General features: G+C 51.5%; 108 protein-coding genes and 4 tRNA genes (2 of these 112 running past the window's edge). 54 read left to right on the forward strand and 58 right to left on the reverse strand.

Annotated elements, in window-relative coordinates; translation table 11 throughout:
- From OS112_07825 to OS112_07835, 3 genes are all read right to left on the reverse strand, one after another.
- A protein-coding gene (locus tag OS112_07825; protein ID WAC04370.1) for a mechanosensitive ion channel crosses the window boundary here: on the reverse strand, window positions 1-767 show its 5' portion. The gene continues 91 nt to the left of window position 1, outside the view; the window shows 767 of its 858 coding nt (coding positions 1-767); the start codon lies at window positions 765-767; its stop codon lies beyond the left edge, outside the window.
- Between the two features lie 2 nt (window positions 768-769).
- A complete protein-coding gene (locus OS112_07830; GenBank protein WAC04371.1) occupies window positions 770-1,807 on the reverse strand; it encodes a hypothetical protein in 1,038 nt (345 codons plus the stop codon).
- A gap of 126 nt (window positions 1,808-1,933) precedes the next feature.
- Window positions 1,934-2,881, reverse strand: a complete 948-nt coding sequence (locus OS112_07835) for a mechanosensitive ion channel (GenBank protein ID WAC04372.1) — start codon at window positions 2,879-2,881, stop codon at window positions 1,934-1,936.
- 391 nt (window positions 2,882-3,272) lie between these two features.
- Here OS112_07835 and OS112_07840 point away from each other — a divergent pair, with 391 nt between their 5' ends.
- Window positions 3,273-4,172: a universal stress protein gene (locus OS112_07840; protein WAC04373.1), complete on the forward strand. Its 900-nt coding sequence runs from the start codon at window positions 3,273-3,275 to the stop codon at window positions 4,170-4,172.
- Between the two features lie 103 nt (window positions 4,173-4,275).
- Here OS112_07840 and OS112_07845 read toward each other — a convergent pair whose 3' ends face one another.
- The 3 genes from OS112_07845 to OS112_07855 all read right to left on the reverse strand — a co-directional run bounded on the left by OS112_07845 (window position 4,276) and on the right by OS112_07855 (window position 9,620).
- The gene (locus OS112_07845) at window positions 4,276-7,071 is read right to left on the reverse strand and encodes an HAD-IC family P-type ATPase (GenBank protein WAC04374.1); all 2,796 of its coding nucleotides are present in this window, start codon (window positions 7,069-7,071) and stop codon (window positions 4,276-4,278) included.
- Window positions 7,072-7,400: 329 nt separating this feature from the next.
- Complete coding sequence (locus tag OS112_07850; protein ID WAC04375.1) at window positions 7,401-8,273, reverse strand: universal stress protein; 873 nt, start codon at window positions 8,271-8,273, stop codon at window positions 7,401-7,403.
- A gap of 129 nt (window positions 8,274-8,402) precedes the next feature.
- The gene (locus tag OS112_07855) at window positions 8,403-9,620 is read right to left on the reverse strand and encodes a cation:proton antiporter (protein WAC04376.1); all 1,218 of its coding nucleotides are present in this window, start codon (window positions 9,618-9,620) and stop codon (window positions 8,403-8,405) included.
- Window positions 9,621-9,823: 203 nt separating this feature from the next.
- Here OS112_07855 and OS112_07860 point away from each other — a divergent pair, with 203 nt between their 5' ends.
- Window positions 9,824-11,002: an inorganic phosphate transporter gene (locus tag OS112_07860; GenBank protein ID WAC04377.1), complete on the forward strand. Its 1,179-nt coding sequence runs from the start codon at window positions 9,824-9,826 to the stop codon at window positions 11,000-11,002.
- Between the two features lie 576 nt (window positions 11,003-11,578).
- The gene (locus OS112_07865; protein ID WAC04378.1) at window positions 11,579-12,853 is read left to right on the forward strand and encodes a cation:proton antiporter; all 1,275 of its coding nucleotides are present in this window, start codon (window positions 11,579-11,581) and stop codon (window positions 12,851-12,853) included.
- A 67-nt stretch (window positions 12,854-12,920) separates the two neighbouring features.
- Here the strand turns inward: OS112_07865 and OS112_07870 are convergent, their stop codons facing one another.
- Genes OS112_07870 through OS112_07880 form a run of 3 tightly spaced genes read right to left on the reverse strand, consistent with a single transcriptional unit; the run spans window position 12,921 to window position 15,945 of the window.
- Window positions 12,921-13,313, reverse strand: coding sequence for a hypothetical protein (locus tag OS112_07870; protein ID WAC04379.1), 393 nt, complete (start codon window positions 13,311-13,313; stop codon window positions 12,921-12,923).
- 35 nt (window positions 13,314-13,348) lie between these two features.
- Complete coding sequence (locus OS112_07875; protein WAC04380.1) at window positions 13,349-13,522, reverse strand: hypothetical protein; 174 nt, start codon at window positions 13,520-13,522, stop codon at window positions 13,349-13,351.
- Window positions 13,519-15,945 (reverse strand): plasma-membrane proton-efflux P-type ATPase, encoded by a 2,427-nt coding sequence (locus OS112_07880; protein WAC04381.1) that lies wholly within the window; start codon window positions 15,943-15,945, stop codon window positions 13,519-13,521. The genes OS112_07875 and OS112_07880 overlap by 4 nt, the downstream gene beginning before the upstream one ends.
- A gap of 412 nt (window positions 15,946-16,357) precedes the next feature.
- Between OS112_07880 and OS112_07885 the strand changes: the two genes are divergently transcribed.
- From OS112_07885 to OS112_07905, 5 genes are all read left to right on the forward strand, one after another.
- On the forward strand, window positions 16,358-17,503 hold the full coding sequence (locus OS112_07885) for a KamA family radical SAM protein (GenBank protein ID WAC04382.1): 1,146 nt from the start codon (window positions 16,358-16,360) through the stop codon (window positions 17,501-17,503).
- Window positions 17,504-17,517: 14 nt separating this feature from the next.
- Window positions 17,518-18,978, forward strand: a complete 1,461-nt coding sequence (ablA, locus tag OS112_07890; GenBank protein WAC04383.1) for a lysine 2,3-aminomutase — start codon at window positions 17,518-17,520, stop codon at window positions 18,976-18,978.
- A complete protein-coding gene (gene ablB, locus OS112_07895) occupies window positions 18,968-19,804 on the forward strand; it encodes a putative beta-lysine N-acetyltransferase (protein ID WAC04384.1) in 837 nt (278 codons plus the stop codon). The genes ablA and ablB overlap by 11 nt, the downstream gene beginning before the upstream one ends.
- Before the next feature lie 57 nt (window positions 19,805-19,861).
- Window positions 19,862-20,899, forward strand: a complete 1,038-nt coding sequence (locus OS112_07900) for a mechanosensitive ion channel (GenBank protein WAC04385.1) — start codon at window positions 19,862-19,864, stop codon at window positions 20,897-20,899.
- 352 nt (window positions 20,900-21,251) lie between these two features.
- Complete coding sequence (locus tag OS112_07905) at window positions 21,252-21,986, forward strand: YkgJ family cysteine cluster protein (GenBank protein WAC04386.1); 735 nt, start codon at window positions 21,252-21,254, stop codon at window positions 21,984-21,986.
- A 323-nt stretch (window positions 21,987-22,309) separates the two neighbouring features.
- Here the strand turns inward: OS112_07905 and OS112_07910 are convergent, their stop codons facing one another.
- Both OS112_07910 and OS112_07915 read right to left on the reverse strand, forming a co-directional pair.
- Window positions 22,310-24,103 (reverse strand): KUP/HAK/KT family potassium transporter, encoded by a 1,794-nt coding sequence (locus OS112_07910; protein ID WAC04387.1) that lies wholly within the window; start codon window positions 24,101-24,103, stop codon window positions 22,310-22,312.
- A 90-nt stretch (window positions 24,104-24,193) separates the two neighbouring features.
- Window positions 24,194-25,390 carry a TIGR00297 family protein gene (locus OS112_07915; GenBank protein WAC04388.1) on the reverse strand — a complete coding sequence of 399 codons (1,197 nt, stop codon included), beginning with the start codon at window positions 25,388-25,390 and terminating at the stop codon, window positions 24,194-24,196.
- Between the two features lie 141 nt (window positions 25,391-25,531).
- Between OS112_07915 and OS112_07920 the strand changes: the two genes are divergently transcribed.
- On the forward strand, window positions 25,532-28,126 hold the full coding sequence (locus OS112_07920; GenBank protein ID WAC04389.1) for a valine--tRNA ligase: 2,595 nt from the start codon (window positions 25,532-25,534) through the stop codon (window positions 28,124-28,126).
- Here OS112_07920 and tmk read toward each other — a convergent pair.
- Complete coding sequence (tmk, locus tag OS112_07925) at window positions 28,083-28,700, reverse strand: dTMP kinase (GenBank protein ID WAC04390.1); 618 nt, start codon at window positions 28,698-28,700, stop codon at window positions 28,083-28,085. The genes OS112_07920 and tmk overlap by 44 nt on opposite strands.
- Window positions 28,694-29,326: a HisA/HisF-related TIM barrel protein gene (locus tag OS112_07930; protein WAC04391.1), complete on the reverse strand. Its 633-nt coding sequence runs from the start codon at window positions 29,324-29,326 to the stop codon at window positions 28,694-28,696. Before OS112_07930 ends, tmk begins: the two co-directional genes overlap by 7 nt.
- 84 nt (window positions 29,327-29,410) lie before the next feature.
- Between OS112_07930 and OS112_07935 the strand changes: the two genes are divergently transcribed.
- The 5 genes from OS112_07935 to OS112_07955 all read left to right on the forward strand — a co-directional run bounded on the left by OS112_07935 (window position 29,411) and on the right by OS112_07955 (window position 33,336).
- Window positions 29,411-30,097, forward strand: coding sequence for a (5-formylfuran-3-yl)methyl phosphate synthase (locus tag OS112_07935; GenBank protein ID WAC04392.1), 687 nt, complete (start codon window positions 29,411-29,413; stop codon window positions 30,095-30,097).
- Between the two features lie 3 nt (window positions 30,098-30,100).
- A complete protein-coding gene (gene guaB, locus OS112_07940) occupies window positions 30,101-31,570 on the forward strand; it encodes an IMP dehydrogenase (protein ID WAC04393.1) in 1,470 nt (489 codons plus the stop codon).
- Between the two features lie 204 nt (window positions 31,571-31,774).
- Entirely contained in the window at window positions 31,775-32,089 is a 315-nt protein-coding gene (locus tag OS112_07945; GenBank protein WAC04394.1) for a type II toxin-antitoxin system PemK/MazF family toxin, read from the forward strand.
- Window positions 32,090-32,285: 196 nt separating this feature from the next.
- The gene (locus OS112_07950) at window positions 32,286-32,930 is read left to right on the forward strand and encodes an ArsR family transcriptional regulator (GenBank protein WAC04395.1); all 645 of its coding nucleotides are present in this window, start codon (window positions 32,286-32,288) and stop codon (window positions 32,928-32,930) included.
- The gene (locus OS112_07955; GenBank protein ID WAC04396.1) at window positions 32,920-33,336 is read left to right on the forward strand and encodes a hypothetical protein; all 417 of its coding nucleotides are present in this window, start codon (window positions 32,920-32,922) and stop codon (window positions 33,334-33,336) included. The genes OS112_07950 and OS112_07955 overlap by 11 nt, the downstream gene beginning before the upstream one ends.
- A 30-nt stretch (window positions 33,337-33,366) precedes the next feature.
- On the opposite strand, the gene OS112_07960 is transcribed toward OS112_07955, so the two are convergent.
- The 4 genes from OS112_07960 to OS112_07975 all read right to left on the reverse strand — a co-directional run bounded on the left by OS112_07960 (window position 33,367) and on the right by OS112_07975 (window position 37,697).
- A complete protein-coding gene (locus OS112_07960) occupies window positions 33,367-34,116 on the reverse strand; it encodes a hypothetical protein (protein ID WAC04397.1) in 750 nt (249 codons plus the stop codon).
- 322 nt (window positions 34,117-34,438) lie between these two features.
- Window positions 34,439-35,182, reverse strand: coding sequence for a hypothetical protein (locus tag OS112_07965; GenBank protein ID WAC04398.1), 744 nt, complete (start codon window positions 35,180-35,182; stop codon window positions 34,439-34,441).
- A gap of 62 nt (window positions 35,183-35,244) precedes the next feature.
- Window positions 35,245-37,431: an anaerobic ribonucleoside-triphosphate reductase gene (nrdD, locus tag OS112_07970; protein ID WAC04399.1), complete on the reverse strand. Its 2,187-nt coding sequence runs from the start codon at window positions 37,429-37,431 to the stop codon at window positions 35,245-35,247.
- Window positions 37,428-37,697 (reverse strand): glutaredoxin family protein, encoded by a 270-nt coding sequence (locus tag OS112_07975; GenBank protein ID WAC06157.1) that lies wholly within the window; start codon window positions 37,695-37,697, stop codon window positions 37,428-37,430. The genes nrdD and OS112_07975 overlap by 4 nt, the downstream gene beginning before the upstream one ends.
- A gap of 128 nt (window positions 37,698-37,825) precedes the next feature.
- Here OS112_07975 and thpR point away from each other — a divergent pair, with 128 nt between their 5' ends.
- Entirely contained in the window at window positions 37,826-38,365 is a 540-nt protein-coding gene (gene thpR / locus OS112_07980; GenBank protein ID WAC04400.1) for an RNA 2',3'-cyclic phosphodiesterase, read from the forward strand.
- Window positions 38,359-39,732: a CCA tRNA nucleotidyltransferase gene (gene cca, locus OS112_07985; GenBank protein ID WAC04401.1), complete on the forward strand. Its 1,374-nt coding sequence runs from the start codon at window positions 38,359-38,361 to the stop codon at window positions 39,730-39,732. The genes thpR and cca overlap by 7 nt, the downstream gene beginning before the upstream one ends.
- 203 nt (window positions 39,733-39,935) lie before the next feature.
- Here the strand turns inward: cca and OS112_07990 are convergent, their stop codons facing one another.
- The 4 genes from OS112_07990 to OS112_08005 are packed head-to-tail and all read right to left on the reverse strand — an operon-like array spanning window position 39,936 to window position 44,277.
- Window positions 39,936-40,961: a Coenzyme F420 hydrogenase/dehydrogenase, beta subunit C-terminal domain gene (locus tag OS112_07990; protein WAC04402.1), complete on the reverse strand. Its 1,026-nt coding sequence runs from the start codon at window positions 40,959-40,961 to the stop codon at window positions 39,936-39,938.
- A 4-nt stretch (window positions 40,962-40,965) separates the two neighbouring features.
- Window positions 40,966-41,712: a hypothetical protein gene (locus tag OS112_07995; GenBank protein WAC04403.1), complete on the reverse strand. Its 747-nt coding sequence runs from the start codon at window positions 41,710-41,712 to the stop codon at window positions 40,966-40,968.
- Window positions 41,713-41,716: 4 nt separating this feature from the next.
- Window positions 41,717-43,228 (reverse strand): glutamate synthase-related protein, encoded by a 1,512-nt coding sequence (locus tag OS112_08000; GenBank protein WAC04404.1) that lies wholly within the window; start codon window positions 43,226-43,228, stop codon window positions 41,717-41,719.
- Window positions 43,225-44,277: a glutamine amidotransferase family protein gene (locus OS112_08005; GenBank protein ID WAC04405.1), complete on the reverse strand. Its 1,053-nt coding sequence runs from the start codon at window positions 44,275-44,277 to the stop codon at window positions 43,225-43,227. Before OS112_08005 ends, OS112_08000 begins: the two co-directional genes overlap by 4 nt.
- Before the next feature lie 100 nt (window positions 44,278-44,377).
- On the opposite strand from OS112_08005, the gene glnA reads away from it, so the two are divergent.
- From glnA to OS112_08030, 5 genes are all read left to right on the forward strand, one after another.
- A complete protein-coding gene (gene glnA, locus OS112_08010) occupies window positions 44,378-45,703 on the forward strand; it encodes a type I glutamate--ammonia ligase (protein WAC04406.1) in 1,326 nt (441 codons plus the stop codon).
- A gap of 332 nt (window positions 45,704-46,035) precedes the next feature.
- On the forward strand, window positions 46,036-47,232 hold the full coding sequence (locus OS112_08015) for an ammonium transporter (protein ID WAC04407.1): 1,197 nt from the start codon (window positions 46,036-46,038) through the stop codon (window positions 47,230-47,232).
- A 12-nt stretch (window positions 47,233-47,244) separates the two neighbouring features.
- Entirely contained in the window at window positions 47,245-47,586 is a 342-nt protein-coding gene (locus OS112_08020) for a P-II family nitrogen regulator (GenBank protein WAC04408.1), read from the forward strand.
- 259 nt (window positions 47,587-47,845) lie between these two features.
- Window positions 47,846-49,048, forward strand: a complete 1,203-nt coding sequence (locus OS112_08025; protein WAC04409.1) for an ammonium transporter — start codon at window positions 47,846-47,848, stop codon at window positions 49,046-49,048.
- Between the two features lie 11 nt (window positions 49,049-49,059).
- The gene (locus tag OS112_08030; GenBank protein WAC04410.1) at window positions 49,060-49,389 is read left to right on the forward strand and encodes a P-II family nitrogen regulator; all 330 of its coding nucleotides are present in this window, start codon (window positions 49,060-49,062) and stop codon (window positions 49,387-49,389) included.
- Between the two features lie 102 nt (window positions 49,390-49,491).
- Here the strand turns inward: OS112_08030 and OS112_08035 are convergent, their stop codons facing one another.
- Complete coding sequence (locus OS112_08035; protein WAC04411.1) at window positions 49,492-49,797, reverse strand: hypothetical protein; 306 nt, start codon at window positions 49,795-49,797, stop codon at window positions 49,492-49,494.
- 226 nt (window positions 49,798-50,023) lie between these two features.
- Between OS112_08035 and OS112_08040 the strand changes: the two genes are divergently transcribed.
- Window positions 50,024-51,175 (forward strand): hypothetical protein, encoded by a 1,152-nt coding sequence (locus OS112_08040; GenBank protein WAC04412.1) that lies wholly within the window; start codon window positions 50,024-50,026, stop codon window positions 51,173-51,175.
- 132 nt (window positions 51,176-51,307) lie between these two features.
- Here the strand turns inward: OS112_08040 and OS112_08045 are convergent, their stop codons facing one another.
- The 7 genes from OS112_08045 to OS112_08075 all read right to left on the reverse strand — a co-directional run bounded on the left by OS112_08045 (window position 51,308) and on the right by OS112_08075 (window position 60,540).
- Window positions 51,308-52,897 (reverse strand): FMN-binding glutamate synthase family protein, encoded by a 1,590-nt coding sequence (locus tag OS112_08045; GenBank protein ID WAC04413.1) that lies wholly within the window; start codon window positions 52,895-52,897, stop codon window positions 51,308-51,310.
- Between the two features lie 226 nt (window positions 52,898-53,123).
- Window positions 53,124-54,230, reverse strand: a complete 1,107-nt coding sequence (locus OS112_08050) for a DUF362 domain-containing protein (GenBank protein WAC04414.1) — start codon at window positions 54,228-54,230, stop codon at window positions 53,124-53,126.
- 131 nt (window positions 54,231-54,361) lie between these two features.
- Complete coding sequence (locus OS112_08055) at window positions 54,362-55,756, reverse strand: response regulator (GenBank protein ID WAC04415.1); 1,395 nt, start codon at window positions 55,754-55,756, stop codon at window positions 54,362-54,364.
- Window positions 55,757-55,920: 164 nt separating this feature from the next.
- Window positions 55,921-57,306 (reverse strand): tetratricopeptide repeat protein, encoded by a 1,386-nt coding sequence (locus OS112_08060; protein WAC04416.1) that lies wholly within the window; start codon window positions 57,304-57,306, stop codon window positions 55,921-55,923.
- A gap of 56 nt (window positions 57,307-57,362) precedes the next feature.
- Entirely contained in the window at window positions 57,363-57,851 is a 489-nt protein-coding gene (locus OS112_08065; GenBank protein ID WAC04417.1) for a ferritin, read from the reverse strand.
- Between the two features lie 102 nt (window positions 57,852-57,953).
- The gene (locus tag OS112_08070) at window positions 57,954-58,094 is read right to left on the reverse strand and encodes a YHS domain-containing protein (GenBank protein ID WAC04418.1); all 141 of its coding nucleotides are present in this window, start codon (window positions 58,092-58,094) and stop codon (window positions 57,954-57,956) included.
- A gap of 10 nt (window positions 58,095-58,104) precedes the next feature.
- Entirely contained in the window at window positions 58,105-60,540 is a 2,436-nt protein-coding gene (locus OS112_08075) for a heavy metal translocating P-type ATPase (protein ID WAC04419.1), read from the reverse strand.
- A gap of 185 nt (window positions 60,541-60,725) precedes the next feature.
- Here OS112_08075 and OS112_08080 point away from each other — a divergent pair, with 185 nt between their 5' ends.
- Window positions 60,726-61,394, forward strand: coding sequence for a flavodoxin family protein (locus OS112_08080; GenBank protein ID WAC04420.1), 669 nt, complete (start codon window positions 60,726-60,728; stop codon window positions 61,392-61,394).
- Between the two features lie 49 nt (window positions 61,395-61,443).
- Here OS112_08080 and OS112_08085 read toward each other — a convergent pair whose 3' ends face one another.
- The 5 genes from OS112_08085 to OS112_08105 all read right to left on the reverse strand — a co-directional run bounded on the left by OS112_08085 (window position 61,444) and on the right by OS112_08105 (window position 64,579).
- Window positions 61,444-61,704 (reverse strand): hypothetical protein, encoded by a 261-nt coding sequence (locus tag OS112_08085; protein WAC04421.1) that lies wholly within the window; start codon window positions 61,702-61,704, stop codon window positions 61,444-61,446.
- 531 nt (window positions 61,705-62,235) lie between these two features.
- On the reverse strand, window positions 62,236-62,523 hold the full coding sequence (locus OS112_08090) for an NAC family transcription factor (GenBank protein ID WAC04422.1): 288 nt from the start codon (window positions 62,521-62,523) through the stop codon (window positions 62,236-62,238).
- A gap of 4 nt (window positions 62,524-62,527) precedes the next feature.
- Window positions 62,528-62,902: a cupin domain-containing protein gene (locus OS112_08095; GenBank protein WAC04423.1), complete on the reverse strand. Its 375-nt coding sequence runs from the start codon at window positions 62,900-62,902 to the stop codon at window positions 62,528-62,530.
- A gap of 65 nt (window positions 62,903-62,967) precedes the next feature.
- Window positions 62,968-63,195 (reverse strand): ferredoxin, encoded by a 228-nt coding sequence (locus OS112_08100; GenBank protein WAC04424.1) that lies wholly within the window; start codon window positions 63,193-63,195, stop codon window positions 62,968-62,970.
- Window positions 63,196-63,307: 112 nt separating this feature from the next.
- Window positions 63,308-64,579, reverse strand: a complete 1,272-nt coding sequence (locus OS112_08105) for an SLC13 family permease (GenBank protein ID WAC04425.1) — start codon at window positions 64,577-64,579, stop codon at window positions 63,308-63,310.
- A gap of 234 nt (window positions 64,580-64,813) precedes the next feature.
- Here OS112_08105 and OS112_08110 point away from each other — a divergent pair, with 234 nt between their 5' ends.
- Window positions 64,814-65,302, forward strand: a complete 489-nt coding sequence (locus OS112_08110) for a hypothetical protein (protein ID WAC04426.1) — start codon at window positions 64,814-64,816, stop codon at window positions 65,300-65,302.
- A gap of 126 nt (window positions 65,303-65,428) precedes the next feature.
- Here OS112_08110 and OS112_08115 read toward each other — a convergent pair whose 3' ends face one another.
- Window positions 65,429-66,112 (reverse strand): 2,5-diamino-6-(ribosylamino)-4(3H)-pyrimidinone 5'-phosphate reductase, encoded by a 684-nt coding sequence (locus OS112_08115; GenBank protein ID WAC04427.1) that lies wholly within the window; start codon window positions 66,110-66,112, stop codon window positions 65,429-65,431.
- 186 nt (window positions 66,113-66,298) lie between these two features.
- Here OS112_08115 and OS112_08120 point away from each other — a divergent pair, with 186 nt between their 5' ends.
- Window positions 66,299-68,116, forward strand: coding sequence for a PAS domain-containing sensor histidine kinase (locus OS112_08120; GenBank protein ID WAC04428.1), 1,818 nt, complete (start codon window positions 66,299-66,301; stop codon window positions 68,114-68,116).
- A 126-nt stretch (window positions 68,117-68,242) separates the two neighbouring features.
- Here OS112_08120 and OS112_08125 read toward each other — a convergent pair whose 3' ends face one another.
- From OS112_08125 to OS112_08135, 3 genes are all read right to left on the reverse strand, one after another.
- Window positions 68,243-68,680: a YkgJ family cysteine cluster protein gene (locus OS112_08125; GenBank protein WAC04429.1), complete on the reverse strand. Its 438-nt coding sequence runs from the start codon at window positions 68,678-68,680 to the stop codon at window positions 68,243-68,245.
- A 125-nt stretch (window positions 68,681-68,805) separates the two neighbouring features.
- Window positions 68,806-72,138, reverse strand: coding sequence for a PAS domain S-box protein (locus OS112_08130; GenBank protein ID WAC04430.1), 3,333 nt, complete (start codon window positions 72,136-72,138; stop codon window positions 68,806-68,808).
- 86 nt (window positions 72,139-72,224) lie between these two features.
- Window positions 72,225-72,299, reverse strand: a tRNA-Glu gene (locus OS112_08135).
- Window positions 72,300-72,488: 189 nt separating this feature from the next.
- Between OS112_08135 and OS112_08140 the strand changes: the two genes are divergently transcribed.
- Window positions 72,489-72,884, forward strand: a complete 396-nt coding sequence (locus tag OS112_08140) for a type IV pilin N-terminal domain-containing protein (GenBank protein WAC04431.1) — start codon at window positions 72,489-72,491, stop codon at window positions 72,882-72,884.
- A gap of 157 nt (window positions 72,885-73,041) precedes the next feature.
- Complete coding sequence (locus OS112_08145) at window positions 73,042-74,154, forward strand: GTP-binding protein (GenBank protein ID WAC04432.1); 1,113 nt, start codon at window positions 73,042-73,044, stop codon at window positions 74,152-74,154.
- Window positions 74,155-74,186: 32 nt separating this feature from the next.
- Here the strand turns inward: OS112_08145 and OS112_08150 are convergent, their stop codons facing one another.
- The gene (locus OS112_08150) at window positions 74,187-74,498 is read right to left on the reverse strand and encodes a hypothetical protein (GenBank protein ID WAC04433.1); all 312 of its coding nucleotides are present in this window, start codon (window positions 74,496-74,498) and stop codon (window positions 74,187-74,189) included.
- A 261-nt stretch (window positions 74,499-74,759) separates the two neighbouring features.
- Here OS112_08150 and OS112_08155 point away from each other — a divergent pair, with 261 nt between their 5' ends.
- Complete coding sequence (locus OS112_08155; protein ID WAC04434.1) at window positions 74,760-76,904, forward strand: tetratricopeptide repeat protein; 2,145 nt, start codon at window positions 74,760-74,762, stop codon at window positions 76,902-76,904.
- Between the two features lie 184 nt (window positions 76,905-77,088).
- On the opposite strand, the gene OS112_08160 is transcribed toward OS112_08155, so the two are convergent.
- The gene (locus OS112_08160) at window positions 77,089-77,211 is read right to left on the reverse strand and encodes a hypothetical protein (protein WAC04435.1); all 123 of its coding nucleotides are present in this window, start codon (window positions 77,209-77,211) and stop codon (window positions 77,089-77,091) included.
- A 154-nt stretch (window positions 77,212-77,365) separates the two neighbouring features.
- The gene (locus OS112_08165) at window positions 77,366-78,487 is read right to left on the reverse strand and encodes a tRNA (guanine(10)-N(2))-dimethyltransferase (protein ID WAC04436.1); all 1,122 of its coding nucleotides are present in this window, start codon (window positions 78,485-78,487) and stop codon (window positions 77,366-77,368) included.
- Window positions 78,488-78,548: 61 nt separating this feature from the next.
- Here OS112_08165 and OS112_08170 point away from each other — a divergent pair.
- The 3 genes from OS112_08170 to OS112_08180 all read left to right on the forward strand — a co-directional run bounded on the left by OS112_08170 (window position 78,549) and on the right by OS112_08180 (window position 80,017).
- Window positions 78,549-78,623 (forward strand) — tRNA-Arg (locus OS112_08170).
- 64 nt (window positions 78,624-78,687) lie between these two features.
- Window positions 78,688-79,530, forward strand: coding sequence for a geranylgeranylglycerol-phosphate geranylgeranyltransferase (locus OS112_08175; protein WAC06158.1), 843 nt, complete (start codon window positions 78,688-78,690; stop codon window positions 79,528-79,530).
- Window positions 79,531-79,603: 73 nt separating this feature from the next.
- Window positions 79,604-80,017 carry a polymer-forming cytoskeletal protein gene (locus tag OS112_08180; protein ID WAC04437.1) on the forward strand — a complete coding sequence of 138 codons (414 nt, stop codon included), beginning with the start codon at window positions 79,604-79,606 and terminating at the stop codon, window positions 80,015-80,017.
- On the opposite strand, the gene OS112_08185 is transcribed toward OS112_08180, so the two are convergent.
- From OS112_08185 to OS112_08200, 4 genes are read right to left on the reverse strand one after another with little or no spacing between them, the layout of a single operon-like run.
- Window positions 79,982-80,683, reverse strand: coding sequence for a DUF116 domain-containing protein (locus tag OS112_08185; GenBank protein WAC04438.1), 702 nt, complete (start codon window positions 80,681-80,683; stop codon window positions 79,982-79,984). The genes OS112_08180 and OS112_08185 overlap by 36 nt on opposite strands.
- Window positions 80,684-80,708: 25 nt before the next feature.
- Complete coding sequence (gene mtnA / locus OS112_08190; GenBank protein ID WAC04439.1) at window positions 80,709-81,752, reverse strand: S-methyl-5-thioribose-1-phosphate isomerase; 1,044 nt, start codon at window positions 81,750-81,752, stop codon at window positions 80,709-80,711.
- Window positions 81,749-83,029, reverse strand: coding sequence for a CoB--CoM heterodisulfide reductase iron-sulfur subunit A family protein (locus tag OS112_08195; GenBank protein ID WAC04440.1), 1,281 nt, complete (start codon window positions 83,027-83,029; stop codon window positions 81,749-81,751). The genes mtnA and OS112_08195 overlap by 4 nt, the downstream gene beginning before the upstream one ends.
- Window positions 83,022-83,510: a gamma carbonic anhydrase family protein gene (locus OS112_08200; protein WAC04441.1), complete on the reverse strand. Its 489-nt coding sequence runs from the start codon at window positions 83,508-83,510 to the stop codon at window positions 83,022-83,024. The genes OS112_08195 and OS112_08200 overlap by 8 nt, the downstream gene beginning before the upstream one ends.
- Window positions 83,511-83,546: 36 nt before the next feature.
- Here OS112_08200 and OS112_08205 point away from each other — a divergent pair, with 36 nt between their 5' ends.
- A complete protein-coding gene (locus OS112_08205; protein ID WAC04442.1) occupies window positions 83,547-84,005 on the forward strand; it encodes a phosphopantetheine adenylyltransferase in 459 nt (152 codons plus the stop codon).
- On the opposite strand, the gene pyrI is transcribed toward OS112_08205, so the two are convergent.
- Both pyrI and pyrB read right to left on the reverse strand, forming a co-directional pair.
- Window positions 83,998-84,471 carry an aspartate carbamoyltransferase regulatory subunit gene (gene pyrI / locus OS112_08210; GenBank protein WAC04443.1) on the reverse strand — a complete coding sequence of 158 codons (474 nt, stop codon included), beginning with the start codon at window positions 84,469-84,471 and terminating at the stop codon, window positions 83,998-84,000. The genes OS112_08205 and pyrI overlap by 8 nt on opposite strands.
- The gene (gene pyrB / locus OS112_08215) at window positions 84,468-85,367 is read right to left on the reverse strand and encodes an aspartate carbamoyltransferase (GenBank protein ID WAC04444.1); all 900 of its coding nucleotides are present in this window, start codon (window positions 85,365-85,367) and stop codon (window positions 84,468-84,470) included. The genes pyrI and pyrB overlap by 4 nt, the downstream gene beginning before the upstream one ends.
- 162 nt (window positions 85,368-85,529) lie before the next feature.
- On the opposite strand from pyrB, the gene OS112_08220 reads away from it, so the two are divergent.
- The 4 genes from OS112_08220 (at window position 85,530) to OS112_08235 (ending at window position 89,838) form a co-directional block, all read left to right on the forward strand.
- On the forward strand, window positions 85,530-86,621 hold the full coding sequence (locus OS112_08220) for a DegT/DnrJ/EryC1/StrS family aminotransferase (protein ID WAC04445.1): 1,092 nt from the start codon (window positions 85,530-85,532) through the stop codon (window positions 86,619-86,621).
- Between the two features lies 1 nt (window position 86,622).
- Complete coding sequence (locus tag OS112_08225) at window positions 86,623-87,537, forward strand: Gfo/Idh/MocA family oxidoreductase (protein WAC04446.1); 915 nt, start codon at window positions 86,623-86,625, stop codon at window positions 87,535-87,537.
- A 12-nt stretch (window positions 87,538-87,549) separates the two neighbouring features.
- Window positions 87,550-88,983, forward strand: a complete 1,434-nt coding sequence (locus OS112_08230; GenBank protein ID WAC04447.1) for a nucleotide sugar dehydrogenase — start codon at window positions 87,550-87,552, stop codon at window positions 88,981-88,983.
- 81 nt (window positions 88,984-89,064) lie between these two features.
- Window positions 89,065-89,838, forward strand: a complete 774-nt coding sequence (locus OS112_08235; protein WAC04448.1) for a DUF169 domain-containing protein — start codon at window positions 89,065-89,067, stop codon at window positions 89,836-89,838.
- A gap of 188 nt (window positions 89,839-90,026) precedes the next feature.
- Here the strand turns inward: OS112_08235 and OS112_08240 are convergent, their stop codons facing one another.
- Window positions 90,027-90,395 carry a hypothetical protein gene (locus OS112_08240; protein WAC04449.1) on the reverse strand — a complete coding sequence of 123 codons (369 nt, stop codon included), beginning with the start codon at window positions 90,393-90,395 and terminating at the stop codon, window positions 90,027-90,029.
- Between the two features lie 664 nt (window positions 90,396-91,059).
- Here OS112_08240 and OS112_08245 point away from each other — a divergent pair.
- The 3 genes from OS112_08245 to OS112_08255 all read left to right on the forward strand — a co-directional run bounded on the left by OS112_08245 (window position 91,060) and on the right by OS112_08255 (window position 92,599).
- Window positions 91,060-91,260, forward strand: coding sequence for a hypothetical protein (locus OS112_08245; protein ID WAC04450.1), 201 nt, complete (start codon window positions 91,060-91,062; stop codon window positions 91,258-91,260).
- Window positions 91,257-91,547 (forward strand): hypothetical protein, encoded by a 291-nt coding sequence (locus OS112_08250; protein WAC04451.1) that lies wholly within the window; start codon window positions 91,257-91,259, stop codon window positions 91,545-91,547. Before OS112_08245 ends, OS112_08250 begins: the two co-directional genes overlap by 4 nt.
- 548 nt (window positions 91,548-92,095) lie before the next feature.
- The gene (locus OS112_08255) at window positions 92,096-92,599 is read left to right on the forward strand and encodes a hypothetical protein (protein ID WAC04452.1); all 504 of its coding nucleotides are present in this window, start codon (window positions 92,096-92,098) and stop codon (window positions 92,597-92,599) included.
- A 217-nt stretch (window positions 92,600-92,816) separates the two neighbouring features.
- On the opposite strand, the gene OS112_08260 is transcribed toward OS112_08255, so the two are convergent.
- The 8 genes from OS112_08260 to OS112_08295 form a co-directional block, all read right to left on the reverse strand.
- Window positions 92,817-96,248, reverse strand: a complete 3,432-nt coding sequence (locus OS112_08260; protein WAC04453.1) for a PKD domain-containing protein — start codon at window positions 96,246-96,248, stop codon at window positions 92,817-92,819.
- 235 nt (window positions 96,249-96,483) lie between these two features.
- Window positions 96,484-97,599 carry a PKD domain-containing protein gene (locus OS112_08265; GenBank protein ID WAC04454.1) on the reverse strand — a complete coding sequence of 372 codons (1,116 nt, stop codon included), beginning with the start codon at window positions 97,597-97,599 and terminating at the stop codon, window positions 96,484-96,486.
- Window positions 97,600-97,604: 5 nt separating this feature from the next.
- Entirely contained in the window at window positions 97,605-98,567 is a 963-nt protein-coding gene (locus OS112_08270) for a DUF6345 domain-containing protein (GenBank protein ID WAC04455.1), read from the reverse strand.
- A gap of 50 nt (window positions 98,568-98,617) precedes the next feature.
- On the reverse strand, window positions 98,618-99,637 hold the full coding sequence (locus OS112_08275; GenBank protein ID WAC04456.1) for a hypothetical protein: 1,020 nt from the start codon (window positions 99,635-99,637) through the stop codon (window positions 98,618-98,620).
- A gap of 420 nt (window positions 99,638-100,057) precedes the next feature.
- Entirely contained in the window at window positions 100,058-100,783 is a 726-nt protein-coding gene (locus tag OS112_08280; protein ID WAC04457.1) for a methyltransferase domain-containing protein, read from the reverse strand.
- Window positions 100,780-101,121, reverse strand: coding sequence for a nascent polypeptide-associated complex protein (locus tag OS112_08285; protein ID WAC04458.1), 342 nt, complete (start codon window positions 101,119-101,121; stop codon window positions 100,780-100,782). Before OS112_08285 ends, OS112_08280 begins: the two co-directional genes overlap by 4 nt.
- A gap of 3 nt (window positions 101,122-101,124) precedes the next feature.
- Window positions 101,125-101,601, reverse strand: a complete 477-nt coding sequence (locus tag OS112_08290) for a pseudouridine synthase (GenBank protein ID WAC04459.1) — start codon at window positions 101,599-101,601, stop codon at window positions 101,125-101,127.
- On the reverse strand, window positions 101,546-102,946 hold the full coding sequence (locus OS112_08295) for a DHH family phosphoesterase (GenBank protein WAC04460.1): 1,401 nt from the start codon (window positions 102,944-102,946) through the stop codon (window positions 101,546-101,548). Before OS112_08295 ends, OS112_08290 begins: the two co-directional genes overlap by 56 nt.
- Window positions 102,947-102,974: 28 nt before the next feature.
- Between OS112_08295 and OS112_08300 the strand changes: the two genes are divergently transcribed.
- The 11 genes from OS112_08300 to OS112_08350 all read left to right on the forward strand — a co-directional run bounded on the left by OS112_08300 (window position 102,975) and on the right by OS112_08350 (window position 109,510).
- Entirely contained in the window at window positions 102,975-104,399 is a 1,425-nt protein-coding gene (locus OS112_08300) for an NAD(P)H-hydrate dehydratase (GenBank protein WAC04461.1), read from the forward strand.
- Window positions 104,392-104,862 (forward strand): cyclic pyranopterin monophosphate synthase MoaC, encoded by a 471-nt coding sequence (gene moaC / locus OS112_08305; protein ID WAC06159.1) that lies wholly within the window; start codon window positions 104,392-104,394, stop codon window positions 104,860-104,862. Before OS112_08300 ends, moaC begins: the two co-directional genes overlap by 8 nt.
- 117 nt (window positions 104,863-104,979) lie before the next feature.
- Window positions 104,980-105,570 carry a 50S ribosomal protein L15e gene (locus OS112_08310; GenBank protein WAC04462.1) on the forward strand — a complete coding sequence of 197 codons (591 nt, stop codon included), beginning with the start codon at window positions 104,980-104,982 and terminating at the stop codon, window positions 105,568-105,570.
- A 30-nt stretch (window positions 105,571-105,600) separates the two neighbouring features.
- Complete coding sequence (locus tag OS112_08315; GenBank protein WAC04463.1) at window positions 105,601-106,242, forward strand: ribonuclease P; 642 nt, start codon at window positions 105,601-105,603, stop codon at window positions 106,240-106,242.
- On the forward strand, window positions 106,239-106,733 hold the full coding sequence (locus OS112_08320) for an Rpp14/Pop5 family protein (protein WAC04464.1): 495 nt from the start codon (window positions 106,239-106,241) through the stop codon (window positions 106,731-106,733). Before OS112_08315 ends, OS112_08320 begins: the two co-directional genes overlap by 4 nt.
- Window positions 106,733-107,455 carry an archaeal proteasome endopeptidase complex subunit alpha gene (gene psmA, locus OS112_08325; protein WAC04465.1) on the forward strand — a complete coding sequence of 241 codons (723 nt, stop codon included), beginning with the start codon at window positions 106,733-106,735 and terminating at the stop codon, window positions 107,453-107,455. The genes OS112_08320 and psmA overlap by 1 nt, the downstream gene beginning before the upstream one ends.
- A 6-nt stretch (window positions 107,456-107,461) precedes the next feature.
- Window positions 107,462-108,166: a ribosome assembly factor SBDS gene (locus OS112_08330; protein ID WAC04466.1), complete on the forward strand. Its 705-nt coding sequence runs from the start codon at window positions 107,462-107,464 to the stop codon at window positions 108,164-108,166.
- 42 nt (window positions 108,167-108,208) lie between these two features.
- Window positions 108,209-108,508, forward strand: coding sequence for a 50S ribosomal protein L37ae (locus tag OS112_08335; GenBank protein WAC04467.1), 300 nt, complete (start codon window positions 108,209-108,211; stop codon window positions 108,506-108,508).
- Between the two features lie 12 nt (window positions 108,509-108,520).
- The gene (locus tag OS112_08340; GenBank protein ID WAC04468.1) at window positions 108,521-108,655 is read left to right on the forward strand and encodes a DNA-directed RNA polymerase subunit P; all 135 of its coding nucleotides are present in this window, start codon (window positions 108,521-108,523) and stop codon (window positions 108,653-108,655) included.
- A gap of 92 nt (window positions 108,656-108,747) precedes the next feature.
- Window positions 108,748-108,984: a KEOPS complex subunit Pcc1 gene (locus OS112_08345; GenBank protein WAC04469.1), complete on the forward strand. Its 237-nt coding sequence runs from the start codon at window positions 108,748-108,750 to the stop codon at window positions 108,982-108,984.
- A 163-nt stretch (window positions 108,985-109,147) separates the two neighbouring features.
- Complete coding sequence (locus OS112_08350; protein WAC06160.1) at window positions 109,148-109,510, forward strand: prefoldin subunit beta; 363 nt, start codon at window positions 109,148-109,150, stop codon at window positions 109,508-109,510.
- A 43-nt stretch (window positions 109,511-109,553) separates the two neighbouring features.
- On the opposite strand, the gene OS112_08355 is transcribed toward OS112_08350, so the two are convergent.
- The gene (locus OS112_08355; protein WAC04470.1) at window positions 109,554-111,071 is read right to left on the reverse strand and encodes a 2-isopropylmalate synthase; all 1,518 of its coding nucleotides are present in this window, start codon (window positions 111,069-111,071) and stop codon (window positions 109,554-109,556) included.
- 135 nt (window positions 111,072-111,206) lie between these two features.
- Here OS112_08355 and OS112_08360 point away from each other — a divergent pair.
- Both OS112_08360 and OS112_08365 read left to right on the forward strand, forming a co-directional pair.
- Window positions 111,207-111,313, forward strand: a tRNA-Tyr gene (locus OS112_08360).
- A gap of 16 nt (window positions 111,314-111,329) precedes the next feature.
- A tRNA-Asp gene (locus OS112_08365) sits at window positions 111,330-111,402 on the forward strand.
- A 33-nt stretch (window positions 111,403-111,435) separates the two neighbouring features.
- On the opposite strand, the gene OS112_08370 is transcribed toward OS112_08365, so the two are convergent.
- Window positions 111,436-112,056, reverse strand: coding sequence for a hypothetical protein (locus tag OS112_08370; protein ID WAC04471.1), 621 nt, complete (start codon window positions 112,054-112,056; stop codon window positions 111,436-111,438).
- A gap of 464 nt (window positions 112,057-112,520) precedes the next feature.
- Here OS112_08370 and OS112_08375 point away from each other — a divergent pair, with 464 nt between their 5' ends.
- Together OS112_08375 and OS112_08380 are read left to right on the forward strand one after the other, a co-directional pair.
- A complete protein-coding gene (locus OS112_08375) occupies window positions 112,521-113,831 on the forward strand; it encodes a zinc ribbon domain-containing protein (protein ID WAC04472.1) in 1,311 nt (436 codons plus the stop codon).
- A gap of 85 nt (window positions 113,832-113,916) precedes the next feature.
- Window positions 113,917-115,343, forward strand: the 5' portion of a protein-coding gene (locus OS112_08380) for a hypothetical protein (GenBank protein ID WAC04473.1). Its footprint extends 301 nt past the window's final position; 1,427 of the gene's 1,728 nt are visible here — the first part of the coding sequence; it begins with the start codon at window positions 113,917-113,919; the stop codon falls past the right edge of the window.

Below are 115,343 nucleotides of genomic sequence, written 5' to 3' on the forward strand. Positions count from 1 at the left end.
CTCCGGGTGACTTCGGACTTGAATTCGAACTCGAGGCGCAGGTCGTTGACATATCCCTTTGCACGGACGCGCTTGTAGAACGGGAAGTCTTCGAGCAGGACGGTAAACGGGTATTTTTTCGAGATGATCACGTACTTCGAGGTAACCAGAGCCTCTTTTACGATCTTCATTGCCTTGTCTGCGTCGGAATCCGGGTGGATGAAGAGATCGATCACGATCATCATGGCAAGGTCACCGGCATTGCCGCTTGTTACCGGCAGGCTGAAGATCGAGAAGTTCGGCACCGATACAAGTTCATCTGCAGGGGTCTGGATACGGGTAGCTCGGATGCCGATGTCCTTTACTTCCCCGTACTTGTCGCCAATCGTTACCTTGTCGCCGATCTGGTACGGCTTTTCAATGATGATCACGATGCCCCCCACGATATCGGCAAAGAGGTCTTTCATGCCAAACCCGATGGCAGCACCAAAGAGCCCCGAGAATGCGATCATCTGGGTCAGCGAAGGTTCGATGAGGGCGATGGTAATGTAATAGAGCGCAACCGCGTAGACGAGGAGCTTTAAGAGGGGGATGATCATCGTGACAGATGTCCGGTACCAGCCGATCCACTCCGAGACCCGGACGAGGATGAAACTGAGCAGGTACGAAAGGACATAGGCTAAAACAATCACAAAGATGATATACAGCACCACGTTTGCATCAAGGGTTTTTAATGGGAGTTCTGCCGTAACATCTGCCGTAACATTGGGAAGAAGGGAAACAGCCATGGTCACCACAACCGCCGCGTTTTCTTAAGATACTCCGTCACCGGTGCAAGCGCAAACGGTGCGATGCTGTAATAGCCTGAGCTGTCGCTGACAAGGCCCTGCTGGACAAGGCGGTAGAGCACCCGCTCGATATCCATGTCGGATCCGGCAATTGCTGAAAGGTCCTTTGCATGCAGGGATTCCATGGACAGGATGATGGACAGGATAAATGATTCATTCGTGTCAAGGGTGATGGAATACGAATTCTCGGTGATTGCACTCAGGGATATTGCATTATCTTTCAGGCTCCTGTCCCAGAGCTGGATCGCGACACCGGGATTTCCCTGTGCGATCCGGTTGATCTTTTCAAAGATAATGTCCTCCAGGGAAATCTGTACGCGTTTTTTCCGGGACAGCCCATGAAACATCACTGTAAAATTCAGCTTTATCCACGGAACTGAAATTTCGGTCGCAGTCAGCGGCAGCCGCACGGTCCGGTGGATCACGGAGAAAAACATCGATCCCTCGGCAGTCCCCTCGTCCACAAAACGGATCTCCCCGGGCTTATATCGTGACAGGATCACCTGCTTGAGAACCGGCGTGTCCACCCGGGGCAGGGCAACGATGGTGGGGAAGTAAGCATCGATATTCATGACAGAGGAGAGGTACTGCCAGCTGTGGGTGTTCCATGTCGTTATGAAGAGCTTTTTTGAGGTGATCTGCGTGCGCAGGAATGCATCGAGGACATCAAAACCTCCGATCTTCCGTGTCGCGATAAACTGGCAGTTGTCGATCAGGATGATGTCACAGGACAGGAGGGAAAAATCCGGGAGAGCAGTCTGTTTTATGACAAATTCGAGCGGCAGGTAATGCACCCTGTCGCCATAGAGACGCCGGATCTCGGCAACGATCGTCGTGCGGCCACCCATCGGTTCTGCAATGATGGCAATATGGGACGGTGCACCGGACCCGAACCGTTCGACGGCCCCGGTGATCTCTTTTAATTCCCGCTCATAACCGATGACGGAGCTCTGGGAAAAAATATCCTCCTCGCCTGACATGACCACCCACGTTTCCTGACAGTGAGTTACACGGGGTAAATATTAAATGATATGCAGAATCCCGGAGGTAAAACCGGGACTGGAGCGAGGGCGATGATAAAAAAGATTCAGGATTATCCCGCTTTTTTAATCCTTGCGAGAAGCGGGGGCCTGATTAATGGTGGTGACAGTCACAGTTGTTGACGATATGGTAACCCGGTCTTCCTTTTCAATTGCGGCAAGGATCAGCTCGCTGAGCCGGGAGCGGAGAACCCGGCGGCTGCGGGCATCGGTAACGTACCGCACGTCAAGCGTAATCCAGTTGTCTGTCATGGTGATGTAGGCCGAGGGTTCGACAACTTTCTTGGGAAGGTAGTATTTTTCACCGATCCGTTCGATCTCTGCATCAGCCTGCACGGTAATCGATGCGGTTTCCGCCTTTACAATGCCAAGGACGATCTCCTTTGCCAGCCGCCAGTCGCTGTCATAGGTCAGGGGGATAAATATCTCGTCCCAGATGAACGAATGGTCGCGGGTATAATTATAGAAGGGATTATTGATCACAAGGCCGTTTGGTATGATGAGCAGGCGCCCCGACGGCTGGTCCCCGGAGACCCAGCCCCGGATCTCCATCAGCGTCGTGCTCATGACACCGATGTCCATGACGTCCCCGTACTTGTCGTTAATGGAGATACGGTCGCCGACACGGTACATGCCGGAAATCATGATCAGGATGCCCCCGACAAAATTCTTGAACACGTCCTGCAGGGCAAATGCGAGACCGGCACCGATGATACCGTACGACACGATGAGAGCAGAAGTATCGGTCACCCAGATACGAAGGCAGAGGACAATGATGAAAACGACAGAAAGTACAGAGATTGCCTTGTTTGCAGTATACCGTGTTTTTAAGTCTGTTATCCTTTTAACAAGGAACATGCCAATGACAACCGTGAAAATAAGATACGTTACAACCAGTACAACAGAGGTGAAGAAAATGTCAGTAACAACCGGGTCATTGAGAACATGCGCAGCTGCGCCAATACCTGCAGTGAGGAGCACAAGCGCAGAAAAGATCAGAAGTTGCCGTTTCATGTGTAGATATCAGTGAATATTCTCTCTTATTATATAGATAAAACGGTGGGCCCGGTAAAAAGGCCGGCAGAAGCCCGGCATTTGTGCCGTTCAGGTACAAAGCAATCATAAAAACGGGACAGGAATTTCCTGCGGCATTAGGTGAGATTCTGGTATTGATGGTGATGCCGCCATGTACTTTTATCCGTCTGATAAGTCATCCTGAATATCTGTACAATCGTCCGCTCAATTGCAATGGTTTTAATTTTCGGTTTATGGTATTATTATCATAAACATGGCGGGCAAAATTCTTCATGCATGACCCCGGCAAACCAGCATCATCCAGCAACTGTTTTTATTGTTTTTTCCGGAAGTGATCTTTTATTAGGTACCATGGGTATTACACAGTAGGATGAAAACGATGTTTGAAAAAGTGCTGGTTGCCATGGATTTTTCAGCCTATTCGCAAAAAATCCTTGATTGCATCAGCGAGATTCCCGGGATACAGGAAGTGGTGCTGCTGCATGTTGTGGATGCTACCCACCCTTCAAAACTGGGGTGGACACAAGGACCGTACATCGAGAACGTCAGGATCCTCATGGCCGAGAAAAAAGAGTCCCTTGAAAATCTCGGTTTGAAGGTCCGGATAAGTGTTGATGTGATTGTGAATGTGATCACCCAGGGCAATGTTTCCCTTGCGATCCTTGAGGCGGCAGAAACAAATAATGTATCACTCGTCGTGATGGGGGCCCGGGGAATCAACCCGATCCAGGAGCTCCTGCTGGGAAGTGTCTCATCGACCGTTCTTAGACATGCAAAGACAAGCGTCCTCGTCATGCACTTCGAACCTGCACCGGATATTACGGATGAACCATCTGCCGCGTCCCACAGAAAATTATTTTCAAAAGTCCTGGTACCTACAGATTTTTCCAGACCTGCCAACGATGCGTTTTCTTTTATTAAAACGATCCCGGGGATCAAAGAGATCGTCTTCCTGCATGTTGCCAACCGGGCTGAATCACAACAAGAGATTGAGGAAGCCATTCAAGATGCGCAAACCCGGCTTACGGACATGAAAAATGATCTCCTCGATGCCGGAAGTGTCGTTAATATTCATGTACGGGTGGGAGACCCGACTGAGATGATCCTTTCTGCTGCAAAGGAAGACAATGTATCCCTGATAGCGATGAGCGCCTTCGGGACGGACTTGGTCAGGGAGATGCTTCTCGGGAGCACGACTTTCACGGTGGTGCGGAGAACAAGAAAACCCGTTCTGGTTATACGCAGCGGGCAGGAAAACGAAATCAGGTGAGTGTTTCTCCGATATCCTGTGGTGCGGCTTTGTGCGAGGTTTGAGAGATTCCCCGACTTACTGCATTGCCACACGGGTCGTAATTTCATAGAGTTATAAAAATCTATATTCCCTGTACAGGAACTGCGCCACTCGTCTCGTTGCTCCTGAATTTCCCCACAAATTTATACAGCTCCATCACCGCGATCACTCCCAGCGAGATTCCAAGAAGGAGAAACCACTCATCAAATGTGACCGGAGAAACCCCCAATGCATTTTGCATGAAGGGGATATACATCGATAGGATATGGATTCCCTGAGCCGCGATTACGCCCAGAATGAGAAACCGGTTGCGTGCAAGAGGTACATGGAATGCTGATATGTACTCCGATCGGCAATTGAAGACATGACAGTTTTCAAGCAGCACCATCAGGAGCAGGAGAAGATTGCGTGCGGTATTCTCTTCATAACCAGCACCGATCAGGAACCCCCATACAACAAATGCGGAAATTCCAATATACAGTCCTGATACAATCGTTTCTTCTGCCATCCTGCGGTTGATGATGCTCTCTTGTGGGAGGCGCGGTTTTCGTTTCATCACACCGGACTCGCCTCCTTCAAACGCGAGTGCCACATCCTGGATACCGTTGGTGACAAGGTTGAGCCAGAGCAACTGTACCGCAAGAAGCGGGAGCGGGAGTCCGGCACCGAGTGCCAGCATAAAGAGGACCACTTCGGCAAACCCGGTGGAGATAAGCAGGTATGTCACCTTCCTGATATTGTCATAGGTCACCCGTCCTTCATAGATCCCGTCGACAATGGAGGAGAATGAATCTTCGGTGATGATGATGGAGGCAGTGTCCTTTGCAAGATCGGTGCCGGATCCCATGGCAACCCCGATATTTGCCTGCTTCAATGCCGGTGTATCATTGACCCCATCCCCCGTTACCGCTACATAATGCCCGAGTCTCTGGAGATTTTTCACTATGGCAAGTTTCTGGAGTGGGACGACCCGGGCAAACACTGATATATTCTCAAGTTTTTTAATTGCTTCAGGACGTTCAAGATCCCTAAATGTTTCGAGTTCTGTTCCGGTAATCAATTGTTCCGGAGATTTGGCTATGCCGAGCTCACGGGCAATCGCAAGCGCAGTTGCAGGATGATCGCCGGTTACCATTGCAACACGGATCCCCGCCTGGCGGCAGGTCTGGATCGCTTCTGCCGCCTCCGGCCTGACCGGGTCGATAAAGCATGCAAAGCCCACAAACATCAGTGAATGAAGATCGGCGCGGTCAGGAGCCGGTTTATCCGGTTGCGGGTGCAGATCACCCTCTGCAAGCGCGATCACCCTGAATCCCTGTTCGGCAAGCTCAAGGGCAAGTTCCATCATCAGCGGTGCATCGAGGGGTGAGGTTCCCTGGCCGGATGATTGCCCCCAACACATAGGGAGGATCATCTCCACGGCACCCTTGACGACAATCCGGTTGCGGGATCCTTCCTTGTAAAATGTGGCTGCATACCTGAATTCGGCTTCAAACGGGATCTCGCCAATGACAAATATGCGTCTCCTCACCTCGTCAGGTTCGAGACCAAGCTTGTACCCGTACGCGAGAAAAGCGATGTCAATAGGATCACCCTGATGCACCCATCCCCTGCCCGAACGTCTCAGCTCAGCACTGTTACATATGATTCCCAGTGCGGCAAAGTTTAAAAGACGCCCGCGGTCTTCAGCTACACTATTCCCTGCACTTTCTGTTACAACCTCCCCGTCACCATCATATCCCTCTCCGGTTATCGTAAAGGGATGACCGTCAGGGAATTCAACAAGACGTAATGTCTGTGCATTCACTGTGAGCGTGCCGGTTTTATCGCTGGCAATGTATGTACAACTCCCCAGCGCTTCGACTGCAGTCAGTTTTCGAACGATCACGTTCCTCGCTGCCATCCGGGATACCCCGAGGGAAAGTGCAACGGTAATTGATACAGGTAGTCCTTCAGGGATAGCAGACACAGCGAGTGCTACCACGATAAAAAAAACCTCGATGGAGGGCATACCCCGGGATAATGCAATTACTGCAATCAGGATACCTGCCGCAATGACAAAGAACCCGATTCTCTGCGAAAATTTTTCCATACGGATCAGGAGCGGAGGCTTTACCGGATCCGTAAGTACCACACTCCGGGCGATCTTTCCTACTTCAGTCAGAAGCCCGGTGGCTGTAACAACACCTTCGCCTCTTCCTGATACCACCGTCGATCCTGCATACGCCATATTCCACCGGGCCATGAAGGGGGTTTCTTCAGGTATGGTGACCGTATCTTTTTCAACAGGAAGGGATTCGCCGGAGAGGAGGGATTCGTCTACCTTCAGGGAATACTCATGGAGGAGCCGGATATCTGCCGGCACACGGTTTCCTTCGCTTAAGAGAACAACATCGCCAGGAACGAGGTCGGCAGCATCTATTGTGATTGGATGTCCGTCTCTGTGGACAATCGCGGTTATATGGAGAAGCGCCTGCAATGCATGGGCACTCTTTTCCGCTTTCCATTCCTGGATGGTCCCGATGATCGCGTTCACACAAATGACGGCAAGGATAAATGTACCATCAGTAATTTCCCCGATCCCAAATGATATTAGGGCGGCAACAAGGAGGATGTAGATGAGCGGACTTTTAAACTGACGGAGGACGACTTCCCAGGGTGCCGGAGGTTTCTTTGAGGGGAGAGTGTTGCTCCCATATTTCTGATTTCTTGCCCGGACTTCATGCGTATCAAGACCTTGGGGTGATGATGCAAGCAGAGCATAGATCTCATCCGCGTTGAGTGCATGCCATGCAGTGTCCTTTAGGACCTGTATGTTGCAGCAGGCGGTCCCTGGTGAATTCCCGGGAGGGGAGGCTCTGTTTTTGTCCGGGTTCATTTCCGTATCATGAGATTATTGTAAGATTATAAAAAATGGAGGGAAGTACCCGTAACACAACCTTGGGATCTACCCCTCTTTTCCGGATTATTGTTTATTTTATCGGCCCGGTTTTATTTCGGATTCCGTTGGTGCCTGCTTGACAGCTTTTTTTGGATTTCTGGTTTTTCAATTATCCCTGCGATCATAATTATCCCAGAATGTTACCAAAAAATTCCCCCGGACCAATGCATTTCCGGTTGGGTAATGATCACAAAGAACAGTTCCCGGGAAATCACACGCGGGCTCCCGTAGACACTATTTACACGCAGCAATATCGTACCCCTGCATTATTGCTTCGTGCCCAGTGATCTTCTCAGCACAAGAACCGGTTTTTTGGAATTCCGTGCCACACGTGCTGTTGTGCTGCCCACAAGACTCTGCAGAAAACCTCTCTTTCCTGTTGATTTGAGGATGATAATGGATATGTCATGCTTCTCTGAGAATGAGATGATCTCTTCAGCAGCGCTACCAACAGAAACATGAATCTGCGCAGGAATGGAGATCCGGACAAAACAGTCCTGCATTCTGCCAAGTATTGCCTTTGCTGCATCAACAGAGGTCCTGATTTCTTCCGGGGAATCCCCGGTTGTCACAGCATGGAAAAGCGTAACCTTCCGGATCCATGGCAGTTCATGGCAAGAGAACTCTGCAATCTCCGGATCTGAAAAATCCGTACATACCATGACATGTGAAAAAAGGTCCGGGCAGGGAAGATCCTGTCCCGGGGAGGGCATATCATCTGCCCACCTGTTATTGACAAGAAGCAGATCTGTCTTCCCATAGCGGAGAAAATCAGATGCGACACTTCCAAGAAGCAGGGTATCGATGATCCCCCTTCCCCTCCTTCCCATGAGGGTAAGCGCAATCCCTTCCCGTGATGCAATCCGGTTGAGCGCCTCAAAGATCTCGCCACCCTGGATCTCCTCGATGATTGTCCTTACTGTTGCTCCGGGTAATGTGAAATCTCTTTTGATCTCTTCCAGGCACGACCTCGTATATTCACGATCGGGATCATCCAGGGCTGCAACCTTCGAAGGATATCTGTTGTAGACAACATGAAGAATCTCCACCTGTCGTATTCCCGGAATATGTCTGAGACAACGAAGTGCGTACCGGGATTTGACTGAGAGATCGACCGGGACAAGCACATGATCATACATGATGCACCTCCGGCTTCTGGTCTCCCTTGCACGAGACGTTACAACAGGGGTCCGGAAGCATGTTCCCCCAGCAGAATATACTAAGAGTAAAAAGCAGAGCCGCTAAGTCCCGGAGATGTTGAATACCAATCATGATTTTCCTCCATCGATCGGGATGCCATTAGCATTGTACATGCAGTAATCATCTTTGAAAAACCAGTTCCGGTAAACGATCGGAGTGATGACCGTAGTCAACAGGCTCATCATCACGATTGCCACATAAACCCCCTGTCCGATGATCCCTTTTTCAAGGCCGATCAGCGCGATGATCATCGCAACTTCCCCGCGGGGCGCCATCCCGAATCCGATGATGAGTGAGTCCTTCGTGCACAACCCGCCAAATTTCGCCGGAAGTCCGCACCCTATCACCTTGGTCAGGATGGCGACAAGGGTCAGCACGAGCAGGAAGAGCAGGATCTCCGGGGTAACCGCATGGAAATCTGCGATGATGCCTAACGAAACGAAAAATATTGCGGCGAATATGATTTGGAGATACTCCGCTCCTTCCTTTAAACTTCTGCTCTGGTGCAGCTCTACATCTTTGAATGAAACACCGGCAATGAATGCCCCGACAATTGCCGAAAGCCCGACAGCTTCAGCACACATTGCATAGAGGAAGGCGAGCATCATGGCAAAGATGAAGATAAACTCCGGGTATTTCTGGACAAAGGGCGTTGTGTCCAGCTTTGCGAGATATTTGCTTACAACAAGTATCCCAAACACCCCCGCGATCACAATAAAAGTGACGGCCTTTACAGTCACGATTGCAATCCCGAGATACGAAAACGAGCCACTGACAACATCAGTACTGATCGCAAGAGCGAGGAGGGCGAGCACATCGTCGATCACAGCCGCCCCGATGATCGCTTTTGCCGCTTCAGTCTGGAGCTTGCCCAGCTCTTTTAAGACATTTGCTGTAATTGCGATGCTTGTCGCCGTACAGGCAGTCCCGATAAAGATCGCGCTCGCCGAATCGAACCCGAACAGGACAGCAAGATACCAGCCGCCGACCCATGGCACGATGACACCGATAAGGGCAATGGCAAAGTTCCGCGGCTGGACGATATCTTTCATATTGAACTCAAACCCGATCACGAACAACAGGATGACCGCACCGAGATGGGCGATGCTCCGGACAAAATCGGTGTAGGTGATCATGCCGAGCACGCTCGGCCCGACAACAAGCCCGACGAGAATCAGCCCGATGACCGCCGACTGGTTGATCCGCGATGCGACAAGGTACCCGGCAAGAGCCACAAACAAAAGCAGGCTCATCTGGAATTCTGGGGAGGTGAAGAGACTATCCATTGTATTAACTGGGAAATAAAAGTAAAAAGCCCTTTGCCGATGACCTGCTTCACCTATGCCATCACAAATCTTTTTCGCATAAGGCATGCTATTACCATTATTTAATTAAAGAAAATCTGCCAGCATCTCAAAGGTACTCCCCATACATGTGGAAATATGACAAATATACTCTCTGACATCGCATGCTGGCACAGGTGATTACAATGGATGCCCTCGTTCTTGCCGGTATCGTTCTCGCCCTGCTTTTTAATTTTGTAAACGGTATGAACGATGCGGCAAATTCGATTGCCACAATTGTCGCCACACGGGTTCTCAGCCCGCTAAAAGCGGTGGCGATGGCTGCTTTTTTTAACCTGGCCGGTCCGCTTATCTTCACGACTGCAGTAGCAAAGACGATCGGAAAAGGGATTGTTGATCCAATGTTTCTGACGATACCTGTGCTTCTGATCGGTTTATTTGTCGCGGTCCTCTGGGTATTTCTCTCATCCTGGCTGGGCATCCCAATATCGGCAACCCACGCGTTGGTGGGGGGTCTTATCGGATCCGCTGCTGCATATGCCGGGACCGGCGTGATTGTCCTGCCCCCTCCGGGCACAATCATGGGATTGTTCATTTATACTGCTATTGGTGCAGGTATCGGAACGGCTGCTTTCTTTATCATGGGGATATCAAAAAAAGAAGAAGCAATGCTCACCCTCATCGCTCAGGGGGCATTTGCCGGGGCAGTGCTCTCTGTCCCGGTTGTTATCATCACGGGACTGTTGAAAATCTCAGGGATGTTTGCGATCCTCGTATTTATTGTCATTTCACCCCTTCTCGGGTTTGTCTTCGCATACCTCCTCTCCCTTCTTTTTGTCCGCCGCTTCAGGAATGACAATACGAAAAAAATGAACTTCCTGTCAAAAAAACTGCAGATTGTTTCTGCCTCGTTCTATAGCCTCGGGCACGGGAGCAACGATGCCCAGAATGCTATGGGAATCATTACAGCATTCCTGGTCGCAGGCGGGGTGCTCACCGAATTCATTGTACCTCTCTGGGTGATTGTTCTGTCCAGTGCTGCGATAGCGCTCGGCACATTATTAGGAGGGTGGGAGGTGGTTAAAACCATGGCGAGAAGGATTACCAATCTCCGTCCATACCAAGGATTCTGTGCGGAAACTTCTGGAGGTGTAGCCCTTTCCTTTGTCACTTCGTTCGGTGTCCCGGTCTCGACAACCCATGCGATCACCGGTTCGATCATGGGCGTCGGTGCCTCACGGGGATCTTCTCAGGTTCAGTGGGGGATTGTGCGGCAGATCATTACCGCATGGGTATTGACCATCCCGATCACGTCCGTCACCGCGTATTTATTATTTTCCCTCTACCGGATTATGATATTCTGAAAATGAGATTGCATGGTCTAAATATCACCGGCAATTCCGGCATATTTGACATATGTTATACTATAGCTTGTTTTTATGCAGTACGCTCTTTTGTGTTCGATGATAACATCGGTGATATCCGTCCGGTTTCTGCTACATTTGACTACGGTCAAATGCATTTTGCAACCCAAAGTTGTCAGTATTAAAACGCGATTTGTCATGAAAACATTCTGACATGAGTGCAACAAGTGGAAAAAACGCAGTCCAGCGAGCTTGTGTGCGCAATATCTGCGAAAAGGTAGCCACCAAGTGCCGCGAACAGGAGCAGGCCCATCGGGAATTCAGGCAGGGTGAAACGCGATCCCATCGCACCAGCTGATGGTCTGTCATAATCAAGACCCATTTTATTTTGATGCGCTCAGTGGATTATAAACCGCTGTAAGACGATGCAATGATTCGCACCATACAAAATTGTTTTTGCATGAAATTTCTCATCGGCAGTGACTCTGGATGTCATCGATGATATCCCGCAATCCGGTACCTGGCCGATATTCAATAGAACATTCTATTAACCGTTAAACTTCCATAATTATTGAGATGGATATCGCGATTACAATCCTGTTCCTTGGCATCCTCATCTTTTTGGGAAACATTTTCACGCTTGTTTTTACAAGGACCAAGATCCCTGACCTGCTCTTTTTAATCGGTATCGGTCTAATCATAGGTCCGGTACTGGGAATTGTTTCGCCCGAATCGTTTGGGATCGTCGGGCCGATCTTTACGATAATTACCCTTGCCATCATCCTGTTTGAGGGAGGGCTGCATCTCCGTATCGAGACGATACGGCAGTCATTTACAGGGACAATCGAGCTCTGCCTGGTCTCGTTTGTCGTCAGTATGCTGCTTGCAACAGCTGTGCTCTATTATTCAGGGTTGCTGACATTTCTGCCCGCCCTTATGCTGGGTGCGATCATCGGCGGGACCTCTTCTGCGGTCGTTATCCCGATGATCGACTTTTTAAATGTCCGCAAAGAGACCGGGGCAATCCTTGCGCTGGAGTCGGCCATAACCGATGTCCTCTGCATTGTCACGATGCTCACCATCCTCGATGTATACCTGCTCGGCACCGTTGACCTCAAAATTATAACCGGCAGACTCTTTGCCTCATTTTTCATGGCAGTCTTTCTGGGCGTGCTTGGCGGTGTGATCTGGTCGGCAATTTACCACCGGCTGGGGAATTTTAAAAGCATCTTTTTAACCCCCGCATACCTCTTCATCATCTACGGGATCATCGACATGCTGGGTTACAGCGGTGCGATTGCCGCCCTTGCTTTTGGGGTGACCTTAGGAAACCTCGATTCATTCAGAATCTCGCAGTTCTTCCCGTCGGAAAATAATATTGCTCAGGTCGAGCTCACTCCCTCTGAGAAAATGTTTTTTGCCCAGCTGGTTTCACTCCTGAAAACATTCTTTTTTATCTATATCGGGCTCTCAATCGAATTTACCAGCACCATCTCATTCCTTGCCGGTATCGGCATCACGCTCGCGCTCTTTGCTGCACGCATCGTTATCGTGCATGTATCAATACCCCGGACAACTCCGGTCTGGGACGCAAGCGTTATAGCCGTGATGATCCCCAAAGGGCTGGCAGCCGCAGTGCTTGCAGCAATCCCGCTCCAGATGGGAGTGGTTGGAGGGGAGTTCATCGAAACAACGACATACGCGATCATCCTGTTCTCTATCGTCATCTGTTCGATCCTGGTGCTGCTGCTGGAACGGACACCATTCAGAAAACTCTATGGGGTTATTTTCAAAAAATTCGGGAGAGAGAACGGGCAGGGGGGATCACAGGCTGCGGATCCTGTGGTCTGATATTTTTTTCCCTGGTTGCTCATGGCGGCCCGGTAAGTCCAAAACCCTATTCTGCGATTTTAGGATCTCACTTTGCCTGCTGGATATCTGATCGCGTCTTTCTGTGCTGTGCCATCCAAAGCACCGCTGATATACTGATAATAATTACTGAGAACACTATCCGCATAAGCAGGGCAACAGAAGTCTGTATACCCGGGGGAGAAAAGACAAAGCCTGCTGCAAGAAAGAGCAGTGTTACGCCACAAACTGTCGGGATTGCATAATACCTATCTGACCAGAACGACAGGAACAGGGGGATGAAATAGAGGAGCCAGACCGGCACTCCAAGAGGAGACATGATATCAAGTGCATAGGTGACCAGCATAATCAGGATGGAAAAAAATACAAATGAAGGCCCGGGTGCGAGGATTCCGATCTTCTGTCTTACCTGTGCCCGGATACCTAGATCATCGGATATCATGGGCCCCCCCGGTTTTTTGCACAATAGATTCCCTATTAGGTAGTATTACTCTGTGGTTTGTTGAAATGTTTTTTGTTTCTCCTTTCATCTGCTTTAAATGGAGGATCTGCAGCAAAAATTATACCAAATTTCCCAACCTGACCTTTTCCAACTGCCTTTTGCAAAATACCCTTCTGTTTTCTGGCAGCCCGGCATATTCCGGGTTTCATGAATACGGGTGGATGATCTCAAAGAGCCAGACCTTGATAAGATCGTTGATTAGGAAGGCCCCTATCGCATATCCCCAGACTAAAAGCGCCAGGGTCCAGCCGATCGGAGTCATGAATATGCCAAAGATTGCGATCAGGGTTGCCACACCCTGAGTGATCTCTGCTGTGCCAAAAAGAGCAAGAGAGGGAAGAGGGGGCTCCCAAAAATGCTGCTGGCCGGTCCGTGCAAGGTAAATAGTCATGTGGCCCGCAACGGCAAGCTTGAGGAAGATGAGTGTCTGGACAACTCCGGCATCGAGGTGGAAATACTCTCTTGCCAGCCAGAGCAGGAGGAAGCTGGAAACGACCCCCAGTATTCCAAGAATGCTTGCAATTGTGAGGATCCGGTTCATCTGCCACCGGACGGGTTTGGGTGCGACGGTGGCGTTATCGTACGCGATCATCATGATGGGGAGATCGTTTAAGATCGCAAGGACGACAATCATGAGCGCAGTAACCGGGTAAAAATTTAACAGCACGATGCAGAGGGTCAGGAAGATCAGCACCCTCACGGTCTCGGCTATACGGTAAACCGCGTAGCTTTCCATTCTCCGGAAGATCGCCCGGCTCTGCTCGATCGCATCGATGATGACGGAGAGGCCGGGCTTTGTCAGTACAATATCTGCCGCAGACTTCGCGGCATCCGTCGCACCGGCCACAGCAATTCCTGAATCTGCTTCCCGGAGCGCCGGGGCATCATTCACACCATCGCCGGTCATGCCGACAATGTGATCCCCTTCCTGCAGGATTTTGACGATCCGGAACTTGTTTTCCGGAAATACCTGTGCAAACCCGTCAGCCAGTTCAACCTGGGCGAGTGCATCCTTTCCCTCCCCGGAAATGAACGCAGACTGCGGAAGTATGTTTGTTCCAAGGCCTACCTGCCCCGATATCTCCTGTGCGATTGCCACATGATCGCCGGTCACCATCTTGACATTTATGCCAAGTTTTTTTGCATCGGCAACCGTTGCCGCAGAATCCTCCCGTGGCGGATCAAAGAGGCCGATGGTGCCAAGATACTGCCAGTGCCCGGACCCGTCGGTTCTTGCCACGCCGAGCGCCCGGAACCCTTTTTTCGCGTATTCCAGGATCCACTGGTCCAATAGTGAGGTGGCAGCCCCGCTGGTCCCGGCAAAGGCTGCGATTGCCTGTGGCGCACCTTTGGCAACTTCATAAGAAGTTCCTGATGTATCCGCAACCGTCGCCTTTGAGTATTTTGAGACCGGATCAAAGGGAGTGAACCCGGTTTTTTCAGGCACTGGAACCTCAGCTTTTTTTGGAAGTGCAGAGAAGCATGCCAGGATTGCTCGATCGATAGGATCATTGCTTTCACTGCTGGAGGAAAGCGCAGCTGCGGTGATCACGTCGTGTTCGGTAACACCCTCAAATGTCCGTATGCCGCCAATGCTGATGGAATTTTTTGTTATTGTCCCGGTCTTGTCCGAGCAGAGGATATCCATTCCCGCCATCTCCTCAATCGCGGTGAGACGGCTGACGATCGCTTCTTTTTTTGCAAGCGCCATGGCTCCGACGGCGAGCGTTACAGTCAGCACGGCGGGAAGTGCCGCTGGAATCGCTGCAACGATGAGAACAAGCGCAAACTGGAGCGTCTCAGCAAGAGGTTCCGATCTGGAAATGGCAACAACGAAGACAAGGCTCACGAGGATTATGGCAAGGATGATAAGATAATTCCCGATTTTCACAACTGCCTTCTGGAAATGGCTCCGGGGAGGTTTTACCTGCAGCAGCCGGGTGGTCCTGCCAAAAAATGTCTCTGATCCGGTCTTAGTAACCTTTGCATCCATCTCACCCTGCCGGATGATCGACCCGGAATAGGCCTCTTTTCCTGCTCTCTTTTCCACGGGGAGTGATTCACCGGTAAGTGCCGATTCATCAAGAAGGAGATAATTTCCCTGCAGGAGCTGCAGGTCTGCCGGCACAATGTCGCCGAGCCGGACATGGACGATGTCACCAGGAACAAGTTCCCGCGAGGGAAGATCCTGCCATGTCCCATCCCTCAGTACCCGGGCTGTCGGAGCAAGGCGCTGCTTTAAGAGCCCGATTGCGTTCTCTGCTTTTTGTTCCTGGAGAAAACCTACGATTGCATTTATGATGAGCAGGAGTAAAATGATCGAAAAATCATCCCAGTATGCGATGAAAGCAGAAAGGATTGCAGCAATCTCAATCATCCATGGGATCGGGCCCCAGAAATAGCCGAGGAATTTCAAAAGAGGATGTTTTTTCTCTTCCGGGATATCGTTATACCCGTATTTTTCCCTGAGACTGTTGACATGCTGCCCGGTAAGTCCTTCAATTTGTTCATCACCCATACCTCCACTTGCCATGGTCTTTGCCTTTGAACCGAGCACGTCCGGTTCACTCATACATATTCCGCTTCTTAATGCGCATTATTTCCAGGATGAACGGACTTCTATTTCCATCATAGTCATCCATTCATAAATTCATCCATTCATAAATTCTATTTACGGGATTATTGACAATAGATTATTGAAAAGTATTGTGATAGATTCCCGCAAATCCCCCCACAAGATAAGCAGGAGCAATTTACCACGAGCAGGAGTATCCTTCATCTCCTCAAGGACAATAAAACCGCCCTCTTCCATCCCCAGGTGTCTCTGATAGTGAAATAATCAAAAAGGGTTTAAAACATGAGCCCCAAGGAAAGGTTACCGGGTGCTGCGACAACAGCATACTATCACTTGTATTTCAACTACCTTGAGCAGCACCCACACCTGCCCCATGTAACGGGCAGGCAGACCTAAAATGAGGTGCATAATGAAACCGAGGTATCTTACTTCTATTGATGAGCTCGACAACCTTGTCGGGCTCGAGCCCAAAGAGAGGCAGGATATGGAAACGGTCTGCGAGACGTTTCCTTTCCGTGCCAATGACTACTACCTTTCCCTGATCGACTGGAAAGACCGGCACGACCAGCTGCGCCGTATCGTAATCCCCGATCCCCGCGAACTCAAAGGAGGGGGCTGCATGGACCCTTCCTGTGAGAAAGATTTTACAAAACTTCCCGGCCTACAGCACAAATATTCCCAGACCGGCCTGCTCCTCCTCTCAGATGTCTGCGGAGGCATCTGCCGTTTCTGTTTCCGGAAACGGTTGTTCATCAATAAAGAACGGGAGACGGTCAGGGATATCAGCGCAGGGCTTGACTACATCCGCTCCCACCCAGAGATCACGAATATTCTCTTAACCGGAGGCGATCCGTTCACACTGGAAACACAACGGCTGGAAGCAATCCTAAAAGAGCTGCGCGAGATCGAACATGTCAATATCATCCGGATTGGCAGCAAGATGCCGGCATACAATCCCTACCGGATCCTCAATGATCCCGGCCTTACCGATGTCCTGTCCCGGTACAGCACAGCGCAAAAACGGATCTATGTCATGGCCCATTTCAATCACCCGCGGGAGCTGACCGATGTCTCGGTACAGGCACTCGAACAGCTCCACCGGTCTGGCGTTGTTGTTGTCAACCAGACTCCGGTTCTAAATGAAGTGAACAATAGCCCGGAAGTTTTTACCCAGCTATTCCGGAAGCTCTCGTTTGCCGGTGTCTCGCCGTACTATGTCTTCCAGTGCCGCCCGTCGCTCGGGAACCGGTTCTTCCAGACACCGGTCGAGCGGTCCTACGAGATCATCCAGCAGGCATGGCAGGCATGTTCCGGCCTTGCAAAACGAGCCCGGTTTGTGATGTCGCATACAACAGGTAAGATAGAGATTGTGGGAAAATCCGCTCACCACATTTATATGCGTTACCACCAGGCAGCAAATCGTGCAGACATGGGGAAGATGCTGGTCTTCCGGAGCAATCCCATAGCTCTGTGGTTTGATGATTACCGTCACCATGCTTCCCATGTCAGTGATCTCCTTCCTGTAAAAATGCCAAAGATGCACTGGCTGTTCTGAGGTGGAAAGGAAAAATGGCAGGAAAAACCAAGGCCCATAAGACAGCAGAGAAAACTTCCAAATCATGGGATGAATCGCTTTCATTGAAGTACCTTGGTGGACAGGTAAAAAATACTGTCAAAGACATTGTATCAGTATTAAAGAGCCATCACAAGGGAGTAGAGAAACCCAAAGAACCTTTGATCTTCAGAAAAACCTTTGAGTCCGAAGGAATTCCCGAGTTCTGGAAAGACTGGCGATGGCAGGTCCGGCATGCGATACGGGATATCGATACAGTCGAACAGGTGCTGGGCATCCGTTTTAATCGGGAGGAACGGGAACAGCTACAGAAAACAATTGATAAATTTCCATTAAATATCACTCCCTATTATCTCTCTCTCATTGACGTGAATGATTATGTAAACGACCCGATTTTCAAACAGGCATTCCCATCTCCCAAGGAACTGATCATCGAGCACTACGAACTTTCTGATCCGCTTGCAGAAGACAAGGACAGCCCTTGCTCCTGTATCACCCACCGGTACCCTGACAGGGTATTGTTCCTTGTCAGCAACACATGCGCAATGTACTGCCGGCACTGCACGCGGAAACGCAAGGTCGGCGACGTGGATTCGATCCCTGACCGGGAAGAGATCAAAAAGGGTATCGAATATATCCGGAACACACCGCAGATCCGCGACGTTCTCTTATCCGGTGGAGACCCGTTTATGCTGGGTGATGATTACCTTGACTGGATCTTAACTGAGCTCCGCGACATCCCGCATATCGAAGTCATACGGATCGGATCGCGGGTGCCGGTCACGCTCCCGTTCCGGGTCACCGATGATCTCGTTGCTGTACTGAAAAAACACCATCCGATCTGGGTGAACATGCAGTTCAACCACCCCAAAGAGATGACCGAATCTGCACAGATCGCAGTCGCAAAACTTGCCGATGCCGGCATCCCGCTTGGCAACCAGTCTGTTCTCCTTGCCGGGATCAATGACTGTCCCCGGATCATGAAAGCGCTCGTGCACCAGCTCGTAAAAAACCGCATCCGGCCATATTACCTGTACCAGTGCGACCTGTCCGAAGGTATCAGCCATTTCCGTACCCCGGTATCAAAAGGGATTGAGATCATGGAGAACCTGGTAGGACATACCAGCGGCTTTGCCGTGCCACGGTATGTGCTCGATGCACCGGGCGGGGGTGGCAAGATCCCTATATTCCCCAATTACCTGCTGACATGGTCGGTGCACAAGGTCGTGCTGCGCAATTACGAGGGGATGATCTGCACTTACCAGGAGCCGGCGGACTATGACCGCATTTTCTGCAATGGTGATTGTGCCGGGTGCAAGCTGCAGCTGAACATCGATCGGGCAGATGAGTCAAAAGTCGTCGGTGTCGCCAAACTGCTTGCCGATTACGATCAGACGACGACACTCGTACCGGAAAAAACTGACCGTATAGGGAGGAGACAGGATAATGGCGAGTGATGTTATCCAGCAGATTGGAAAAAGCAGGGTACAGCACGGGCATTTTAACAACCGCGTGTATGTAATCAGGCTGTCTCAGGACGATATTCCTGATATTATCCGGTCGTTGGATGAACTTGTGCGAAAAGAAGGCTATACCAAAATCTTTGTGAAAGTGCCGGAATCATCGATGCCGGTTTTTACCGCTGCCGGGTATGTTGTCGAAGCGACTGTCCCGTTCTTTTATCATGGACACGACACCGCTGTTTTCATGGCGAAATACTTTGATCCCGGGCGAAACCGTGTGGCAGATTCCAAAGAGGTAGCAGAAGTCTTATCAGCAGCGTTTGGTTATGCACAGGCAGGATACACACCCAGGCTGCCGGAGGGATTGTCGCTGGTGTACGCCCATGCCGGAGACGCAAAAGAGATCGCAGCACTCTATCGTACAGTGTTTGAGACATACCCCTTCCCCATATCTGACCCGGAATTTATCTCAAAAAACATGAAAGAAGATGTCCGGTATTTCTGCGTCCGTCGATCGAAAAGGATCGTGGCTGTGGCATCATGTGAGGTCAGTACCGATGCTCTTAATGCCGAGATGACAGATTTTGCTACAGATCCCCAGTTCCAGGGAAAAGGACTGGCCGGCAACCTGCTCCATGCCATGGAAACAGATGTGAAAAAAGATGATATCCGGCTCGCTTACACGATTGCCCGGGCAATATCGTACCCGATCAATATGACATTTGCCCGGGCCGGTTACCAGTATGCCGGGGTGCTTCCCAACAACACCAACATCAGCGGGGCGATGGAGAGCATGAATGTCTGGTATAAGAGACTTTAGGCAGGCGAGTACTATGAAAGGACGTTACTATACAGAGCGTACGAAAGGGAGGGACAGATGATGGATTCTGATATCTTATATGCAATTCTTACGATCATCATCGGTCTGGTTGCTGCAGGTATGGCCTATATCGTTATCCAGTGGCTGAAGAAAAAGGCATCCGGAACCGATTCAAAACTGGATGATATCCTGCTTTCCACACTCGGAAAACCCATAGTCATCACGATCCTTGCCGGTTCTGTGTATATTGCACTGACATATTTTGCAATCCTGCCTGAAACAATTGACGGATTTGTCGTTGACCAGTACTTGAATGCATTTTTCATCCTGATTGGGGCATGGATCGTCTCATCATTCTCGTATAACCTGATACGGACTTATGGTTCATGGATTGCAGAGAAAACAGATACTGACCTCGATAACCGGCTGCTCCCGCTTCTGGAGATCATTGCAAAGTATCTCATCTGGTTTGTTGCATTTCTCATGGTCCTGTCGAATTTCCGGATTGATATCACCCCGCTCCTTGCCGGTGCAGGGATCGCAGGACTCGCCCTTGCACTTGCCGCGCAGGATCTTCTATCCAATTTCTTTGGCGGTGCAATAATCACGGTCGATAAACCGTTCCAGATAGGGGACCGTATCAGGTTTGAAGATTATTTCGGAGACATTGTCTGTATCGGCCCGCGAAGTACCCGGTTAAAAACGCTCGACAACCAGATCGTGACGATCCCCAATTCCAAAATCACATCAAATATCGTGGTCAATTTTGCCCAACCGGATATTAAGATGAAAGTCAGGATCCCGTTCTCGGTTGCCTATGGTTCAGATATAAAGCGGGTGAAGGAGATTCTTCTTGGAATTGCCCGCGAAGCGTCAGAAAAAACCATATGGGTATTGACAGATCCTGCGCCCTCGGTATACTTCCTCGAATTCGGGGAATCGAGTCTGAACGGGCAGCTCATTCTATGGACAAACAACTATGACAACTCATGGGATGTGCAGGACTATGTCAACTCCCGGATCGATGAGCAGTTCCGCAAGGAGGATATTGAGATCCCGTTCAGGCAGCTGGATGTCCGGATACGGAAGACTTGAGGAGTTCTGATGCTTATAGAGGCGATTACCGGGATAATTTTTTTTATCGCGGTACTTCTCTCAATCATTTTGGGTGGAAGAGATCCCTTCGCAATCAGGGTTGTTGAACAGATTCGCTACCTATGCTTAATATTTTTTTATTCCCCTCTTGCTGCGACCGGACGAATTCCCGCTAATCCCAAACCTGTATCACATTTTTTATTGTATACACCCGGCAACAATACCAATCCGGTTTACTCAGGACCCTTCTGGCAAACCGGACGATTCGGGCACGGGGAACAGATGAGTACGGATTTTGCGATTACCATCATCGAACACGGGTGACGGGGATGATGTGTAACAGGGGAACCTGATGGGTACTTCTTCTGAAATCCCAATCCCCTATCGCATTATCGCACTGATGCAGGAGCGGAACCGGCTCTTTGAGTACCCACTGGATTACCTGGCAGGTCAAATTAAAGCGGCCGGGTTCCGGTGCGACCGCTGCGGGACGTGCTGCACCCGGGCCGTCAACAGCCACATCTTCCTGCTCGAAAACGATGTGATCTCTGTGAGAGAGATCGATCCTATTGCATTGGAACCCGCCCCAGATCCTGAGTTCTGCGATCAGAACGGTATGTTGTATGTCTCGGGATATGCACTCCGGATGAAAAATGATAAACCGGGTTCCTGCTGGTTTCTTGAGGATAACATGTGCCGGATTTACGACCGGAGGTTCTCATGCTGCCGCATCTATCCGCACCTGCTCCGCCGTAACGCTGATGCCAGAGGACAGGTGACGTGGCGACAGTTCGCGAGGCAAAAGGATCACGGGAGGTATCTTGAGGATATCCCCGAAGATGAGTGTGTTGTGCTTGCCCGTGAAATAAAAGAATATGAGAACGCGTTCCTCACCCAGCAGATATCCTTTCTCGAGACTATTCATGAATATTTTACTGTGCATAGACTTTGGCATGACGAGAAAATGTATCACAATCAGATGCGGCGATTCCTGAATGGTGAGCCGGTCAACGAGAGGGTATATCATGCCGGAGAGCTGGAAGAACACCGGATTACTAAATCAGGACCCCATCCGGATCCATATTAGCATGTAACGTCTCGTTTCCGGTAAAATACAGGATCCATGTTGAAATTTTATATGTAAGAGGAGGCCATTTTCAAAGAAAGGGATTGTATCCCTGCAGTCTGCCGATTATTGAATAAATCTGTACAGGAGAGAATCATTGAGGACGGGGATACCGCGGGATCAGGTGGTGCTTCAGACCCGCCAACCAGGGAATAGACAGCAGTGATATGCAATGAGAACAGCAGAATCACGATGACTTCTAAATTAAAAGGATGAGCGATATATCGCAAATGTTTTTACTGTGTTAATGATAAAAAAATATTATCTGTATTTCATGATGACCCTCACATTACGACCCTTGTTATCACCCCGTGTATCTTTTCTGCAGGCAGCTCATAGAAGTGGACAAACGCAGGCGTGACCTTCTTGAGGAGCCCGTACAGCTTCCAGAAGAACCTTTCACTAATGATGTTCTCCATACCGTAAAAGATTGTCTTCTCTTCGATCCCGTCCGACCGCAACAACCCGATGATATCAACGATCTCCATGTAGCCGGCGGTGATCGTGAATGCATGAAGGCCCGGCGCAAGGTCGCGGTCATAACTTGTATGGGTACCAAACGGTTGATCGGTGATCCTTACAGAAACAAGGATATTATTCTCATAGAGTATCTCGTTTTCAAACATCACCTGCGCGATATAAGGCGAGATATGGTGCTTGTCTGCGGTAAAGAAAAGTGCGGTCCCACGGATCTTGGGAAGATCTTCATATTTCTGCAGGTATGCCGGCAGGAATTCATTCAGGCTTTCAGGCTTCAGCATGCGATGGAGGTGGTCCTGTCCCCGGATAAACGTCACGATGATTATCAATGGAACTGCCGCAATCAAAAACGACCAGTACGCACCATGGGGAATCTTGAGTAATGCTGATAGTAAAAAGATCAGGTCAACAATGACCAGCACGGATGAGATTACAGCTTTTGTCACTTCCATCCGCAACGTAAAGATCATGGTCATCATAATCGCCGATATTGTCATTGTCCCGGCAACGGCAAGGCCATACGCGGATGCCAGGTTTTCCGAAGTTTTGAACTCCAGCATTACAACAAGGACGGCTGCAAGCAGCATCCAGTTCACGGCATCGATATAGATCTGGGTTCTCAGCTCCGGTGATGTAAAATCGATCTTCATCTTGGGAATAATACGGGTCATCATGCCCTGGTACATGATGGAAAACATACCGGATATCATCGCCTGCGAGGCGATTACGGTTGCACAGATGCTTAACAGGAGGAACGGGACGTACAGAAGAGCCGCCTGTCCCTGCACCATAGAAAAAAGAACGGTGTGCGCTTCCGGATTATTAAGAACATAGGCACCCTGCCCGAGGTAACTGAGGACGAGTGCCGGGAATATACAGTACCATCCCTTTACGATCGGTTCCCTCCCGAGATGCCCCATATCAGCATAGAGTGCTTCACCCCCGGTGACACAGAGGAGGACTGCTGAAAGGACAAAGAATGAGCCCAAGCCGTTTTCCATCAGGAAGCCGGCGGCATATGATGGACTGAGGGCAAGGAGCACCTGCGGTGCGGATGCTATCGAGATGATCCCTGTTATCGCAAGGGAGAGGAACCAGACCAGCATGATCGGCCCGAACGCCCATGCTACCCGTTCGGTTCCCTTTCTCTGGAAGACAAAGAGAGCCAATGCAATGCATATGCCGGTAAGAAGAATCCACCCGCCCCAGATCTGCTCACATCCTGGGATCAGCCGGATACCCTCTACCGCTGACAGGATGCTGATCGCCGGGGTGATCACACCGTCGCCAATGAAAAGGGCCACCCCGATGATTGTAAGAACCGAGACAAAAGAGATCGCATGCGGGTTTTTAAGCTGTGAAGTAAGGAGCCCCTTGAGCACGATTGTGCCCCCCTCACCCTTGCTCCCAAGATACATAGCGAGCCACGCGTACTGCACTGTGATCACGATGATCAGCGACCAGACAATAAGGGAAAGAAGACCGAGAATGTTCTCGATGGTTGGCAGGATGAAAAGAAGGATCGCCCCGATCGTGTAAATCGGGCTTGTCCCGATATCCCCGAAAACGACGCCGAGGGATTTGATGATTTTCTTCATATCATTTCCGGTACCGGGCATTGAGGTACATTTGGATAAAAAAATAATAACCTTTCTGATTTTGGGTTAGGGAGTAAGGATCGGGTTGTTCTATACGAGAAGATACAATCCCACGGCAACAATCCCGCCACCGATTGTTGCGAGCAGGTTTGTTCCTGCGTTGCCAACATAGCCCCGGTTCTCCAGTGTTGCTCCAACAAGGCTGTCAATGTTGGTGCCCACAAAGCCGGCGACTGTGCATACAGCGGCCATCCCGGGCGTGATCACGTTCAGGGACAGCGCGACAAGGCTGATGGCAAGGCCCCCGAGAAGGGAAACGAGCTCTCCGGTCAGCGTTATTCCCCCGTTGGTCCCGATCGGGACTTTCTTAAATGTCGTGATCATATACGGTGTCCCGCCGGTAACCCCGATCTCGCTGGCAAGGGTATCTGCTGTTGCCGTTGCAACACACCCGACATAAAGCACAATGAACTCGGGTCGGACAAAGACTCCATAAAGAACAGCTGCAGCTGAGGCGGCGATCCCGTTGGCAAAGACATTCCGGTACCCGCGTGCTCCCCCCTGCCCCTGCTCGATGCCCAGTTTCCTCTTGTAGCTGTACTTATACTTCGTCGCAAACGATCCAAAGATGAAAAACGCGAGCATGATTAAAAACCATCTTGCATCTGCAAAGACGATCAGGATGATTCCAACGAGTGCTGCAGAAAACAACCCTGAAAGGTCAGCGGTTTTGAACCTGAATGCAAAATAGCCAAACATGAACGCAACAATGACAGCAATGACCACCATCTGCAGATCCGCCTTGTAATTCAGCTCATCGATCAGGTACATGGTCATGGCGATCCCAACGCCTTCGATAACTAAGGAGTCCTCGTATTTGAGCAGGATCACCTTGAGAAGCACAGCTGATATAATCCCAAAAATGATGGTGAGAGGCACCATCCGGTTGAGATACACCATGACGAGGACGGCTGCCCATGAAGTGGAGATGATATAGTAAAGGTAGGTATTCAGGTCATCAGCACCTGTTCCGAAGACAATTTCTCCTATGACGAGAATCGCAAGCGTGCATGCAAAATAGAATAATGGGAGGAGCCCCAGACCATAGAGAGCGGCCAGAACAATAAAGGCGAAACTGATATATTTTGTTTCAAAGAACCGGAAAAGGACAAGAGAGTAAAAAATAACGATGAGTCCCATAAGCCATGCGGGTTGCAGGACCGGTGCGATCAGAATCGTAAAAAATGCAAGCACCGCGGCAAGCAGCAATCCGTGACGACGTTCCATTGCCGTACTATGGTCACTTATATGAAAAGAATTTGTTTATGCACACCCAGCTGTGAATTGGCGCAGGTCTGTAATGGTATTGTTACCTGATCTGGAGTATTTCGATCACTATATGTGATTTCACGACCAATCAACTTCGGAATGGCACCATCCGATCAACTTCCAAAAACCTATGAATTTGCCGAGGTGGAGGAGCGGTGGCGGAATACATGGCGGGACGAGGATTCCTATTTTGACCGGAAATCAGCAAAACCCCGGTTCGTCATCGATACGCCCCCACCATACCCTACGGGAAATTTCCATATCGGCAACGCGCTGAACTGGTGTTATATCGACTTTTTAGCAAGATACAAACGGATGAAAGGCTTCAATGTCATGTTCCCGCAGGGCTGGGACTGCCACGGGCTTCCGACCGAAGTCAAAGTCGAAGAGGTCAATAAGATCACAAAAAATGATGTTTCGCGCGAGCAGTTCAGGAAGATGTGCCGGGACTTAACGATCAATAACATCGAACAGATGCGCCGGACATTACGACGGATGGCATTCTCCGTTGACTGGAGCAACGAGTATATCACGATGCGTCCGGAATATTTTAAAAAGACGCAGCTCTCGTTTTTACGGATGCTCAAATCAGGGTATATTTACCAGAGTGAGCACCCTGTCAACTTCTGCACACGGTGCGAGACCGCAATTGCATTTGCTGAAGTGTCTTATGACGAACGCTCTACCCTGCTGAACTACTTTGATTTTGATGGTGTTGAGATTGCGACCACGCGCCCGGAACTACTTGCTGCCTGCGTCGCAGTCGCTGTCCACCCGGATGACGAGCGTTACCGCAACCTGGAGGGAAAAACCAAAAAAGTGCCAATCTTCGGTCATGCAGTACCTGTGATAAGGGATGAAGTCGTGGATCCTGCATTCGGGTCCGGGGCCGTGATGATCTGTACATTCGGTGATAAGCAGGACGTCCACTGGTGGAAACAGCATAACCTGCCCTTGCGCAAAGCAATCGACCGCAGGGGAACGATGACCTCTCTCGCACAGGGCTTTGAGGGCATGACTGTTGCAGAGTGCCGCAAGGCAATCCTTGCGGATATGAAAGAGAAGAAGATCTTAAGAAAACAGGAAGACCTCCCCCAGCGGGTCGGAGCGTGCTGGCGCTGCAAGACACCTATTGAGATCCTTTCAGAACGCCAGTGGTTTGTCAGGATAAAGCCCGATGAAATTCTGGCTGCAGCACACCAGATCCATTGGTATCCTGAACACATGCTGCGCAGGATGGAAAACTGGGTTGAAAAAATGGAGTGGGACTGGTGCATTTCCCGGCAGAGGATCTTCGCAACTCCCATTCCGGTCTGGTTCTGTAAAAAGTGCGGTGAAATGGAGATACCGGATGAAAAGGATCTCCCGGTAGACCCAACACTCACAAAACCCGAACACCCCTGCACAAAATGTGGCAGCAATGAGTTCCTCGCTGAAGAGGATGTTCTTGATACGTGGATGGACTCGTCGATCTCGGTGCTCAATGTCACCGGATGGGACGGCAGTCGTAAACCATCCATCTTTCCCGCCCAGATCCGCCCACAGGGACATGACATCATCAGGACGTGGGCGTTCTACACGATCCTGCGTGCTGTCGCACTCACCGGAGAACGCCCATGGGACCAGATCCTGATCAATGGCATGGTGCTCGGAGAGGACGGTTTTAAGATGAGCAAGAGCCGGGGCAACATAATCGTACCGGAGGAAATCCTTGGGAAGTATGGTGCTGACTCGCTCCGCCAGTGGGGGGCAATGGGCGCTGCCACGGGTTCAGACATCATGTTCAACTGGAACGATGTGGTTGCTGCATCCCGGTTCCAGACCAAGATGTGGAATATTGCAAGGTTCGTTTTAATCCAACTCGAAAAGGAGGGAGTTGATCAGGATGTAACGGTCACAGCACTCGCTGACCGTTGGCTCCTCACCAAGCTCTCGGATACGGTTGGAAAAGTGACCGGGGCAATGGAGCAGTACCAGTTCGATACTGCGCTCAAGGCAATCCGCGAATTTGCATGGGACATTCTTGCAGACAACTACATAGAACTTGTCAAGGGGCGCCTCTATGCCAAAAATGAATCACGGAAGAGCGCCTGCCTTGTCCTGCACACCGCATTTGATGCTCTTCTGCGGATGCTTGCCCCTTTTACCCCATACTTTGCCGAGGAGTGTTTTTCCTACCTTGACAAAGGCAGCGTGCACAAGGAGCCTTGGGTTGCCTTTACCTACGATGATGTGCAGGCCCGGACCGAAGGGGACACCCTGGTCAAAATCGTGGCCGAGGTGCGAAAGTTCAAGCATGATAACGGGCTTGCTCTCAATGCACCACTTGGAAAAGTGACGATCTATGCCCCGCACACCGTCAATGATGGTGGTGATACTGCCCGTACCCTGAACGCCGATGTCCACTGGCGTACCGATACCGCAAAACTTGACCGGGAGATCACGGATATCGAGTTTAACCGGTCTGTTGTCGGACCAATATTCCGTAAACAGGCCCAGACATTCATGAATGCCATCAGGGCATTGGATCCGGATCAACTTGAACCCCCGCCAGCAACAATTGAACTTGACGGTGCAGAAGTCAGGGTCCCGCCAGGCTCATTTACTACGAAATTTTCTTATATGGAAGAAGGGGCAAGGGTCGATGTGCTCAGCGTTGGCGGCGTGATTGTGACAATTGGAAAACCTGCCTGATTGTACCGGCAACAAACCGGGAGATCTCTTCTTTTTCTTTCGTCGCATCGATAATTACAAATCGCGACGGATCATTGCGGGCAAGATCAAGATAATTTTTCTGGACCTTTTCAAGGATCTCTATTCGTTCAAAGTGCTCCCGCCCGGTCTTTGACGCGAGCCGTTCAAACGCTCTGTCTACAGGTATGACAAGAAGGAATGTCCTGTCAGGTACGATCGTCCAGCCATTATGTAACGACTGGAGCCATGCCAGTGGTTCTGGAATGATATCCTCTAAGGTTACTGACTGGTAAGCGTAGCGGCTGTCGGTATACCTGTCCGAGATCACGACCCTGCCATCTCTAATTGCAGGACGGATAATCGTGGCAAGGTGTGCCGCGTGGTCGGCCACAAAGAGAAGGGCTTCGGTTACCGGGTCCGCCTGTTCGGCGATTGCCCTCCTCACCGAATCCCCCACCCATGTTGCGCTTGGTTCTCTGGTAAAGACGGGATTAATGTCAGCCAGCAGACCAGCAAGCGCTGCATGAAGGGTGCTCTTTCCAGTACCGTCGATGCCTTCGAGGGTGATCAGCACAGGCGCCCCTCCTGTACCCATTTTAACGGAATTTTTCCCTGGTGGACTGCGGTTGCAATGATTGCACCATCAAATCCCGCATCAGCGAGTCGTTGCAGGTCCTCCACGGTTGCCACTCCTCCCCCGTAAAGCAGTTTTCCAGCATATGCAGAACGCAGCGAACGGAGGGTATTTTCCATGTCAATTCCTTTCTGTGTTCCGACAGCCCCAAGATTCAGGATGATACACCCTTCAAATCCCATCCGGTCTGCTTCCACGAGGAGGTCAACCGGAGTCCGCCCAGACGGGATCACCTTTCCATGCTTGATATCAAGTGAGAGAAAACCGGATTTGTATCGCGACAGGTTATCGCCACAGGTCTCTGTGCCTATCACGTTTACGATATGGTCTCCCATAAGATAATCATCCGGCGTCCGCACACCACGGTCGACATAACAGCAGGATACCCTTCGTGCACACGCCTTGATCAAATCGTCATGGGATCCGGTCTTTTCAATACGGTCAAGATCAGCAATATAGAGGTACTTCGGCCGGAGTTCCTTAATGTACTGCAGGGGTTCTGAAGAGCCTGAAATTCCCCAGTCCAGCGGGAGGTACTCCGAGCGGTTGCCCGCTTTGCCGTGCATAACTGCACCATGCCTCAAATCCATCGCCAGAACCAGGTCCATTCCTAACGCAATCACTATTAGCAAAAACGATCATTAAAGTTTATGCAATTGTTGGTCAGCCCCAGCAGTATTGACGAAGCCCGCCATTCTGTTGCCGCTGATATTATCGATGTGAAAAAACCGTCTGAAGGGTCACTTGGTGCCAACTTTCCATGGGTGATTAAAGAGATCAAATCGTTTGCCAAAAAACCCGTGAGTGCAGCGATTGGTGACTTCACCTACAAACCCGGGGGGGCTTCACTCGCTGCATACGGTGCTGCATGCGCGGGCGCTGACTATATCAAGATCGGGCTTGCTTTCGATGGAGCAACGCGGGCGCATGACATGATCGCAGCGGTAGTAAAGGCAGTCAAGGACGAGTTTCCGGAAAAAAATGTTGTGATTGCCGCGTATTCAGATTTCAAACGGATGGGGACGATTTCTCCTTACGAGATGGCGCCGATCGCCGCCGAGCTTGGCGCGGATATTGCGATGGTAGACACCGGGATCAAGGATAATAAGAGCACATTCGAATTCATGACCGAGTCTGACCTCGCATCTTTCACGATAAAAAACACCGATCTCGGTCTGAGGACCGCACTCGCAGGATCGCTGCGTTTTGCTGATATTGCCATGTTGAAAAGGATCAATCCGGATATTATCGGAGTGCGGGGCATGGTCTGCGGTGGCGACCGGAACACCACGATCAGGGAAGACCTGATCGCAACTGCACTCACCATGATAAGGTGATTTATGTTTACTGAAAAACTCAAAGTGCCACTTTCACTCACGTTCGACGACGTTTTACTGGAACCGGCAGCCTCGGAACTCGAACCTGCGGAAGTAGATGTCAGGTCGCGGTTTTCCAAAAGGATAAATATGAACATTCCGCTTGTGTCCGCCGCAATGGATACGGTGACAGAATCCGGGATGGCAATTGCGCTCGCGCGTGAGGGCGGGATTGGCGTCATCCACCGGAACATGCCCCAGGAGTCTGAACTGCAGGAAATGATTGCTGTCAAGCAGGCAGAGGAACTGATCGAACGCAAGGTGCTCTTTGTAGAAAAGACGGCAACCGTTTCTGATGCCGAGCAATTGATGAACCAGTACAGCATCGGTGGAGTTCCCGTTCTGGACAGGGGAACCATCATCGGAATTGTTAGCCGGCGTGATGTCCGGGCAATAAGCTCAAAACGGGGCAATGAAAAGATCATCGCAATCATGACGAAAAAGCCGATTACGGCATCTGAGGATATCACTTCGGACAAAGCGCTTGAAGTCATGTACACCAACAAAGTGGAGCGTCTGCCTGTCGTGGACAAGAAAGGAAAACTTGTGGGGATCATCACCATGCAGGACATCCTCGAGAAGCGGCAATATCCCCGTGCAACCCGTGATGCGAAAGGTAACCTGCGTGTTGCTGCGGCGGTCGGGCCGTTTGATTTCGGCCGCGCGATGCTTCTCGATGAGAAGGGTGTTGATGCACTTGTTGTGGACTGTGCTCACGGGCACAACCTGAAAGTAGTGAAGGGGGTAAAGGAGATCAAGGCGAGCGTAAAAGCAGATGTGATAGCAGGCAACATCGCAACCGTTGCTGCCGCAGAGGCATTGCTTGACACCAATGTTGACGGGCTCAAAGTCGGCATAGGGCCGGGTTCTATCTGCACCACACGAATTGTTGCCGGTGTCGGTGTTCCGCAGATCACCGCAGTCGCACAGGTTGCCGAGGTGGCTCGTGGAGCTGACATCCCCATCATCGCCGATGGGGGGGTGCGCTTCTCAGGAGATGTGGCAAAGGCGATTGCAGCGGGGGCAGATAGTGTGATGATGGGTAGTATGTTTGCAGGTACCGATGAAGCTCCCGGTAAAGTAATCACAATTAAGGGAAGGAGATACAAGCAATACCGCGGTATGGGCTCGCTGGGTGTGATGAGTGGCGGGCAGTCAAGCGACCGTTACTTCCAGAAAAAGGATATTGGAACGACCAAGTTCGTGCCCGAAGGCGTCGAGGGCGTGACCCCGTATGTCGGTCATGTCGGCGAAGTCATATACCAGCTTGTAGGCGGACTGAAATCTGCGATGGGGTATACAGGTTCCCGGACGATTCCGGATATGCACCAGAAAGCGAGGTTTGTCCGGATTACAAATGCCGGTATGATAGAAAGCCATCCGCATAATATCCTTATCACTGATGAGGCACCGAATTACCGGTTGTTTGAATAAAAACCTTTTTAGATCTGTAAATATCCACAGTATTGATTACGTAACAGAGATCTGTTTTTGTTTACTGTACAAAGGATATATTATACATTTACAATCTGGTTGATATCTTATCAGCGGTTTTTATTTCATCTTGTTCATGAAGAACCTGTAATCAAAGACCGAAGCCCTCAAGATATTTTACACAAAAACAATGCAGAAAACAACATGTCCCGATACGTTCCGGGTGACATCGTCCTTGTCCCATTTCCCCACGAAAGGGAACAAAACACAAAAGTCCGTCCTGCACTCGTCATCGCAACCAGACCAGATGGCGATCTATGCTGCTTTCCCATCCGCAGCACCCCACGGGCAGGTACGGTGTGTATCCCGATCACCATCGATGATTTTGCGCTGGGAGGCCTCGACCTCTTTTCCGAAAGTTACGTTCAGACTGATACTGTACGGAGGGTGAGGATCGGTACGGTAATCGGGATGAAAGGGAGAGTGACGGGGGAATTTTTAAAAATGTTTAAGAAATGAATGTGATTATCTATCTATACAGGCACTCGAACCAAATAAATGTTCAATCGGGAAAACTGAAATTTTTTTTCTCCTTTTTTATAAGTCAGCCGAAGATTCTACATATCTTCACATGTAAAAATCTAAAAAGAAAATGATTCTATAACCGGACAAACCTACTAGCCTAAATACTGATAACACTAACATAACGTAAACAATGCACGATGCTGTTGAGGTTGCACGGCTGCTTGATATTCTTGGAAACCGGAACCGGCGGAGGATCATCGAACTGCTCCGTCAGAAACCCTGTTTTGTCACTGAAATCTCCGAAACGCTTACACTTTCGCCCAAAGCGGTCATCGAGCACCTCCAGATGATGGAAAGGGAAGATATCCTTTCCTGCCAGACCGACGACCGCCGGCGCAAGTACTACTATCTTGCCAACGATATTTCCATTGAGGTAAGCTTCAAAAACCTCATACAGGAATCAGGATCCCAACAGACTTCAAATAAGGCAGCAGAGGAGGTGGTATATAACGAGCGTTTGAGGAATTCGGTCACGATGCTTGCACGCATGATCCGGTCACATGACCAGCTTCTCGATAATCTCGAACAGATCAACCATGACATAGAAACCAAGCTGACCGACCTTGCAGAGAACCATAGTGATATATTCAGGAATGAACGAGAGATGAGTGTAATCATCGCCCTCTCGCATGACAGCCTGACCATGGATGAACTCATCACGGTTACGAGAATTGACAGCGAAGAACTCACGTCACTCATGCGCCGTCTCGAGCGACGCGGAATTGTCAAAAGAGAGAAAGCGCAGTATATGCTTCGAGGTATCCATGCAGAATAACCCAAACAACCCATATGATGACATCTTCCAGAACATCTCAAAAATTGTGGAAGAAATAATAAAGAATATGCCCGAGCACCAGCATGCACGGATCGTAGGCTATACAATAATAACCCGAGGTTCAAACGAACCCCCGGCAGTATTCAGGGCAGGGGAAAATGAAAAAAGCGATGGGATCCCGTACGAGGTTGTTGAATGTGATGATATGATCTATATCACTGCAGAGATGCCAGCAGACCCAAAAAATGCCCCGTTCGCAGATATACGGGTGACATCCGTGCGGATCTGCGTCGATGAGAGAGAGACGACGATCGTACTTGACCACCCTGTCGATGTAATACACAGCTGGTACCGCCTCCATCGCAGTGTGATGGATATCACGCTCCGGAAAGCCCGAAGGCAATAACCCATTTTCTGTTCTTACCTTAAAAAAAGATTATGCCAGTTTCCAGACTGCCTTTTCCTTATCGGTGAACACAATTTCCACAAAAGTCTGTTCCGGTGTCAGCGATACCGGCACTTTATAAATCAGGTATCCGTCGATTGCATTACTTGTGCCCGGGTACACAAAATTCGAGGTCGTCCCATGTGAATACCCGTAGTCCTCCACATATTCCATGTTAAACAGGTCTGATTGGTACTGGATCTCTCCTATCTCTATGGGCGTGGCCTCTCGATTGCCGGCTTTGTCAGGGATATAATGCGAAGAATCAACGGTGTACACATTACCATTATAGTGGACGTAAATACTGTTGGATTTTGGATAGGGAAATGCAGTATCTCCCCGGTTAACTACGTTTGCAAAAACAAAGAGATATTTATGTTCCGGATCCGGACGCATTGGTTCGGCATACCATTTGTTGTCCGCATCATTGTGCCAATGGTAGGTTTCATTGATCCAGTACCGATATACCGTCCCCTCACTTGCCGTCTTCCCCTCGCTAAAAGGGAACCATTTCTTAAGGGGCAGTGCGTTTGGGAACGGGTCGGGCATTGGTGTGGGGACTGTCGTGGATGTTTGTGATATCGTCGTTGGAGAAACAGTTATCGTCATCGTTGGGGTCTGTGTTATGGGACTGACAACCCCTGTTAATAATCCCGATGTTCCCGACAATCTGGGTAATACAACCAAATATCCTGCAGCAAGAACGATGATAATTATTACCCCCGCAGCGATGACTACCATCGTATTTTTCGAAAGCGGGGGTACCTTTGGGGGTGAAACAGGTGGGCTATAGGGTGGAGGTGGGGGGGCCGGGTCGTGCGGTGCAGGTGGTGACCGGGGTGCTTCAGGTGTGTGGAACTCTTCAGGTACTGTAGGGGGCGGAGGGTAAATAGTTGTAGATGGCGCAGCAGGAGCACCCGATTGTTTGATCGGTGCACCACAGTATTCGCAGAAATTCTTATCCTTCCCGACTTCCTTTCCGCAAGAGATACAGTATGGCATATAATGTCAGTACGGTTGTGGTAAATAAAAAGGATTCTTTTAAAAACAAAAAATTAAGTTTTTAATTCTCTGCAAGCTTCCAGATTGCGCTCTCCTGTGAGTTGAGTCCAATTTCGACATATGTATTGCCGGGTGCCAGGGATGCAGGAACCTCATATATAATGTAACCGTCAATAGCATTACTTATACCCGGGGTCACGTACGCCTGTTCATAACCATCACGGTATCCAAAGTCCTCTACATACTTATCACCATTAAGAGTATGGAAGAATTCGATCTCGCCGATCCTGATAATCTCAGGTGGGGCATCAACGTTCCTTTCCGTCTTCGGGAGCACATGCGTCGGGTCCATATAATAAATACCATCGTTATAACGGACAGCAATATTCGATGCCTTGGGAGGGATCTGGCGGGCAGTTCCCTTATCGACAATGTTGACAAAAACAACGAGATATTTGTTTCCCGCAGATGGGTATTTTGTCACATACCGGGTTTCCCGGGGATCAAAGAGTTGGTACGTATCATTGATCCAGAATCTGTATACGGTTGCCTCGCTTGCAGTCTTACCACTGCTGAAGTTATAACCCTGTTTTAATTTCAGTGCCGTTGGATATGGTTCCGGTGTTGGTGTAGGGGGCGTTGTGGCAAGAACCGTCATCGGAGTGGTTACCGTTACCGCAATCGTTGTTGGAGGGACGGTCTGAACGGTTTGCTGATCCGGGGATTTTGCCGGGCTACCCAGACACCCGCTGATCACTATCGTGGTAATAATGCCTGTGATGATCAGGATAGTAAGAAGTTTCATAATTCACCCTCTCGTTTTACAGGTAAAAAAACATGCGGTAAAAAATAATGCCCGGTAAAGGTTTATGCCCCGACAAGCGTATTTGCACCAACCCATTGGGGGATCGTCTTTTTCTCTGCATGGAATTCGTGGAACTGCCGCAGCGACACTGTCAAATCGCGGGTAAAAGCAAAATACCCAATCTGGGTGTTTTTACACAGCTTCATCGCCATATCATACAATCCCCGGGGATCGGGACGTGCCTCGCCAAGCCAGATGTGGAAGATATTGCCGCCATCAACGATCGGGAAAAAGACATGCTCGATCTCCATGCGTTTTGTAAGGGGAACATTTGCCCCCGGAGCTACATGAGTGCCGTTTGTGTAATATATCGGTAGATCGCGGGACTTGCCGAGCATCGCGAGAGTATAATTGACATCCCCTTTGATTACCCTGAGTGCAGAATCGTGGTAGCGTTTATCAAGCAGGTCGGCAACCGCAAACCTTTGTCCTGTTGTTTCAGCTGGAGTCCGGGCAAGCGCGATCGTCATGTTATTTTCTGACGAGAGCTTCCGGGCGTAGACCTCCATCTCGGTCATCGCACGGATGGCAAGCTTAAACGCTTCCTTTGACTCATGGAGCTGTTTACCCGTATGGTGCTGCACCATTTCGTTCACTCCGACAACCCCGATGGTATATACAAGACCTTCAAGATCAACAGCAACAGCCCCCCTGTCCCCGGTATTGGGATCTTTGGGCCGTTGCATCGCAAACGGCATCCTGCTGTGTGCCCGGATCAGATCCATCCAGCGACGCTTAATCTTGAAAATTTCAATCGCAATATCCATCAGGGCTTTTAACTCAGCGAAGAGGTGTTTGTCATCCCCTTCTGCCTTATATGCAGCCCGAGGGCAATTCACAGAAACCACCTGCCACGAACCCATGGAGAAGTGCCTGCCATCCTCAAAATAGAGTTTTTTTTCAAAATCTGAGTCCTTATCCGCAACAGCTGAAAACTGGTACGCGCAGCACTGGTAGCAGGAAATCCCTTTCCCGGCCCCTCGGTAGGCCGGGAGCTGGTTGTCATAATAAGGGGTGCCAAATTTGCTTGCAAGTTCAAAGGTGAGCAGGTAGAGCTCGCGATACGTGGGCAGGTCTGGATGCATCTGGTTGAATTCCTCACGTTCTTCCATGAAATCCGGTTCGATTGAGATCTCGGGTTTGGGGAAACTGAACGGCTTTCCCCAGTAATCCCCCTCTAACATTACCTCCATGACCGCTTTGAAGAGCAACCGGACTTCACGCTCGAATTCCCCGTAAGTACGGTGCGGTGCCGATTTTCCATCCCAGATTTTTCCCTTGTAAACACAGGGTTTGTCAACCCATAGAGAGGGGACTCCCGGAGAGAGCTGGATCGATGAAAAGACAAGTTGCCCTCCACGCGCGACCATCATCTGAGTCATCTCATAGACAAACATCTGCATCAGCTGCTTGATCTCGTCATAGGTCATCCCTTCAAGGAATGGCGCAAGGAATGTAAGGAAATTGTAGTAACCCTGGCCACCGGCAAAATTGGTCTGTGCACTGCCCAGTGCCTTGACAGCATGAAGAATTGCAACCTCAGCCCGTTTTGCAGGGCCGGCAACTGACGCCTTTGTCCCATTGCCATCCGGCATCAGCCCGTAATAGAAGAAATACCTCAGGTCCCAGTCCTGGCAGAACGGGCGCGTCCCGAAATATTCGAGGTCGTGGATATGCATTTCACCCGAGAGGTGGTGATCGGCAAGGTCGGGAGGCAGCTGGAGGAGGTATTGTTCTTTTGATATCTTGTCCGCTTTTTTCTTGTGGCTTGTCTCTGCATTCTCCTGCAGGTTTGCATTATCGTGCGCTTCAAAGCCCCTGCCGACATCGATGAGGTGTGCATCAAATACCGGTGTACCGACACGCGTGCAGACATTGCGATACTGGACAAGCCCCTTTTCCAGAAGTACCATATTCACGATCTCGCGGATAAGGGGACCGGAGAGTGACTTGAGCCCCATACCCTGGATCCGCTGTTCAACCTCCCGTGCTATCTCCTGTGCCTGTTCTTCACTTGCTCCCACAAAACCGTAAAATGTCTCAACAAGCCGGGTCTCGTCAACAATCTGGCGGACGATCCGGTTGCGGTCATAATCGACAATGTGCCCGTCGGTTGTCCGGACCGGCGGAAGCGGGGGGATATAAACGCCATCAAGGGTTTTCTGTTTGGTCTCCCGCAGCCCCATCATACACCTGAAATAAAGCCGGTTATTCGGTCTCCGTCCAGTTTACCGCTGCAAAAGAGTTCGTCAGTAGTAAAAAAATTTTCGCCTTTCTGAAGGACGGGGGCTTCGGACACAAAAATACCGTTGACCCGAAGTTCTGTCAGCGATTCTGCGGTAGACAGATCCCGCTCCAAAAATTTTTTTCCGCTCATTTTTAAGAAGGTTTTCAGCATGTCGCAGTTGGGACAGTGTTCGAGCGTATATACAATCAGATCGGGATTTGATGGCACAAAAAACACCCTCGCTTTATTGATCAAACAATTGGCTCTTCGGATAAAAAAACTAACTTTTTGACATTCGCATTTTTTCCCACGATCAACGAATACCATTTGTAGAGGGATGGAATAATAGTACCGTAATGGTCAGGACGTTTATTGCACTCGAACTTTCCGATGAGGTCAGGGCACGTCTCGGTGAAGCGCAGGAAGTACTGAAACGGTGCAACGCACGTATGACATGGGTCGATCAAAAAAATATCCATATCACCGTAAAATTTCTTGGTGAGGTCGATATTAAAAAAATTCCAGATATAAAAAGCGCGCTGAAGTCAGTTTCATTCCGGTCGTTTCCAATCAAAACCGGTACTATAACCACTAACAACCCCCATCGCCCGTTTACGGTATGGTGTACAATCGAAGACGAGGGGCTTTGCACACAACTCCTTGACCTCGTGGAGAGATCTCTTGCCCCGCTCGGGTTTGCACGTGAAAAACGAAAGTTCACACCTCATGCAACTGTTGCACGCGTAAGAACATTCGATCCATCGCTTTTTAATGCTATAAAATCACTCAGTTCAAAGATTTATGGAAATTGCACAATTAACGGCATGAGACTCAAATCAAGTACATTGACACCAAATGGGCCGGTCTACGAAGACCTGCTGGAGGTCGCATGGTAAACAGGACGCCGTTTGAAGACAAAGTGCTCGCCCGTATCCGCCCCAGCACAGAGGAACGAGACCAGATATGCGGTGTCGCAAGGCGCATTCTTGATGCAATCAGCTCTGGAGGTCAGGCACAGGGGATGGTCGTTGGTTCTATCGCACGTAATACCTGGGTAAGCGGTGAACACGATATCGATATATTCCTCCTCTTTTCCCCTGCCCTTTCCCGCGAAGCACTTGAGGAGCAGGGGATGGCACTGGCGCGACGGGTTGCCATGCAATTTACCGACCGGTACTCTGAGAAGTATGCCGAACACCCGTACATCTGTGCCATGATCGAAGGTGTGGATGTTGATCTTGTTCCCTGCTATGCCGTGGAGAGCGCGACTGCGATCCAGAGCGCCGTAGACCGCACGCCATTCCATACCCGGTATATCAAGGACAGGATCAACGGCCTTGTCGATGATGTACTCCTCTTAAAACAGTTCGCCCGGGCCGGCGGGATCTATGGTTCCGACCAGATGACCGAAGGCTTCTCCGGGTACCTCTGCGAGCTGCTTGTTCTGCAGTGTGGTGGGTTTGCCCCACTGCTTTCGGCCGCTTCGGCATGGCGCCCGGGTGTCGTGATTGACCCTGAGCAGCACGCGGCAAAGCAGTTTAATGAGCCACTTGTCGTGATAGACCCGGTTGACCCGAAACGCAATGTTGCCGCTGCGGTCTCCCTGACCCGGATGATGGGGTTTGTCGAGCTGGCCCGTGGATACTGTGCAGCACCTTCCGCCAGGTTCTTTAGCCTCCCCGACCGTTCCCCGATCACCCGTGAAGGTCTTGCAGATATCCTCGCGAAGCGGCGGACACACCTGTACGCGATAACCTTTGCTACCCCTCCGCTGATCCCTGAGATCGTCGTCCCCCAGCTCAAGCGGAGTGTGGCGGTGATTGCAGAATTACTGGAACGTCACGGATATCCTGTCCACAACGCCCGTTATGAACCAGGAGAATCGCAATGCATCTTCCTGTTCGAACTGCTCTTAAAAGAACTTCCGGCAATCCGCACCCATTCCGGTCCCCCGATCTGGAACCGTGAGAACGCTGATAAGTTCTTCAATAAATATGCCGGGGGACAGAATGGCCATTTTCCATATATCAGTGAAGGCAAGTATGCCATTGAAGTTGCGCGGGAATACCCGGATGCAAAGAGCCTTCTTAACTCAGGTGCAATCCTTGGCACGAGTCTTGGGAAACATGTGCGGCAGTCGCTCGAAGCCGGGTTCTCGGTTGCGGAAGGTGCAGATTGTTATTCTCCGGAGTTTGCATCATTTATCAAACGGTTCTTCGATCGTTCGTCGCCGCTGGCACGGGTGCTCAGGAAGGAGCTGTAAACCCGGTTCCGTTAATTATAATGAGCGGTATGATGGTCTCAAAAGCAAAAGTTCCAGATCGGTTTCCGACACATTTTTAAAAGATCAGAAGGGATTGCAGAACCTGTCGCCTTTCAATGACTGAAATGGTTCAAAGACCATTTCCAAACCTCGTACCAGCAGCGCCCTAATGAGTGTATAGAGGGGGCTAGGGGAATAAACAATTATTTCTTCCCTGAATTTTTTTTAATCTTCGTGTTCGCGAGCTTCTCAATTGCCGCGGTATCGACGCCCCCCGTAATCGTAAGCTTCTGGTTTCTTACTGCGCTCTCCACAAAATTTTTCCCGGTTGGTGTTCGGATGATAAGCGTCGTAGAGCCATCAAGACTTCCAACCGAGCCCGCAGATATATCGGAATACAATGAGGTAAGATCCGTGCAGATATGGCACCCTTTCCGTATGCAAAGGTTCAGATCATTTAAGGTAAGTATCGCTATGTCCCCGTCATGCATCAGAATTTCGAGTCTGCCTTTGACATCTATTTTTTTTATGTGTGCAGGATCGATTTTTTTCTCGGTTTTTAGTTTTCCTAAGACAAGTGCTGAATAATCAAAGGTCTCGGTACAGAATAAACCCAGCACGAGCCGGATTGATGCCGCATAGGGTTTGATAAGGTCGTGGTCTGATGCCTGCATACGGGCGACTGCCTGAACAACACAGGGGACACCAATCACTGCAATACGGTTGAATTTATTCTCGATCACTGCAATTTTTAGCGCCGCAAGCAGCGGCACCCACCAGCTGTAACGGCTTCCTGCTTCGTTGATAAGAACATCAGATTTTGTAATAACAACAGATGAGGGTTTCAGAGTCCAGCGATCCTCGGTCACCGTCACGACTGCATCAATCAGTCCTTCATCAAGGGCATTTGCAAGAATTGCAGTGACCGCCCCCCCGCTCTGACGGCGGGGGATCTCAAATGCCGCTTTTGCCGCAACAAGATCAAGGTAGTTACCAAGGGTCTCACAGGGTTGGTCTCCGGTTCGCGGGCAGACCTCATAACATGCCCCGCAATGCACTCCGTCAGTTGACTGCTTGCAGTACCCATTGGTCTTCGGGCTTGCGACCATTTCCCCTTCGTCAAAATAGAGTGCATCTGCCGGACAGACAGACACGCATGCGCCACAGCCGGAGCACCGTCCCGTATCCCACACCTCGGTTTTCAGATCAATATAGCTCTTCTCTGCCATCAGATCACTCCCATGTATACTTACTGGCAAACGGTCGGGCGCTTGCCGGTGCAATCCTCGTAAAATCCGATGCAAGCAGCGGTTCGGGATCCAGTCTGAACTTTGATGCAAAATCCTTGACTACCGGTGCGATTGTGTGCTTTTCGTCATCAGTCGCCAGTTTCTGTTTTGCCCCGACACCGAGAATCGAATCGTTCACGTTGCCACGGACGAAGATCTCCCCGCCATGGATCCCGCTGCCGACCCCGCGTTCCGAGAGCGGTGTGATACCATTGAGCCCGAGTACGATGAGAAGCCCCCCTGCCATATACTCACCCAAAAATGCCTGTGCCGAACCCCCGACAACAAGGATCGGGCGCTTCTCCATATACTGTTTCATGTGGATACCGCCGCGATATCCGATATTGTCCCGGACATAAACCCTCCCCCCACGCATGCTGTGTGCCACAGCATCACCGGCACTTCCGTGAATAACGATGCAACCGCTATCCATCGTGTTGCCAGGTGCATGGTCTGCATTGCCGTTGATAATCAGCGTTGGGCCGCTCATGAACATCCCGAGATCACCACCGGGGACACCATTTATGGTAATGGTCACACCATCACCACGGAGACCATCGGCAATAAACCGCTGACCGAGTACATTATCGATCACGATCTCTGTTATGCCTTCGGCAACCGCTTTCCGGATCATCTGGTTTAGCGGCGTATACTGGATTTGGCGGGCATCGATGCGAACCGATTTTGCCATCCCTTTATGCCCCCACGGATTTCACATCAAGCACATTCATGAGCGCCTCATCCAGCATGTAACCGCGGAGACGGTCCCGGTTGCCCCTAAGGCTTTCGATGCTGTTTATTCCTGCTGCTCCCATCAGCTCCGCAAGTTCCAGGGTCCAGCCATGGATCAGGTTCTCTACCTGAACCGATGCCTCCTCCGGGTTGAGCCTGGCAACGAGTTCCGGCTTCTGCGTCGCGATTCCCCATGCGCAGGTACCCCGGTAACAGGTGCCGCAGACCCGGCAGCCCATCGCCACAAGTGCAGAAGTACCGATATAAACCGCATCGGCTCCAAGTGCAATAGCCTTCGCCACATCAGCACTTTCGCGGATACCCCCGCTCGCAATAAGGGAGACCTCATTCCGGATTCCCTGCTGCCGGAGCTTGGCATCGACACTGGCAATTGCTGCCTCGATGGGAATGCCTACATGGTCACGGAAGACCCGGGGGGCTGCACCGGTTCCTCCACGGAAACCATCAACGACAACCGCATCCGCCGATGATCGGGCGATGCCGGCAGCAATAGCTGCAGAGTTATGCACTGCAGCAATCTTTACAAAGACCGGCTTTTTCCATTCGGTTGCTTCTTTTAAGCTTCGTACGAGCTGTTTGAGATCTTCGATGCTGTAGATATCATGGTGAGGTGCCGGGCTGATCGCATCGCTCCCTTCCGGGATCATCCGGGTGCACGAGACATCTGCACATACCTTCTCACCCGGCAGGTGCCCTCCGATTCCCGGTTTCGCACCCTGACCGATCTTGATCTCAATTGCCGCACCGCGTTCAAGATAGTTGATGTCAACTCCGAACCTGCCCGAGGCTACCTGCACAATCATATGCTTCTGGTAGGGGTAGAGCGATTCGTGAAGCCCTCCTTCACCAGTACCCATGAATGTCCCGATACGGCTTACCGCTTTTGCAAGTGAAAGCTGCGCGTTCAGGCTGATTGCCCCGTAGCTCATGTGCCCGACCATGATGGGTGTCTCGATCTGAAGGTTCGGGGTGAGTTTGGTCAGGAGCTCGATATCACCTGATGCCGATTCCCTGAGCGCGAGTTGTGCGGGTTTCTTGCCAAGATATGTCCGGAGTTCCATGGGTTCACGGAGCGGGTCGATCGCAGGATTTGTCACTTGGCAGGCATCAAGGACCAGCCGGTCAAAGATGACCGGATAGGGTTGTGCATTGCCCATCCCTGCAAGTATGATCTTGCCGGTCTTTGCCTGGTTGAAGATAGCTTCGCGCACCTCCCTTGTCCAGAGAGGATGACTCCGGTAATCCGTGGGTTTTTCTGTAATATCGATGGCATCGCGTGGACAAAATGCCAGGCAACGATGACAAGCGACACAGTTGCGCGAGTTGACCTTAATTTTATCGCCATCTTTCCGGAATACCCCATACGAGCAGTTCTCAACGCACCTGCCGCAGAGCATGCAGCGGTCGTGGTCGATATTCACCCTGAACCGGAGCGGGGTGCTGCCGATGTTCATGCGTATACCTTCCCCACGACCGGGTCACCGGCTTTGGGCATTTTGATGTCCTGAACATCAGGTTCAATTCTTCGGATCGCTGACTCTTCGCTGGAAATATAAAGCCGGTCGCCCATTTCACCACTGACAAGAGGACGCAGCTTGATCCGGTCCGTGAACCCGACGAGCGAGTGTTCGTTTGCGACGCAGATCGCAAATGGCCCGTTCATGAGCGCTGCACCATACGCGAGCCGGATTGCCCGATTGAGATCCCGCTGCTTTTCCGGCATCGCGTCGATCTCCTCCCAGAAGGGGGGAGCAAGCGCACGCACAGCCATCTTTTCAGATAGCCCGTGTTTTCTTACCAGAAGGTCAAAGAGATAAGCGACGACCTCAGTGTCGGTATACATCGTGCATTGGTACCCGTAGCTCTCAATGTAACGACGGTTGGTACCGTAACTTGTGATCTCGCCATTGTGGACCACGCTCCAGTTCAGGAGGTTGAACGGGTGCGCCCCTCCCCACCATCCCGGAGTATTTGTCGGATACCGGTTATGGGCAAGCCAGAGATACCCTTTATAATCCTGTATCCGGTAGAAATCTGCGACATCCTCCGGCCATCCTGCTGCTTTGAAGACTCCGAGATTTTTGCCGGATGAAAAAATCAGCGCCCCGTTTTTGAGAGAATTCACCTTCATGACAAGATGGGTGACAATGTCTTCATCCGGTGTAGTGCTCTTTGCCATCAGGCTGCGGTCGGGACGGAAGAAGTAACGCCAGGGGGTATGGACTTTACGTATATTGGACTGTTCGTACGTCTTGATCTGCTCATCATGTACTATTGTACCCCATTTTTCGAGCAGGTTGTCAAGGGCGACTTTATTCTCCCGGATATTGTCAAAAAAGACGTGCAGTGCGAAATAATCCTTGTATTCCGGATAAATGCCATAGGCTACATAACCGGCACCCTCTCCGCTGCCCCGTTCGTTCATCATGGAGAGAGCCTCTTTGATCCTGCTGCCGTCCATGCACTGGCGGCGCCTGTCAATCACACCAATAATGCCACACATATTAAATCACGGAATCAAATGATCAGTTAGTATTGAGCAATCGATGAATTAGGTATGCTCAATAAGTATAAATATGATTGGGTGGAACATGTCTTCCAGTATGTCAGCAGACGTTTCAAAACTTCTCAAGAAAATTGAGACGGATAAAGTGAAATTTATCCGCCTGCAATTTACGGACATCCAGGGTCAGCCGAAAAATGTATCGATCCCGGTGATTCAGGCAGAGAAAGCATTGACAGAGGGTATCTGGTTTGATGGCTCTTCCATCGAAGGATTTGCCCGGATTGAAGAGTCTGATATGCTGCTTAAGCCAGATCCGGCAACATATGCAGTTCTTCCCTGGAGACCGGCAGAAGGTAGAGTTGCACGGTTTATATGTGATGTACAGACATACGGCAACAAACCATTTGATGGAGATCCCCGTTATATTTTGAGAAAGGCGCTGTCGGATGCGGCAAAGATTGGATTTACTTTTAATACCGGCCCTGAACTCGAATTTTTCCTGTTTAAAATGGCTGATGAACGGCCTACGACCCAGTTCAAGGATCATGGTGCGTATTTTGATCTCGCACCCACTGATTCTGCAGAAGACGTCCGCAGGGATGTCGTGCTCGCACTCGGAGAGATGGGATTTGAGATAGAGGCGTCCCATCACGAGGTTGCGGACAGCCAGCATGAGATAGATTTCAAGTATGGTGACGCGCTTACAACAGCAGACCGTGTCATTACATTCAAGTTCGCCACAAAGTCAATCGCACTCCAGTACGGCCTGCATGCGAGTTTCATGGCAAAACCCATTGCCGGTATCAACGGGAGCGGCATGCACACCCACGGATCTCTTTCAAAGGGCGGGAAAAATGCCTTTTATGATGCAAATGCACCAATGCAGCTTTCAGACACTGCTCTCTATTACATAGGCGGGATCCTTAAGCACGCGAAGGCAATTACCCGCGTCGCCAACCCAACCATCAACTCGTACAAGCGGCTTGTTCCGGGATACGAAGCTCCCTGTTATATTTCCTGGAGCGCAGCGAACCGGTCGGCACTTGTCCGCGTACCTGCAGCCCGCGGCAACAGCACCCGTGCAGAATTCAGGAGCCCGGACCCGATGTGCAACCCGTACCTTACATTTGCGTGTATGCTGGCTGCCGGGCTCGATGGGATAAAAAATAAGATCATGCCACCCGAAAGCACGAACACCAACATTTACCATCTCGATCAAAAAGCACGAAAGAAGCTCCATATCGAAATGCTGCCGGGAAGTCTCATGGAGTCAAACGCAGCGCTCCTCAAAGATGACGTACTCTGTGCCACATTAGGGGACCATGTCGTCGAAAACCTTTCACGAATTGCAGAAATGGAGAGCGATGCATTCCGGCTCGCTGTCCACCAATGGGAACTGGACAGGTATCTTCCTTCATACTGAATTTGGCATAGGAATCCATCCGGTCAATTTCAATAAACGTGCATGAAAGTCCATTTGCCTTCCATACACGTTTTTTATCAGATTTCAAAAATCCTGATCACTTACCCATTTACTTCCTGAATTGTCCGGACTTTTTATCCGGGACAGCAGAACAGAAATGGCATATCGATACGGAAGAGCGATGATCACTACCAGCAGATGCTGGTTATGTCAGAGCGGTATTCGACAATCACGCTGCCGTTTCAGGAATCATCATGACGTTTATCCGGCCCCATTCAACCTCATGATCAAAAAGAGTCTGTCCGGTCTGATAATTTCAAGAAGGTGAAAAAATGGCTCTTGATTCAGCAACAACCGTATGGCTTATGGTATCGGCAGCACTCGTGATGCTGATGACACCGGGCGTGGGCCTTTTCTATGCAGGCCTTGTACGTAGGAAGAATATCATCTCGATGATCGCACTTTCCTTTGTTGTGCTTGCAGTCGTAAGCATACACTGGATGGTTATCGGGTACTCGCTCGCGTTTGGCCCGGATATTGCCGGTGTTATCGGCAGTCTTGATTATATCGGCCTGAACGGGGTCGGGATGGATGCCGGTGAGAAAGGGTATGCCCCACTGGTCTTTATGGTCTTCCAGCTATTCTTTGCTGCAGTAACTTTAACCATTATAACATCCGGTGTCGCAGAACGCGTCCGGCTCTCCTCATTTATCGTGTTCATGCTGCTGTGGACAACCTTTGTGTACTGCCCGCTCGCCCACTGGGCATGGGGCGGTGGATGGGCGCAATCGCTCGGGCTTCTGGATTTTGCTGGCGGGACGGTAGTTGAAATTTGCTCTGGTTTCTCCGCGCTTGCAATTGCCCTTGTGATTAAAAGCCGGGCAGGTTTTGGGAAATATACGATGGAACCGTACAATATTCCTCTCGCTCTGATCGGGGCTGCACTGCTCTGGTTCGGGTGGTTCGGGTTCAATGCCGGAAGTGCGCTTGCTGCGAATGGATCCGCGGTTAATGCATTTGTAACCACAAATGCTGCTGCTGCCGCAGGCACGCTAGGATGGATGGGGGCAAGCTGGTATCACGGCAAGCCGTCTTCCCTGGGAATGGTTTCCGGTGCTATTGCCGGTATGGTGGCGATCACTCCCGCAGCCGGATTTGTCACTCCGATGGTTTCAATCCTGATCGGCGCTGTTGCCGGCCTGGTCTGTTACGGGGCCATGTTGTTTCGTCTCCGGAAAGGGCTTGACGAGAGCCTCGATGCCTGGGCGATCCACGGCATGGGCGGGCTCTGGGGTACAATCGCAACCGGTGCTTTTGCAGCGCTGGCAGTCTGTGGCATCTCAGGACTTTTCGAAGGAAACCTACACCAGTTTATTGTAAACTGCATTGCAGCTTTTGTGGCACTCGTCTTCTCTTTTGTTGTTACCTATATCATCGCACAGATCGTTGACCGTACCATGGGATTACGGGTGACCGCAGATGAGGAGTACGTGGGGACCGACATCTCGCAGCACGGCGAAAGGGTATGAGAGGTGATGGTATTGAAGCTCGTTAAGGCGATTATCAAGCAGGAACGGTTCGAATTTGTCAAAAAGGCGCTTGCGGAGAAAGGCGTGACCGGCATGACCGTCACGGAAGTGCAGGGCCGGGGAGAGCAGAAGGGCATTACCCTTGAGTACAGGGGAAAACCGATGGTTGTCGATATGCTTCCCAAGATCCAGATCGAGATCGTGATCCGGGACCAGGAAGCTGATGATCTTATTGCTACGATCATCGAATCCGCAAGAACCGGGCATATCGGGGATGGTAAGATCTTCGTTTTGCCCGTCGAAACCGCAATCCGGGTCCGGACCGGAGAGATGGAACGTCAGGCTTTGAAATAATCCATAATCGGGATTATTTTTTTCGCACGTTGCGTATTTATCATAGTGTCGATCTGAATTTTAAGGTCTGTTTATTGATGAACTATAGAAATATTTATAAGAATAGGAAGATAACTTCCTTCCAACAGTTTATAGAAAGAAACTGTGCGTGCGAATCAGATAAAGACAATCCACCGGACTTTTCATCCGGCAGGGATCGCCGGACGATATGTTCATCTGTTCCGCTGCATGTATCTCAAATGTTCATGGTGAATTGAAAATGGTATTAGACACAGGAGCAACAGCATGGATTCTCGCGTCAACAGCACTTGTGATGCTGATGACGCCTGGAGTGGGATTTTTTTACGGGGGTCTTGTCCGTAAAAAAAATTTCATCTCGATGATAATGCTGTCATTTGTTGCATTTGCATTGGTGAGCATCCAGTGGGTTCTGATCGGGTACTCGCTTGCCTTCGGCCCTGATGTGGCAGGGTTCATCGGGAACCTCGACTTCCTCGGGTTGAATGGAGTCGGTATGGATCCGGATTCCTATAGCCCGGCAATACCCGGTCTGCTCTACATGGTATTCCAGCTGGTCTTTGCAACAGTGACAATGGCTATCGTGACATCAGGTATTGCAGAACGCGTCAAGTTCAGCTCGTACCTGATCTTCGCACTACTATGGACCACGATTGTTTATGATCCGCTCGCCCACTGGGTATGGGGAGGCGGCTGGGCCGCACAGTTCGGATCTCTCGATTTTGCAGGAGGTACCGTGGTCCACATAAGCTCGGGCTTTGCCGCACTGGCAATCGCCTTTGTGATCGGTAAGCGTGCTGGTTATGGCCAGTACACAATGGAGCCCAACAATATCCCGATGACCATCTTGGGCGCGGCGCTGCTCTGGTTCGGCTGGTTCGGGTTCAATGCAGGAAGTGCAGTCGCGGCCAATGGTCTAGCGGCAAGCGCATTTGTCACGACAAATACTGCTGCCGCAGCAGGCGCGATGGCATGGCTTCTGGTCAGCTGGATCCACGGGAAGCCAAGCTCTCTGGGCTTTGTTACTGGCGCTGTAGCCGGCCTTGTCGCAATCACACCCGGCGCAGGTTTTGTCACGCCAATGGCATCCATAGTCATCGGAGGCATTGCCGGCGTTTTCTGCTATGGCATGATGCTCTTCCGTATTAAGAAAGGGTGGGACGAGAGCCTTGACTGCTGGGCTGTCCACGGGATGGGCGGTCTGTGGGGTGCGCTTGCAACCGGTATCTTTGCAGCTGCTGCTATTAACGGGTTTTCAGGCCTGATCGAAGGTAATGTGCACCAGTTTATCGCAAACGCGACAGGTGCGCTCGCGGCGCTGATCTATTCCTTTGTTGTCACATTCATCCTGGCCATAGTCATTGACAAGACGATTGGCCTGCGCGTGACCGAAGAAGAAGAATATGTCGGGCTCGACATCTCCCAGCACGGTGAGCGCGCCTGAAGGTGATCATCATGAAAATGGTAAAAGCAATCATCAAACCAGAACGATTCGAGTTTGTAAAAAAGGCGCTTGAAGAAAAAGGATTTGCCGGCATGACTGTTGTGGAGGTCAAGGGCCGGGGAGAGCAGAAAGGCATCACCCTTGAGTACCGTGGCAAATCAATGATCGTCGACATGCTCCCAAAAATCCAGATTGAGATCGTCACCAGGGATGAATATCTTGATGACCTTATTGCGACTATTGCGGGAGCTGCAAAAACGGGGAAAATTGGCGACGGTAAGATCTTTGTCATGCCTGTTGAAAAGACCATCAGGATACGGACAGGCGAGACAGAGACATGATAATAACCAAAATAATTTCAATATATGAAATATTTTTGATGCTAAAAATTCATTTTTAAGATCTTTTTTGTTCGGCCAAGGTAATTGGGAGATAAAAAAGTATTAATGGCCATATAATGCCCGCAGCTTTTGTTCAATCCGCGGTGAGATGTGGTAATGGCCCGGCAAGGTGAAAGATCCATTATCAAATTTCACAGATTCTGCAATATCTTCATCAGATATCCCGTGTTTGTGGTGGTCCACCATCTCATGGAAGAACATCTTGCCGCCACCATGGACAATCCTGCATAGGCAGCACCGGTCATCTCCGGCTCTGACATAATAATACGAAGAGCCGATCTGTGATTTGCGATAGTCCTGCAGCTGTTCAAGGATGATCTCATAGTCAGGTTCCGATTCGTCCGGCATTATGTACCGTGGCAAAGGTGCCACAGTCGAAATTTTTTTTACTTTCGACATTCCTCATTCCCCCTTTTTTCTTTCCCTACCCAATCCATGCCCATTGTCAGCATGGCTCAGGTACGAAGGAAATGTACTTCCATACTATTAAAATTTTTTCTGTTTTCCGGTTATTTATTAAATACCAAAAAAGGAGATTGTTATCTATCATGCAGACAGATATTCAGTACATTTCATGATCCCGTGGCTCTCGGATAATTTCAAAAATTTTAAACCAACGGCGGCAATCGCCCTGAATGCCACCCGGCACATGAACCATCTCGAACGAAAAAAACTTTTCTCTCCTGATATCGAGCCCATGAGAACAGCAGAGGGCCGATGGTTTGAAGCCATCATTTATGAAATGTTCCTGGACATTTCAAAAAAATCAGATCGGATAAAATATCTTGCAAGAAAAGGGGCTGATGCCCCAAAAAACCAGAAACTCGCCCAGCTAGGGCAGAACGGAATTTTTTATTCAAAATATGGCGATATTGTCATCCGGGGCAACGGGCAGGATCTCGCCGAATTTGACCTGTTGCTTGTCACCAGTGACAACGAAGTAGCGTTTGCCGAAGTAGTGACTTCCCCCTCAGACCTCAAAGAATTCGAACAGGAGATCCAGTTCAAGAAAAACCTTCTCGGGTACCTGTACAACCAGAAGATCGTACCGTTTTTGCTTATCTCATCGTTCGATATCTCCAATTATTCGGTTGTGCGGCGACTGGCAAAAGCAAAGGAGAACGCTATAATCTTCACAAGTTCCTGTGAACAGATCAAAAAACTCGTTAAACATTACCGCCCCCGTATTCTCTATATAAAACCGGAGAACCACGCCAAACTGGTGCTTGCCACAGACCTTATTTTCAAACAACCGTTCGATTACCGAAAATTCCATGAAGAAGTTAAAAGTGAAATTTTTGCCCGAATCACTCATAACGAGCACGAACGGAACCGTCAATCTTCATCCCCCACCCATATGCTTGTAAAAAAGGTTCTCTATGGCGCACTCTATCCCAAGGCGATCAAAGCGGTATGCGACACTTACGGGATGTCGGTCAGGGGTAAACATATAGAATTTTCAGAATTTTCTAAATTCTATTCCAAAGCAATCATTGCAACCGACCTTCCCGGGTTCGAACTGATCATTTACCTGCGGTCACGACAGAAAAAAGAATACCTCAAGATGGTGCAGGTTAAAGACGGGCACTTCAAATACGAACGCCCCACTCCGTCGCGCGTTGGTTTTTTCCTCTGGCTTGAATCTCTCCAGCCGACACTTGGCACCCGCATTACCCTCTCCGTTCTTGAAGCATTTACCAAAACTGAGAGCGGGACAAAAAAATAATTCTGAAAATCTATCCCGGTTGTCCCGTCACCCAATCAATTTTTTCATGGATAACCGGAATCATGGATAACTGGGACACAAAGTCAAAAAATTAGAACCGGAGAAATATCCGGTCTTTTGACAATGTTGGACTTAATCAAGCAGTGCACCCATGGCTTCGTCATAGCGTGCAGCCATGACATATTCGATGCCAGAGACAGCTGCTGCATCCTCGGTGAGGGCCATCAGGTCATCGCGGCTTATTGTCGAGAGCCGGAAGTTCCTGCTGCCCGCCATTATCTGCTGGAGCCCGGTCTTGAACTTCTGTGCGTAGGTATAGATACCAACTGCACCCATCGGGATCTCTTTCATGCGCGAGCCGTATTTCTCCTTGAGCTCCTCGTAGCAGACAAAGATCTCCTCAATATTGTTGCCATACTTGGAGATTGTCTTGGGCAGGTCACCTTCCTTCACCCATTTCTCGATATTCTTTCCGACCATGCCGGGAATCATGAGTCCTCTGCCCATGCAGACTGCTTTGAAGTACGGAGTACCCATCGCAAGAGCCTTGAATACGCCGGGCTCATCTGAGAACCCACCTGCCATCGCAAGGTCAGGAATGCGCATGCCCTTCTTTGAGAGCTTCCCGGCAAAATCGTATGCGAGCGCCTGCAAATAGAAAGTCGGGATTCCCCACTCGTTCATCATCGGCCACGGGCTCATGCCGGTGCCGCCAGGCGCCCCATCGATGGTAAGCAGATCGATTTTTGCTTCGGAACAATACCGCATCGCCATCGCGAGCTCGACTATGGAGTACGCACCGGTTTTTAACGTAATCCGCTTGAACCCGATATTGCGCAGCCGGTCGATCTCTTCCATGAAGCCTTCCTTGGTCACAAAGCCAAGCCGTGAGTGCCGCTCAAACTCCTTGATTGCCCCTGCCTTGAACGCTGCCTGGTTCTCCTTGACGGTCGGGTCAGGGAGCACGATATAACCGCGCTTTTTGAGCTCAATGGCGCGTTCCAGAGTCTTGACCTTGATTTCGCCTCCGATACACTTGGCGCCCTGTCCCCATTTCAGTTCAATAGTGTCCAGGTTGTGTTTGGACGCAACATACTCCGCGGTCCCAAGCCGCGTGTCCTCCACGTTCATCTGGACAAGAATTTCTCCATAGCCTTCATGGAATTTCTTAAAGACCTCAATGCGCCGGTCCATCTCCGGTGATTTTTTCACCTTTCCTTTGTTGTCTCGCTCAAGCAGCGGGTCGACGCCACAGACGTTCTCTCCGCACACGCAGGTGATGCCCGAGATTGCCGCACCGATGGCAAAGTGCTCCCAGTTGATCCGGGCAATATCGGTCGAACCAAGTGCACCGGTAAAGATTGGGAGGCGCATCTTTACTTTCTTGCTCCACCCGTATTCAGTCTCGGTATCCACGGTTGAGAAGACCGCTGTATCGGGACCGATTTCGGTACCTTTTGGGAGCCCTTTTGCCCCTACTGCGTACCCCTGGATATTGAGGTGCGAGTAATCGATCGGGTAATTCTTGTCAGCACCTGCGGTGATCTCCCCGAACGGGCCGGGATAAAGTACCTCCCTGCCCCTGAACGATGAGAGCCAGATCTCGCAGCTGCCTTTGCATCCGTCCATGCAACGGGTACAGATACCGGACATCGGGACAACATCCCTTGACCGGTTTACCGTTCCCGTCGCTTCGTTAGCATTCGGCTGTCGAAGGTTCATAATTCACACCAAAACGATGTTATATTTTTTTAAAGGACTTGAATTTTGGTCTGAGCGACACAAAGCTCAAACAGAATAGTTTTAATTTACGTTCGTTAATAAGCGCTTGCTTTCCACCACATTATAAAGATTTCGCTTTTTTTTGATTGATCAGACAAAAAAATAGTAAAAATTCCGGATTTTTCAAACAAAAATTGTAGTTTTAATCAAATTTCTGATCGGGAAGTCACAACGTGATCAACTCATACCGGCTGCTGCCCATCCCCATCGTTTCAGCGTACCGGATCTGGCGGTACCCGTCAGTCTCTTCCCAAATCCCCCGGAATTTATCCTGCCCTTTTTTATGGTGAGCATGCAGGAGCGAATCAGAAAAGCCCTGCTGTTTATTGACAAGGTCAAATGCCGCCGTGTCGATTGCTACCGGGTCCCGGGCAGCAAGGATACCAATATCCGGGACGATTGAGGCATCGCTCCACGGGACGCAGTCACAGTCCGGGGTGATGCGGGTTAAGAAACTGATATACCCGGTCCTGTGTTCTTTTCCTTTCACTGCACCCGACGCATATTCCACAAGCCGTTCGATAAATTGCGGGATCTCGGTTTCCCAATCGACATCGATGGCATGTTCGGGGCAGACCGTCATGCACTCAAAGCACCCGATGCACGATGACCGGTCGATTGCCGCCTTCTTTTTTGAGAGACGGATTGCAGTTTTCGGGCAGGCCACCTTGCACTTCCCGCACCCGACACACCGTTCGCTGACACAAAACGGGTGTGCCTTGTGCTGGTCACGTTTTCCCTGAGGCGGGGCACACCCCATTGCGAGATTTTTGATCGCCCCCCCAAAGCCGGAGACAATATGCCCCTTGAAATGCGTCATCACGATCATGCTGTCCGCGGCCACGATATCCCCGGCAATCGCGACACGTCTGAAATGCTTTCCTTTGATGGGGACATACGTGATATTTTTTCCGCAGAGTCCGTCTGCGATGATGACCGGAGCTCCGGCAACAGCAAAATCAAACCCGTGAAGAACTGCAGTCATAATATGGTCCACCGCATTCGAACGGCTCCCGAGATAGAGCGTGTTGGTATCAGTAAGGAACGGCAACGCCCCGCAAGCTTTTACCTTCTCTACAACCTGCCGGACAAAGACCGGGTTGATGTAAGAATCATTGCCCGACTCCCCGAAGTGAAGTTTGATTGCGGTGCGATCGCGCTGGTTGATCAGCGAGTCAAAACCTGCACAATCAAACAGTCTCTTTACCTTGGATATGGTGTTTGAGTTCTCGTCCCGTGCCCGAAGGCTGGCAAAATATACCGGACTTCTCATGACAGACATCCCCTCAGGCTATCGTTATCATTGTCCGAGGTATTATACCATACTGATTTTTTAAAAACGGGATGTCGCAGGGATAAAAACACGATAAAATATTGAAAATGGATGAAGCGTATGAGTGGAGCCTATTTGAGATATTCATCACGTTTGCGTGTAACCGGTGTGTCCTTTTTCCAGAGCCTGACATCCCGCGCACGGTCAAAATAGATTTTTGACTCTCCGGCTTTCCCCATCTCCTTTAAGCACACCCCGATATGGTTCCATGCGCTCGCGTTGTTTGCAGATTTTTCAACGACCATATGGAATGTCTGGAGCGCGGCATCGAGATACTTGGCATCATGGTGCATCAGGCCGATCTTTTCGAACGTCTCCCCGAGGTCATAGAGCACCTCGACGTTATCATGGTCGAGCTCAACGGCACGGAGGAATGACTTGAGCGCTTCTTCATATTCACCCAGCTCACGGTAGCAGATACCGCGGTCGTTCCACACATAGGCAAGTTTGTTGTCGATCTCCAGTGCCTTGTCAAACGCTGCTATTGCTTCGCGGTATTTTCCCTCCCGTCCGTATAACAGGACCCCTTCCTTGTAATATGATCCTGCCCTGCCCAGGATCCGGTCAAGCAGCCCCCCGCCGGTTTGTTCGGGAATAGTCTGTGCGGGAACTTCGGGTGACCCTTCTGTAGCGTCGGGAATTTCATCAGGAAGCGGGACATCCTTAACGGTTGCCGTGATATCCTTTACTGATGAGACTGAAGCGATAAAATTGCCCCTGCTGTCATAAAATGGCATCGCCTTCATCCAGAGAGTCCACGGTTTGCCATCTGCTTTCACACCTTTCGTAACTCCAATGACGGGACCTTCTTTCTCCCTGCTGACAATGAAATATTTGTTTTTCTGGATTACCTCATCTTTTTCAAAGACGAGATCAATCAGCATCCTCTGCTTTTTGCCAAAGAACGGTTCGGCGTACGCAAAACTTCCCTTTTTTATCATCGATGTAGCAGGAACTCCGGTGATCTGTGCCATTGCCTCGTTCCATGCAATAACCTTGCCATCGCGGTCGATCGCAAAACTCGGGTCTGATGAGAAATTGAGTGTATAGGTAAGGATCATCTGGGAGGTTCCGGTGGAACGCCAGGCAAGGCGGCCGTCAACAACCTGATAAATCCTGTCCAGTATCGTGCGCATCTCCAGCGCCGGGTTCTCTCCTTTTTTAATAAAGAAGTCCGCCCCGTTATTGAGGGCTTCGATTGCGGCATGCTCACCTCCAACGCCGGTGAAGATGATGACCGGGGTCATATCTCCGCGTGAACGGAGGATCTTGAGAAACGCGATCCCGTCTATCTCCGGCATATGATAATCAAGGATAATTGCATCAAACTTGTTTGAAGACAGGGAACTGAGCCCCTCATGTGCAGTGCGTGCGGTGCGGACAGAAACACCACCTACCCGTGAGAAATATTCCCGCATGGCTTCAAGTAGCGCGGGTTCATCATCAACAATAAGAACGGAGAGCATACGACTGGTTCCTTGCAGGGGCTTTCGGATTGTCACGGTTATGTGACGGCCGGTTCACCCGGTTTCTATTCCTAATTGGTATAGGGTGACAGTATTATTTTATAGTTGACGTTTCATTTGAGAAGATTTCCTGCAACTTCTGCTGTATACTGTCAGCATCCTGATTACACGGTTTCGCGTTTGCGTTGGAACATCCGGTCCTTATTCATCCTGATAATTCCCTGAGCCCTCGCAAAGGCCTGCCGGGCTTCCTCGTCATGACCTATCTCCTTGATGCAGACACCAAGATGGTTCCATGCACTAGCATTATTGGGGTTAATATCCGTTACTTTTGAAAACGCGAGGATTGCCTTTTCAAAGATTTTCTTTTCACGGCGCAGGATGCCGATCGTTTCCAGGATCTCGCCGTAATCATAAACGTACTCCTCATCGCGGGGCGCCAGTTCGAGCGCCCGCTCGAAACTCTTTTGTGCATCCTCGAACCTGCCCATCTCTTTTAAACAGAGACCCCGGTCGTTCCAGATCTGCGGAAGGTTCTCATCGATCCCGACGGCACGGTCAAAGCATTTCAGGGCTTCTTCATATTTCCCTTCACGGTAATAGAGCTGGACGCCCTGTTTGTACGAAGATTTTGCCTTACCTGTGATCCGGTCAAGAAATCCCCCGGTAACTGATTCCTTGTCCCTGGAATCCGGTCCGGCAGCGGATGTACTAACCTGCGTTGCCGCAGGGACTCCTTTCATGCTGGTCCCTGCAATGTCGGTGATGTCGCGGACCGAACTCACCGCCCCGATAAAACCCCCCTTGCCATCGTAGAGCGGTTTTGCCCTCATCCAGAATACCGGTTCCCTGCCATCAGGTCGTGCCGCCCGAGTCCATGCGACAACCGCTCCTTCTTCACGGTTTATTACAGCATAATCATGTGCGGCAAGCCCATCATCTGACTCAAAGATAAGGTCGATAAGCAGCAGCGCCTTTTTACCAAAGAAAGGCACGGAGTATTCATGGTCTCCCCTGCCGACCATCATATCGGCAGTCACCCCGCTCAGTTCTTCCATCGCATGGTTCCAGGAAATAACCCTGCCTTCACAGTCGATGGCAAACATTGCCTCTTTTGAAAAACTCATCACGTCGGAGATGATCCTTTGCGATGTCCCAAGTGACCGGCCGACTGACCTCCGTTCCTTTGCCTGGCGGATCATATGATCGAGCTCGCGGAACTGTGTGCGGGGATCATCCCCTTTCTTTAAAAAAAAGTCCGCCCCGTTGTTGAGCGCTTCAATCGCCGCATTCTCGCGCCCGACACCAGTGAAGATGATGATGGGGGTTAAATTCCCCTTTGCCCGGAGGATCTTTAAAAAATCGATCCCGTTGATTTCAGGAAGATAATAGTCAAGGACGATCGCATCGTACTCCTTTTTTGTAACAAGGTCCAGCCCTTCCTTGGTCGATGTGATCGTCTCGACCTTCATATCACCGGGTCGTTCAAGAAAGTGCCGGACGAGGTTTAGGATATCAGGTTCGTCATCAATGACAAGGACGGTGAGCATCGGGATACCTGCACGTATACATTACCTATAACGCATAAGCAAAAAAGATTCTGGGGTTATTCCCGTTTCCCGAGCTCGTTGTCTAAGCAAAAGAGGTGCCCGGGAACATCGCCGATCGCCTTTATCTTTGCAAGGATCTCGCTTGCGTGCTCCTCTTCTTCCACCTGCTCTTTCACAAACCACTGGAGCATCTCGAATGTGGCATGATCTTTCTCTTTTACCGCGAGTTCTACGAGTGCATGGATCATACCCGTGACCTTCTGCTCGTGTGCATATACTTCCTCAAAGACCTTACCGGCCGATGCCCATTTCGCCTTGGGAGCTTCAATGGCAGGCAGGTTCGCTTTTCCACCGCGGGCATGGATATAGTCATAGATTTTGAAGGCGTGCGCCTGTTCTTCCTTTGCCTGGATACGCATCCACCTGGCAAATCCCTTCATGGTGCCGGTCTCAAAATATGCTGACATGCTGAGGTACAGGTATGCCGAGTACAGTTCGCGGTTGACCTGTTTGTTGAGCGCGTCTTCCATTGTCTTGCTTAACATCTTTTTTCGCTCCTTTAACTAACGACAGTGTTACTTTGTCCTCTCTTAATGCTTTCGAATATGGAATAAAAAAGAAGGGAAAATTAAACTTTTCATGATGTGTCAGGCATATTTGGCCGGGTCAGCATCAAACTTTTTCTTGCAGCCCGGGGCGCAGAAGTAGTACTTCTTTCCCTTGTAATCGCTGGTGAATTTTGCCGTCTTTTCGTCAACCGTCATCCTGCAGATTGGATCGATTGCCAAATGTTCCACCTCATGTTCTTCCTTGCTTTGCCGGAGGTATATACCTTTTGAGCAGCAGCGAGAGCGAAACGACAGTTACAGAACTTGCCGCCATCGCAGCTGCCGCAAGTTCCGGGGAGAACGTTATCCCAAAAAAAGGGTACAGGACGCCTGCACCGACCGGGATCAACGCGGTGTTGTAGGCAAATGCCCAGAATATGTTGCCCCGGATCCTGCCCATCACCTGCTTTGAGAGCTGGATAGCCGCTACCGCATCGAGCAGGTCATCCTTAATCAGAACGATGTCCCCGCTCTCGATCGCAACATCTGTCCCGCTCCCGATCGCAATCCCCACGTCAGCCTGCGCCAGTGCGGGGGCGTCGTTGATCCCGTCCCCGACAAAAGCGACGGCCTTCCCCTCCTGCTGGAGGGTTTTTACCATCGCTGCCTTTGCATCGGGGAGCACCTCGGCGATCACCTGTGTGATTCCTGCCTGCCGTGCAATCGCGTCCGCCGTGCGCCGGTTGTCCCCGGTGACCATGACGACCGCAATGCCCATATTGCTCATCTGGCTGACAGCGTCCTTTGAGCTCTCCTTGAGCGTGTCGGCGATAGCGATCATACCGGCAAACTGGCCGCCGGCTGATACCAGAACCACGGTCTTACCGTCTTTTTCAAAACCGGAAATCCGGGCTTCGGCATCCGCGGGGATTGCAACAGCGTTCTCCTGCAGGAGCACCCGGTTCCCTACAAGCACAAATTCGTTCAGGACCGTTGCCGCTACCCCCTTGCCACCGAACGTGGCGAAATGCTCTGCAGGCCCGCTCTTTGCACCCCGCTCTTCTGCCTTCCTCACAACGGCCTGCGCCAGAGGGTGGGCCGAGTTCTTCTCGACTGCCGCGGCAAAAGAGAGGAGGGTCTCTTCGGTGATTCCGTAAGGGACAAGGTCGGTCACTTCCGGTTTTCCCCGCGTCAGTGTGCCGGTCTTGTCCACAGCGACGGTCGTGACCTTCTCCGCGATCTCGAGCGCCTCGCCGTTCCGGATCAGGATTCCCAGCTCGGCCCCGCGCCCGACACCCACCGTCACAGCTGTCGGTGTCGCAAGCCCGAGTGCGCACGGGCAGGCAACCACGAGAACGGAGATAAGCGCCGTCAGCGCAAAGAGCAGCGTGCTGTGGAATACAAGATACCATGCCGCAAACGACGCAAACGCAATCACGAGGACAACGGGGATGAAGTACGTGACCGCCACATCCGCAATTCGCTGCACCGGAGGTTTGTTCCCCTGCGCCTCTTCAACGAGCCGGATGATCTGGGCGAGCACCGTCTCTTTCCCGACATTTGTTGCTCTGACCGAGAGGACTCCGTTCTGGCTGATGGTACCGGCAACGACCCGTGCCCCCTTTGCCTTCATTGGCGGGACGGGTTCACCGGTGATCATCGCCTCATCCACATAGCTCTCGCCCGCGACGACCTCCCCATCAACCGGGATCTTCCCGCCAGGCTTCACGATCACGATATCCCCGACAGTTACATCTTCAACCGGGATCTCGGTCTCGTTCCCGTCTCGGATGATGATCGCGGTCTTTGGCTTGAGCCCGATTAGTTTTTTGATTGCGTCCGAAGTCCTCCCCTTTGCCCGGGCCTCGAGGTACCGCCCGAGCATGAGGAACGATGCGAGCATGATCGCGGTATCATAGAACATGAACTCATGGGTGAGAACGATGGAGAACGTGCCCATCACCGATGCGGCAAACGAAACGCCGATCCCCATCGCATACATGACGTCCATGTTCAGCGTCCTGTGGGAGAGCGCGATCCACGCGGCGCGGAAGATGGGGTACGAGACGTAGATGAAGACAGGTGTTGCCACGATGAGCATCACGTACGGGAGCACGTGCATGGGGATGGGAAGCGGAACCCACATGGCGACCATCAGCGGGATGGAAACAGCAAACCCGATCGAAAACCGGAGGAACTTTTCCCGCAGGTCTTTTTCCCGGATCTTCTTCTCTACCTCCTCGCTTACTTCCTCGGAAAGCCCGATGTACTGGTAACCGGCATCCCCGATCGCCTTTTTCATGTCTGCAAGCGTCGTAATACTCTCGTTGTATGTCACGTACGCCTTCTCCGTTCCGAGGTTGACGGTTGCGACTGATACACCGGGAAGAGCACGGAGCGCGGCCTCGATCGTCTCGACGCAGGTGGCACACATCATCCCACCAACCTTGATCGTCGCCTGCCGGTTGATTACATCGTAGCCGGCGTCTTTTATCGCTCTTTCAAGGTCTGGAAGTTTCACTTTTTCCGGATCGAATTCAACATGCGCCGTGTCAGTGCCAAAGTTTACCTGCGCCTTTCCGACATCGTTGAGCCTTGAGAGGGATTCCTCGATATTGATGGCGCAGGTCGCGCAGTGCATGCCGGAAATTTTCAGTTCGGCTTTCTTCTTTTCAGGTTCGGGCATGGGCTCCTCCGCGAGGATTATACTATGAGGGGAAATTATCCTGCTCTTTGTACAAAAGGGTTGTGAGGGATCATGCTATCCTTCCTGTCCGGCCCATTATGGCCGGTTTTATTTTCGTGCGAAAAAGCCCTGCCACAGGAATAAACAGGAGGACGGATAATCCTTTACCGGAGATTCACCCTGTCATGAAAATCCTCGCCATCCATGGGAGCCCCCGGACGATCCGGAGCGGAACGCGAAAACTCGCCGGCTTTGTGCTGGAAGGAGCGGCAGACACCGGCGCGGAAACGGAGATGATCGATCTCGCGGATCTCCGGGTCACGCCCTGCACGGACTGCGAGGGCTGCAGGATGACCGGCACCTGCGTATTTGATGACGATGTGCCCGAACTCCTGTCACGTATGAGGGAAGCGGATGGGATCGTTTTCGGTTCACCGGTCTATATCGACAACGTCACCGGCCAGATGAAGATCTTTATCGACCGCCTCGCGGATGCAATCCACTACCAGCTGCTGGCCGGGAGATACGGGTGCGCCGTTGCTGTCACGGAGGAATCGGGCGGTAATGAGGTTGTCGCGTATCTCGAACACGTGCTCAATTACCTTGGCGTCATATCCGTTGGCGGCATCGGCATCGCAACACAGGGAGATGCCGGCGCGATCGATCGTGCGGAGCCGAATGCACGGGCGCTGGGAGAAAAACTTGCCGGCGCGATCCGGGACGGATATTCTGATCCTGCTCAGGAAAATATCCTTAGAGAAAACCGGCGGTACTTTAAAACAATCGTGGAAGCGGACCGCGACTTCCGCACAGCGGAATACGAGGAATGGAAAAGGAGGGGGTGGCTGGACTGAACGGCAAAGGATTTGCTAGAGGATACCGGAAAGAAGGTTTCCTGCCGGATCAGTCTTCCCGTCCCGGCTCTGATGGGGGCGTTGAGGTGACCTTCCAGTAAAATCCGGCCACACAGACGATGATCAAAACAGCTAACAGGATTGCGCTGAAGATATTTTCCGCAATATTTGTGCTGACCGATATATTCATGTGGACTATGTCATTGAAGATGCCGATCAACAAAGCGACAACCAAGAACAGGATTGCACCGGTGATTATGCCAAGGATCACCGCAGCGGCAACGCGGAGCGGATCTGGTTTTACGGTCATGTGAAATTCTCTAAAGCATGGTGAACCTTATTCATATAAAAACCCCGGGCACGGGTCCCGACTGTGCGAAAGTCAGGATCACGCCATTCTTCGCATAAATTGGGAGAGAATTCACCAATAATTGGTTATTTTGTCAAAATACGCATTTTAAACACACTATTTATGAATTTGAAAATCAGGGCAACAACGCGTTTCTGTGGCACGATAATCTGAAAAACGGACTGGACATCAGGTAAACCATACGAGGCCAAAAGAACGTTGCTAAATTGCACGGTTTTATCCCGCTATAAACGCGTATTTTTTGAAAATGCCCGATTAAAACAATATTTTCTGTCGGCGTGGACACCGCTTCCACTGGAGCGAAAAAGGCGGAAAGTTACCTGAAAATTTAAAGGCCGTATTAAGCGTATTTTGGCAAACGGGGCAAGATTTGGATCATGGGGTTGCGGGAAGTGTAATGTGAACTGAATCTAACTAACAAACTGATGGCATCAACGAACATTTGAATGAAGGATTAAAAAATGACTGCAATTATACAGATTCTGTTAAGAATTTTTTATATTCTTTCAGCAGCGCCGCCCCGTATGCTTCTTTCTTTTTTGTCGGTACGTAGTTGAGGGCCTGAGTCCGCTTCAGGAGTTCTTCGGTGATCGATGTGTCCTCAGTGAGTTTCAGCTTTTTTACTTCTGCCAAAATCCAGTCAAGCTGGTCAATGCCGGTCTCTTTCCCGTCAATTAAGATCATCTTGGTCTTGATCTTGTCGGGCGGGATGCCCCCGCAGATCGAGCAGTAGTACCCGTCCTTGTCGTCCCCGCCCATCTCATTACTCCCGTATCATCGTCAGGCTCATCTTGAACTTCGTGATCGCGGAAAGTGCGTGAGGGACGTTTGCCGGAAAAATAATCGTCTCTCCCTCTTTCATCTGGCATGTCTGCCCTGCAATCCAGACCTCGCATTCGCCCTCAAGGATCGTGACGAGCGCATCGTACGGCGTAGCGTGCTCGGAGAGCCCTTCGTTCTCGTCGAACGAGAAGAGTGTGATGTTGCCGGCTTTTCTCGAGATGATCATCCGGCTTGCGACCGTACCCTCGGCATAACTGACGAGATTTTTTAGGTTCAGGACTTTTCCCTTCAGATCCTCGCGCTTCTTATCCGCCTTTTCATGCTTATCCGGATCTTCAAACTTGTATTCCGCCATACCGTTTCTCCTCACAAAGATGTAGGTGTGATCTGGTAATATTACCTGACCTCATTTATTATTCCTTATGATTCCCCGATCCTGATGATCTGCACCGGACAGAGATCTGCAGATTCCCTGGCGCACGCTTCAAATTCTTCCGGTGGGATTCCCTTTGCAATGTTTCCGTTAACGCGATACTTCTCCACAATCTGGCTGAACGAGTCATCGGGGTTCTCTTCGAAAAGACCGGGACATGTCTTCTGGCACGTTCCGCAGCTGACACAGGTTCCGCGATCGATCTCAACCATCATAGTATCAATCCAGTCGCTGCATCCTTAAAAATTGTACCAGTTGGGGAACCTGCAGTATTTTTTCCCAAACCCAATTTGGAAACTTCTCTGTTTTTCTCTCGATACCAATCCTTTACATCAGGGCAAGAAACATCGCGTATACCGCCACCTGCAGGATCGTGAGCGGGATACCGGGCCGGGCAAATTCCCAAAACGTGAGCGTCTCCCCCTGCTTCTCGGCATTCTGGATAATGATGACATTGCTTGCCGCCCCTAGAATCGTAAGGTTGCCGGCAATCGTGCTCCCTGCGGCAAGAGCGAGGAGCTGAGCCGTTGTCCCTCCCGCCTGCATTATCATTGGCTGGAACAGGGCGACAAATGGGACATTTGAAATAAACTGGCTGATGACAACACCCGTTGCAAGGATCATCGGAACCGATGAAACTGCACCGGTTCCGACAAACGACTGGAAGAACCCGGTCTGCCAGACACTTGCCATTAGTACAAACATGGCAGCAAAGAAGACCAGCGTGTACCAGTCAATCCCGGACAGCACCTTTATCCGGTCACCTGATAATATCAGGACCGGAGCTGCTGCACAGAGTGCAATGAGCGGAAGCGCAATCGCAAACTCCCTGCCGGCAAGTGACAGCACAACGTTCACCGCAACCAGCGTGATGATGATGCCAAGCGAGCACTGGCAGATCCGCATGGAACGGGTATCAACGGGTTCAGGGGGTTGGTGCCGCAGCTGGCGGGACGAGAATTCTTTTCTATAGAATATCTTCAGGACTGCAAACGCGATGATGAGATTGATCAAGCTGGGAAGGGCAAGGTGCCATGCAAACGTGACAAACGGCGCTTGCATCCCGGTGTTCACCGCAACAAGAAGGTTCTGGGGGTTGCCGATCGGGCTCATCACGCTCCCTGTCGTTATCGCTACGGCAAGCGAGAGCAGGAGCAACTTTGGGGAAATGCCAGACCTTGCTGCAAGGGTAAGGACGAGGGGGGTGCCGATAATTGCCAGCGTGTCGTTCATGAGGAACCCGGAGAGTATGCCCATGAACAGGATGAGGGTGATGACGAGCCGGTCAACGGTTAATGCACGGCGGAAGAGCCGGTACGAGATGAACCCGAGATACCCGCTTCTGACCAGCGCTTCCCCTACGACAAACATGCCAAATAAAAACACCATGACATCGATGTTGATCGCCCGCACTGCATCGGCCGGGGTTATCTGGCCAGAGAGAATTACAGCCAGCGCTCCGCCAAGCATGATCTGCCATATCCTTAAGGTAAACCTGCCCACCTGACGCACCGCGATCAGCAGGAACACGGCTGCAAGGACGATAACCGGGATGTACGTATAATCCATGTATGAATGCGGGCTGATGAGGGTTGGCATCCGGTCCTTTTTGATTGTAACAGAGTAACACATTGTTGAAGTCAACAATCGACCGCATCAGAAAGTACTCTACCATGAAACCGGGTCCGGTTGATTCATGCAACCACTTCATCCGTACAAAAGGACCATGAAAGACAGGATTGAAATTGAACTGTTGACCAGATGTTAAAAAACAAAAGTTACCTGTTGTAAAAAGCGGAATTCTCAAATAGTCTTAAGCGAGAATTCCTGTGTATGAAAATCAAGCTCGTAGTCCCGGTCGTCACAGTTCTCGTCGCACTCCTTGTCGTCGCGGGCTGTACCGGTGGGGGAAGTCAGACAACCCCGTCACAAACAGCAGCTCCGACTCAAGTTCCCACGCTCGCCGTTTCAACAACCGTTTTCCCAACGGCTGCCGGCAGTTCAACCCAACCCGGCCCGACCCAGACGCTCCCTGCTGCAACTCCGGTCTCATTTTCAGTTGAAAAAGCTGGCACCTATTCGACAACAATCATCACAACCTTTGACGGTGGCAAAGGCATGAGCGGGGTAAGCAAGGTCGATGTCCGTGTCACCCGCGCTGATGGTACGGTCGTTACGGGGGTGCTCAAACCCTTAAAAGGCGAAACGGTTGAGCTGGAAGGGACCAAGGGCACGGACAGGGTTGAGGTTATCGTGACCATGAATACCGGCTCCGTGTACAAGGTCATCGACCAGCAGATGCCGTACAAGACACGTGGCTGATCTTAAAACATTCTTCATCTTTTTCTTTTTTTTTTAAAAATGGTTTTTTTCATCAGCGTGCCGACAAGAGAGAGAATTATCAAAACAGGTAAACCCGGAATGGGGTTATTATAAGAGATTCTTTAATTATTTTCCTCTCCTGACGTTCCAGTGAAGCAATACGCCATCACCCGTCTGACAGATATTACAAAGAGTAAGCCGGGGAAAATCAGCCTCGCCGATAAAACCGTTTCCATCGGAGAGTGTAGGAGCATCCTTCCCACTGATGATGATATTACCGACAAATGTGTACAATTCATCGACAAGCCCCTTTGCAAACAGTCCGGCGATCAGAGTACCGCCACCTTCCACCATAAGACGACGTACCCCCATCAGCGCCAGCTCTTCAAGCACCGATTCAAGGTCGACTTCATCCTTTCCGGCAACCACCACCTTTGAAAGTTTTCCTAACATGGCAACCTTTACCGGATCCGCCTGCTGCGACACCGCCACTACCCTCATGCCATCACCCTTACGGAGCACAGACGCATCAAGAGGGATGCGGGCAAAACTGTCTATAACCACCCGGACAGGATGCTCGTCTTTTCCCTGTTCTTTGCGTTTCTTCTTTAGATCATCAGATTTCACCGTGAGAGATGGATCGTCTGCAAGCACCGTCCCGATGCCAACCATCACGGCATCGCTTTCAGCCTTGAGACCGTCCACCCTTATAAAGTCCTCGGCGCCCGAGATCTTCACCTGCCGTCGCTCGCGGGTGGAGATCTTGCCATCTGCGCTCATCGCTACATTGACAACGACATGAGGGCGCATAAATGATCCTTTGATCCTCAGGGTATTATAGCAACCGGATGGACTGGAGCAGGACCAAAGAAACACCAGAGCGATACCGGATTTAAAAATCCTCACCATGAGGCTTGTACCAGAAGATTTCAACGGTTTTTTGCGGGTTTTTAGAGAATGTATTTATAAAAACAGCGTCAAAGAACTGGTATATACATGCATCGGTATATCGCCCTGCCGCGTTATTCCATCACCCATACTGACTTTGTCCGACTCTGCGTCATCGTCTCGCTCTCCCTTTCGAGCATTTTTATCAGCTCCCTTGCACTTGCACGGAATATCCACACGATTTCCCCCCAGCTTTTCTATTTCCCGATCATTTATGCAGCCTATTTTTACCGCCGCAGGGGGATCTATGTCGCCGGTGCCTGCGCAATCGCCTACCAGGCTGTCGCTTATTACTATATTTTTCCTGACACGTTCAGCATGGGATATGCAACAGGGCAGTCGGTGCTCTTCATATGCGTTGCCGCGGCAGTTTCATACTTTACCGAACGATTGACAACCAGTGAAGGCCGGTACCGGAGTATTTTTGAGAACTCACATATCGGGATCGTCTTTATTAACGTTGATACGCTCGCGATTACCCTTGCAAACGGACATCTGGCAAAGATTTTGGGATATTCTCCTGACGAACTGGGAAAATTGACCATATCCCAGCTCTTCTATTCGCGGGATGAGCAGCGAAGATTTTTAAAACAATTAGGATCGGCGAGCCAATCGACCGGTATGGATACCCGGTTTGTGACAAAGAAAGGCGATCCAATCCGGGTCAGACTGTCGTGGGGGAAGCCTTCCGGGAACCAGGTGAGCCTTTCGGTTGTCGATATCAATGAGTTAAACCTCAACCTGCAGACAAACCTCACGTCCCTGAGTCAGAACGGGTTACTGATGGATACAACACCTGTCGGAATGGTGATCACCAACAACCGGAAGATTGTTCGTTCCAACCCTTCCTTCAACTCATTTTCAGGATACAGGGGTGAAGATCTGGCCGGAAAGGATCTTGTCATGTTCGTCCATCCTGATGACCGGAAGGAGTTTAGTGACCTGGTATCAAGGTCAACGGGGAAGACGCAGGTTTTGATAAACCCGGAGTTCCGGTTCCTCACCAAATCAGGCGTGATCAAACGGGCGACACTGTTTTTCACCCCGTTTAATGATGACGGGATCCCTTCGGTACTCATCACGATCATGGATATTTCCGAACGCGAGAGCCTCAAAGAACAGATCCGGCAGGACAATGAACGGCGGCGCGGGGTCATTACCAATGTGGCGCACGAGCTGCGCACGCCCCTCCAGCCCATCATCGGGTACCTTGATATGCTTATTGCAGACCCCGAAGAGTTTGGCATTTCCGAAGATACGAAAAAGATCCTTGGGCGGTGCCTCCAGAGCGCGGACCGGGAGCGCCGGATTATCAACCAGATGATTGACTTCTCTGTGATCGATTCCGGAAAGCTCCCGATCAATTATTCAACTTTTTCTGTCCGGGAACTCTTAAAAAATATCAGCAATGCAAGCGGGTACTCTATGAAGGCTGATATTGCCTGTGATATCCCGCACGGTCTCACGTTTATAGGTGATGCACACAAGATTTCGATTGTCATTGACTCGATACTTTCAAATGCGGTAAATTATTCCACACCTCCCCGGAAGGTAAAGATCACCTACAACTCGTCTGCCGATGACACCTATCACCGGCTCGCCATCCGGGACAATGGAATCGGCATCACGGAAGCCCAGCTCGATGAGATCTTCGAGCCCTTCCATCTCGCTGACGCAGACCTGTTGAGCCGGAAGTATGAACGGATCGGACTCTCGCTCTCGATAGCAAAGGAATACATCCGGATGCATGGGGGTTACATCAGCGTCGACAGCGTCGTCAACCATGGCAGCACGTTTACCCTCCATATCCCAAAAATTCCTCATGAGGATGTCATCACGCCTGAATCCTTTGACCTGTGGTTGTGAAATTGAATCAACCATGTCCAGAGCGCAGGATAAATGCAGGGGGTGATGCGATTAGTCGTTTCAATAGTTCCGGGAAACAATATCTTATCGATTGAAAATCGCATTGACAGAGTGAACAGCCGGAGATTAGTCCGGCAACCGGCTCTTCCCGTTCCGTCTCTTTAACGCCCTGCATTTGTTAAAATAGGTTTCACCCCAGATCCAGGGCTGGTAGGTGCCGCACATATGGGGTTTGATATCGTGGATGCTGCAGAGGTATCGCTTCCTGCCGACGCGGCGCAGGAACGGGCAGACAGCGGGATAGTCGTGGGTGACCGGGTCGCGCATTTCCACGGTGACAACATCGTGCAGCTCATCGGGCGCAAGGTCCGAGCAGTTCACCCATGATCCATCGTTTTTACAGGCAGCGAAGTTCCGGAGGATGTCCTGCCTCCCCTGTTCGATCCAGCCAAACAGGTTCTCAGCCGTAGGTGTGATGCTGTCCCCAAAGATCCTGCAGCAAAGCCCACACTGTTCGCATGGTTCATCGCAATCCTGATGACCGTCTTCCTTGTGACCGTCCATTCCTGTCTTTAATTATTTATCCGCACATCTGGATAAGGTTTGATATCCTGCATAAGCAGAGTTACGAAAATAAAAGAAAGCACCGGATGAAGGTTTAGGGATCCATGATTTTGGGACCGGGGGATTCACACTTCCCGGGACTTTTTTTCTTTGAGCAAAATATCAAACCGGGTACCCCTGTCCCGGTGCAATTCAATCGTCCCCATAAGTTGTTCGACAAGGCTTATTACAAGTTTTAAGCCAAGCGACTGGGAATTTCTCCAGTCAAGGTCAGCAGGAATTCCTACTCCGTCATCGGTAAAGACGACACTGATTATATCGCCGTCTTTTTTGATATTAAGAGAGATTCTACCCGTTCTCCCTTCAGGGAACGCATACTTCAGTGCATTTGAGAAGAGTTCATTGATGATAAGCCCCATCGGAATCGCGGTATTAATGTCTACAAACATATTTTCGACATCAATATCAAGGCTGATCGATTTCAGGCTGAACCCATAGAAATGGAATAGGATCTGGGTAATATCCCGGATGTACCCGGCAACATTGATCTTTGAGATATCATGTGTCTGGTAGAGCCTTTCATGTACCATCGCCATTGCTTTGACCCTGTTCTGGCAGTCACGGAGCGCTTCAAGGCTTTTTGCATCCTTCACGTACCGTGACTGCAGGTTGAGGATGCTGATGATGATCTGCAGGTTATTTTTAACCCGGTGGTGGATCTCACGGAGGAGAATAACTTTTTCATCCAGCGATTGCTGGATCTTGTGTTCCGCTTCCTGATGATACCGGATCTCATCTTCAAGCAACAGGTTGGTTTTTTCAAGTTCCGATGTCCGTTCCTTCACTTTGTCCGCCAGCTCTTCGGTAAGCGTGCGGAGAGCCTCCTCCGCCTGTTTACGATCGCTGACATCCCGTATCGATTCAATCGCCCCGATGACGTTGCTCTGTGTGTCATAGAGAGGCGACGCAATGAACCAGAGATGGGCCCCTTTCCCATCGTAGAGACGCTCGATGAAAATTTCTGAAATGAACTGGTCTCCTTTCTTCTCAATTTTGGTATACTTTTTCTTGATCTCCTCGTCTTCTTTCAAAACAAGGTCAATAAGTATCGGGCGTTTCTCGCCGTAAAACGGGATGCCGTACTCATGGTCCCCCCTGCCAAGCATATCCTGAGCACTGACACCGGTCATCTTTTCGATCGCACGGTTCCAGGCGATTATTTTCCTCTCACGGTCGATTGCAAATGTGGCATCGGGAATGAAATTGATGATATCAGCAAGCTGGCGTTCTGAATTCCGGAGAGCTTCTTCCGCCAGTTTTTTATCAGTCGTGTCCCTTCCGACTGACTGGTATTCAACCACCCTGCCATCCTTATCAAAGATTGTACGATCGCTCCACCGCTGCCACCTTATCTCCCCGGACGGCATGACGATGCGGTGTTCGATAATCTCAACAGGATTAGCCGGTGTGAGCCGGGCAAGATGCTCCTTCATCAGACGGGCATCATCTGCAGGTATGACCACACAGTGATGCCTGCCTATACATGCCTGTTTATCCAGCCCGAAATATTTACAATATGCATCGTTGACAAAAGTGAGCCTGCCGTCAGATGTAAAACGGCAGATAAACTCGGTCTGGTCTTCGACCACATTCCGGTAACGTTCCTCGCTCTCGCGGAGTGCGTCTTCAGCCCGTTTTCGTTCCAGAACTGGCCGTGTGGTGATCACAATGCCATCCACTCCTGCAACTCCTGTGAGGTTTACCCCGATCGCTTCAACAGGGATATAGTGCCCATCTGCCTTCCTTATCCGGAATTCTGTCGGGGCGCCGGGGTTTGTCCGTGCATATACCTCATCAAGGGATTCCCGCACCCGATCCCGGTCATCAGGGTGGATAAACTCAACAGGATGTTTCCCGATAACTGAACCGGGGGGATACCCGAGGATTCTCTCCGAAGAAGGGGAATCATAGATGATCGTCTGGTCCCTGTCAAGGATCCTGATAATATCCGTAGAGTTCTGGATCAGCGACCGGAACCGTTCTTCGCTCTCAGCGAGAGCCTGTTCTGCGATCCTCCGTTCAAATCGTTCAAGGAAGGATGCAACAAGATCTGCGACCGATGCTACAAAATCCTGTTCGGGAACCGACCATTCTCTCGTAAGTCCGGTATGCTCATGAGAGATTATGCCTGCGATCTGCCCCCCCTGCCGGATCGGGACATCCAACTTGGACGTGATACCAAGAGGGACAAGGTATGTATCGGTAAACTCCGTTGTGCGTTCATCATTGAGGGCATCGGTTGCTGCAATCGTCCGGTCATTATCGAGTTCCTTAAAATACCGGGGATAATCTGCCCGTTTGAGACGCATTCTGCAGGAATATCTGTCTGCTGTCCGGTCATAGGACTCATAGCAGACCATTTCAGACCGGTCATCTGATAACCTCCAGAAGCTCACCCGGGCAATGCCGAGCGTTGTTGCATCGATCTCCGCAACCTTACGGAAGAATTCATCAGGGTCCCCCGGCTGCATCTTGCTGATCTGGAGGAGTGCTTTATGGGTACGCAGGGAAAAACGGGTCAGCCATTTCTCTTCTTCTTCGTTTTCTTTGTTTTCTGTAATATCATTAAAAAAATTGAGCGATGCTGGGGTTCCTTCCCAAGTTATTTTTACCGTCCTGACCTCCAGCCATCGATTCACTCCTGATTTGGTAATAATCCTTAACGTGTAGGAAGACCGGATGTTGCCCGATTGTATCCCTCCCTTGTGCCGGGATAACAATTCCCTGTCGTCCGGGTGAAGGAATGTGTCAAAAGGCCTGCCCCCAAGCTCCTGTTCGGAATATCCGGAAATTTCACAGCATTTCGGGTTGACAAAAACAAAATAATTGCCCTGGATGATTGCGATGCCTTCGTTTGCGTTCTCCACGATAAGCCGGTACCGTTCCCGGGTATCCCTGAGTTTTTCTTCTGCCTCTTTTCGCTCCGTGACATCCGTGACAACCCCTTCAATTGCCTCAGGGTGCCCCTGTTCATCACGGAGGATGTTGAAACGCTGGTGGAGCCAACGGGTTACCCCTGATCTATGGATGATCGGAAATTCATAAAATGGAGGGACCTCACCCCCGGCCAGTTTGTTCTTTGTGTCAATGAGCTGGTCGCGAAACAAAGGATGAATGATATCTTCAATAAACCATGGTTTCCGGTAAAAGTCCTCCGGTGTGTACCCGGTAATATCCAGCGCAGCAGGGCTCACGTATTCAAAACGTCCCTCTGGAAGGGATATGTGATAGATGATTTCCGAAGAGTTTTCAGATATAATAAAAAAATTTTCCAGCGGGTCTTTTCCTGATATCTTTTTTTCTTTAAAATCCGGTAGCTTATGGATTTTCAGACCTTTTTTTTGATGTGTTTTGGATTTTTTCGGATTATTATTTTTATTTTTTTTTAATTTTCGCATGTAATTGAATATTATCGAATTATCTCATCAATCTTGGGGTTGGTCAGCAAACTAAGATAATTATTAATAGATCGATCAAAAAGGAGTGCTGCTATGGGGATTCGAACCCCAGTCGCGAGCGTGAGAGGCTCGCATGATTGGCCGGACTACACTATAGCAGCCTGCTCATCTAGGTGGGTGGTTCGTGCACTTAAATGTTGTTTTACGGGAGAATGATCTGGTTTTGATCCCGTTTTTTCTGATATCGCCACCATGCTCCCCCCCTATCATGAAACCAAAAAATTTTCATCAGGTAAAGGACGATACAAAAGATAATTAACCGTTGCATCACACGTATCTCGTTGATAGATATGGTCAATAACAGAAATGAACGAGCTGTATCAGAAGTGATGGGGACGATCCTGATGGTCGCTCTTGTAGTGATCCTTGCCGCGGTTATTGGTTCAATGGTGTTTGGTCTTGTTGGAATCATGAAGAATCCCAATCTTGTCGGAGTGTCCGCAGTCAAATTCAATACTACCCATGTCCTTGTGACATTCACTGGCGGAGAGAAAGCTGACCAGTTGTACAACCTGACTGTTTCGATGAATGGTGGTTCCCCACAACCCATGACCCAGGGAACCAAATCCATGACCGTGGGGAACTCATCCTTTTTCAGCGGTGCCACCTCCGGGAGCGATCATCTTGTTATCGTTGGGTATTTCGCTGACGGGACACAGCAGGTCATCATGGATACCTACCTGTAATTCCAACCCCCTGTTTTTTCCCGAAATTCGCAAAAAAAAGTTTGGATTGCATAACCCATTCTTATCCCCACCTCTTTATTATTCCAGACGACAATAACTGGAGACGAGTGGCAGCCAAACGATCCCTGTGCGATCGCCTTGTTGCCGGGGTGTCCTGATGAGTGGCCTTGAGGATCAGATCCGCGAACTGGAGGATGAGCTCCAGCGGACGCCCTACAATAAAGCCACGTCAAAGCATATCGGGAGGGTAAAGGCAAAGATCGCACGGCTGCGGGACGAGGCAGTCACCCGCGCGATGAAAGCCGGTGGGGGCGGCGAAGGGTACTCGGTCAAGAAATCAGGAGACGCGACTGCCGTGCTTGTCGGGTTCCCTTCGACAGGTAAGAGTACTCTGCTCAACCAGCTGACCGGGACGCAGAGTGCCGTGGCAGCATACGCTTTTACCACCCTCACCGTTGTCCCCGGTGCGCTTGAACACAAAGGGGCAAAGATCCAGATCCTTGATATTCCCGGGCTCATTGCCGGTGCCGCGATGGGGAAAGGGAGGGGAAAAGAGGTGATCGGAGTCGTGCGCAGTGCCGATATCATTGTTATCCTCGTTGATGTCTTCAACCAGCAGCACGTTGATGTTCTAATAAAAGAGTTGTACAATGCAGGGATACGGATCAACTGCAAAAAACCTGATATCACCATCAAGAAGACCGCGTATGGTGGCGTACGGTTGTCCGCTGTGGGGACGCTGGACCTTGACATCGATGAAGTCCGGTCAATCCTTGCAGAAAGCAAGATGATGAACGCCGAAGTCCTTATCCGCGGCAATGCGACACAGGAGGATTTTATCGACGCCGTACAGGGCAACCGCATCTATGTCCCGGCGTTTATCGCTGTGAACAAGGTCGACCTTGTTGAGCAGGAGACCTCGGACACAATCGAGCGGAACCTGTTGCAGCGGTTCAAAATCCCGCCGATCATGATCTCTGCACAGGCGGGCTTTCACATGGAGGAGCTCAAAGATGCAATCTACGATTCACTCGGGTTTATCCGTGTCTTTTTAAAACCCCATGGCGAGGAGGCGGATCTCAAAGAGCCGCTCATCATCAGGAAAGGAAGCAACGTGCAGGACGTCTGCACCAAGCTCCACCGGGATTTTGTGCACCGGTTCCGTTATGCCCGCATCTGGGGAAAATCCGTCAAACACCCGGGACAGCGTGTCGGGCTCCCGCATAAACTCAGGGACGGCGACCTGCTCACCATTATCATTGAACACTGACCGTTACCGGCATTTATCTTTTCAAATAAGGATTATTTCTTGATCCCACCCTGCGACATGGTTTTTCCCTGTTCCAGTGTTTTGGTCATATCCTGCGCATATGTTGTATTGCTGATCCCAAGCACGTTCATGACATCGTGAACAAGGGAAAGAATTGCGTCCACGCAGGCATTCAGCCATTCCATCATCTCAGTCATGGATTCCTTGGTACCGGGCAGGGCAGTCCCTTTCTGAGGGACTGTGACATTCAAGCTCTGGGCTTTATTAATTATATCGTCATCTGCCGATCCTGCTGCTGATGTAGGAACTGTAAGAACAACAAAGATGAACAAGATAAAAACCAATGGTAAAATCCTCATACAGGAGCATCCTAACCCTACACCTTTTATCGGGATTTTTTTGTATAAAAAGGTAATTATTTCATCATGCAGAATTCTGCAGCACCATCCAATGTCCGATGAGTGTCCCGAGATAATCACATTGCCACAGGGGAATTCCGGACATCAAAATTATGGGAGGCAACCTTGTGGTTCTCCCGTCTGCCTAATTTATATAATGTGCTGGAACAATTACACTGCTAGGGACGATAAAAGGAGTCGGGCGGATTGGGCATCTTTGATAAGGTTCTCCCTCATCATAAGGCTAAAGAAGATCAGCCAGCAGCCCATCACGCAGACAAACCCGCACACCACGCGCTCGGGGCGTCAACTGGGGCTCTTGAATATGACCCCCAGAGCGTGACATTCTGGATACGCAAGGGGCACAACCATTGTTCTGTCGGCGAGAGCAGTGAAGCATTTTTATGCTACGAGAAAGGGCTCGCGATCGAGCCTGATAATGCTGACCTCTGGGTTCACCGCGGGATTGCGTTGGGAAACCTTGGGAAATGCACCGAAGCCATTTCATCCTTTGATAAAGCCCTGGCATTAGACCCCGCGAATGTAAATGCAGCTCTTAACCGTGGGGTGGCACTCGGGGCAATCGGGAAGTGCGAGGAGGCACTGGGCGCATTTGACAGGACGCTTCAGGGGAACCCTGATAATGCTCTTGCATGGTACAACAAAGGCGTCGCCCTGCTCCTTTTAGGAAAACAGGGGGAAGCAACCAGTGCATATGAAAAGGCTTTTGAGATAAGCCCTGATCTCCCGGTCATTCCTGAAAATATCCTCACCATGTTAAACAAGAGTGCCATCCTTGAGAACGTCGGAAAGAATGAGGAGGCACTGCAGGTGCTCGACCAGGCGCTTTCCGTGAACCTGAAGTGCACGGAGTGCTGGATACGCAAGGGCAGGATTTTCAGGAAACTAGGCAAGTTCAAGGAGGCAGTCTGGGAGATAGAGCGTGCGATCGCGGCTGCCCCCCATGACACGGTTGCACTTGAAGAACTCAGGATAACTCTCATCGGTCTGGGAAAACTTGAAGGCGCGGTGTGGGCATTTGAAAAAGCGCTTGAGCTCAACCCAAATGATCCCGACGCATGGTGCGGCAAAGGTGATACCTGTTTTGCGCTCGGGAACCCTGCCGAGGCTCTTGCAGCGTTTGAAAAAGCGCTCGCGCTGGACCCGAATAATATCCCGGCACTCACCGGCACGGCAGATATCTTCCGGAAGACTGGTGAACATGCACTTGCAGTCGGGAAATACGATGCTGTGCTTGATATCGATCCCTCGCGTGCCCGTTGCTGGTACCACAGGGGGATCTGCCTCCAGACACTTGAAAACTACAAAGAAGCGCTTGCATCCTACCGTAAGGCGATCTCGCTGGGGCTTGATGATGCGGACCTGTATTACGGAGAGGGGGTTGTGCTCTCAAGCCTCTCATGGCACCTTGAAGCATCTGATGCATTCACACGGTGCCTCAAGAAAAACCCCAATAATGCGGTGGCATGGTATAACCACGGAGTTGTCCTTGAAAAACTGGGACGTCACCAGGAGGCACTTGCTGCATATGACCATTCGATTGCCCTTGATCCGGCAAGCATCTCTTCATGGTACAACAAGGGCGTTGTGCTTGAAGCGCTGGGGAAGGATGAAGATGCGATAAAGGCATACGACCATGTCCTCTCTCTCGATCCCAATAACGAACATGCCATCTTTAACAAAGGCGTTGCTCTCGAGCATCTTGGGAAAGAGACAGAAGCAGTCCACGCCTTTACCCGGGCACTCGACATCGATTCCCGGGACAAGGAGGCCCTTCTTGCAAAAGGGATGGCACTGGAGCATCTCGGAAAAATGGATGAGTCCCTGCAATGTTACGATGAATCCCTGTCGCTTGACGAGAAGAATGTCTGTGCATGGGAGCGCAAAGCCGAGATCCTTGAAAAGGAGGAGAAATATTTCGAAGCAGCGGAATGTTACGAACGCGCAATCTCCCTTGACCCGAACCTTACGGAGGCCCGGGAAGGCCTGAGCCATCTCCAGCCATGCCTTGACATTATCTGCACAAAAACCCGGAAAAACCCGTCGGGGTGGTTTACCATGGAGATGCTTTTAAAAAATACCGGTAAAGCGTTTGCCTACGATGTTTCCATGAGTATCCCTGCATGTGAGGACGTAAAAATTCCCAAAACCTTTGTTGTCGCTAACGGGCAGGAGAAAAGCGTTGTCGTCCATGTGTTGCCCGGGATAAAATCCAAGGATATAGTAGAGATCTGCACCCTCTACCATAACGGTATTGGCAAGAATTATGAACAGAAACTCCCTGTCCCGCTGGTGGAAAAAGACGGAGGGGAAAACCCGGAACCCCGATAAAGGATACTGCAAAAAACCTTCCGGCACTTTTTTAACGATGGGAAAAACCCGTTCACTTCCTTCCTCTGATCATCCCGATAAGGATGAGTGCGAGGCCGAGTATTGAGATAAGAATCGCCGGGGATTTTCGGATAAAAAACGCAAGCGACGGCTCTGATTCCAGCCCGGAGATGAGCAGGGAGCCTTAGGTCGAGGTAAAGGAGATGATGTCATTGGAAAACAGGAATTCTCCGGGGAGGACAAACGCGATGATCCCGATGATCAGTGCGATGATCCCGAGCATTTTGGCGAGTCGGGCAAGGGTCACGGTGCTCCTGATAAGGGGTGATGGTGCAGGAACAATATAGTTTTTGGAGATAAAGGGGGAGAGACAGGAAAGCTGTTTCAGATATGATATGCCGATAACGGGATATTGGCAAGGTACCCGGTCTTTATTATGTCAGGTAGTTTCCATCATCTGATCACCGATCACGTATCGCTGCCGAGATCGCATCAACCGGCGCATCCGTCTTGATCCCATACCCTGAATAATGGGTTCGGGTCGCAGCGAACCCCTGCGAAGCAAGACGTCCAATAACCGTTGTGATCTCCGGTGGCGACACGCTGAGCCATTTCGCAAAGACATGGTAATCGTAATGGGACGATGTGTCAAGCTCCCCTGCACAGATCGCAAGGAGTCTTGTTAGATCCTTTTTTGTCCCCAGTTCCATGCCCTCAATCCGTTCCTGCATCCGTGCAAGGAGCGGCCGGTCATTGATGCTGCCAAGCCAGAGTGGGCCTATGGGCTCCATGAGTCCGCCGCAGTGCGGGCATGCATTTTTTTCCGCAATTATACCCGGTGATTCTTTCCGGTAAGGGCATGTTTTGCACTGGAGCACAAAACCGATCCGGGCAAGCGTGCGGTCAGCTGCACGTGCACCGCCGACAAGCCGCAGGTGGAGCCGGAAGAAGTGCTCACGGGCAAAACAGAAGAGCGGTTCGATCCCCCGGTCGTACTTGATTGTTTCCCGTGCAGCAAAACCAAGAAGAACGCGCAACCCGACCTCCGCATGGAACTCGGTATTTCTTGGGGTGGCGAAGTACCGGCGCATTCCCGCCTTCAGGTGAGCCCCGCAGAGTGGTGCCGTATCGGTGGCAGTCAAAAAAAGATACCGGCGTGCTCCTCGTATCCCGGCATCGGCAAACGGGGCAGGAGTGCCAAAAGGGTCGATGTCAACGGCATCAAACCGTCGTTCCGAGAGCAGTGCCCGTGCATCCCGTCGCACAAACTCGATGGGCAAACCGGTATGTTCAATGTTCTTTTCAATGAGGGCGATTGCTTCAGGGTCACGGTCGTTGATTGTGACATGAACCCCGCATTCACGGGCAATCCGGATCCCCCTTACCCCGGTCGCTCCCATTGCATCGAGGTAATCCTTGGGAGCAGGTTCAACGCAGGTGCAGAAAAGGACGGTTGCGTCGCGGTTCAGTTCCATACGACGGTTGAAAAAGACAGCGCCGGTGTTGGGAGGGAAACTGGTCGTGGCATCCTGCACCGGAACAAAAAACGCAGTCCTGCCTTCCGTCGCCTCAACAAGTTCCATTTCAGCAGGACTGTTCGGGCTCAAAAACCTTATACATATGCCTCGGCAAATGGTATGGGGAGGGCGAGTGGCTTAGCCCGGACATAGCGTCAGCCTCCTAAGCTGAATGCCGGGGGTTCAAATCCCCCCTCGCCCGTCAATAATTCACATTTCTTCTCGAGCAGTTTAATAGGATGTCAGTCAAAATAGTTGATTGCGCCATGAGCCTTCAGGGATATATTGCCATCACCCGCCCTCTCAACGCGGTTGTCTCCGGTCTTGCAGCAGCTCTCGGTTACCTGATTGCGACGGGCACACTCATCCCTGCGACCCTGATCCTTATCCCCATTGTGATACTGATCACAGCTGCCGGTAATGTCATCAACGATTACTTTGATGCAGATATTGATGCAATCAACCGCCCACGGAGGCCTATCCCATCCGGTGAAGTAACGCGGACTTCTGCCCGGTCGTATGCAATCATCCTCTTTTTAGCTGGCGTCCTCCTCTCCCTGTTTACCAACCCGCTCTGTATTGCTATCGCCATCTTCAATTCCCTTCTCCTCATCGCATATGCCGGCAGGCTGAAACGTGTGCCGGTGTCCGGCAATATCGCCGTCTCCTGCCTAGCTGCCAGCATCTTTTTATTTGGCGGGGCGTTCGCAGGGATTGGGGGTCTGGTACGGAACCTGCCGCTTGGGACCATCACGTTCTTTGCAATGATGGCGCGGGAACTGCTCAAGGATGCTGAAGATGTCAAAGGCGATGCAGCGGGAGGCGCTCGTACGCTTCCCATGAATATTGGGATCAGGAGCACCGGCCGGATTGCCTTTTCCTGCGGAGTCATTGCGATCTGCGTAAGCCTTCTCCCCGGCCTTTGGTGGGGCAGCATTTATGTCGCGGGGATCGGGTTTGTTGACCTGTTCATCCTTGCCGGTATTTCCCGCGTCCTTCCTTGTGAAACCCCTGCCTGTGTCACGGCATCCCGGGCAACAACCATGCTCAAAGCCGGCATGTTCGCATCGCTTATCGTCTTTGCGCTTGCCGCAGTGTTTATGAAATAACCAATCCTCCGGCCCTTTAGCACCCAAGCAACAGGTTTATCCCGCACCCAAACCTCAACTACCATGAGGAGCAATGGCAAAGGTATTCCAGAAGGGAGACACGTTCTTTGCACAGAGAGGCGCGTATTTTGACGGCAATGTCAGGATCGACGGAAATTTCATCGTACCTGCACACACGCATTTCTGGGGCAGGCTCAACGTCAGCGGACAACTCGAGCTCGGCCCCCGCTCAAGCGTAGCGCTTGGCATCTCCTGCGGTAGTGCCATCATCGGGAGTAATGCACGGATTAAGGGGCCGATCGTCGCAACTGGGGATGTCACCGTGCTTGACCATGCCATCGTGCATTCCATACAGGCAGACGGTAAAGTGATCCTGCGCCAGGGCGTCCGTGTAGGCGACGTTGCAGCAGGCGACACCCTGTTTATTCACGGTAAAATCAAGAGCGGGAAGTTAATCGGAAAGAACGTAAAAGTCCTGGGGGACTGAAGACGGATCGGCACCGAGGATCGCTATTTCGTATACGTCAGACCAGTTGACCAGGGTCTCAACACATCCCTCTTTTGCGGTTACAACCCCCATTGCCACGAGCCCGATCTTATCAGCCATGTCAATACCCTCTTTTACCTCAGAAAGGCACCCGATACCGATGATCGCTTTCGGCCTGTATTTTTTAACCATCCGTTTGATGAACGACGACCCGGGGACGACAAAGACCCGGTAGCCCATCTTTTCCAGAAGAAGGTGAGTCTGGCCGATGGTGCACTGCCCGCATGCCCGGCATTTGAGCCCTTCAGGGGTCAGGTGGGCCGGGCAGCGGGAAGAACGAAGACACTGGGGCAAAAAGATCGCACGATCGACAACAGGCACCCGTTCGAAGTCACTCTTGCTCATCGTGTTGTGGAGTTTGATGAAAAATGAAAGCATCTCACGGTCTTCAAGGCCCAGCAGCCGGAAGATCGCCTTTGCAAACCCTTCTGTAAAGACAAGCCCTGCACGTAAAAATCCCGGGAAATACAGCCTGCCCTTTTTTATCGAGTGGAGCGATATGATTACCAGTACAAATGCGAGCAGCACCATGCCAAGAATGATGATGACCGTAACCACACCAATGATCGTCATCAGCCCTTCATACGGTGCAAGTGAGAGATCCATACCGGTAAACGCTCCGTTTGGTGTATTATCTGATCGTGCGGTGATACGTTAATGCTTTCATATCAATAGGCGGGTGCAGGACGCCCCGTTCGGTGATGACAGCGGTGACCAGTTCCATCGGGGTCGCGTCAAATGCGGGATTTTTCACCTTCACCCTTTCCGGGACAATGGTGCGTGTCCCACATCGGGCTACCTCATCCCTCGAACGCTCTTCAATCATTACCTCTTTTTCAACAAGATCCGAGTCAAATGTCGAGATCGGAGCTGCCACGTAGAACGGGATCCCGTGATACCGGGCACATACCGCGTGCATGTAGGTGCCAATCTTGTTAAAGACCGCGTCGCGGGTGATCCGGTCCGCCCCGACAACGACGCAGTCGATGGAGGATGTGCGCATCAGGTGCGCTGCCATGGAATCGGTGATCACGGTCACATCGATCCCGTCACTTAAAAGTTCCCATGCCGTCAGGCGGGCACCCTGAAAAAGCGGGCGGGTCTCGCAGGCGATCACCTTAACGTCCTTTCCCTGCCCGGCAGCAGACCGTATCACGCCAAGTGCCGTCCCCCATGACTTGCAGGCGAGTGCTCCGGCATTGCAATGGGTAAGCACCGTGCACCGTTGAGGGAGCAGTGACGTCCCATGTTCCCCAATCGCGTGGCAACATGCTTCGTCCTCGCGAGCAACTGCCTGTGCTTCAGCCATTGCGATCGTTTTTGCTGCACCGGCAGACTCCGCTTTTTCCAAAGCGCCAATGACCCGGTTGACCCCCCATGAGAGGTTGATCGCTGTCGGTCGCGTGGAGATGAGAAAATCGCCATTCCTGCGCATCTCTTCGAGAAATTTCTCAGTATCCCTTTTTTTGCACTTCGCTGCTGCAAGCGCTATGCCAAACGCCCCTGCAACACCGAGAGCGGGAGCGCCACGGACTTCAAGCCTCCTGATGGCAGTAGCGAGCCGCCGGACTGTCGTGCACTCGACAACAATATAGCGCCCGGGCAGCTTCGTCTGGTCGATATACCGTATACATCCGGCACTATCGTCCCATGCAATGGTATCAGCTCGTTTCACGCTGACCGCGTCCTTGTAGCATCGATGAAGGCACGCATTGCTGCAGACCCTGCATGCGCAACAGAGTCGGGGATATCTTTCGGGGCAGTTGTTGTCCCGGCAATATAGATGCCTGGTTTAATGGTTGAGACGGTATCCACTGCATCGTTTAAAGGTTTGATAAACCCGGTCTCCTCCAGCAGGATCCCGAGCCGTTGGGCGATGACTGCACTATCCCGGGCGGGCCCGATTCCGACGGACAGGACAACAAGGTCAGGGTGCAGGAGGACGACTTCGCCGTTCTCGGTATTCTCGACCTGGATGACCATTCCCCCGTTATCAGTTCGCACATCGGACGGCATACCATGCAGGAACCGTATCCCCATCGATTTTGCCCGTTCGAAATATTCTTCATATCCCTTGCCGTAGGCTCGGATGTCAATATAGCATATGGTGACCTCGGTCTCCGGGTGCTTTTCCTTGATCAGGATTGCATTCTTGATCGCCTGCATGCAGCAGACGCATGAGCAGTACGGGCGACCTATGCTCATATCCCGCGAGCCCACGCACTGGAGGAATACAACGCTTTTTGGCACCTCCCCATCACTCATGCGCATGAGATTTCCCATTGTAGGACCGCTTGCATTGATCATCCGCTCAAGCTCGAGGCTCGTGATAACATCAGGCAGGACAAGGTGACCGAACTGCCCTTTTTTCCGGGCATCAAAGACCGTATACCCGGTGGCAACAATGACGCTGGCGGCCGGAATCCTGACCGTTGTCACCTCGTCATTTTTCCTGATAGCATCGAGCCCGCATACGTCATAGCACAACCCGCATTCGATACAGTGATCGGCATCTTTGATGACAATATCCGGAACCGGTTGCGGCTGAGGTTTATAGATTGCCTTCCGTATACCGATACCTGCATCGAACCGGTTGTACACCTCGACCGGACAGACCTGGATGCAGTCCCCGCACCCGTTGCAGAGCGACTCGTCGACATATCGCGGGTTCTTTTTGACAGTCACAATAAAGTTGCCTACGTCACCCTCGACCGACTCCACCTCCGAACAGGTGTAGATTCTGATGTTTTTGTGACGACTGACTTCGGCCATCTTGGGGGAAAGGATGCACATGGAGCAGTCATTCGTGGGAAATGTCTTGTCCAGCTGCGCCATGTGCCCGCCGATCGATGGCTCGCGGTCGACAAGATGGACAACAACACCGTGATTGGCAAGGTCAAGCGCTGCCTGGATGCCGGCAACACCCGCCCCGATTACAACCACGTCACCCATGGGCATACTCCGTCGCGAGCTGGATGTACGACCGCGCGTTGGTCAGGATGTACTCTTTCTGGGCACTGGTCGCCTGTTTGATCACTTTTCCGGGAACCCCAACAACAACAGAACCCTCCGGGATATCAGCCCCCTCGGTGACAACAGCACCTGCTCCGATCAGCGAACCAGAACCGACTTTGGCACCGTTCAGGACAATTGCCCCCATCCCGACAAGCACCTGGTCGCCGAGCGTGCACCCGTGCAGGATCGCCCCATGCCCGACGGAAACGTTGCTGCCGATGATCACCGGGTGTCCTTTGCTCGTGTGGACAACGCAGTTATCCTGGACGTTCGAGCCTTCACCGATGATAATCCGGTCTTTGTCAGCCCGCACAACCGCTGAAAACCAGATGCTTACGTTCGCCGTGAGGGTGACATCCCCGATAACCGTTGCATTGGGGGCAACAAAGAGCGGGTTGCCGACGACCTTTCCATCCATACCCATAATACCATAGGAAATTAACGTACAGAGAGTATGAAGGTTATGGTAGGAGGTACGTTCGACCCCCTGCATGACGGACACAAGAGCCTCCTTAACCGGTCTTTCGGTCTTGCCGGAAACAAAGGGCAGGTCGTGATCGGGCTCACCACCGACCCTTTTGCGAGCAGGAAAATCCACCCGACCCGGCCATTTGATATCCGGAAGAAAGAGTTAATCGACTATATCTCCGGCCAGGATTTTACCGCAGAGTGGGTCGTTGAACCACTCAGTGACCGGTTCGGTTCTGCCCTTGACACGGACTTTGACGCAATCGTCGTATCTGAGGAGACCCTCCCTGTCGCAGTGGAGATCAACCGGCTGCGTCGCGAACGGGGAAAAAAGAAGGTGGATATCCACCAGATCACATGTGTGCTCGCAGAGGACGGACACTGGATCTCATCAACAAGGATCTGTCGGGGCGAGATCGATGTTCACGGGAACCTGATCAGATGATGTGGCTTGTCAGATCCTTTGCTATTACCCAGTCGCAGTACGTGCAGTGAAGCCCTTTTGGCGTGACAAGAAACCTGCTTCGGATCGGCTCGTTTGTATTTGAGATGCAGCCTGGGTTGGGGCAGCGGACGAGCCCTTCGATCATGTCAGGAATTTCGACCCCCTTCTTTTCACAGACCTTATAGTTACGGATGATGTTTATCGTTGCCTTGGGTGAGATCAGCGCAATCCGATCCACCTCTTCTTTGGAGAGTTCACGGTTGGAGAGCTTCACGATATCTTTCTTGCCCATCTGCCCGCTCAGGACGTTGGTGGCAATGGAGAGCGCTTCCTGGGTTGTGCCGGTGATGCCGAGGATCTTTACGACATTGAGCGCTTCACCCGGTGCAATATGATCGATGACCGTGCCGTTCTGGATACGCCGCACCAGCAACCCTTCGTTCTCTGGATCCTCCGTCTTTTTCATTGCAGCACCTGCAGGAGCATCGCCATCCTCACCGGGACGCCGTTTTTGGACTGTTCAAAGTACTTCGCATGGGAGAGCAGGTCAACCCTCGGATCGATCTCATCCACCCGGGGCAGGGGGTGCAGGACGATCGCCTGTTTTTTTGCGTCCTTCAGCAGTTCAGGGGTGATCCGGTAACTTGAAGCGACATTGAAGTAGGACGCGGAGTCCGGGAACCGCTCGCGCTGGATCCTTGTCACGTAGATCACATCGACATTGGTGATCAGGTCTTTGATGTTGTCATGCTCGGTGATCTCCATGCCTTTTTCTGAAAGGTCTGAATGAAGGGAGGTAGGGAGTTCGAGCCCCTTGGGAGAAACTGTATGGAGGTGCACATGATACAGGGAGAGTGCCGATGCAAGGGAGTGCGCAGTCCTGCCGTAGCGCAGGTCCCCTATGAGTGCTACATTAATCCCGTCAAGCTTCATGGACTGCCGGATCGTATAGAGGTCGAGCAGCGTCTGGGACGGGTGCTGCCCGGCGCCGTCTCCCGCATTGATCACCGGCACACTGGCAAACTGTGCAGCAAGCCGTGCCGCTCCTTCCTTGGGGTGCCTTATTACAATCGCATCGGCATACCCGCTCACCACCCGGATCGTATCTGCAAGCGTTTCGCCTTTTGCAATCGAGCAAGCTTCAACGCTGCCCACTGAGATGGACGTGCCGCCGAACCGTGCCATCGCCGCTTCAAAGCTCATCCTGGTTCGTGTGCTGGGCTCAAAGAAGAGCGTTGCAAGTATTTTTCCCATCAGCGCGTTTTTGTCGTATTTCTGGGCATCGATGCGCTTTGCATTGTCCAGCAGCCTGTCGATCTGCCTGCGGTCGAAATCCCCAATCGATATAATATGACGCGTCATCTCCCCTCCGTTCTCTCTCTGCTGTACATACGTTAGCGCGTGGGGTATTACCTATCTTTCGGGTACTGTCCTTTTTGTCCCCTGACCAAAGGAGAATGATATTATCCGATCGGGCAGCACCTGTATGTATACTATCCTGAATTAGTGTGAGGGAGAAAACCCGTGTATATTCCCATAGCAAAACCTGTCCTCGGCCATGATGAGATTGTCGCAGCAAGTGAGGTTCTCATGTCTGGCATGATCGCACAGGGTGAGAAGGTGGCCGAGTTCGAAAAGGCATTTTCCGACCTCTGCGGCACTACTCATGCGGTCGCCACCAGCAACGGGACAACCGCGCTGCATGCCGCCCTGCTTGCCGCCGGTATCGGCCCGGGTGATGAGGTGATCGTCCCTGCATTCTCGTTTTTTGCCACGGCAAGCAGCGTCTCCATGTGCGGCGCAACACCGGTTTTCTGCGATGTTGACGAACAGACGTTTAATATCAATGCCTCTCAGGTTGGGGAGAGGGTGACACCGAGAACAAAGGCGGTCATAGGCGTTCATCTGTTCGGCCAGCCCTTTGATGTGCCCGCTGTCCAGCAGGTCTGCGAGGCACACAACCTGACGCTGATCGAGGACGCGGCGCAGGCCCATGGAGCTCGCCTGAACGGTGAACGGGTCGGGGGCTTTGGGCACTTTGGCTGTTTCTCGTTCTATGCCACCAAAAATATCACGACCGGGGAAGGCGGCATGGTAACCACAAGCGAGAAGGCATTAGCAGAACGTCTCCGCCAGATCATCAACCACGGGCAGACGGAAAAATATCTCCATACGCGCCTTGGGTACAACTACCGCATGACCGATATCGCAGCAGCAATCGGGCTTGTGCAGCTCAAAAAACTGGAAAAATTCAACCTCCGCAGGAGGAAAAATGCAGATTACCTTACGGCAAATATCAGGTGCAAAGGGATCATCACCCCGTCAGTAGCAAACGGGGCATTCCATGTCTATCACCAGTATGTCATCCGGCTCACGCAAGAGTTCCCGCTAAAAAGGGCGGAGTTCCTTGATTTCCTGAAAACAAAAGGGATCGGGACTGCCGTCCATTATCCTCTCCCGATCCACCGGCAGCCGATGTATGCACTGGAAAATGATCCGGACCCCTGCCCGGTCTCCACAAGACTCAGCTCGTGCGTGCTCTCCCTGCCTGTACACCCTCTGCTTGACGGAAAGGAACTGGCATATATCTGTGATACCATCAACCGGATGGGATAGCATGGACGTCGGTGTGATCGGTGCAGGTGCCATGGGGAGAAACCATGTTCGGGTCTATTCAGAATTAAAAAATGTCGGGGCTGTCGGAGTATTTGACGTAAACCATACGGCCGCAAAAGACATTGGTGAACGGCACGGTGCCCATGTCTGTAATTCAGTTGAGGATCTTCTTGCCAAGGCAGAGGCGGTAAGTATCTGCGTGCCGACTCAGCACCATGCAGAGATCGCAAAGAAGGCATTTGCAGCAGGGTGTTCGGTCCTGATCGAAAAACCGATATGCGCCAGTTCAAAAGAGGCGCGTGAGCTGATGAGGACAGCACCGGAAGATATCTGTGTGGGGGTAGGGCATATCGAACGGTTCAACCCGATCGTTGGCGAGATCAAAAAGATCATGGATACGCCGCTCTATGTCGAGATGAAACGGCACAACCCGGCATCGGCACGGGTGAAAGGGAGCTCGGTGGTCGAAGACCTGATGATCCATGATATCGATATCCTGCAACACATTCTCTTTGAAAATAAGCCGTGCACGCTTCATGTGGCTGGAAATCCCGATGTGTGCAGCGTTCTAATACAGTGCGGAAAAGTTCCCGTCTCGCTCTCTGCGAGCAGGAAGTCGTCCAAAAAGATCCGGTTGATCTATATCGAACAGGAGGAGTTCACCATTGAAGGGGATTTTATGTCTCAGGAGGTGACCATCTACCGCAAGCCGGGCCAGTACCATGTCGAGGACGAACGGTATGTGCAGGAGAACATCATTGAAAAAGTGATGGTGAACAAGCTCGAACCCTTAAAACTCGAACTCGGGACCTTTGTCGATTGTGTAAAGTCCGGACACCCGTTCCCCATTACTCCCTCTCAGGCGATACGCAACCTCGAAATGTGTGAATCGATACGAACCGGGTTCTCCTCATAATAAGTGCTTCCTATGACACTGGCATCTCTTCTTAAAAAAAGGGGCCCCATCAAAAGGATCGGGGTTGTCGGTATGGGGTATGTCGGCATCCCCGCAGCTGCCCTTTTTGCCGCGTCGCCGAAGTTTGACTCTGTCTTAGGGTTCCAGCGAAACTCCCCATCATCCGGGTATAAGATTGCGATGCTGAACCAGGGCGAGTCCCCGATGAAAGGCGAGGAACCCGGCCTTTCCGATCTTCTTTTTAAAGTCGTGTCAAAAGGTAAATTTTCCTGCACCTCCGACTTTTCAAAGATTGCCGGGCTTGATGCGGTTACGGTCGCTATCCAGACACCTTTTGCCGATAATGACGACCTTCTGCCTGATTTTTCCGCGCTCATGGAGGGGCTTTCAGAAGTAGGCAGGCACCTTACGCCCGGCACGCTTGTTGTGCTTGAGTCTACGGTCACGCCCGGAACAACTGATGGATTTGCCCGGGAGATCCTTGAACGGGAATCGGGATTGAGGGCGGGTGTGAACTTTGCGCTTGCCCATGCGCCAGAGCGGGTCATGGTCGGCAGGCTGATCCGGAATATCCGGGAGCACGACCGTATCGTAGGCGGGATCGATGAGACAAGCACGCGGCGGGCCACAGAATTGTATGCGCCGGTCCTCACGACCGGGAAGGTCATCCCGATGACAGCACGGGCTGCCGAAGTGACCAAAACAGCGGAGAACACGTTCCGTGACCTCCAGATTGCTGCAGTAAACGAGCTCGCCCTGTATTGCGAGGCGATGGGGATCAATTTCTACGATGTCAGGGCCGGTGTTGACAGTCTTAAAGGCGAGGGAATCACCCGCGCCATGCTCTGGCCCGGTGCAGGTGTCGGAGGGCACTGCCTGACTAAAGACACGTACCACCTTGAACGGGGTGTCCAGCTGATGGGCAAAGGGGCTCTTGATTACCCGGAAGGCGAGCCTTCGCTCTATGTCCTTGCCCGCAGGATCAATGATTTCATGCCCGTCCATATGGTCCGGCTTACCCTTGAAGCGCTGAAACGGGTGAAGGTATCACCGAAAGGAGCGCGCATTGCTCTCCTCGGCTGGGCGTTTCTTCCGAATTCCGATGATACCCGCAACACCCCTGCCGAACCGTACCGTGACCGCCTGCTCAAAGAAGGTTCCTCGGTACAAGTCCATGACCCTTATGTCAGCGGGTATCAGGGGGTGCCGGTGCTGGGAGATCTGGATGATGCAGTCCGGGGCGCAGACGCGATCATCATCTTTGCCGGCCACCACCAGTACCGGGACCTTGACCCGGTCAGGCTCCGGAAACTGTCGGGAAAAGCCCATCCCGTGATCGTGGACGGTCGCAACATGGTCGATCCCGATGCATTCATACGGTGCGGGTTCGTTTACAAGGGAATCGGGCGGGGCGACAAGAACAGCCACGCGATCGTGAAAGTTTAATCCCTCCTAAATTTTTAAGTGCACGGTTCTGTTGGTCTTTTTTTAAGATTCCATTATATTCCGGGATACGGAGTACCTTGCATGGATATAACGATCCGCGACCGTTTCACTGCCCTCTGGCAGCAGTACTTCCCGGGTGCAGACCTCCCCATAACACTGGAATTCCGGCAAGAACCGGCTCTTCTAAAAAAAGTCCCGCAACCTGATGGCTGGCGCTGCCTTATCTGCCAGATCGGCCGTGTCAGGAACGGGACGACGCTTGCCTTCGAAGCCCGCTCGATCACCTGCGGGGGCGGGCTCATGTATGCAGGGTATTCCGACAAGCGCCCGCCGCACTTCCGGTATTTTCTCTCGCACGGGAAGGAAGGTGTTATTGAGGGCGAACGGTACAAACAGACGCCGGAGATTGTCGATGCCTGGGATAAGCTCATCCCTCCCTTTTCCCAGCAGGGAAAGGACTTGGTCTTTGCCCGGTGGGACAAGCTGACCGGAAAGGATAATCCCGGCGTGGTCATCTTCTTTGCCCGGCCAGAGGTCATGAGCGGACTTTTTACGCTCGCGAACTTCGACCGGAGCGATCCGAACGGGGTCATCTGCCCCATGGGATCGGGGTGTAGTTCCATCATCTACTACCCGTGGCTCGAGCAGCAGAAGGAAGACCCGAAAGTCGTGCTGGGCATGTTCGACCCGTCCGCACGGCCGTGCGTGCCTCCCGATGTCCTGACCATGGCGTTCCCGATGAAGCGGTTTTTAAAGGTGATCGGGTTCATGGAGGAGAGTTTTCTCACGACGAAGACGTGGGATACGGTGAAGAAGAAGATCGGGCGGAGTGTGGCACTCTCTGATAAAAAGTGAGATAAGAGGGGTACGCCTCCCGCATTCATCCCGTTTCCTTCCTCTTTTCCTTCCTCATCGCAGGTCCGGCACGGTGTCTGCCCACTCCTCCACCCGCCTGCGGATCGCGTTGTCGGCATAGGACGCAACCGTAATCCGGTCGCGGGCCAGGCTCACGAAATAGAATCCGTGTGCAGCGTCGTGGCACTTCAGGTAACAGAAAAGAGGTCAGCCTCCCGGACGTGGGAGACCTTCCAGCGGTGGGCGGCGATGTTGGCCATGTTGGTGATCATGGATGCGCTGCCGGTCTCGTACCCTTCAACCGAGTCGTACACTTCCGAGCTGGTGCCCACCTGCTTCCCGTTCCCGTCATGGTAAACGAACTTTGCCGTGTACCGCTCCCGCACCGGCATCATCGGCGGGAAGACCCGCTTTCTGGCATGGTATGCGGTGCACCCGAGCGGGTTTTTGACAATGAGCATCCGGACTACCAAGGAAAACTTCCCGATGTCCGGGAAAGGGTTTTTCAGCGTTCGCACGGCACTGCTGGTTCCGGGTCTCTTGCGGAAATGGGTCATGGCAACTCCTGCTCCCAGGCGTCCTGCAGGGAAAGGAGAATCATGTGGTCTGCAGGAGGTCTTCTGATTTTCTTTGTACTGGAATGAGCAAGAGCGCTAAATTCTTGGTGGTCGGTTGCGTGGGGTGACTGGGGGTCGCATGGGTACAAAGCGTGTTGGCGGCGCATGGTCCCGGTTCTGCTGGCTTATGCCGATAATTCCCTTTTCTTTGTCGTGATCAATGGGTCCGGACGGATGGTTACCAAGCCTTGCAACTCCAATGCCCGGGCGCTTTAAAGACATGTGTACCCATGCGACCCACACAGACCCTTCCGGTTTTTATGTAAAAATGAAGGAATTTTACTTCGGAAATTCACGTGCAGTCAGAAATTTTTAATGATGTGGGTCGCATGGGTACACACTGAATGGAGGAGTATTTTGCGGGCCGTGTGATGCCTGATGTGAGGCAGTTAGTAACGTTACAGATATTCTGTAATATTACAGGAAATCTGTAAGGTTAAGGACAGTTATTTTGCGCGTGAAAATATTTTTGGCGGGAAAATTTTTGGATTTTGAAGATATTAAGCGGGAAAACCCGGAAAGAAGGGAATAGTGTAGTGTGAATCTGCGTGTCATACGACATGTTGTAATGGTTTTAAGTATTTACAACGTTTACAGCATGATCATGTCAGCGGTGAAGCGGTTGCCGGTTTCCGAGAAAGTCTGGAAAGAGCTCGGAGCGATGAAGGGCGCCGGCCAGACCTATGACGATCTCATCGAGGATATGATCGAACGGGTCAAGAAAGCCCGGCTTGAGGAAGACGTGAAGATTTGGGAGAACTGCCCGGATTCGGAGTATGTGTCCCTTAAGGAGATCAAGGATTGACCTTCGAGGTGAAGGTCCGGAATACAGCCGATGCGTTCATCGCTACTGTGCCTGAAAAATCCCGCCGTATCATTAAAAACGCCCTTGAAGGTCTTGAGACAGCCCCGTTTCCCGGCAGCGGCGGTAATAAGGAAATAATTATTTTACGGGGCGGCAGGGAAATACACAGGCTTCACATTGCCCGGACCTATACCGCATTTTACAGCGTTGACAAAGAGACGCGGGTCGTCAGGGTCCATGAGATTCTCACGATTGAGCAGGCACACAAGAGGTACGGGCGGTTGTAGGCAATCACTTTTTCGTGCTGTCCGCAATGGCATAAGTCCGCGTGAGGGTGGGGAGGGTTTCTCAACAATAACCAGAACAGAGAATGTATTCATCCCTCCTGACATGGTATAGCGGATGATCGTGATTTTGATCTCCCTGACCAGGAACCGGTGTTTCCCGAAAGATTCGGGCAACCCCATCCCCGGTTCTTAAAAAATCTTCAGGGGAGGTTACCCAAAATATGTGCCTGACCCCCCCTAACCATCAGATTGTATCCGCAATTACTTTTCAGTCGTAAAATCGCATAAAAACCGGGCCTGAAAACAGAAATGGCCGGAGGGGGTCGCACCACTTTTTTTGGTGGAGGGAGGGGGCCCCCACCCCCCGCATCCAACCGTCCGCACGATCACGACCTGCACCATTTCCACGCCGTGAATATGGAGAAAAATGGAGAAGACGGGTTGTCCGGAACGGTACGCGAAAGGAGGTTGCAACCATAGCCGCATGACCCCCTCCGACCCCCCCTGCCCGGTGCAAGCAGTCCTGATACACAATAACGAGGACCCCCATGGCACAATTCAAACAGAAGAATACGGCGAAGAGTGCAGTTCACGCCCTTCGCCACCCCATTCCTGATATCGTTGCATTCAACACAGTCGTCAGGTCATTGATCCTCAAAAACCCGTTCGGGTGCACATCCTACATGAGCGCGAAGAAGAACCATCCCCCGCTCGAAACGGTACGGGAGATGTATACCGCGAAATTTGTGTACGAGAATACGAAAGGGAAGCAGATCGGATACGGGCTGGATATGTACAACTCCATCGACGGCTACCAGAACGGTATTGCCGCCGTGATCTCGAACATGGCAAACATTGCAGCGCATGGCGGGAAGGTACATCATGTCCCTGCTGCCGATCTCTTCTCGGTCATCCTGAAGTGCAACGACCCGAAGGCCGGGCTGTACTTCCTGAGTATCGCCCGCGATCGGGTGACACTCTCCTCATACAATGATGAGGGGATCCGCTCCCGGGTAGAAAAGTGGGCGGACGGGGTGCCGGGGCTGAAGTAAGGGGAGTCCTGAAGGGACGCGCCCCTAGAGAAGAACCGGGTTCTTCGATTAATCAAATGTCGAGGACATGAGATTGGAGAAGAATGAAGTTCTTCGATTTGGCCGGGGTTGACAGGAGATTGTTAAAATGGTCGAACAAAAAAGGCGGGGCGTGATTCCCTGCCTTTTCATTAATCCCTCATACCATTCAGAAAATCACGATTACTACCATTGTTTCCTATTCAATCACTCTGATCGTATCACTCCCACGAAATTCGATTGGATTTCCGTTCACAATCACGTTTCCAACCACCGTGAACGTAACCGCATCACCCGGAACAATCCCGACCAGATCCTGTCTCTCGAACTTTGCAATATATTCACCCCCTCCTGTCGCGTGTCCACTCTTTGCGTGAGCGCCTTCGCACACAAGCGAAGCGACATCGATATTATTCACGTTATATCCCGAAGGCAGGGTGATGAACGCGGTAAAAACACCTTTGCTTTTCAGGTTGAGGGTTTCGGGTTCGATTCTGATTGTCGCCGGAATTGTGCCTGGTGTCGGGGTTGGTGTCGGAGTCGGGGTCGGTGAAGTAACGGTGATGTAATCCGGCTTCGTGATAGTATCGCTACCGTCAGGATTTGTCACTGTCAGGGACACGGTAAATTTTCCCACGGCTGAATAGACATGGACCAGGTTCCGACCTGTTGCAGTCACTCCGTCACCGAAGTTCCATGACCAGCTGGTTGGTGATCCGGACGAGGTATCCGTGAACGCGACTGCAAGAGGTGTATTGCCTGACGTGGTGTTGACCAAGAAATTGGCAACCGGTAGAACCGGGGATGAAACAGAGATATAGTTCACTTTGGTAGCGGTATCACTGCCGTCCGCGTTGGTTACATGCAGCGAGACAGTATAGATGCCCGCCGATGAGTAAACATGGACCGGGTTCCGGTCCGATGACCCTGCGCTGTCGCCGAACGTCCAGCTCCATCCTGTCGGTGAACCCGTGGACAGATCAGAAAATGAAACCGCAAGAGGCACTTTCCCGGATGTGATGTTGGCAGAGAAGCCGGCAACCGGAGGAACCAGCGAAGTTACGATGATATAATCCGGCCGGGTCTCGGTATCGCTGCCGTCAGCATTTGCCGCGGTTAATGAAACAGTGTATTTTCCGGCGGTCGTGTAGATATGAACCGGATTTTGCACGGTTGATGTGGTACCATCGCCGAAGTTCCATACCCAACCATCCGGTGTATTGGTTGAAGTGTCGGTAAAGGCTATCACGAGAGGTGCATTACCGGTTGTGGCATTCGCGGTGAAACCTGCATCGGGCGGGATGCGTGGAAGGACGATTATGTAATCGGTCTTTGTTATCGTGTTGCGCCCATCGGCATTTGTTGCTTTCAGGGATATTGTGAACGTTCCGGCAGTCGTGTATATGTGAACCGGGTTTTGTTCAGGAGCACTATTACCATCACCGAAGTCCCATAACCACTGGGTTGGTGTATTGGCCGAGGTATCGGTAAAGGCAACGGTGAGCGGGTTTTTTCCAGATGTGACATTGGCAGTGAAGTTCGCAACAGGTGGTGAGAGCGAGGTTACCGTTATGTAATCCGGTTTTATTACTGTGTCATTGCCATCTACATTTGCTGCCTTCAGCAAGATTGTGAAATTTCCTGCTGTAGTGAATCCGTGTAATGGGTTTTTATCGGTAGAGTTAGTGCCATCACCGAAGTCCCAGTACCAGCTGGTCGGGGTATTTGTCGACAGGTCTCTGAACCCGACAAGCAGAGGGACAGTTCCGGAGACAGGATTTGCAGTAAAGTTTGCGGCCGGGGGTATGAGCGGGATAACAGTAATGTAATCCGGCAGCACTTTTGTATCGCTGCCATCAGTGTTTGTTGCATTCAGCGATACTGAAAATACACCAGAGGATGTATAGGTATGGATCGGGTTTTGTCCGGTGGAATTGGTACCGTCGCCGAAGTCCCAGTACCAGCTAGTTGGGGAGCCTGTTGAGGTATCGCTGAACGATACCGTCAGGGGAACTTTCCCGGAGATGGGATCTGCCGTGAAGTTTGCAGCAGGTATCGTGAGCGGGAAGACCGTGATATAATCCGTCCTTGTTAACGAATTGCTCCCAACAGCATTTGTTGCCGCAAGTTTTATTGCATAGGTACCTTGTGTGGAATAGACATGGGCGGGGTTCTGGTCGGTTGTGTTTGTGCCATCGCCAAAGTCCCACATCCAGTCCGTTGGTGAACCGGTTGAAGTGTCGGTGAAAGCGACAGCCAGCGGGACTTTGCCGGACGTGACGTTTGCGGTGAAATCGGCAACCGGGGGCGGGGATACGTTACCGACAATGATGTAATACTCTTTTGTCAGCCAGTACGGTTCTTCATGGGTTCCGTAGTACGTCAGGGTGACGTTATAGACACCATCAGAAGCATATTCATGGTAAATTGTCCGGGGTGATGGATATTCCTCCGGCCAGTAATAGCTGTCATCCCCGAAATCCCAGTACAATCCCAGCGCTTTCTCATAATCCTGAGTGAGATCGGTGAACGTAACATTCAGTGGGGCCGGCCCGCGTGTAGGTTCTGCGGTGAAATTCGGATATAATCCCTTGACAACGCTGATATAATCCGAGTAAGCCGACAACCTACTTACGTCATCAGTGACATTGAGAGTAACGGTATAGTCACCATATAATTCCCCGGGAGTTTCGTTGAAGATATGGATCGGATTCTGTAGTGTCGAATTTGTCCCGTCTCCGAAATCCCACGACCAGTTGGTGATAATACCGGTGGATGTATCATTGAACGCGACAGCCAGCGGTGCCATGTGGTTCTCCCAAGTATAATTCGATGTAAAGCCGGCAACAGGTGCAGGATTGGGATAGATGGTGATATAATCCGCTCTGGAGATCGTATCGCTGCCCAGATCGTTCCATGCCATGAGGTTGACGGTATAATTCCCGCCAGTCTGGTACGTATGCAAAGGATTCCGGAGTGTCGAATTCGACCCGTCACCGAAGTCCCAGTACCATTTTATCGGTGAGGCATCCGAGGTGTCGGTGAATTGGACGACCAGCGGGTAAGAGCCGACGGTGGGCGAGGCGGTGAAGTTGGCGAACTGGCGGGCGTAAACGAGAAACTTGATCCCATAATCCCCCGGTTTTGTCTCACCAACGAACACCCAGACCGGCTCTAAGTTGGTATCTCCATCACCTTTTTGATAATATCTTAGTCGGATAATATCGATAAATGCACTTACATTAGCCGGTCTCCAATCGTTTTTCATTGTCTCATCTCGCAACAATTTTTCAACCGCCTTCGTTGCGGGAATGATGGATACATTGCCGGTATAAGTCAGGGTCCTCCATCTTTTCCTGATCTCCAAGGGTTCACCATCCGAACCCAGTTCAATACGGATTCCATCAGTATCCCCATCAAGAGACAATCCGTTGACCCGTCTGCCAAAAGCAACGGTTGTTGTGACAGGTTTTTTGGATATAACTTCCCCGGTACCTGTTTGATGTTCTAAGTAATTCGTCTCGCTCCAGGAAAAAACTGCATCCGAGGGTAAACCACCATATTGTTCCATTACCCTCGTTGCCACTTCAGGGGCATCCTGTTCAGAGGTTACATTTTCTTTAGGGCTCATTACATCACCCAGTGCTTTAAATAAAGTATCCCCTTCACGAACGGTGGCGCGATAAACAGGTATGGAAGCAGGAACTTCAGGAACTGCGGCGTTGATCACAATACCTCTGGAAGAATTATCGATTGATATCGATGTCCCTTCATTGACCGGAGCTCCCTGTACTGGAATGATAAATCCTGAAAATCCGATCAGGATAACCAGTATTGTAATTAAAATTGGAAAATTCTCAAGAGGTTCACGGTTCCTTATCGTTCCTCATCGCAGTTGTTTGGTTTTCGATCAGCTTGGTTGAAGTAGTGTCAATATGTAGCGATTGATTTGGCAGAACCGTGATATAATTCGTTCTTGAAATTGTATCACTGCCGTGCTCATTCCAGACGGTGAGATTGACCGTATAATTACCAGATTTCAGGTAAGAGTGTGTGGTGTTCCGGAGTGTTGAGTTCACGCCGTCACCAAACTCCCAATACCATTCAACCGCAGCAGTTTGTGAGGTGTCAGTGAATGAAACAGGTTCTGATATAAAGACGGTTGTCGGCGTCCCAGAAAAGTCCGCGAATTGCCGGGCGTTGATGATATACTTGAGCCTGTTACCTTCCGGCTGTCTTTCACCAATAAACACCCAGACCGGCTCAAGATAGGTATCGCCATTTCCGGTTTCATAATACCGCAGGACAATAGTATCAATGAGGACACCGACATGATTCGTCGCCTCAAAATTTTCAACAGCCTTCGCTCTTGGAATGATGGACACATTACCGGAATAGGTCAGTGTCCTCCAGGTTTTCCTGAGTTCTAGGAGTTCGCCATTCGAACCCAGTTCAATGCGGATTCCATCAGTATCCCCATCAAGAGACAATCCATTGACCCGTCTGCCAAAGGCAACGGTTGTTGTAACTGGTTTTTTCGATATTACTTCCCCGGTACCTGTTTGATGTTCTAGATAATTCGTCTCGCTCCAGGAAAAAACAGCATCCGGGGGCAATCCTCCATACTGCTCCATCACTTTCCTGGCCACTTCAGGGGCATCCTGTTCAGAGGTCACATTTTCTTTAGAGCTCATCACATCTCCCAGTGCTTTATAGCGTATATCTCCATCACGAACGGTAGCATGGTAGAACGGTATGGATGACGGTGGGGATGAAGCGTTTATCGTAATAATCCCTATCGGTGATTCAATACTTGCGGATACAATTTCTCCCGGTTTAGTCCCATTGGACACCGGGCCTTTTTCCAGTTGTTTTTCATTTGTTAAGGCAGAGAACGGATTATTGAAAAACAATGATAATAAAATTCCTGCGCAGAAAATGGAGGTAATTATTATAAACCAGGTTTTCATAGTGATTTTCATTATTCTCAACTCTCCCTCACGCAATTCCAATGTTGATAGACATAATCATTATCATTCGGATATTCATCAGGCTCGATAATCCCATAACCGGGCAGATGATCATTTTTATATTGTTCTTCATTATCAAACCTGACAGCTCCCCCCACCGGAATTTTTATATTTGGATCATGGATATAATCCGGAGCCTGAATACTGTAATATGTATCAATTGTAGCATTTCTCCAGGCTTGTGCAAGAGGGTATTTCTCTTCTTTTGTGTAATAGAAGAATTGTTTTGGTAAATTCGTATTCCCCGACGTTGCTGTTGTAAATCCAAAAATACCATGAGTGGTGCCCAATGCTTTATTCCACAAAGGATCTCCTAAGGCGAGGCATACATCAAAAACCACCCATTTATTTTTTGTATTCCACCTTCCGGCAACATCTACAGGCGTAAGTTGGAAAGTGGTTCCATCACGTCTTAATAATGTTATACCAGATGATGATGGATCCGGATCATTTGGGTTATACCATCCATGACCCGTATGCCAATGAAATGTATTTTCAGCAAGTCCACCACCATTAAATCCGAGATCGACTGATGTTACATTGAGATCTTTATGATAAAAAACTGGTTCCCCCCATCCTGCAGATTTTAACTTATCAATTACTATTTGGCATTCTGTATCTTGCTGAAATCTGGAATCAGGTTCACTAAAGGGATTATAATATACGCTCGTTATCGAATACGTCTTCGTAATCATCGAAGCATCCGGTTGTGTCCCCAGCACAATCTTCTCCGGCCAGTTGTTCGTCTCAATCCTGAGATTGGAAAATGCCGGATTACCGGCCAGTGCATAATTGATATAAGTCCATAGGATCGGCGGATTGAGTGGGTTATCATTATTATCAGTAAATACGTAATTCCAGAATGTTGTATCCCCCACAAGATAATCTTCCGAAGGGAGACTGGTAACCCCGCTCAGCATAAGCAGGGTATCTACTCCTCCGCCCCGGCCTTCGATCAGCGAATTTGAGTTCAGGCTGAGCTCCGAACTATGACCGGACTGGTCAGAGGATCTGACACTCCATACAACCCTGATTGGATACAAGGGGGATAACCGTAGAGATTTGTACTGGATATATCCCCGGAGATGATGTCGCCGGTATTCACGATCTCCCGTGGGGAGAAATATCCCGTGATCCTGCCGTTGTAATCATGCATCCATGTGGTGATGTCCCATGTTTCGGGGTAATAATTCCATTCCAGGACAGATGCAAAGGCAACTGCTCCGTTGTTATTCACTTCGAATCCTTCTTCTTCGATGGCTAAGTACTGTACCTGATTTGGGGTTGTTGTCAGCGGCGGGCTGGGCACCTTCCATTGTGCAGAGTAGTTTTTAAGATATTCCAAACCCATGTCATCCGGGGTATCAAATGTCACCCGTTCGATCCAATACGCGTGGGGATTGTCTGCACCTGCAGTTGAAGCCCCGAGTGTTGTATAACCGGCCGATTTACCGGGAGTGGTTCTATCAGGGATATTATCATTTTCACCGGACTTTTCTTTGATCTCAACCAGAATCAGGTTATTGTTGGAAATGACATACGTAATGTTGTCTCTTTTATAGAGTACCGAACCCGAAGGAACTTCGTGAACACATGTTGCTGGTAGTTGTCCCCGGGGAGTCGGAACCAGCTTTGCCTGTGCGTCATCTGCCGCAAACAATTGTTGTCCCGTTGAATCGAATACAGTTGTCACTCCGTCTTTTGTGTGGTGAATGATCGATCCTGATGGGATCGTGACGGCAGCGGGAGTTTCAGAAGCAACAGCCATGCGTGCTTTCTGAGAAACTGCAGATCCCACGGACGGACTCAATTCCTTATCGATGATGATTTTTGATTGAGTCTTATCAAACTGCAATGCCGGGAGTTGATAGGTATCAACGTTAATAGTTCCGTTACTTGTTGTATCAGGTTTTGCAACGACATCCGAAACAACAATCCCTGACAGTAACAGGAATGTCAGGAGTATGATGCCAAATCCTTGTGATTCCATTCTTTATCCACCATTTTTCGTTGTCCGGTGGCACGATCCAAATCTTCATGAGGAGAGAAGATTATTGTATCATGCCTATTCGGCAGGATGAGGTTCCCCCAGATTTCCAGGTCAGGTGATCCTTTCCTTTTCCATTTTGACTTTAATCTGTATACATTCATAGCTGTGACGAATATTCATTGATGCGATGAATATAAACCCGCCAGGACCTAGATTTACACCCGCGAGCGGGATAGATTCATCTGAATCCTCAAGGATAGTTTTTCAGATTCCTGATATATTACAACCTATTTTAATATTACAAACCCATTGAAAATTTTAATGGCTTTGAAATACTTGGAGCAATTTTTTATTAGAGACCGGGTTCTCCAGTGCAGGATAAAAAATAGGCCTTCCCTAAATTCAATATGAATTAATAATTTACTTCCTCGCAATCGTCACATACCCCGAGTGACACACTGATGTCGAGGGCCTCGTCCCGCGTTTTGACCGTGTCATCTCCCGCTCGATCAGCTCGTGGGTATGGACTTCGGAAAACAACGTGGATGCTGCATCGACGACAGCCCCCATCTGCTCCAAAAAAGGCGTGTAGCAGGCGAGGTATCCGCCGGCCCTGAGCAGGGCATGTGCATGGATGATATGCTCCGAAGCGACCTGCATGTCAAGGTGCACGACATCGAAACTTCCTTTCGCTTCGAGGAAATCGGCGGCCACTGCCTCGACATTATCGAGCTTTGCCTCGGCAATGTTCTTCTGTGCCAGCGCTGAAAATTCCGGACGGATCTCGTAGGTCTTCACAGTTCCTGCCACCCCCCCGAAGTAGATCGCCGCAATGCCGCTGCCGGTGCCGGCATCCAGCACGTCATCCCGGCGGTTCATCCCGGTATAGGCAATGACAAGCCCGATATCCTTGGGCAGCATGGGTGCGCCGGAGCGTTTGCCGTGGGTAAAAAAGTCGGTCGGCCGCGGGATGCGGACGGTGAACTGGGAACCGTTGTGGGTGGTCACTACATCCCCGCCGTCCATCCCGATAAGCGTGCCGAGATCGACCTGCCCTTTGTCGGTCGAGAATGTGCCGGTGCCGGCCCGGATCCAGTATTCCCGGCCCTCTCCTACAAGCAGGACACGGTCATCCGGTTCAATCATGTTTTTGTGAGACGCAGGATGGCTTCGGCAATGTCGCCGTGTGTCGCAACAAGCGCACCTTTTGCCGCCTCTTCGGGAACGCCTGCCTGTGACGCGACCATGGTGATATCTTCCGTGGGGATCTCGGGTACAGGTTCCACAAAACGGGGCTGGCCGACAATCTGGTACGTGGTGACGCCCTGCATGGTCATGGCCGTCACTTCAGCCGCATCGAAGACATAGCTGCCCTTTGGGGTTTTGATCACGATCTCCTGCACGTCCTCGATTGGCTCGACATTCATGCCAAGCTTCTTCATCATCGCCTTCATCTGGCGCGGGTTCACATTTCCAGGTAGCATTGCTTATCCACTCCCCTGCCGTACTGTTACCGCTCTACCGTAATTAAATGCCAGCATCTCCGCACCGGAAAGCATCGCAGTCCCGCATGCGACCAGCCAGTCCTCTCCTGCAACCACCAGCACTTCGTCACCGGCCCGGATCGCAGGGTCCGCTGCAACAACATGCTTGGCAAAGGCATTCTTCCCCTGTGCCACAAACTCTGCCACATCGTCCCGGATAACCACACGGTACTGCGGCGGCAAAAGGATCGCGTGCAGGCGACGGGCTCCTTCGATGCCCAGCGTTAACCTGCCATCCTTCGCACGGACTGTCGCGAGACGTTTGCTATCCAGCATGACCTGGCGGATGCGCCCGGTGGTCGACAGGATAAATTCGCAACCCTCCGGAAAGAGGCCGGTGCCTGCCAGACCCCCGAACTGGAAATCAGCGATGGCCTGGACCCGACGCACAAGACTGTTCTTTGAGTATTCTGTTGACACGGGTAACAAACTCCTGTTCTGCAGTTCTTGGAATAAATGCTCCTGCTGCAATCTTATGCCCGCCGCCTCCGCCGCCATATTCTGCGGAGGCATCGCTGATCGCCTGCTGGAGGTCGATGCCGCGCTTCACAACCCGTTCGGTTGTCCGCATGGATACCTTTGTCAGGTTATGGTCTTCCGGCAGGGAGCACATGATCAGGATCGGTTTTGCACTGTTCAGTTTGGACAGGGCCATTCCCGCACCTATGCCGACAATCGTATCCGGGTAACGTGCCCCGACATGGATGTACTGGACACATTCGAGTTCGGTCACGCCGGTGTCCATGATAAAGCCGAGCAGGTCACGGATGATGGCGCGGTGGTTGGTGAGCATGTGCTCTGCCTCACGGTACGCGTTTCCGCGGTCACCCCGCAGGATCGCTCCCCCCACCTTCGGGCGCGCCCACCTGCCGCAGGCGTTTAAGAGCGTTGCGTATTCCTGCGCGTTGCGCAGCGGGGTGCGGGCGGGTTCATCAGGGAAATGGTAGGTCTCGGCAAGGAGCCGGTCTACCGGTTCGCCGTTGGCGATCAGCTGCTCTGCAAGCGCGGATATGATGGTCCGCCGGTCCTCCACCGGGTATTCCTCCCAGACAAGCCATTTCCCATCGACAGTCTGCTGGCGGACATTGAGCCGGCGCAGGAACTGTATTGCGCCCTCGGGGTTGTTGCTGATCCCTTTGATAAACGGGTCGTCATTGTAGGCAAGCGACAGGTAGAGCGGGCGCGTGGCAGTGCCGTAGCAGTTGAGATCCTTTTTGCGCACCTCGGTATTCCCGTGCCGCATGCCGTCCTCAACAATAATATCGCGTGCAAGCCCCACAAGGGCGCAGGTTTCCCGTGCCATCATATCACCGACATTACCGATGACCGCAAGCTTGGCAAGATCAGTATTTGACGTATCCATCGCCTTTGCGATCAGGTACGCGACACCGGCCGCACTCATTTTGCCGTGACCGCCGGACAGGCAGTTAACCTCCCGGTACTGGCGCGAACAGGGCTGGCTGACATGGTGGTCGACAATCAGGATCTCGTGCTCGAGAAAACCGCGCTCAAAAAGGAGGTTCTGCTGACCTGCTCCAAGGTCTGTGAAGATCTTATATGACGTATCGGCCGGCACCTGCGGCATGGTCAGCGGTTCCAGCTGCCGGACAAAGACTGATTTGCAGGGGATCCCTGTGCGGGTAATCGCCTGCGAAAGGATTGCCTCACTTGCAATACCATCGGCATCGATATGGGAGATGATGGTTATGTCGCCTGCCGCTGCGATCGTCTCTGCAGCTGCTTTTACATCATCACAAAAGCCCATCCTGCATATTAATAGGGACTTCTTACACATGAATTGTACTGGCATGTGGCGGGACGGTATCGAAGCATTCCTTGAGAAGGGAATCATCTCTCCGGCAAGGATGCGGGCAGTGGACAAAAATGCGGCCGCGCTCGGAGTGAGTTCACTCCAACTCATGGAGAGCGCAGGCAGGGCGCTTGCCGGGTGTGCGCTGGACAAGAATCCCGCCCGGGTTCTCATCCTCAGCGGTAAGGGTAACAATGGCGGGGACGGAATGGTGGCGGCACGCTACCTCCAGCACGGTGTGGAAACGGATGTCTGCTATGTAGACACCCGGGGGCGCTCCCCATCCTGCGAACACCAGCTCAAGGCGCTTGCCCATTGCAGCACCCGGCTCCATCCTGTCATGTGCAGGGATGATGTGCAAAACCTGCATGCCCTGTTTGAACAGGCGGACGTGATCATCGACGCCCTGCTTGGCACTGGCGCATCCGGCACACTTCAGGAACCACTCGCCGCAAGTGTTGAACACGCGAATGCATCACACGCAACGATCATTGCCGCAGATGTCCCGACACCGGGGATGCGGGCCGATGTGATCTGTGCGTTCCACCGTGCAAAGGTGGATGGGTCTCTGGTCATGGATATCGGCATCCCGGTGGAAGCGGAATGCTGTGTCGGGCCCGGCGATCTCCTTCTCCTGCCGGTGCGGCAAAAGGATGCCCGTAAAGGGGATGGCGGGGAAGTGCTCGTGATCGGCGGCGGCCCATACCAGGGCGCCCCCTATCTTGCGGGACTGGGTGCGTTGCGGGCGGGAGCCGACATTGTCCGGATCGCATCGCCGGTCTTCGAGCCGGTTCCTGACCTGATCTACGAACCGATGGGCGCCAAAAAGATTGGCAGGGAACATATCGAACAGCTCATTGCGCTTGTGAAGAACGCAGATGTTGTTGTCTGCGGTAACGGGCTTGGTTCCGAAAGCCACGACGTTGTCTGTGCCGTCGCTCCCCACTGCAAAAAAGCGGTCTTTGATGCCGATGCCCTGCGGCTCCCGCTGCCTGTGGCACAGCAGGAAACGGTCTATACTCCCCATGCTGGGGAATTTGCCCGGATCACCGGAAAATCCCTTCCCGGCGATCCGGTAGCACGGGCACAGGCCGCACTGGACGCACAGATTCCGGGGACGCTCCTGTTAAAAGGGCTGGTCGATGTGATCACGGACGGCACGCGGACACGGTTCAACCTCACCGGCTGTCCTGCAATGACTGTCGGTGGCACCGGTGATGTCCTTGCCGGTGTGGCAGCCGCCCTGCTCTGCCACATTCCTGCATTCGACGCAGCATGCATCGCTGCCTATGTAAACGGGAGGGCAGGCAAGGTCGTGGAAACGGAGCGGGGAAACGGGATGCTTGCCTCTGATATCGTAGACAGGATCCCTGCCGAACTGTTTTTGGAGCGTGAAGATTCTGGTTGAATTCACCCATATCAAAAGAGACCATGCACAGATGGTGGACGTGACGGAAAAGGATGATGTCGTACGCGAGGCGGTGGCATCAGGCAGGATCTACCTGCGGGATGAAACGCTTCGTGCAATCCATGAAGGAAAAGTCGTGAAAGGCAACGTGCTTGCCACTGCCCGTGTTGCGGCGACGATTGCGATCAAGGATACCCCCCGCATCATCCCCATGTGCCATACGATTCCCATCGGCGCCATCACGATTGATTTTGTTGAGGATGCCGGGTTCATTGAGGCGACAGTGCGGGTGAAGTCAATGGGAAAGACTGGGGTCGAGATGGAAGCGCTCACCGGGGTGTCTGTGGCATTGCTCACCATCTGGGACATGGTAAAATCGGCAGAGAAGGATAACAATGGGCAGTACCCTGTCACACGCATCGCAGAGATCCGCGTCCTTGAAAAACGCAAGGGCGGGAAGTAAAGCGGGACACACGAGCACTTTTATAACCCGCCGGCCATACTATTAAGGAACACGGGATCCGTCCCGTAAAAAAGGAATGTAGCTTGGAGACAAGCCGAACCTTACAGGTGATATTACATGGTAAAATCAATGTATGCCTATGTCAGGGAGGCATGGAAGAGGCCTGACAAAAGCGATGTGGATGCACTCCTCTGGGACCGGATGCAGGTCTGGCGTCGTGAGGGAAGCGTAGTCCGTGTCGAACACCCGACCCGGATCGACCGTGCTAGGGCACTCGGGTACCGCGCGAAACAGGGTATCGCCGTTGCGCGCGTGAAAGTCCGCAGGGGCGGTCGCCGGCGCTCGCGGTATGTCCGCGCCCGCCGTACCGCCCGTATGGGCAAGAACCGGCTTACGCCTGCAAAGAGCCTTCAGCGCATTGCAGAGGAACGCGCATCCCGCAGGTTCCCGAACATGGAGGTGCTCAACTCCTACTGGGTCGGGCAGGACGGTAAGCTCAAATATTACGAGGTTATCCTTGTTGACGGGCACCACCCGGCGATAAAAAGCGACCGGAAGCTTGCATGGATCGGGGAAGCAACCCAAAGCGGGCGTGCCGAGCGCGGCAAGACTTCGGCGGGGCGCAGGGGACGCGGGATGGGCACCCGTGGTTCCGGGACGGAAAAGACCCGCCCCTCCATCCGCTCCCATGCAAACCAGGGCAAATAATCTTATCCCTTTTTTAAGCAACATCTCTGCATGATGATCACCGACTCCTGTGTCTATCCCCGTCCGCTCGGAGATTCTTCGGTGAGGCGCATGGCTCTCGTTGCGCACGAGTTTGGTTTTGACAGCCTTGTTGCGGTCAATACCCCGCCGTGCAAACATTTCGGGGTTACCGTGGAGACCGGCATCGTAATCGGAGAGATGCCGGCACCAGAAGTTACCCGCGAGGTAAAGCGCTCCAGGGAGACGGGGGCCATTGTATCCGTGATGGCAGGCGACAACGGGAGGAACCGCATGGTGCTTGGCATACGGGGTGTTGACATCCTCTGCGGGATTCACAAAACCGACCGGCACGCGTTCGACCATGTGACCGCAAGGATGGCGGCGGATAACGGTGTTGCGGTCGACATCAGCCTTGAGCCGGTCATCCACGGGCGGGGGATGTCACGACAGAAGGCACTGGACCGGTACCATGATATCCTGCTGCTGCACCGGAGGTTCGAATTCCCGCTTGTGCTCTCGACCCATGCAAGATCGGTGCTGGACATGCACCCGGTGCGGGAGTTTTCCGGTCTTGCATCGGTCATCGGGCTTGACCTTTCCGATGTAGAACAGGCGCTGTCCCATACAGGACAGATGCGATCTTTGCATTCCGCTGTCAGGGTGGTTACATGACGGCCAGGCCCCCCACGCTCCGGGAAAAGCGCCGGTATGTGCTTACCCGAATCGAGCCTGCCGGTACCGCTCCCGATCCAAAGGAAATGTACTATTCGGTATACGAAGCTGTGACATCCCTCTGGGGCGATGCAGCCGGTGCGCTGATACATGTGGCAGTGATCGCGGTTGAGGGGGATTATGTAATCGTGCGCTGCCGGAGGGGAGCCGAACGAGAGCTTGCAATAGCCCTCTCCACTGTTACTTCCTGCGGGGGGAAACGGGTGGCACTGCGCTCAGTTGCCGCATCCGGGACAATCGAGAGCCTGCGTGAGCGGATTTCAGAATTTAAGGATAAAGCGCAGGTTCCAGGAGTGCCATCAGAATGCACGATCGACGGTATGGCCTTTTCGGTCTGCCATTGTGCAGGTCAGAAGATTGATGTGATTGAAAAGGGATTTAAAAATACAACACGATTCTTTTTGACAAGAGAGGATCTGGAGGATTCATAATGCAACCACAATACCAGATGGGATATGATCGGGCGATCACGGTTTTTTCACCCGATGGCAGGCTGTACCAGGTGGAATACGCGCGGGAAGCGGTAAAGCGGGGGACGACCGCAGTCGGGATCAAGGCAAAGGACGGTGTCGTCCTGATCGTGGACAAGCGCGTAAGCAGCAAGCTGCTCGAACCCTCGTCGATAGAGAAAATTTTCAAGATTGATGAGCACATCGGCGTCGCCTCGTCCGGACTTGTCGGGGACGCCCGTGCACTGGTCGATCGGGCCCGTGTCGAGTGCCAGATAAACCGGGTCTCTTACGACGAACAGATCGGGGTCGAGACGCTCGCAAAGAAGCTCTGCGACCACATGCAGACCCTCACCCAGTACGGCGGCATCCGCCCGTACGGGACTGCGCTCCTGATCGCGGGCGTGAGTGACGGCGAGTGCCGGCTTTTCGAGACCGACCCCTCCGGCACCCTGCTCGAATACCGGGCGACCGGCATAGGGATCGGGCGGCCTGCGGCAATGAAGGTCTTTGAAGAAGAGTATACTCCGGAAATGGAAGTAAAAGATGTCATCCTCCTTGGCTTAAAGGCACTGCACTCCGCGACGGAGGGCAAGTTCGATGTCGACACGGTCGAGATCGGGGTTATTTCAAAGGATAATGCGGTGTTCCGCAAGATGACCAAGGAAGAAGTCGCAGGGTTTGTCGGGCAGTTCAAACAGTGACCGCATATGATCCCGCTGGAAAAATCAGTGGTAGCAAGGCTGGAAAGTTACGGGGAGCGCTTCGAGCTCCTCGTTGACCCGGACCAGGCTGCAAAAGTGCGGCAGGGCGAAAAGATCGATATCGAGGAGGTTGTTGCCGCCCTCAATGTCTTTTCCAACGCATCGCGGGGCACCAGGGCGTCCGATGAGTCGCTCACCAAGGTCTTCCATACCACTGATTTTCCCGCGGTCGCCCACCGGATCATCGAGAAGGGCGAGATCCACCTTACCGCCGAACAGCGCCGGCACATGATCGATGAGAAACGCCGCCGGGTCATTACGTTCATTGCCCGCAACGCGGTTAACCCCCAGACAGGGCATCCACATCCGCCCCAGCGCATCGAGATGGCGATGGAGGAGGCACGGGTGAACATCGATCCCTTCAAGCACCTCGATGAGATGGTCAAGGAAACGGTCAAGGCGCTGCGCCCCATCCTCCCGATACGGTTTGAGGAACTCCGGCTTGCGATCAAAATACCGGCTGATTTTGCTGCAAAAGCGTACGGCGATATTGCTGCTGCGTCCACCATGGAAAAAGACGAGTGGCAGAAGGATGGTTCATGGATCTGTGTCGTCAGGATCCCCGCCGGCATCCAGACCGAGTTTTACGACCTGATCAACAAGATCACCAAGGGCGAAGGGGTCGTCAAGATCCTCAATCAAGTATATTAATCGTCACGACAAATTGTGTAAGACATACTGGTGGTAATTTTTATGGCAGCTTCAAATCAGACAGCAAAGGGAAAGGTGACGGGGAGTTCCGGACGGTTCGGGTGCAGGTATGGCAGGTTTACCCGAAAGCGTGTCGCTGATGTCGAGAAGGTTTCACGCGCATACCACCGCTGCCCGCAATGCGACATGGTTTCCGTGCACCGCCACGGCACTGGCATCTGGGAATGCCGGAAGTGCGGGTACAAGTTCGCCGGCGGCGCATACCAGCCCATGACCCCCATGCTGCGCATCGCGATGCGCACGTTCGACCGTACACTTGAGAAGGATACCAGCAGGGCCTAACCCGGGTCTGTTATGGTCAGCTCCTACAAGTGTGCACGGTGCAAACAGAAAGTCGAGATCGATGTCAATGTCCGGTGTCCCTATTGCGGCCACCGCATCCTTTTTAAGGAACGCGGTGCGGCGATAAAAGAGATCAGGGCGCGGTAAAGGACCACGAATCTCACCGTTCTCCAGTACACAAGACCAATACATTTTTTTCCTGATTTTCATAAATTTCATCGTGATTGAACGTGAACCCGATGCCCCATCAAGCAGTGTTCCGGTTCAGGACAAAAAACGCTCAAAAAATTTACCGGGCGCTTCTTCCCGAGATGCCTGACGAGGTGAACCCGCGGTCAGTGGCACGCTGCACGCTTGAAAGCGACGATATGCTGGTCCTTTCCGTGACCGCAGACGATATCCCGGCACTCCGCGCAGCGCTCAATATGCACCTCCGGCTCATCAGCGTGGCAGATGAAATGCAGGACCTTATCTGACCGCTTTTACCATTTAGCTGGTTGTGCCAGACCACCGTGGTGGGTGCAGGGGATTACTTATTTTTACCGCTGAACCGTACACTATACCACAACAGGCACACGGTGCCGTAACCTCATGCACCGGTTCCCGGGTTCCTGAATACAACCACACGGAGTGTTAATGATGAACAATATCTCACCCAAAGTCCAGAACCAGGTTGCGATGCTCCAGCAGGTGCAGCAGCAACTCCAGACGATCCTGTCCCAGAAGGCGCAGTATGAGATGGCAGCTCGCGAGGCAAAGCGGGCGCAGGAAGAGATCAAAGACCTGCCCGAAGATTCCGCGATGTACATGAGCGTGGGGTCTGTAATGATGCAGAAGAAAAAAGATGTCGTGAACTCAAAGCTTTCTGAAAAGGTGGAGATGCTCGAACTGCGTATCAAGTCATTAGAGAAACAGGAGAAGATGCTGCAGGGTAAATTTGAGCAGCTGCAGGCGCAGATCAAAGCTGCGCTCGAAGGAAAAGGCGCACCGACAGCAGCGTAATATTTTTTTTAATTTTTTGGTTTTTAAAAAAAATTAAAAAGTATCATTTCCGGTAGATCAGGTTGATCGCGTTGACCAGCGCCTCGACAGATGAAAGGACGATATCGTCCCCACTCCCGCTTGCATCATAGATCTTCCCGTGCTCGTCCTCGACAGCAATGGTCACGTGGCACATCGCATCCGAACCCCCGCTGATAGCTTCGATGTTAAACTCTTTTAACTGGATTCGGGCTGGTACGATCCCGAAGATTGCATTGAGCGCCGCATCGACCGGGCCGTTTCCCACGCTTGAGAATACATGCTCCTTACCGTTGACGGTCGCCTTGACACTTGCAGTCGGGATCATATGGTTCCCGGTCATGATTGCGATGTCCTGCAGAGCAAGCACCTTATGGTTCAGTTCGATGCCCATCGTGCTCTCCGCGATCTCATAGAGGTCGGCGTCGGTCACCCGTTTCCCGCGGTTTGCGACCGCTTTTACCTTCTCAACAATCGTATCGAGCTGGGCATCTGTCGGACAGATATGGGCATCTGTGAGCATCTGGCGCACTGCGTGCCTGCCTACATGTTTGCCGAGCGTGAGCCTCCGCCGGTGCCCGACCATCTCGGGTGTCATGATGCCGGGTTCAAACGTAGCCGCGTTCTTGATGACCCCGTGGGAATGGATCCCGCTCTCATGCGAGAACGCATTCTCCCCGACAACCGGCTGGGTGGGGGGGATCGTGATCCCAGAGAAGCGTGAAACAATCCGGGAGGTCTCGACAAGCCGTTCCTTTTTAATGCCGGTGCGTATTCCGTAGATCGATTCCATGATCATCACGGTCTGCCCGAGGTCTGCGTTCCCCGCCCGTTCCCCAAGCCCATTGACAGTCACCTGCACCTGCGATGCACCGGCTTCCACTGCAGCGATGGTGTTGGCCACCGCCAGACCGAAATCGTTATGGCAGTGCACATCGATGGGGCAGTCTACCTCCCGTGCGATCCGCGAGATGAGCGTCTTCATGCCGGACGGGGAAATAACCCCAACGGTGTCAGGCACATTTATGATTGTCGCCCCGGCAGCTGCGGCGGTCTGGAACACCTGCATTAAGTAGTCCCAGTCGGTCCGGGTCGCATCCATTGCCGAGAACATACACTGGTCCACATGGTCGCGGACGTAACGGATGATCCCGTCGGAGATGGCAAGCACCTCCTCACGGCTCTTGTTGATCGTGTTTACCCGCTGGATGTCAGATGTCGGGATGAAGACGTGCACCATATCGACACCAGCGTCAAGGCAGGCGTCGACGTCTGCTTTTGTCATGCGGGAAAGCCCGCAGATATTCGCCTCAAGACCGAGCTTTTTGATTGCAGTGACCGTCTCCTTCTCGGCTTTGCTGGATGCGGGGAACCCCGCTTCAATGGCATGGACGCCGATGTCGGAGAGCTGGCGTGCGATCTCGAGTTTCTGTTCAAAGGTGAATGCTATTCCCGGGGTCTGTTCTCCGTCCCGGAGCGTGGTATCAAAAACAGTCACTTCTCCACGGGCATTGCTATCGGTGAAGAAGACAATCTCCCGCAACTATGTTACGAGCCATACCAAATCATTCGCATGCAAGTTATATAAATAAGACCGTAATTTGGGGCAGATACGGGGAATCGGGCGGTATAACGATACGTTTAATACCCGATCATCCCTATAGTATGAGCGCAGTGCCCCGCCTTAACTCAGACTGGTAGAGTGCGCGGCTGTAGTATGGTTTACCGACATTAGGTAACTGCGCGGCTACCGCGATGTCCCCGGTTCGAATCCGGGAGGCGGGACATCTGTTCCATATCTGCCCAGGTAGTGTAGTGGCCTATCATGATTGCCTGTCACGCAATCGACTCGGATTCGAATTCCGACCTGGGCGTCTGTTTTTTTTAAAGACCTGTTTTTCAGCTTATTACCGGATCTTCCCTGCTGCCGTCCCAGCAATATTTTTTAAGACTTCGTAATCCGTGGTCGTCCCCTTCATCTCGATTTGTTCAAGGACATCCTTTTTGGTAAAGATCACGGTATAGGTCATGATGCCGTACTGGTCATTGGCGTCAATGAGCCGTAGGGCGATAGACCGGTCGCCGGTTTTCGGGAACGGCAGTTCGGTGACCGATACCGAAGCGTTCACCCGTGTCATTATATCGGATTTGGCCTCATCAAAGATGATCCTGATGCGGTCAAGTGGGTAGGTGCTGATCTGCTGGGTGATGCCCGTGATATCATAGTTTTGAGTGTTCATCCGGTAAAACGCGACGTAATATCCTTTCTTCCACCCCTCGTCCCGCGCCAGCACCTTGACATCTGAGTATGCAACCTCCGAGCGTTCCCTGATGACATACCCCTGCGGTAAATCAGAGAGCTGGAGTGCCATACCGGACGGCTCGACCGTCGAGGTTCTGCTCTCCGGTGTGGGGGATAAAGTCTGCAGTGTTGTCGGTGGGATTAACTGAGGGCCCGGATCAAGGAGAAAACACCCTGCGGTAAACATAGTGCAGATGAGGATTCCCATGATGATTGCTTGGTTCATAATCCCTGCCTAAACTGGGATATCCAAGATAAAATTGTTTTATGTATAGTGTTGTACGCAATAATCATGAGCAGAGGACAGTATAAATTGCCACAATAACCGGCAACAGGTGGGGATTCATGACTGACCTAACGGAGCCGGAAATTGGCCTGATTACAATTTGGCCTCGTTTGCCCGGCTTTTAAAAATCCTGATGGATTCGCCTTATGTCTCATCTCTTCTGGATTCGACAAAGCAAAGGGGCCTATGGGGTCTTTTTGTGGACGTTTGCTCCGGCTGTCGCAAACAACCATTTGAGAAGACCAGTTTAGTATAAAAAGTTAGGTCTTCGATTAAAAAAACCGTTTAGGGTACCACGGGGATAAGAGAGTGAAAAATGGGTTTAACCGTTGCATCTCCCACCCCCATACCACAAATCCTTTTTTGCCACCGGACAAACCAGTGGTAAGAATGGAGGATCGTTGATGGGCGCCCCCGACCTGCACGGAGATGAGTCTGTTATCCTGAAAACCCCGGATGTTTTTGTCAAATCCATCCCATTTGAGGCGGTCCTTACCAACAAACGGATCATCCTGATTGACCGGGAAAATGACCTTGTTCCGCCCAAAGATATCCTGCTTGCGACCATCCGGGATGTTCAGCCCGGTGAAAACGCTATCCGCGACCTGACCCTCAGCCTTGCGATCATCGCCACTACCGGTGAGACCCGGAAGATAGTGCTCACATTCTCCGGTAAATCAGGAGCCAAAAGAAAACGGGAGCGGGATGAATGGGTGCGGGCGCTCCAGAAGCATACTCGTTCATCATTGAAAAAAGTGTTCAGTACCGTTATCCCCGGCCTCAATCCGGAAAAAAAAGCAAAATTCCCCGACACTGCACCGGTACGGAGCGGGAGTCCGTCCCTGCCTCTGGAGAAAAAGTCAGTTGATGCTGTAGAACCCCAAAAAAAGATCGGACAAAGTGCTCCTGCGATTCCCTCACCGCTTAAACCAGCACCCCTTCCCGCACCTTTGTTCTGTTCCCGGTGCGGTAGTCGTGCACCTGCAGGTTCCTTGTTCTGCGTCCGGTGCGGTGCAAAGATTGTCGTGCCGGAACAAGAGCCACCCTCGACTTATGCCAACACTGGCACCCGGCCCTCACCTCAGCCGGCCCGGGCTTTGCAAGCCAAAAAGGAGAGATGGCAGGTCCTGCCGCAACTATTCCGGCGAAAAGATCGCCTGCCGGAACCCGGCCCCGGCGTCCCGCCATCAAAGGGCGGACGGCCGGGCGGCTCCAATAAAAAGGCATTTATGATCATCGCAGTCATCGCAATCCTTATCATTGTGATCGGAGGCGTGGTATTTGCCATAATTAACTTCCTGAACAATACACCTGCCGCTGATGGCGGGACAACCGGTACCGGCACGAAGATTGCCACACCCACCCCGACATTTGTTTTTGTTGAAAAGACTGCCGCACCGATTCCTGCAAAAGGTGTATGGGTCAGGGTCAGTTACATCGGGATGTGGACCGGGTCATACGGGACAGCGGATGCCCTGAAATCAGTAACAGGTTCCGGCGAATACCTGTATGAGGTCGAAAATCCCAACACGACAATACAGGCAACATTCCAGCGGGCAGATACCTCCAGCCGCCCGCATGAGCTGGTTGTCGGGATCTATAAAAACGGGGTGCTGATCAAGCAGGGCGTTACCACAGTCCCGCATGGGACTGTTGATATTACAGTCGACCCGAACACTGCAAAACCAACCAGTGCCCAGACAACAGGAAAATGATGACATTTTTTAAAAATTCGCCTGTCCTCACCACAAACACTTTTTTGCCTTCAGACAAACCACTGTAAAGGAAGAATGTGGTAATATGGGCGACCCTGAGCTTCATGGAGACGAATCCATAATTTTAAAAACACCAAATGTTTTTGTCAAATCCATCCCTTTTGAGGCAATCCTCACCAACAAACGTATCATCCTCATTGACCGGAAAAAAGAACTCCTGCCGCCAAAGGATATACTTCTGGCAACCATGCGGAGCGTTGAGGCAAGTGAAAATGCAATCCGGGACCAGATCCTCACTATATCGATCATAACAAATTCCGGTGAGACCCGTCAGGTGGTCCTCACCTTCTCCCGGGAGGCGGGAGGGAACCGGAAACGGGAGCGCGACGAGTGGGCAAAGGCGTTAAAACAGCACACGACTTCATCGTTCCAGCAGGCGATCCGTAATGTGATCCCATCGATGGATAAAGAGCAGAAGAAGAAACCGCAGGAGCCACCCTCCCAGAAAATCGAGATCACAAGCAGGCCTGCAGGAAAAAAGGAGATCGATATAGTCCAGCCCATAAAAAAGATCGTGGAGACGACCCAGTTGCCCCCTGTACCTGTTGAGACATCGTCCCTTCCGGCCGGCTCGTTCTGTTCAAGGTGTGGCAACCGCGTGCCACCGGAATCCGTGTTCTGCAACCGGTGCGGTTCCAAGGTTGTAGCACCCGGGGCACTGGAAATGGTCGAGCCATCCTCCACCCAGCCGGCACCGCAACCGGTACCTCAGGTTTCTGTCTCCACCCCGGCACAGGTTGAGATCCCTATCGCTGACCAGAATGTGCCCCCTCACATACCTATGGTCCCTGCAGAGCAGCTTGAACGTAAAGAGCGCCCCATTGAAGAAGTGATCCGGTCAATCGAACCTTTGATTGAGGACTCGGTGCCAAGGACTGAACCGGCACCCCTTGTGCCGTCCCACTTTCCCGCTGTGCCTGAACCTGCAGCACAACCAGAAGATTTAACTGCGATTCCTCCTGCGGGCGAACCCACCCAGCAACCTGCCACCGCAGCGCAGCCATCACCGGTAAAACGGTCAATTCTGCCGCAGTTGTTTTTACGAAAAGATCTCCCCCAGCACCCTGCTCCTGCAACCATACCCCCGGTTTCCCCACCCCCTGCCGAAAGCCCTGCAACGGGCCCACGACGCAAACTGTATGCCATAATCGCAATCATCATCGTAATCATAGCAGTCATCGGAGGGGCATTTGTTTTTATGAAATCCCAGCAGGGAAAACAAGACGCGGAAACCACCCCTGCGGCAACACCGCCGGCAACCCCTATCCCTACCCCCGTTCGCACAACAGCAGTCCCAACAACGGTCATGACAACAATCCCGATCCCGACAACACCCCCGCAACCGCTCATTCCCCAGACAGGGGTATGGGTGAAGGTGAGTTATGCCGGAGCATGGTCGGGATCTTATGGCACCCCGGGGAACCAGGCACCGGTGTCCGGTTCCGGCGACCA

Source organism: Methanoregula sp. (assembly GCA_026625165.1).
Taxonomy (GTDB): Archaea; Halobacteriota; Methanomicrobia; order Methanomicrobiales; family Methanospirillaceae; genus MVRE01.

Coding starts and splice junctions, on each gene's coding strand:
- ablA (WAC04383.1), top strand. CDS start 17,518: ATGGCAGGAAAAACCAAGGCCCATAAGACAGCAGAGAAAACTTCCAAA.
- OS112_07935 (WAC04392.1), top strand. CDS start 29,411: ATGCAATTGTTGGTCAGCCCCAGCAGTATTGACGAAGCCCGCCATTCT.
- OS112_08075 (WAC04419.1), bottom strand. CDS start 60,540: ATGCCCGAACCTGAAAAGAAGAAAGCCGAACTGAAAATTTCCGGCATG.
- OS112_08000 (WAC04404.1), bottom strand. CDS start 43,228: ATGAACATCGGCAGCACCCCGCTCCGGTTCAGGGTGAATATCGACCAC.
- OS112_08230 (WAC04447.1), top strand. CDS start 87,550: ATGACACTGGCATCTCTTCTTAAAAAAAGGGGCCCCATCAAAAGGATC.
- OS112_07850 (WAC04375.1), bottom strand. CDS start 8,273: ATGTATGATCATGTGCTTGTCCCGGTCGATCTCTCAGTCAAATCCCGG.
- OS112_08320 (WAC04464.1), top strand. CDS start 106,239: ATGACGGCCAGGCCCCCCACGCTCCGGGAAAAGCGCCGGTATGTGCTT.
- OS112_08145 (WAC04432.1), top strand. CDS start 73,042: ATGAGTGGCCTTGAGGATCAGATCCGCGAACTGGAGGATGAGCTCCAG.
- OS112_07855 (WAC04376.1), bottom strand. CDS start 9,620: ATGGATAGTCTCTTCACCTCCCCAGAATTCCAGATGAGCCTGCTTTTG.
- OS112_07835 (WAC04372.1), bottom strand. CDS start 2,881: ATGAAACGGCAACTTCTGATCTTTTCTGCGCTTGTGCTCCTCACTGCA.
- OS112_08125 (WAC04429.1), bottom strand. CDS start 68,680: ATGGACGGTCACAAGGAAGACGGTCATCAGGATTGCGATGAACCATGC.
- OS112_08260 (WAC04453.1), bottom strand. CDS start 96,248: ATGAGCCCTAAAGAAAATGTAACCTCTGAACAGGATGCCCCTGAAGTG.
- OS112_07885 (WAC04382.1), top strand. CDS start 16,358: ATGAAACCGAGGTATCTTACTTCTATTGATGAGCTCGACAACCTTGTC.
- thpR (WAC04400.1), top strand. CDS start 37,826: ATGGTCAGGACGTTTATTGCACTCGAACTTTCCGATGAGGTCAGGGCA.
- OS112_07995 (WAC04403.1), bottom strand. CDS start 41,712: ATGGCAAAATCGGTTCGCATCGATGCCCGCCAAATCCAGTATACGCCG.
- OS112_08370 (WAC04471.1), bottom strand. CDS start 112,056: ATGAACCAAGCAATCATCATGGGAATCCTCATCTGCACTATGTTTACC.
- OS112_07990 (WAC04402.1), bottom strand. CDS start 40,961: ATGGCAGAGAAGAGCTATATTGATCTGAAAACCGAGGTGTGGGATACG.
- OS112_08180 (WAC04437.1), top strand. CDS start 79,604: ATGGCAAAGGTATTCCAGAAGGGAGACACGTTCTTTGCACAGAGAGGC.
- OS112_08285 (WAC04458.1), bottom strand. CDS start 101,121: ATGCTACCTGGAAATGTGAACCCGCGCCAGATGAAGGCGATGATGAAG.
- pyrB (WAC04444.1), bottom strand. CDS start 85,367: ATGACGCGTCATATTATATCGATTGGGGATTTCGACCGCAGGCAGATC.
- OS112_08110 (WAC04426.1), top strand. CDS start 64,814: ATGAAAATCAAGCTCGTAGTCCCGGTCGTCACAGTTCTCGTCGCACTC.
- OS112_07915 (WAC04388.1), bottom strand. CDS start 25,390: ATGGAACGTCGTCACGGATTGCTGCTTGCCGCGGTGCTTGCATTTTTT.
- OS112_08375 (WAC04472.1), top strand. CDS start 112,521: ATGGGCGCCCCCGACCTGCACGGAGATGAGTCTGTTATCCTGAAAACC.
- OS112_08265 (WAC04454.1), bottom strand. CDS start 97,599: ATGAAAATCACTATGAAAACCTGGTTTATAATAATTACCTCCATTTTC.
- OS112_08005 (WAC04405.1), bottom strand. CDS start 44,277: ATGTGTGGCATTATTGGTGTGATTGACAGGCGCCGCCAGTGCATGGAC.
- OS112_07960 (WAC04397.1), bottom strand. CDS start 34,116: ATGGTAGTCATCGCTGCGGGGGTAATAATTATCATCGTTCTTGCTGCA.
- OS112_08115 (WAC04427.1), bottom strand. CDS start 66,112: ATGCGCCCTCATGTCGTTGTCAATGTAGCGATGAGCGCAGATGGCAAG.
- OS112_07870 (WAC04379.1), bottom strand. CDS start 13,313: ATGATATCCGATGATCTAGGTATCCGGGCACAGGTAAGACAGAAGATC.
- OS112_08270 (WAC04455.1), bottom strand. CDS start 98,567: ATGCTGAGCGGGGTTACCAGTCTCCCTTCGGAAGATTATCTTGTGGGG.
- OS112_07840 (WAC04373.1), top strand. CDS start 3,273: ATGAAAACGATGTTTGAAAAAGTGCTGGTTGCCATGGATTTTTCAGCC.
- OS112_08030 (WAC04410.1), top strand. CDS start 49,060: ATGAAAATGGTAAAAGCAATCATCAAACCAGAACGATTCGAGTTTGTA.
- OS112_08245 (WAC04450.1), top strand. CDS start 91,060: ATGTCAGCGGTGAAGCGGTTGCCGGTTTCCGAGAAAGTCTGGAAAGAG.
- OS112_08185 (WAC04438.1), bottom strand. CDS start 80,683: ATGGATCTCTCACTTGCACCGTATGAAGGGCTGATGACGATCATTGGT.
- OS112_07905 (WAC04386.1), top strand. CDS start 21,252: ATGGGTACTTCTTCTGAAATCCCAATCCCCTATCGCATTATCGCACTG.
- OS112_07930 (WAC04391.1), bottom strand. CDS start 29,326: ATGCACGGCAAAGCGGGCAACCGCTCGGAGTACCTCCCGCTGGACTGG.
- OS112_08105 (WAC04425.1), bottom strand. CDS start 64,579: ATGCCAACCCTCATCAGCCCGCATTCATACATGGATTATACGTACATC.
- OS112_07900 (WAC04385.1), top strand. CDS start 19,862: ATGATGGATTCTGATATCTTATATGCAATTCTTACGATCATCATCGGT.
- OS112_08090 (WAC04422.1), bottom strand. CDS start 62,523: ATGGGCGGGGACGACAAGGACGGGTACTACTGCTCGATCTGCGGGGGC.
- OS112_08350 (WAC06160.1), top strand. CDS start 109,148: ATGAACAATATCTCACCCAAAGTCCAGAACCAGGTTGCGATGCTCCAG.
- cca (WAC04401.1), top strand. CDS start 38,359: ATGGTAAACAGGACGCCGTTTGAAGACAAAGTGCTCGCCCGTATCCGC.
- OS112_08080 (WAC04420.1), top strand. CDS start 60,726: ATGAAAATCCTCGCCATCCATGGGAGCCCCCGGACGATCCGGAGCGGA.
- OS112_08240 (WAC04449.1), bottom strand. CDS start 90,395: ATGACCCATTTCCGCAAGAGACCCGGAACCAGCAGTGCCGTGCGAACG.
- OS112_08235 (WAC04448.1), top strand. CDS start 89,065: ATGGATATAACGATCCGCGACCGTTTCACTGCCCTCTGGCAGCAGTAC.
- psmA (WAC04465.1), top strand. CDS start 106,733: ATGCAACCACAATACCAGATGGGATATGATCGGGCGATCACGGTTTTT.
- OS112_08280 (WAC04457.1), bottom strand. CDS start 100,783: ATGATTGAACCGGATGACCGTGTCCTGCTTGTAGGAGAGGGCCGGGAA.
- OS112_07950 (WAC04395.1), top strand. CDS start 32,286: ATGCACGATGCTGTTGAGGTTGCACGGCTGCTTGATATTCTTGGAAAC.
- OS112_07830 (WAC04371.1), bottom strand. CDS start 1,807: ATGTCAGGCGAGGAGGATATTTTTTCCCAGAGCTCCGTCATCGGTTAT.
- OS112_08255 (WAC04452.1), top strand. CDS start 92,096: ATGGCACAATTCAAACAGAAGAATACGGCGAAGAGTGCAGTTCACGCC.
- OS112_08095 (WAC04423.1), bottom strand. CDS start 62,902: ATGGCGGAATACAAGTTTGAAGATCCGGATAAGCATGAAAAGGCGGAT.
- OS112_08200 (WAC04441.1), bottom strand. CDS start 83,510: ATGGATGGAAAGGTCGTCGGCAACCCGCTCTTTGTTGCCCCCAATGCA.
- OS112_07860 (WAC04377.1), top strand. CDS start 9,824: ATGGATGCCCTCGTTCTTGCCGGTATCGTTCTCGCCCTGCTTTTTAAT.
- OS112_08165 (WAC04436.1), bottom strand. CDS start 78,487: ATGGAACTTGTTGAGGCGACGGAAGGCAGGACTGCGTTTTTTGTTCCG.
- OS112_08335 (WAC04467.1), top strand. CDS start 108,209: ATGGCAGCTTCAAATCAGACAGCAAAGGGAAAGGTGACGGGGAGTTCC.
- OS112_07920 (WAC04389.1), top strand. CDS start 25,532: ATGGCACCATCCGATCAACTTCCAAAAACCTATGAATTTGCCGAGGTG.
- OS112_07880 (WAC04381.1), bottom strand. CDS start 15,945: ATGAGTGAACCGGACGTGCTCGGTTCAAAGGCAAAGACCATGGCAAGT.
- OS112_08130 (WAC04430.1), bottom strand. CDS start 72,138: ATGCGAAAATTAAAAAAAAATAAAAATAATAATCCGAAAAAATCCAAA.
- OS112_08040 (WAC04412.1), top strand. CDS start 50,024: ATGATCCCGTGGCTCTCGGATAATTTCAAAAATTTTAAACCAACGGCG.
- OS112_08140 (WAC04431.1), top strand. CDS start 72,489: ATGGTCAATAACAGAAATGAACGAGCTGTATCAGAAGTGATGGGGACG.
- OS112_07910 (WAC04387.1), bottom strand. CDS start 24,103: ATGAAGAAAATCATCAAATCCCTCGGCGTCGTTTTCGGGGATATCGGG.
- OS112_08340 (WAC04468.1), top strand. CDS start 108,521: ATGGTCAGCTCCTACAAGTGTGCACGGTGCAAACAGAAAGTCGAGATC.
- nrdD (WAC04399.1), bottom strand. CDS start 37,431: ATGATGGGGCTGCGGGAGACCAAACAGAAAACCCTTGATGGCGTTTAT.
- OS112_07845 (WAC04374.1), bottom strand. CDS start 7,071: ATGAACCCGGACAAAAACAGAGCCTCCCCTCCCGGGAATTCACCAGGG.
- OS112_07875 (WAC04380.1), bottom strand. CDS start 13,522: ATGAAACCCGGAATATGCCGGGCTGCCAGAAAACAGAAGGGTATTTTG.
- OS112_07865 (WAC04378.1), top strand. CDS start 11,579: ATGGATATCGCGATTACAATCCTGTTCCTTGGCATCCTCATCTTTTTG.
- pyrI (WAC04443.1), bottom strand. CDS start 84,471: ATGAAAAAGACGGAGGATCCAGAGAACGAAGGGTTGCTGGTGCGGCGT.
- OS112_08065 (WAC04417.1), bottom strand. CDS start 57,851: ATGTTAAGCAAGACAATGGAAGACGCGCTCAACAAACAGGTCAACCGC.
- OS112_08225 (WAC04446.1), top strand. CDS start 86,623: ATGGACGTCGGTGTGATCGGTGCAGGTGCCATGGGGAGAAACCATGTT.
- OS112_07955 (WAC04396.1), top strand. CDS start 32,920: ATGCAGAATAACCCAAACAACCCATATGATGACATCTTCCAGAACATC.
- OS112_08295 (WAC04460.1), bottom strand. CDS start 102,946: ATGGGCTTTTGTGATGATGTAAAAGCAGCTGCAGAGACGATCGCAGCG.
- OS112_08345 (WAC04469.1), top strand. CDS start 108,748: ATGCCCCATCAAGCAGTGTTCCGGTTCAGGACAAAAAACGCTCAAAAA.
- OS112_08315 (WAC04463.1), top strand. CDS start 105,601: ATGATGATCACCGACTCCTGTGTCTATCCCCGTCCGCTCGGAGATTCT.
- OS112_08330 (WAC04466.1), top strand. CDS start 107,462: ATGATCCCGCTGGAAAAATCAGTGGTAGCAAGGCTGGAAAGTTACGGG.
- OS112_08310 (WAC04462.1), top strand. CDS start 104,980: ATGGTAAAATCAATGTATGCCTATGTCAGGGAGGCATGGAAGAGGCCT.
- OS112_08195 (WAC04440.1), bottom strand. CDS start 83,029: ATGGGTGACGTGGTTGTAATCGGGGCGGGTGTTGCCGGCATCCAGGCA.
- glnA (WAC04406.1), top strand. CDS start 44,378: ATGTCAGCAGACGTTTCAAAACTTCTCAAGAAAATTGAGACGGATAAA.
- OS112_08060 (WAC04416.1), bottom strand. CDS start 57,306: ATGCTCACCGTCCTTGTCATTGATGACGAACCTGATATCCTAAACCTC.
- OS112_08025 (WAC04409.1), top strand. CDS start 47,846: ATGGTATTAGACACAGGAGCAACAGCATGGATTCTCGCGTCAACAGCA.
- OS112_07965 (WAC04398.1), bottom strand. CDS start 35,182: ATGAAACTTCTTACTATCCTGATCATCACAGGCATTATTACCACGATA.
- OS112_08205 (WAC04442.1), top strand. CDS start 83,547: ATGAAGGTTATGGTAGGAGGTACGTTCGACCCCCTGCATGACGGACAC.
- OS112_08015 (WAC04407.1), top strand. CDS start 46,036: ATGGCTCTTGATTCAGCAACAACCGTATGGCTTATGGTATCGGCAGCA.
- ablB (WAC04384.1), top strand. CDS start 18,968: ATGGCGAGTGATGTTATCCAGCAGATTGGAAAAAGCAGGGTACAGCAC.
- OS112_08275 (WAC04456.1), bottom strand. CDS start 99,637: ATGGAATCACAAGGATTTGGCATCATACTCCTGACATTCCTGTTACTG.
- OS112_08085 (WAC04421.1), bottom strand. CDS start 61,704: ATGACCGTAAAACCAGATCCGCTCCGCGTTGCCGCTGCGGTGATCCTT.
- OS112_08050 (WAC04414.1), bottom strand. CDS start 54,230: ATGAGAAGTCCGGTATATTTTGCCAGCCTTCGGGCACGGGACGAGAAC.
- OS112_08100 (WAC04424.1), bottom strand. CDS start 63,195: ATGATGGTTGAGATCGATCGCGGAACCTGTGTCAGCTGCGGAACGTGC.
- OS112_08175 (WAC06158.1), top strand. CDS start 78,688: ATGAGCCTTCAGGGATATATTGCCATCACCCGCCCTCTCAACGCGGTT.
- OS112_08300 (WAC04461.1), top strand. CDS start 102,975: ATGAATTGTACTGGCATGTGGCGGGACGGTATCGAAGCATTCCTTGAG.
- OS112_08045 (WAC04413.1), bottom strand. CDS start 52,897: ATGAACCTTCGACAGCCGAATGCTAACGAAGCGACGGGAACGGTAAAC.
- OS112_08035 (WAC04411.1), bottom strand. CDS start 49,797: ATGCCGGACGAATCGGAACCTGACTATGAGATCATCCTTGAACAGCTG.
- OS112_08120 (WAC04428.1), top strand. CDS start 66,299: ATGCATCGGTATATCGCCCTGCCGCGTTATTCCATCACCCATACTGAC.
- OS112_07945 (WAC04394.1), top strand. CDS start 31,775: ATGTCCCGATACGTTCCGGGTGACATCGTCCTTGTCCCATTTCCCCAC.
- OS112_08055 (WAC04415.1), bottom strand. CDS start 55,756: ATGCTCTCCGTTCTTATTGTTGATGATGAACCCGCGCTACTTGAAGCC.
- guaB (WAC04393.1), top strand. CDS start 30,101: ATGTTTACTGAAAAACTCAAAGTGCCACTTTCACTCACGTTCGACGAC.